Genomic DNA, 115343 nt, shown 5'->3' with positions numbered 1-115343 from the left:
TGTCGGCGGATTCGCCGGCCTTGAGGGCCTTGTTGCCGACGCCGATGGCCGCGTGCAGGGCGGCGCCGGTCGAGACGCCCGCGAAGATGCCCTCCTGCTGGAGGAGTTCACGGGTGCGGGTGACCGCGTCGGCGGAGCCGACGGAGAAGCGGGTGGTGAGGACGGAGGCGTCGTACAGCTCGGGCACGAAGCCCTCGTCGAGGTTCCGCAGGCCGTAGACGAGGTCGTCGTAGCGCGGTTCGGCGGCGACGATCTTGACGTCGGGCTTGTGCTCGCGGAGGTAGCGGCCGACGCCCATGAGGGTGCCGGTGGTGCCGAGGCCCGCCACGAAGTGCGTGATGGAGGGGAGGTCGGCGAGGATCTCGGGGCCGGTGGTGGCGTAGTGGGCGCCCGCGTTGTCCGGGTTGCCGTACTGGTAGAGCATCACCCAGGACGGGTTCTCGGCGGCGAGCTCCTTGGCGACGCGCACGGCCGTGTTGGAGCCGCCGGCGGCCGGGGAGGAGATGATCTCCGCGCCCCACATGGCGAGCAGCTGGCGGCGCTCCTCGCTGGTGTTCTCCGGCATGACGCAGACGATGCGGTAGCCCTTGAGCTTGGCGGCCATGGCGAGGGAGATGCCGGTGTTGCCGCTGGTCGGCTCCAGGATGGTGCAGCCGGGGGTGAGGCGGCCGTCCTTCTCCGCCTGCTCGATCATGTGGAGCGCGGGGCGGTCCTTGACCGAGCCGGTGGGGTTGCGGTCCTCCAGCTTCGCCCAGATGCGGACGTCGTCCGAGGGCGAGAGCCGGGGGAGGCGGACCAGCGGCGTGTTGCCGACGGCGGCCAGCGAGGAGTCGTAACGCATGTGGATCAGACCATGCCGCCGGCGACGGCCGGCAGGATCGTGACGCTGTCGCCGTCGGTGAGCTGGGTGTCGATGCCGTCGAGGAAGCGGACGTCCTCGTCGTTCAGGTAGACGTTGACGAAGCGGCGGAGCTTGCCGCCGTCGACGATGCGGGCCTCGATCCCGGGGTGGCGGGAGTCCAGGTCGGCGAAGAGCTTGCCGAGGGTGTCGCCGCTGCCCTCGACGGCCTTCTCGCCGTCGGTGTAGGTGCGGAGGATGGTCGGGATGCGGACCTCGATGGCCATGGCGTGGGCTCCTGTCGGAAGTGGCGTGATGGGCGCGCTTCTGTGGCCCCGCGCGGAGGGGGTCGTACGTTCGTACGTGAGGGCGCTCGGCCGGGGGCTCAGAGCGCCGCGCGTGCGGTACAGCGTGAGGTACAGATCGCACTGGCGAGGCGGCACAGGTCGACGTGCAGGCGTGCCACGAGCAGGGTGGTGCTCGGAGTCTCTTCGCTCACGTCGTGGGAAACCATGGGCTCATCGTATCGATTCCCGGTCCGGGTTTCGGAATGTGATCTCACATGGTGGATGGTTTCTGACCGGCTGATGGACGACGCGGGCGGAGCGTCGTCCTCCGCCCGCCTCGCGCCCTACTCGTACGCCTCGACGACCTTGACCTCCTCCTCCGTCACGACGCCCTCGACGATCGTGTAGGAGCGGAACTGGAAGGGGCCGGCGTCGTCGGTGTCGGCGGTGGAGACGAGGACGTAGTGGGCCTGGGGCTCGTTCGCGTACGAGATGTCCGTGCGGGACGGGTAGGCCTCGGTCGCGGTGTGCGAGTGGTAGACGATGACGGGCTCCTCGTCCCGGTCGTCCATGTCGCGGTAGAGCTTGAGCAGGTCCGCGGAGTCGAACTCGTAGAAGGTGGGCGAGCGGGCGGCGTTGAGCATCGGGATGAACCGCTCGGGGCGTCCGCTGCCGACCGGACCCGCGACCACGCCGCAGGCCTCGTCGGGGTGGTCCGCGCGGGAGTGCGCCACGATCTGGTCGTACAGGGCACGGGTGATGGTCAGCATGCCGACAGGATAAGCAGACGGGCCGTCCCGTACCGATAAGTGGTACGGAACGGCCCGGATGCTGAGACTTACCAGGTCAGGAGCGCTTGGCGAAGGCCGCACCCTCGGGGTTGCGGGCCTTGAGGACCAGGTAGGAGACGGCGAGGACCAGGCCCCAGACCGGCGCGCCGTACAGCGCGACCCGGTTGTCCTTGTCCATGCCCATGGTCACGATCACCATGCCGATGAAGGCGAGCGAGAAGACGCTGAACCAGATGCCGCCGGGCGCCTTGAAGGAGGACTGGGGCAGCTCGCCGCGGTCGGCCTTGCGGCGGTAGCGGATCTGGCAGATCAGGATGACGATCCAGGCCCACATGCCGGAGATGGTGGCGAAGGAGACGACGTAGTTGAACGCGTCGCCGGGCCACTGGTAGTTGATCCAGACGCCGACCATCATCAGCGCGGCGGAGACCGTGGTGCCGACCAGCGGGGTGCCGGACCTGGTCAGCTTGGTGAAGACCTTCGGACCCTGGCCGTTGAGCGCGAGGTCGCGCAGCATGCGGCCGGTGGAGTACATGCCCGAGTTGCAGGAGGACAGGGCGGCCGTGAGGACGACGAAGTTGACGATCGCGGCGCCGACGCCGAGGCCCATCCGCTCGAAGGCCTCGACGAACGGGGAGACGCCCGGCTTGAACGCGGTCCACGGGACGACCGACAGGATCATGATCAGCGCGCCGACGTAGAAGACGGCGATGCGCCACGGCACGGTGTTGATGGCCTTCGGGAGGACCGTCTTGGGGTCCTTCGACTCGCCCGCCGTCACGCCGACCAGCTCGACCGCGAGGAAGGCGAACATGACCATCTGGAGGGTCATCAGGGTCGAGAAGATGCCGTCGTCGCCGGCGAAGAAGCCGCCCAGGTCCCACAGGTGGGTGACGGAGGCGGTGGCTCCGGCGTCGGAGAAGCCGAGGGTGAGGATGCCGGCGCAGATCAGGATCATGCCGACGATCGCGGTGACCTTGACCATGGAGAACCAGAACTCCAGCTCACCGAAGAGCTTCACGGAGATCAGGTTGGCGCCGTAGAGGATCACGGTGAAGACGAGGGCGGACAGCCACTGCGGGATGTCCCACCAGTACGTCATGTAGGTCGCCGCGGCGGTGACCTCGGTGATGCCGGTGACGACCCAGAAGAGCCAGTACGTCCAGCCGGTCGCGAAGCCCGCGAACGGGCCGATGAACTCGCGGGCGTACTCCGAGAAGGAGCCCGACACCGGGCGGTACATGAGGAGCTCGCCGAGCGCCCGCATGATGAAGAAGATGACGAGGCCGGCGATCGCGTACGCGAGGATCAGGCTCGGTCCCGCGATGGAGATGCCCTTGCCCGCACCGAGGAAGAGCCCGGTGCCGATGGCGCCGCCGATCGCGATCATCTGGATCTGACGGGCGCCGAGTGCCCGGTGGTAACCCTCGCCCGAGGCGGAGTCCGCGGCCTCATTGCCGTCGTGCTGCTGATCGACCTGCACTGAGGTCATGGTGGTGCCCCTTTCTCCATGCTGATCCGCGCGACTGCGAGTGCGTCTGCCGCGGATCAGTTCCTGATCCCCCCGGATGTGGATGGAGTGCCACCGGCGGTCAGCCGGCCCAAGCGCCCTCGGGAACAGGGGTGGCGTGCCCGAGTGGTCGTGAAGATTTATCACGGGGTGGGAGGTGATCGACGGAGTTGCGTGTGGCGCACGCCACAAAACAATGGGCATAAAAGGCGCACAAGACGGCAAAGCGGACGCTCTCATAACGCATTCGTTATGCGGATTTGAGCGTCCGCTGAGCGAACAGCCGGAAGAGTCGCCGTGGACTCAGGGCATCAGGGTCGCGACGAGGGACTCCTGGAGCGCCCCCAGCCAGAGGTACGCCATCACCATCGGCTTGCGCGGGTCGGAGTCCGGCAGTCGGTACAGCTCCTCGCTCTGCTCGTCGTCCGTGACCTCCAGGCGGGTCCCGATGGTCAGCCGGAGGTCGTTGAGCGCGCCGAGCCAGGCCCGGGACTCGTCCGGGGTGAGCTTCAGGACCGCGCCGCCCTCCCCGGCCGCCTCGGCGGACAGGGAGTCGAGGGCGCGGACGACCGCGATGGCGTCCTCGCGCTTGCGGGCCCGCAGGTCGTTCTCGGTGTAGCGGCGGAAGTCGGAGGCGGCCGCCCGCAGCTCCTCGCTGTCGTCCCCGTACGCGTCGGGGAAGAGTCGCCGGAGGGCGGGGTCGGACGGCGGCTCGCTCGGGCCCTCGGCGAAGAGCGCGGCCAGCGGGTCCGCGTCGGCGGCGGGCTCGTCGCCGGGGCCGATCAGCTCCATGAGCTGGACGGCGAGGGAGCGGAGGATGGAGATCTCGACGTCGTCGAGCGCGACGGCCGCGCCGCCGCCGGGGAGCGTCTCGAAGTGCCCGGCCATCAGAAGCGGTCCTGGGAGAGGGTCGCCCACAGGCCGTAGCCGTGCATCGCCTGCACGTCCCGTTCCATCTCCTCGCGGGTGCCGCTGGAGACCACCGCGCGGCCCTTGTTGTGCACGTCGAGCATCAGCTTGTGCGCCTTGTCCTTGGAGTATCCGAAGTACGACTGGAAGACGTACTCGACATAGCTCATCAGGTTGACCGGATCGTTGTGCACGAGGGTCACCCAGGGCACGTCGGGTTCGACGACCGCGGAGACCTCCTCGGCCGATTCCGTACGTTCGATCTCAATAGGCGCGACGCTCACTCACCCCATGTTGTCACCCCTGGGGGCCGGTCGCGCAAACGGGGCACGGCATGTGCACCCCTGACAGCCCCACGTCGGCCCCACTATTCGTCACTCTGACGATTTCTGCGCTAGCATCGCTGCCATGAACGCTGCGGACCTTGGGCTGCCGGTGGACGTGCCGTCGACCGCGCTCTTCACCGATCAGTACGAGCTGACCATGCTCCAGGCGGCCCTGCGGGCCGGCACCGCCGACCGGCGCTCCGTCTTCGAGGTCTTCACCCGGCGGCTGCCCGAGGGGCGGCGCTACGGCGTCCTCGCGGGCATCGGCCGGGTCCTCGACGCCGTCGAGAACTTCCGGTTCGACCCCGCCGTCCTGGGCTTCCTGCGCGAGCACGGCATCGTCGACGAGCCGACCCTCCAGTGGCTGGCCCGCTACCGCTTCTCGGGCGACATCTGGGGCTACCCCGAGGGCGAGGTGTACTTCCCCGGCTCCCCCGTGCTGCGCGTCGAGGGCTCCTTCGCGGAGTGCGTGCTCCTGGAGACCGTGATCCTCTCGATCCTCAACCACGACTCGGCCATCGCGGCCGCCGCCTCCCGCATGTCGGCCGCCGCCGGCGAGCGGCGCCTGATCGAGATGGGCGCCCGGCGCACCCACGAGCTGGCGGCCGTCGCCGCCTCCCGCGCCGCGTACGTCGGCGGCTTCCAGGCCACCTCGGACCTCGCCGCCGGCTTCCGCTACGGCATCCCGACCGTCGGCACCTCCGCCCACGCCTTCACCCTCCTCCACGACAGCGAGCGGGACGCCTTCCGGGCCCAGGTGGAGACCCTGGGGCGCGGCACGACCCTGCTCGTCGACACGTACGACGTGGCCGAGGCCGTCCGCACCGCCGTCGAGGTCGCCGGGCCCGAGCTCGGGGCCGTGCGGATCGACTCCGGCGACCTGCTGCTCGTCGCGCACCGGGTGCGGGCGCAGCTGGACGAGCTGGGCGCCCGGAACACCAAGATCGTGGTCACCTCGGACCTCGACGAGTACGCCATCGCCTCCCTCGCGGCGGCCCCCGTAGACGCGTACGGGGTGGGCACGCAGCTCGTCACCGGCAGCGGCCACCCGACCTGCTCCATGGTCTACAAGCTGGTCGCCCGGGCCGCCTCGGCCGACCCGAAGGCGCCCCTGGTGCCGGTGGCCAAGAAGTCGCTGGGCGGCAAGGCCTCCGTCGGCGGCCGCAAGTGGGCGGCGCGCCGGCCCGACGCGGCCGGGGTCGCCGAGGCGGAGGTCGTGGGCACCGGGCCGGTCCCGCCGGAGCTCGCCGACCACCAGCTGCTCGTCGAGCTGGTCAAGGGCGGCGACGTGGTGGCCCGGGAGCCCCTGGAGGCCGCCAGGACCCGGCACATCGCGGCCCGTGCGGGGCTGCCGATGTCCGCGATGCAGCTGTCGCGGGGCGAGCCGGTCCTGCCCACCGAGTACGCCTAGCACTCCTCGGGGACGCCCCCTCCCGATGGGAGGGGGAAGTCTCTAGGCTCGAACCCACCCCTCCCCGACGCGCTAAGGACACCCGCCATGCACCGCGCATTGATCGTTGTGGACGTTCAGAACGACTTCTGCGAGGGCGGCAGCCTCGCGGTGGCCGGCGGCGCGGACGTCGCCGCCGCGATCACCGACCTGGTGGGCCAGACGGCGGGCACCTCCTACCGGCACGTCGTCGCCACCCGCGACCACCACGTCGACCCGGGCGCGCACTTCGCCCCGGCCGGCGAGGAGCCGGACTACGTGTCCTCCTGGCCGGTGCACTGCGTGGCCGGCACGGAGGGCGTCGGCTTCCACCCGAACTTCGCGCCCGCCGTCGCCAGCGGGGCGATCGACGCCGTCTTCGACAAGGGCGCGTACGCCGCGGCGTACAGCGGCTTCGAGGGGCGCGACGAGAACGGCGGGACGCTCGCGGAGTGGCTGCGCGAGCGGGACGTCACCGAGGTCGACGTGGTCGGCATCGCCACCGACCACTGCGTCCGGGCGACCGCCCTGGACGCGGCGCGGGAGGGCTTCCGGACCCACGTCCTGCTCGACCTGACGGCCGGCGTGGCCAGGGAGACCACGGAGCGGGCCCTGGAGGAGCTCCGCGCGGCGGGCGTGCAGCTGCGGGGCAAGCCGGTCGTGGCGTAGGTCTACGCGGCCGGCGCCTTCGGGAGGGACCGTACCGGGTGCCAGAGCTCCTGGGCGGCGCCCGGTGCCGATCGCCACAGCAGGCCGTCCGGGTGGTGCAGGACGGCGGTGATCTCGTCCGGGGTGGGCGGCTCGGAGTTGCCGCGGAGGTAGACCGCCCGCAGCCCCAGGTTCCGCAGCCGGGTGAGGGCGCGGGCGCGGTTGGCCGCGTGGACCAGGAAGCGGACGGTGGCGCCGTCGCCGGCCGGGCTCGGCAGCCCTATGGCGACCACCACGCTGCCTCCCGGCAGCTTGCAGAACCCTCCGTTGGGCATGCGGAACCACTCCCCCGTGGATTGGATGTCAATAAGAACTCGGTCAGACGCACCTAAACACGATCGGCCGCCGCCCGCTAGAGGGCGACGGCCGATCATGCTTTGACCTGCGGTTTTACGAATTACTTGGTCGAGGGACCGACCTGAACCGTGATCGTCTGGCCATCCTTCGGCTCCTTGACGACCTGGATCTTGGTGTTGGTGTCAGTTACCTGGACACCGGCGAGCGGGGTCTCGGCGAACCAGTAGACGCCCTTGCGGTCGTCGAAGGTCGGGTTGCCGGCCTGCGACGGGACCCAGGTGGCGGCGTCCTTGTAGTGCAGCTGGAAGCCGTCCGTGCGGGAGATGCTGAACGGCGAGTCGTACGCCTGGACGCGGTTGCGCATCAGCTCACCGTTGGCCCACTTCAGCGGGCTCGGGTGCGCGTCGATCGGGAGGACCCGACCCACGCCCGGGTGCTGGGAGGTGTTGTTGTCCTTCTGGGACAGGTCCCACTTCCAGATGAGCAGACCGTTCTGGTACGGGTAGTGCTCGACCCAGCTGGCCTTGGCACCCGTGAAACCGAAGTTGTACGGGCCGACCTTGAGGGTCTTGTCGTACGAGACGTACTGGCGGTTCTCCGCGATGTAGTACTGCTCGTACTCCTTCGTGAAGCCCTTGCCGATCCGCGAGAAGCCCTTCGCGACCCAGCCGTTGTCGCCGTTCTCGGCGCCGTCGGCGAAGACGGAGGCACCGTCGGCGGTCAGGTCGATGGCGTCGGCGGTGAAGCCCTTGCCGCCCGCGCCGCCGTCCGTCTGGTAGCGGAAGCGGAGGTCGAACTTCTTGCCCGCGTACGCGTTCAGGTCGTAGACGAGCTTCTTGTGCGTGTCGGAGGCACCGGTCAGACCCGGGGCGCCGGAGGCGTCCTTCGGGATGGCCACGCCGTCGGCGGTGCCGTTCAGGGCCGTCCAGTTGGCGCCACCGTCGGTCGACACCTCGGCGTAGAGGTAGTCGTACTCGGCCTCGATGTCGTACCAGCCCTGGAGCTCCAGGGAGGCGGACGTCTTGCCCGTGAGGTCGACGGAGCGGGTCAGGGTGTTCTTGAGGTCGTCACCCATGTTGCTCCACCACTGCGAGGCACCCTCGGCGGGGGCCACGACGTCGGTGGGGACGACCTTCTTCGGCAGCTCGACGACGAGCGCCTGGGGGTTCTTCGTGTTGTACTCCGAGACGCCCAGCTTGTGGGTCGTCTTGGTGGCGCGCTGCCAGTCGTTGACCTTGGCGTAGTTCAGCCAGCCGAGCTGGAGCTTGTCCCAGGCGGACATGTCGCCGGGCAGGTCGCCGATGGCGTCCTTGCCCTGGCCGAGCCAGGAACCGGACGACATCAGGGTCCAGAACCCGGTGGAGTTCTCGCCGCCACCCGAGGTGTCGTAGTGGTCCGGCAGACCGAGGTCGTGGCCGTACTCGTGCGCGAAGACGCCGAGGCCGCCGTTCTCCGGCTGCATCGTGTAGTCGCCGACCCAGATGCCGGTGTCACCGATCTGGGTGCCGCCGGCCTTGTTGTTCTCGGGGCCGGTCTTGCCCGCGTTGGTGCCGTAGGCGTACCAGCGGTGGGCCCACAGGGCGTTCTTGCCCTCGGCGCCGCCGCCGGCCGACTCGTCCTCGCCCGCGTGGACGATCTGGAAGTGGTCGATGTAGCCGTCGGGCTCGTTGAAGTTGCCGTCGCCGTCGAAGTCGTAACGGTCCCACTGGTCGTACCCGGCCAGCTGGGCCTTGATCTCGGCGTCGGTCTTGCCCTTGGCCTTCTGGTCGGCGGCCCAGGCGTTGACGCCGTCGCGGACGGTGTCCCAGACGTTGGCGCAGTTGGTCTGGCCACAGTAGTTCGAGCCGTAACGGGCCTCGTTGTACGGGACCTTGACCCAGTCGGAGACCGTGCCGTCGACCGAGTAACGACCGGACGAGGTCCGCTCGTAGTAGGTCTTCATGGAGTGCTTCGGGCTGCCGTCGGCGTTCTTGCCGGTGCCGAAGTACAGGTCCTGGAAGTGCTGCTGGTTGTAATCAGCCTGCCAGGCCGTGGAGTTGTCGGTCGCACGGTCCGGCTTGGCTATCGTGTTGTGCAGCGGGCCGGGCGTGCCGCCGTACTTCGGCTTCAGCTCCGGCGTGTCGTCGTCCTTGCGGTCGATCATGGTGGTGTTGTCCACCTGGTCGCCGAACTCGACGAGGATCGTGAAGATCTTGTCGGTCTTCTCGCGGCCGAGCTCGACGTACTTCTTGCTGTCGAGCTTGACGACCTTGGAGCCGCCCCGGTTCTGGACCGTGGCCTCGCCGTTCAGCACCTGCTCCAGGGCAGCCTTGCGCTGCTGCTCCTGCTGCTCGCTGAACGGACCGGGCAGGTCGTGGTCGACCGTCGTCTTGTCGACGGTCTGGATGCCCGCGGCCGGCGTCACGTTGCCGTTGTTGTCGGCCCAGGCGGTGGTGAAGGTCGAGGCGGTGGCGGCGGTGGCCGCGAGCGCCACGACGACTGCGGACGCTCTGATCGCCCGTCGTCTGTTGGTCACTTGATGTTGTCCTCCCCGGCGCCCGCGCCCTCGGACCGAAGGTGGGGTGTCCGTCCGGCGGGGTCGCGCGTCACAAGTGACGACATTCGACCGGAGTGGGGCCAGAAAAGACAGATCTTGACTTGAACGAGTCAAGTGCACTATGCAGGATCGAGTTTCCGATTATCGAACACTCAGTGGGCGCACGGTGAAGGAGAATTGGCGGTTTCGTGACCCCGTGCGCCCCCCGTGCACCGGCAACGTGGGTTAGGTCACGCTTACCTGTCACGCCCTCCGGGCATCCACCGTCGTAGAGTCGAACCGAACTCGAGGGGCGGTACCCGTCATGCAGCGTCCGAACGCCGCACAGCTCACCTACGGTTCGGCCACCGTCGTCCTCACGACCGTCGCCCTGCTGCTGCTCTCCGGTACGACGACGACCCTGGGCATCGCGGTGATCTGCGCCGCCGGCCTGCTGCTCGGCGCCCTCGTTGCGGTGACGATGCCGGGACGCGAGCGGCCCGTCAATACCCCGGTGAACGAAGAGATCCGGGTGCCGGCCCAGCGCGTGGGCGCGGGGGCCGAGACCCGGATCGGTTCGTGATGCTTCGCCCCTTGTCTCCTCTTACTGGGGGACGGTGACGACCACCGTCTTCGCCGCCTTGTCGTGCAGACCCTGCTTGTAGGGCTTGTCGACCACGATCAGGATGAGGATCAGTAGCGGCCACAGGCAGGCGCAGCAGATCAGCGCGGGCAGCCAGAGCACGACGGCGCGCAGCAGCGACTGGCTCATCGGGGGCGTCGATCCGTCGTTGAGCATCGCGACCCGCAGCTTCATCAGCCGCTTGCCGATCGTCCGGCCGTCCTTGGCCGTCAGCACCGTGTCGTAGGCGACGTACGCGACGATCGTGATGAGCTGGAAGACGAGCTGGCTGCCGCCGTTGAGGCTGTTGACCGTGTTGTCGAAGCCGTTCCCGTTCTGGGTCGCCCGGTGATAGATGTCGAACGGGATGCCGATGATCGCGAGCGGCACCGCGACGATCACCCAGTCGATGAGCCGGGCGAGGACGCGCCGGCCGGTCTCCGCGAGCGGCGGCATCCCGGAGAGCGGATCGGCCCCGCCGTAACCGCCGCCGTAGGGACTGCCGTACGGGGGCGGAGGCGGAGGCATGTTGTCGTACGGGGAGCCGCCGCCACCGTACGGGGAGCCGTACGGGCTCCCGGGCGGCGGGCCGCCGGGCGGGGGCGGCGGGCCTCCTGGCGGGGGCTCTCCCGGCGGCGGGCTTCCGCCCGGGGGTTGTCCTCCGCCCGGGGGTGGCCCTCCTCCCGGGGGTGGCCCTCCTCCCGGGGGTGGCTCCGACGGCGGGCCTCCCGGCGGCGGCTCCGGGGGCCTCTTGCTGAACGGGTCGTCCTCGGGCGGCTCGCCGGGCGGCGGCTGGTCGGTGCTCATGGGGGCAGTGCATCCCGGGGGCGACGGCCCCGCAAAAGATCGCCGCCCGTTCGGGGGACCTCCGGTCAGCGCGCCACGAAGGTGCGCGCCGCCTTGTCGTGCCAGCACTGCCGCCAGGGGCGGTCGAAGAGGCACCACAGGACGTTGACGACACCGATGGCCAGGAGCCCCAGGACGCTGTAGACGAGCCAGCGGCGGAGCGCCTTCCCGAACGTCGGCGGCTGGTGCGCCTCGATGTCCCGCACCTCGATCCCGCACAGCTTCTTGCCCAGGGTGCGGCCCCACTTGGCGGTGGGCAGCGCCTCGTACAGGATGCCGATCACGAACAGAGAGGCGAGCGCGATGCCGAACTGGACGGAGGTCGTCGAGTCGAGCAGCCAGACCTGGACGGTCGTGCCGGACTGCCTGGCCGCCTCGATCTTGCCCTCGATGTGGTCGATCGCCGCGGTCACGAAGGGCACGGAGGCCGCGCCGACCAGCGCGCCCAGGACGACGCTGTCGATCAGCCGGGCGACCAGGCGCCGGCCGAGCCCGGCGGGGCGTGCGGCGGACTGCGCGCGGGCCGCCGCCTGGAACACGTCCTCGACGGGCGGCTTCCAGGGCACGACGGGCTGCTGTTCCTGGGGCTGGGATGGGGACTGGGGCTGGGGCTGCTGGGCCCAGGAAGGGGTGGGGGCGGGTGCCGGAGCCGGTGCGGCGGGTGCCGGGGCCGGCTGGGGCTGCGCCTGGACGTGCGGCTGGGGTTGCGGCTGAGGCGTGGGCCGGGGGGCCGGGGCGGGCGTCGGGATCGGGGTGACGGGCATGCCGCCGAGGCGGGCCGCTCCCCCGGTCGCCCGGGGGTCCGGGACGGGCGAAGGGGCGGCGGGCCGCTCCTCCTCCGGCTCGCTCCCGCCCGCGACCGGCCACTCCGCCGGGGTGCGCGGGTCGGGCGTCCCGGGCGTGCCCCAGGAGACCTTCCGGTCGAGGTCGCCGCCGAATCCGGTCTGCCGGGAGGAGTCCGCCTGCCAGGCCGAGGCGGGCTCCGGCGCGAGCGGCTCCTCGTCGAAGAAGACGGGCCCGGTCTCCTCCACCGTGGGTACGGGGGCGGGGGCGGGCGTCGGTGCGGGGGCCTGCGCCTGGGCGGGCACGTGCGGGGGCGCCTGCACCTGCGCCTGTGCCTGCGCCACGGCGGGCGCGGAAGCCTGGGCGGGCGCGGAAGCCTGGGCGGGCGCCGCCGACTGCACGGGCGCAGAGGCCTGGGCGGGCGCAGAGGCCTGGGCGGGCGCAGAGGCCTGGGCGGGCGCAGAGGCCTGAGCGGGCCCGGCGACGTGCGCGGGCACGGCAGCGGGCGCGGCCTGAGCGGGCGCGGAGGCCACCGGGGTCGAGGCCGGCACCGGGGTCGAGGCCGGGGCCGGGGCCGGGCCGGAGGCCAGGATCGGGCCGGCCGGGATCGCCGCGGCGGGCGGCTGGGACGGAACCTCGCCGTCCGCGGGGGCGGGCCGGCTCGTGCCGGGCACCCACGCGCCCCCGTTCCAGTACCGGATGTATCCGGGAATGGACGGGTCCGGGTAGTACCCCGCCTGCGGTACCTCTCCGCCGCCTCCAGGAGGAGTAGCCACTGCCCCGACTCCGTTCAGTCACAACGCCTTTGATCCGCACGGCCGCGCGCCGGGCGTGCCGCACCCAAGGAGGACAGTAACGAAGAACGTCCCCGAGGGAACAAAGAGCCCGCGAGAAAGCCCGCCTTCGGGGGGACGCGCACCGGAACCGATCACTCCCTGTGATGTTCGGGCCGTTGCATCCTGCCCGGAAGACCCTCCGGAAAAACTTCCCGAAAAAAACTTCGCGAAGTCGCGTAATGAACCGCGGCCACCCCGCTCTCTCCAGGTGAAGGCCCGTCCGGGGCCCGTCCGCGAGAAGGAGCACGGCCATGCAGAACACCGACAACACCACCGTCGAGCGCGAGCTGGAGCTGAAGCTGGTGCTCTCCCCCGAGCGCTCCGTCCCCGTCCCCGCCCGGCTCGCCTACCGCACCGACGACCCGTACGCCGTCCACATCACCTTCCACATCGGCACGGACCACCCGGTCAACTGGACCTTCGCGCGCGAACTGCTCGTCGAGGGCGTCTTCCGGGCCTGCGGCCACGGGGACGTCCGCATCTGGCCCACGAAGGTCGACGGCCGCAGCGTCATCCTGATGGCGCTCTCCTCCCCCGACGGCGACGCCCTGCTCGAAGCCCCGTCCGCGCAGGTGTCCGCCTGGCTGGAGCGGACCCTGCGCGCGGTGCCGCCGGGCACCGAGTCCGAGCGGCTCGGCATCGACGACGGGCTCGCGGAGATCCTGGCGACCACCGTGGTCGCCGACGACCTGTGGCTGCGCGACCCGTGGCCGTCGGACGAGTCCCAGGACGGCGAGCTGTGAACCCGGCTCGTTCAGAACAGCTTTCCGGGGTTGAGCAGCCCCAGCGGGTCGAAGGTGGCCTTGATCCCGCGCTGGAGTTCGAGGCCGACCGGGCCCAGCTCCCGTGCCAGCCACTCCTTCTTGAGGACGCCCACGCCGTGCTCGCCGGTGATCGTGCCGCCGAGGGCGAGCCCGAGCGCCATGATCTCGTCGAAGGACTCCCGCGCCCGCCGCGACTCGTCCTCGTCGGCGTGGTCGAAGCAGACGACGGGATGGGTGTTGCCGTCGCCCGCGTGCGCGCAGACGCCGATGGTCAGACGGTACTTCTCGGCGATCGCGGCCGTGCCGTCGAGCATCTCGGCGAGCCGCGTCCGCGGCACGCACACGTCGTCGATCATCGTCGCGGACTTGATCGTCTCCAGGGCGGTGAGGGAGAGCCGGCGCGCCTGGAGGAGGAGTTCGGACTCGGCGGCGTCCGCGGCGGGGACGACCTCGGTGGCGCCCGCCGCCGCGCACAACTCCCCGACGGCGGCCAGATCGGCGGCCGGGTCCGGGGTGTCGAAGGCGCACAGGAGGAGGGCCTCGGTGGTGTCGGGCAGACCCATGCGCGCCAGCTTGTTGACCGCCTGGACGGTGGTGCGGTCCATGAGTTCGAGCAGCGAAGGGGTGTGGCCGCGCTCCATGATCGCGCAGACGGCCTCGCAGGCGGCGGCCGCGGAGGGGAACTCGGCGGCGAGCGCGAGCTGCGCCGGGGGCTGCGGCTTCAGCGCGAGCACGGCCCCGACGACGATGCCGAGACTGCCCTCGGAGCCGACGAAGAGCCTGGTCAGGTCGTACCCGGCGACGCCCTTGGCGGTACGCCGGCCGGTGCGCAGGAGCCGCCCGTCGGCGAGGACGACGTCCAGACCGAGCACGTACTCGGCGGTCACCCCGTACTTGACGCAGCACAGGCCGCCGGAGGCGGTGCCGATGTTCCCGCCGATGGTGCAGGTCTCCCAGCTGGAGGGGTCCGGCGGGTAGTAAAGGCCGTGTTCGGCGACGGCACGGGACAGCACGGCGTTGACGACGCCCGGTTCGACGACGGCGATCCGGTCGACCGGGTTGATCTCCAGGATGCGGTCCATCTTGACGAGGGAGAGCACGATGCAGCCGTCGGAGGCGTTCGCGCCGCCTGACAGGCCCGTGCGGGCGCCCTGCGGGACGACGGGGACACGGAGTTCGGTCGCGGTGCGCATGACGTGCTGGACCTGTTCGACCGTACGGGGGAGCACGACGGCCGCGGGGGTGCCGGCCGCGCAGAAACTCGCCATGTCGCGCGCGTAGGAGTCGGTCACGTCCGGATCGGTGAGCAGCGCCTCGGCGGGAAGCCCGGCGCGCAGCCGCGTCAGAAGATCGTCCATGCGTCCAGCGTGGCACCGGCGTCCATCGGTGTGAACCCGCCGGAGCGGGCGCTTCGCGCGCTCTTCGTACGGGCGGACGCGGGCGCACAGTGAGCGCCATGAAGACCGAGAACGTGTCGAGGACGGTCCTGGCGGCCGGGGTGGGCGCGGTGCTCGCGGCGACGGCGCTGCTGTACGTCCCGGAGTTCGCCGGGCAGGGCCCGCCGCCCCCGCCCGGACCGGCGGAGCGGGCGGTGATCGCGGCCCACGCGGGCGCGCAGGCCGCGCTGCCGGACCTGGCCGCGCTGATCGCGGACCGGGAGAAGTGGCTGCGGGCCCACCCGGAGGACGAGGCGTCCTGGGCGGAGTTGGGCGCGGCGTACACGGAGCGGGGCAGCCGGCTCGGAGACGTACGGGACTATCCGCGGGCCGAGCGGGCGCTGCGCCGCTCGCTCGCCGAACGGCCCGCCGCGCGCGGCAATCCGGATGCTCAGCTGGGTCTCGGGGCGCTCGCGGGGGCGCGGGGCGACTGGAGGGCGGCGAAGGAGTGGGGCGAGCGGGTGCGGAAGGCCGATCCGAGCCGCTGGCCGGTGTATCCGGTCCTCATCGACGCGTACAACGGGCTCGGGGAGTACCCGGCGGCCCAGAAGGCCATGGAGAGCCTGGAGGGGCTCCACGCGGGCGCGATGGTGCGGGGCAGGGCCGCGGAGACCTACCGCGACCGGGGCTGGCGGGAGGACGCCGACGCGGCGGCCCTCGACGCGGCGGCGCTCGCCGAGACGGACACGGAGAAGGCGGCGGCCCTCGCGCGGCTCGGGGACCTGGCGTGGGAGCGGGGCGAACCGGCGGAGGCCCTCGGGCGGTACGGGGCGGCGCTGCGGCTCGTACGGGACCACGGGCCCTCGCTCGCCGGCCGGGCGCGGGCGCTCGCTGCGCTCGGCCGGGCGGACGAGGCGGTGCGCGGCTGGCAGGCGGCCCTGGCGCGGCTGCCGCTGCCGGAGTACTTCCTCGAGGCGGGCGAACTGTACGAGTCGCTGGGCCGCGACGGGGAGGCGCGGGCGCTGTACGAACAGCTGCGTGCGGGCACCTGGACGGGCGCGGAGGTGACCCTCGGGCTCCTCGACGCGGACCACGGCGATCCGGCGGCGGCGGCCGTGCGGATGCGGGCCGAATGGGCGCGCGGGCACCGCTCGGTGCGGGCCGCGGACGCGCTGGGGTGGGCGCTGCACCGCTCGGGCGCGTCGAGGGAGGCGCTGGGGTACGCGAGACGGGCCACGGAGGAGGGGGTGCGGAGTGCGCTCTTCGCGTACCACCGGGGCGAGATCGAACGGGCCCTGGACCAGCCGGGGCCGGCGCGGCGGCACTTGGCGGAGGCGCTGCGTCTGAACCCGTCCTTCTCACCGCTGCACGCGCGGCGGGCGGAGACGTCCCTGACGGCGCTGGGCGACCTCCCGAACGACCTCCCGGCGGAGCTCCGCCCGGAGCCGTCGAAGCCACGACGGACCTAGCCCCGGCCCACCCCCGTCTGGGCCGGGACTCAGGCCCGCGCCCGTGTGGGCAATCGTCCCGCAGGGCGGGACGGGTGGGCACACGGGACGGCGCCCTTCAGCGGCGCCTCCGCGTTCCGCGCCTGGACCCGCACCACCAGTGCGCTGTGCACGGGGTGCGGGTCCAGGCCCGGAGCCTCTGGCGCCGGCAAGGGCGCCGTTCCGTTGTGCCCACCCTCCCCCAAGCTCTCGGCTTCGCTCGAGCAGGGGGACCCCCTTCGCCCCGGCGGAACGCATGCCCACAACGGGGGGGGGCGGCTACAGGTTGCCGCGCTTCTCCTGCTCGCGCTCGATCGCCTCGAACAGCGCCTTGAAGTTGCCCTTGCCGAAGCCCATCGACCCGTGCCGCTCGATCATCTCGAAGAAGACGGTCGGACGGTCCTGGACCGGCTTCGTGAAGATCTGCAGCAGGTAGCCGTCCTCGTCGCGGTCGACGAGGATCTTCAGCTCGCGCAGGGTCTCGACGGGGACGCGCGTCTCGCCCGCCCACTCGCCGAGCGTGTCGTAGTACGAGTCGGGGGTGTCGAGGAACTGGACGCCGGCGGCCCGCATGGCGCGCACGGAGGCGACGATGTCGTTGGTGGCGAGGGCGATGTGCTGCACGCCGGCGCCGCCGTAGAACTCCAGGTACTCGTCGATCTGCGACTTCTTCTTCGCGATCGCCGGCTCGTTGATCGGGAACTTCACCTTGAGGGTGCCGTCCGCGACGACCTTCGACATGAGCGCCGAGTACTCGGTCGCGATGTCGTCGCCCACGAACTCCTTCATGTTCGTGAAGCCCATGACCTTGTTGTAGAAGCCGACCCAGTCGTTCATCTTGCCGAGCTCGACGTTGCCGACGCAGTGGTCGATGGCCTGGAAGGTCCGCTTGGCCGGGGGCTCGACGATCGGCTTGGCGGAGACGAAGCCCGGCAGGTAGGGGCCGTCGTAGCCGGAGCGCTCGACGAGGGTGTGGCGGGTCTTGCCGTACGTGGCGATGGCGGCGAGGACGACGGTGCCGTTCTCGTCCTTCAGCTCGTAGGGCTCGGTGATGCCGGTGGCGCCGTGCTCGACGGCGTAGGCGTACGCGGCGCGCGCGTCCGGCACCTCGATCGCCAGGTCGACGACGCCGTCGCCGTGCTCGGCGACGTGCTCGGCGAGGAAGCGGCCCCAGTCGGTCGCGACCTTGATGACGGAGGTGAACACGAAACGGGCGGAGCCGTTGGTGAGGACGTAACTGGCGGTCTCGCGGCTGCCGTTCTCCGGTCCGGAGTAGGCGACCAGCTTCATGCCGAAGGCCGTGGAGTAGTAGTGCGCGGCCTGCTTGGCGTTGCCGACGGCGAAGACGACCGCGTCCATTCCCTTGACCGGGAAGGGATCGGCCTCACGCGCGGTGGAAGGGGTGTGATCGATGGTCTCAGTCATGGCAGCAATGTCCCGCCGTTCGGCAAGGTGCGCAAGAGTTTGCTTATCCACTGGTCAATCTGCACAGCGACCGGCCAGTATGGCCGTGCGACTTGTACATCCTGACCACGGGGAGACCGCTGTGGCGATCGATCATTTGGACGGCCGGCTGATCGCGCTCCTCGCGCGCGAGCCGCGCATCGGGGTCCTGGAGGCCTCGCGGCGCCTGGGGGTGGCGCGCGGGACGGTTCAGGCGCGGCTCGACCGGCTCCAGGCGAGCGGGGTGATCAGGGGGTTCGGGCCGCAGGTGGACCCGGCGGCGCTGGGCTATCCGGTGACGGCCTTCGCGACCCTGGAGATCAAGCAGGGCCAGGGCGCGGACGTACGGGGCCATCTGGCGACGGTGCCGGAGGTCCTGGAGCTGCACACGACGACGGGCCACGGCGACATGCTCTGCCGGCTGGTCGCCCGCTCGAACGCGGACCTCCAGCGGGTGATCGACAAGGTGGTGGCCTTCGAGGGGATCGTGCGCGCGTCGACGGCGATCGTGATGGAGAACCCTGTTCCGCTGCGGATCATCCCGCTGGTGGAGCAGGCGGCGGCGGGTGAGCCGACGGCGTAGGCGCGACACGCCCTCCCAGAGTTGCAAAGAAGTCTCTGCAAAAAACCCTTGCAGAGACTTCTTTGCAACTCTACGGTGAAGCCATGCCCGAAGAGCAGCCCGAAGAGCAGCCCGAGAAGCAGCCGCACGCGCAGCCCGAGACCCAGCCCGGGACTCAGCCCGACGCACAGCCCAGTGCGCAGCCCGACGCGCAGCCCGTCGAGTCCCTGAGCCGCACGCTCGACCCGCGCTCCCTGCGCGCCCTCGCCCACCCCCTGCGCATCCAGCTGCTGCGCGCCCTGCGCCGCTACGGGCCCGCCACCGCCTCCCAACTGGCCGAGCGGCTCGGCGAGTCCAGCGGGGCCACCAGCTACCACCTGCGCCAGCTCGCCGCCCACGACTTCATCGTGGACGACCCGACGCGCGGCAAGGGCCGGGAGCGGTGGTGGAAGGCGGCCCACCGGGGGACGCACTTCGACGAGACGCTCCACCGGAACCCCGATCCCGAGGTCCAGGGCGCCCTCGACGTCGTCATGCACGAGATCGCGACCATCCACACCCAGGAGCTGTCGACCTGGGTCGCCACCCGCCACACCTGGGACGACGCCTGGGCCGGCGCCTCGGACTTCAGCGACTTCAGGCTGAACCTCCCGCCGGAGCGGCTGCGCGAGCTGAACGAGAAGATCCACGCGCTGATCGACGAGTACAGCGCCACCTCCGACCCCGACGCGCCGGGCGCCGAGCGCGTACGGATGCACCTGCACGCGTTCCCGCAGCACGACAACTGACGGAAGGAACCACGGCATCATGCACGCCGACATCCACCTCCAGCTGCACCACCTGAACGCCGCCGAACTCCACCACGCCGCCGAGAACCGGGCCCCCGCCCCTGCCTCCCCGCCGCTCCGCGTCCAGCTCGGCTGGAGGCTCGTCGAGCTGGGCCTGCGCCTGGCCACACCCGCGCGACAGCCGATCGCCTTCGCCGCATGACCGCGCCGGGGGGACACGAAGCGCGTACGACGAAGCGCGACCGCACACCACTGGCCACCGTCCTGGCCGCCAACGCCATCTCCATCAGCGGCAATTCGCTCACCCTCATCGCCGTCCCGTGGTTCGCCCTGGAGACCACGGGCAGCCCCGGCAAGGCCGGGTTCGTCGCCTTCTGCGCCGCGCTGCCCGTCCTCCTCTCGGCCCTCGTCGGCGGCCCCGTCATCGACCGGATCGGCCGCCGACGGGTCTCCATCGCCTCCGACCTGGTCTGCGCCCTCGCGCTCACCGCCATCCCGCTGCTCAACCACGCCGGAGTGCTCCGGTTCTGGATGCTGTGCGCGCTGATGGCCGTCACCGGCCTCTTCCACGCCCCCGGCGAGACCGCCCGCAACGTCCTCACACCCGACCTCGCCGAACGGGCCGGCACCCCGCTCGGCCGCGCCACCAGCTTCTACGACGCCGTCTCGCGCGGCGCCCGGATGACCGGCGCCGCGCTCGCCGGCCTGCTCGTGGCGCTCCTCGGCGCCGACTCCGTCCTGTACATCGACGCCGCGACCTTCGGCGTCTCCGCGCTCCTCGTCCTCCTGGGCCTGCGCGGCATCCCGTCCGCCGAACCGGTGCGCGGAGCACCGCCGTTGTCCCTGGCCGTGTACCGGGCGGACCTGCGCGAGGGCTACGCGTTCATGCTCCGCACCCGGCTGCTCCTCGGCGTCAACCTCATGGTGATGGTCACCAACGGCCTCGCCCAGAGCTGGAGTTCGGTCCTGCTGCCGGTGCACGCCCGGGAGGAGCTCGGCGGTTCGGCGGCGCTCGGCCTGCTCGTCGCCGTCTTCGGCGGCTCCGCCCTCGCCGGCGCCCTGCTGTACGCGGCGGTCGGCCACCGCTTCCCGCGCCGGCCGGTCCTCGCCGTCGGCTTCCTGCTCTGCGGCGCCCCCGTGTACGTGACGGCGGCCCTCACCGACACCACCCCGCCGCTGCTCGTGGTGATGGCGCTCGGCGGCCTCGGGGCCGGGGTGCTCAACCCGATCCTCGGCGCGGTCTTCTACGAGATCGTCCCCGAGGGGCTGCGCAGCCGGGTCGGCAGCGCCAGCACGGCCAGCGTGCTGCTCACGACCCCGCTCGGCGGACTCGCCGCGGGCTTCCTGGTGGAGCGGATGGGCATCACGGCGACGCTGCTCGGCCTCGCCGGGGTCTACTTCCTGGCCACGCTCTGCCCGCTGGTCTTCCCGTCCTGGCGGGCGATGGACGCGCCGCGCGCGGCAGCGGCCACCGGCACACCGGCCGCCGGCAAGAGCGGGCTCAGCAGGACGGGACCTTCGACTCCTGCCCCTGCCCCAGGGCCCGCAGGGACGCCACCGCGTCGTTGAGCGTGGTCACGGGCACGAGCCGGAGGCCCTTCGGCTGCTCGGCCTGGGCGTCCGAGCACTCCTTCTTCGGTACGAGGAAGACGGTGGCCCCGTCCCGGGCGGCGGCCTGCGTCTTCAGGGAGACCCCGCCGACCGCGCCGACCGTCCCGTCCGGGTCGATCGTGCCCGTACCGGCGACGATCTTCCCGCCGGTGAGGTCGCCGCCGTTCCCGTCGCCGTCGAGCTTGTCGACGATGCCGAGGGAGAACAGCAGCCCGGCGCTCGGCCCGCCGACGTCCGCGAGGTGGAGGGTCACCTTCACCTTCTCCGGGTCCTCCTTCAGGTACCCGAGCGCGGCGAGGGTGGCCGCGTCCTGCGACTCCTTCATCTGACCGAGGTTGTGCTTCTCGATCTCGGCGTCGGACTTCCCCGCGGGGTAGACGGAGTCGTGCGGCAGGACGGCCCGGTCGGTACGGAACCAGGCGTCGGTCACGTCCCCGAGGTCCACGTCCTCGGACGGCCCGGTCGCGAGGATCGTCGTCATCCGCAGCTGGCCGTCGGTCGGCCGGACGGGGGCGCCGGTGATCGTGATGATCTCCTGCCCCTGGTCCTTGCCGAGCACGTCGGCGGTCGTGCCGGGCTGCGCGATCGCGAACGGCAGCGGCGCGAGCCCGACGACGGCGAAGAGCGCGGCGACGGGGAGCGCGCAGAGCGCGAGGGCGCGGGGACGCGAGAGGCTGGAGAACACGCCCCCAGGCTACTGGGACGAACACCGAGCCCCGGCGCGGGCTCGCCCCCACCGTTGCGGGCAGCGCTTCCGCGCCCCCCGTTGTGGGCCTGCGCCCGCCGTTGTGGGCAATCGTCCCGCTGGGGCGAGGGGGGTCCCCCCTCGCCCCAGCGGGACGATTGCCCACACGGCAGGGGCGCCGGCCCGTCGGCGGTGCGGGCGCGGAACAGGGCCCGTTGCCGCGCGCTCTAGCGCAGCGCGTCGGCGACCTCCCGCGCCGCGTCCACCACCCGCGGCCCCACCCGCTCCGGCACCGCGTCCGCGAGCATCACGACGCCGACGCTGCCCTCGACGCCCGTGACGCCCACCAGCGGCGCCGCGGCACCGCTCGCGCCGGCCTCCAGCTCGCCGTGGGTGAGGGTGTAGCCGGGCTCGGTCAGTCCGCCCTGGCGGGCGGCGAGGATCGCGCGGCCCGCGGCGCCCCGGTCGAGCGGGTGCCGGAAGCCGGCCCGGTAGGCGACGTGGTAGTCGGTCCAGGTCGGCTCGACGACGGCGACGGCGAGCGCCTCCGCCCCGTCGACGAGGGTCAGGTGGGCGGTCGCCCCGATGTCCTCGGCGAGCGAGCGCAGCGCGGGCAGCGCGGCCTCCCGCACCAGGGGGTGGACCTGGCGCCCGAGCCGCAGCACGCCGAGGCCGACGCGGGCGCGTCCGCCGAGGTCGCGTCGGACGAGGGCGTGCTGCTCGAGCGTGGCGAGGAGCCGGTAGACCACGGTCCGGTTGACGCCGAGTCGGTTGGACAACTCGGTGACCGTCAGGCCGTGGTCGGTGTCGGCGAGCAGTTTGAGGACTCTGAGTCCCCGGTCGAGCGTCTGGGAGGTCTCCGCGGTCACGACGCCCTCTCCTTCAGGGTGTGTGGCGGCGGCTCTCACGGAGTTGCGGCGCCGGTCCCGCGGCGACGCACGTCAGAGGCCGCCGGCAGGAAGGGGTACACCGGCTGCGCTCCGCGGCGGCGCTGCCACGGGGCGATTGCTTGTGAGCCGGGACAGTAGCGGCGCGCTCCGCTCAGCGGAAGACCTCGTCCAGAATCCGGGCGCCGCCGACCGGAACGAGACGGTTCGGGACCTTCGTCGGTCGGACGAGGGACTTTGGCTGACAAGATCGGCTATGTCGTGCCCGTACCGTGGAGGCGTCCGGAGGCCGACCGTGGGGGCCGGCGTCCGGGCCCGCTCCCGTGGCCACGGGACGCCCGAGGCCCGTACGCACACCGGCGTACGGGCCTCGTTTCGTGCTTCAAGGGCTTCACGGGCTCAGCGCATCCGCGTCGCCCACTCCTGCACCTTCTTAATCCGCTCACGGATCTGTCCGGCGGTCGCCTCCGCGCTCGGCGGCCCGCCGCACACCCGCCGCAGCTCGGTGTGGATCACGCCGTGCGGCTTGCCGCTCTGGTGGACGTACGCGCCGACCATCGTGTTGAGCTGTTTCCGCAGTTCGAGCAGCTCCTTGTGGGAAACGACAGGGCGGCGTTCCGCCGGAAGCTCCAGCAGGTCGGCCTCGGTGTCCGGCCTCTTGCGGCTGTGCGCGATCTGCCGGGCCTGGCGCTTCTGCAGGAGCAGCTGCACCTGATCCGGCTCGAGCAGCCCCGGAATCCCGAGGTAGTCCTGCTCCTCCTCGCTGCCGGGGTGGGCCTGCATGCCGAACTCGGCGCTGTTGTACAGCACGCGGTCGAAGACGGCGTCGGACTCCAGCGCCTCGAAGGGCAGCATGTCCTGCTCGCCGGTGTCCTCGTCCTGCTGGCGCTCGGCCTCGGCCATCTCCTTCTCGGACTCGGCGTACGGGTCCTCGTCCTCGCCGGCCTTCTTCGGCTTGTCGAGGACGTGGTCGCGCTCGACCTCCATCTCGTTGGCGAATCCGAGGAGGCTGGGGATCGTGGGAAGGAACACGGACGCGGTCTCGCCGCGCCTGCGGGATCGCACGAAGCGGCCGACGGCCTGGGCGAAGAAGAGCGGGGTCGAGATGGTGGTCGCGTACACGCCGACGGCGAGGCGGGGGACGTCGACGCCCTCGGACACCATGCGGACGGCGACCATCCAGCGGTCGGTGTTCTCGCTGAACTCGTCGATGCGGTTCGAGGCGCCGGTGTCGTCGGAGAGGACGACGGTGGCCTTGGTGCCGGTGATCTCGCGGATCAGCTTGGCGTACGAGCGGGCCGAGTCCTGGTCGGAGGCGATGACGAGGCCGCCGGCGTCCGGGATGGACTTGCGGACCTCGGTGAGGCGCCGGTCGGCGGCGCGCAGGACGTTCGGCATCCACTCGCCCTTGGCGTCGAGCGCGGTGCGCCAGGCCTGCGAGACGGCGTCCTTGGTCATCGGCTCGCCGAGGCGGGCGGCGATCTCGTCGCCGGCCTTGGTGCGCCAGCGCATGTTGCCGCTGTAGGAGAGGAAGATGACCGGCCGGACGACGCCGTCGCCGAGGGCGTTGCCGTAGCCGTAGGTGTAGTCGGCCGACGACCGGCGGATGCCGTCGTTCCCCTCCTCGTACGTGACGAAGGGGATCGGGTTCGTGTCGGACCGGAACGGGGTACCGGTGAGGGCGAGGCGCCGGGTGGCGGGCTCGAAGGCCTCCAGGCAGGCCTCGCCCCAGGACTTGGAGTCTCCGGCGTGGTGGATCTCGTCGAGGATGACGAGGGTCTTGCGCTGTTCGGAACGGTTGCGGTGGAGCATGGGCCGCACGCCGACACCGGCGTACGTGATCGCGACCCCGTCGTACTCCTTGCTCAGCGGTCCTGCGCTGTAGTCGGGGTCCAGCTTGATCCCTATCCGCGCCGCGGCGGCCGCCCACTGCTTCTTGAGGTGCTCGGTGGGGGCGACGACGGTGACCTGCTGCACGACGTGGTGGTGCAGCAGCCACGAGGCGAGGGTCAGCGCGAAGGTGGTCTTGCCGGCGCCGGGCGTGGCGACCGCGAGGAAGTCACGGGGCTGCTCCTGGATGTACTTCTCCATCGCGCCCTGCTGCCAGGCACGCAGCTTGCCGGCGGTACCCCACGGGGCCCGTCCGGGGAAGGCGGGAGAAAGGTGATGGGAGGAGGTGGCGGTAGTAGTCACGATCTCCGGGTTCGACGCTCGTCACGGAATGACAGTCCAGATATGACAACCGGGCCACCTTACCGGCGGCCCGGTTGGAACCACGTACGAAACGGGGTGGGGACGGGGCGGTTGCGATCCACCTCACGTCGCCTCCGCGATTCAGCTCACGTCGCCCCCGCGATGCGGCTCACGCCGCCTCGTGGAGGCCGCGAAGCCGCCGCGCGATCAGGGTGACGTCCTCCAGATCGCCGGAGGCCACCTCGATGACCAGCTTGTACGCCTCGTCCTGGTCGACGTCGACCATGTCCCGGCCGTTGAGGTCGAGGAAGACGACGGTGCACATCCACGCCATGCGCTTGTTGCCGTCCACCAGAGGGTGGTTCACGGCCAGTGACTGGAGCAGCGAGGCGGCCTTCTCGAAGAGGTCGGTGTACGCCTCGATCCCGTACATCTGCGACTGGGGCCGGTGCACCGCCGACTTGAGCAGACCGAGGTCGCGCACGGCGATCGGCTGCCCGGCACAGGCGAGGTCCGCCAGCTCCAGGACCTCCTCGGCGGTCAGGTACTTCACCTACTCCCCCAACCGCTTCAGCAGGTCCGCGTGACGAAGCGCGTACTTGGCGCCGAGCTTGCGGACGCCCTCCCGGTCGACCTCCTGTTCCAGGTAGCGGTCGATCGCCTGGAGCACGATGGCGTGCATGCTGCGGCCCTCCTCCTCGGCGCGGAGCTTGAGTGCCTCTTGCTGGTCGTCGCGGAGACGCAGGTTCATGGCCATACCACGACGGTACCAAGGGTGGGGTCATCGTGGTACCGGATTCAGGCGCGCTGCGCCCCGGTCCCGTGCAGCCGCGTCGCGACCCACACCCCGACCGCCGCCACCACGGCCACCGGCAGGAAGACGGCCGCGAAGGCCGCCGGGTGGGAGCCGGTGGACGCGCCGGCGTCCATCGCGTGGCCCACCGCGCCGCCGCCGAGCGCCGCGAAGGCCGCGCCGCCGGCCGCGAGCAGCAGGACGTTGGAGAGGCCGTCGGAGATCTGGAGCGCGGCCGAGTTGGCGCCGACCTCCTCGGGGGCGGAGAGCTTCATCAGGATCACGCTGGTCGAGGAGATCACCACGCCCATGCCGAAGCAGCCGAAGGCCCACACCACCGCGACCATCCACGCCGGCACGGACTCGACGAGCACGCTGGGCGCGCCGGCGATGGCGAGGGCGATGAGGGCCATGCTGAGGACGACGAGCCGCTCCCGGTACGGCTCCGTCCACGGCCGCGACTGGATCCAGGAGCCGAGCGCCCAGGTGAGGCCGCCGAGGGCCAGGGAGAATCCGGCCAGGGTGGGGCTGAGGCCGCGCTCGGAGACCAGCATCAGGGGGATGAAGGACTCGGCGGCGATGAAGGTCCCGGCGGCGATGCCGCGGAGCAGGATGACGGCGGGCAGGCCGCGGGCGGCCCGCCAGGTGCCGCGCGGCAGCAGTCCGCGGACGGCGGGCACGAGCAGCGCGAGGCCGGCCGCGGCGGGCAGGAGGGCGAGGGGACGGAGTTCCTGGCCCGCGTACTGGAGGAGGGCCGCGCCGGCCGAGATGCCGAGGGCCAGCACGATCCGGCGCCGGTCCCAGGGGGCGACGGGCGTCTCGGGGTCGGCGGGGCCGGAGGCGGTGCGGCGTATCGCGGGGAGGGCGAGGGCCAGCGGGAAGACGACGAGGGCGGGGATGCCGATGAAGACCCAGCGCCAGCCGAGGTGCTCGGTGATCGTCCCGGAGGCGAGGGGTCCGACGATGGAGGGCACGACCCAGCTGGCGGCGAAGGCGGCCATGATCGCGGGCCTGAGGTGTTCGGCGTAGGCCCGGCCGACGACGACGTACAGGGCGACGATGACGAGGCCGCCGCCGAGGCCCTGCACGGCGCGGCCGAGGATGAACATCCACATGGCGCCGGCGGTCCCGGAGAGGAGGAGTCCGGCGGCGAAGGCGCTGATGCCGGCGGTGAGGGGCGCGAGGGGCCCGCTCCGGTCGGACCACTGGCCGGCCAGGACCATGCCGAAGAGGCTGGTGGTGAAGTACGCGGAGAAGGCGAAGGCGTAGAGCGCGATGCCGTGCAGCTCGCGGGCGGCGACGGGCATGGCGGTGCCGACGGCGGTCGCCTCGAAGGCGATGAGCAGGACGACGGAGACCATGCCGATGCTGAGCGCCCGGTGGTCCGGGTCGAGGACGGACCCCTTGGCTATGCCGTGTGCGGCAGGGGGTCCGGGGGTGGGGGCGACGTCGGCGTCGCGTGGTTCGAGGGCGCTCATCCCCCCAGAGTAAGAGGTGAACCCGGAGATGGCCCCTGTCAGGAGTCCCGGTCCGCCTCGGCCCTTGGACGTACGACCACGAACGCGATGTTGCGGCGGTGTGTCAGTCGTGTGGCACGCCCCCCGGAACCCTTGAGCCCCTCCCGACCCCCGCCTACGGTCGTACTCGTGCACAACACGACCGTGTGCCCGAGTGGTTGAGGGGCTCGCCTGCAAAGCGAGTTACGTGGGTTCGAATCCCGCCACGGTCTCCGAGCGGGCTCCCCGGCGGGAGCCCACGGGACCTTCACAGCACACCGCGCGGTGTGCTGTGATCCGCCCATGAACGATCAAGGCAGACGCAGAGTGGGCATCCTCGTCGGCGTGGGCCTCGCCTGCGGCCTCCTGCCCGGGATCGCCCTGGCCGGCACGGAGACCCTGGACAAGGCCCTCGCCGTCCTGATGGCGGTCATCGTCATGACGATCATCAACCAGCTGATCTTCGTCGGCCCGTCGGGCCGCGTCCCCCTCCCCGCCCTCCTGGCCTTCGGCCTCGCCGGCTACGTCCAGGACGCCCTGGTCTGGTGGCTGCTGTCCTGGCTGGGCCCGAAGCTCGGCAACATGCAGGTCGAGGGCCTCGGGACGATCCTCCTCGCGGCCCTGATCACCCGCGGGACGGTCCTCCTCCTGTCCCAGCTGACCCCGACGGCGGAGACGGCGGAGGACTGACGGGGGCCGATTGCCGGGGGCCTACTGCTCCCCCCGCCACTTCTTCTCGGTGAAGACGGGCACCTCGGGAAGCCCCGCGTTGTCCTGGCAGCCGAGCTTCTTCACGACGGCGAGGGTGACGGAGTGGAGGACGGTGAGGTAGGCCTCGCGGGTGGCGGGGGTGTTGGGGGGATAGGCGCCTTCGACCGGCTTGTCGAACTCAAGCCATCCCTGAATGGGCGCCGGCCGCCCCTCCGACCCCTTCAGCCGCGGACTGGAGCACCCCACGAAGAAGTGGGCCTTCTTGTTGTCCGTGCTTGCCTCCCGGCCCATGGCGTAGAGGTGCCGTCCGCTCTTCGACCATGGGGTGCCGTCGTCGAAGAGACTGGCGTCCTCGTACAGATCAAAGGTGATCCTGATCCTGGACCTCGGGATGGCCGCGCTCTTGGCCGAGCACGCCTTGGTGTACCCCAGCGCCCTTCCCGGACCCTCAAACGCCTGGTCCTCGATCAGCTTGCCCACCGCCGCATCCAGCCCGGCGGTCCCGTCCGAGTTGAACTCACCGGTTCCGAGCAGGGACTCGAGCGCACGGGATGCCGTCGGCGAGAGCGCGTCTTCGCACTGTTGCACGGCGCTGACCTGAGGCTGCTCCTCGCCGTTCCCGCATGCGGCGAGGAGCAGCCCCAAGGCAAGCGCGGTCGATACAGATGCGGACGCTCTTCTCATCAGGATCCCTCGTGGAGTCGATGGCGAACGTTCAGCCGGTTTCGGGGGCGTTGCCGGTCTGCTTCGCCTGGTCGTTGCCCTGTCCGTAGCCCGTGCTCACGGACTCGATCATGTCCTGTCGGAATTCGCTGCTCACCCGGTCGCGGTGCTCGAAGAGGAACCGCTCCATCGGAGACTCGGCGCTGTACCGGCCAGCCGTGTACATAGCCTTGTTGCTCTCGTGGATCTCGCCCTCGGTCTTGTCCTTGTGGTCCTCGACCGACTTGTCCGACCAGTCGCCGATGACCTGCCCTGCCAGCTGCTCCATGGCGCCCGAGCCGGTATCGACCGCAAGCGGTACGAGGATCGCGGCCGTGCCGACCGCAGCGGTGGCGGGCAGGAAGGCGACGCCGGCCGCGACGCCCACTGTGGCGCCGAACCCCACCCAGCCGGCCTTGGTCGCGGCGGCTTTCTCGTACTCCTCGTGCTTCTTCATGCCCTCGGCCTCGACCTGGGCACCGCGGGACCCGTCGAGTACGCCTTGAAGCGTGGCGCCCGTGAAGACGGCGCCCCGGGCGCGCCCCTCGTCGATGTTGCCGTCCGGGCCGACCTGCGCCTCAAGGACGCTTGTGGTGTGAAGGCGCTCGGCCGTGGAGAGCGTCGCGTAGGCGTCCGGGTGCTGGCCCAGGGTGCTCAGGAAGCCGATGGCCCCTTCACGACCGAACTCGGGATGACTCATCTGCTCCTTGGCAGGCATGAAGGGGCTGTCCGCCTTGTTGCCGTCCAGCGCCCAGTTCAGGTCATCGATGTAGCCGGCGCCCATGTTGCCGAGGCTGTCCGCCATCGTGGGCTGCCACTTCTTGAGCAGCTCGGCGTCGCCACCGTACTTGTCGACGACGTCCCTCATGATCGTGGCCGTGGTCTCGTCCCTCTTCAGCTCCGGCGTCGGGTCGTCCCAGGCGTGGCCGAGCGTCGCCGATTCCAAGGCGTGCCCCAGGGCGTCCGGCATGTACCCCATGGTCGTGGTGAGGTCGTCCGGGTTGTGCCCCTCGATGTCGGCGAAGAACGTGTAGTCCTTGTTCGCGAAGAAGTCGAGGTAGCTGGTCTGATCGTCCTCCTGCTTCGGATCCAGGTCGACCGTCCCGCCCACGCTCCCGTCCTGGTTGTACGCAGTCGGCTCCTTCGAGAAGAAGTCCTTCGCCGCCTCCGGACTGTGCCCGAGCGCCTCCAGCATCGAGATCATCGGGTCGAAGCCGGAGCCGTTGACGCCCGACGGGTTGTACTGGTTCTGCAGCCCGCCCGCCATCATCGGCTTGCTGTTGGCGAAGAGGTACGGGTCCTTCGCGTGGAGCTGGGCGACGTGCTCGGCGATCGGGACCAGGAACTTCTTGTCGTAGTCGCCGTAGCGCATGATGCCGCCGAGCAACTGGTAGCCGTACGCCGGGTTGTTGTCGTACTTGGCGAGCGGGATGCGCTCCGTGCCGAGCTTGCGCATGTCCGCGGACCACTTCTCGGTCCACGCGTCGCCACCCTGCGTCGCCGTCGCGAGGTTGAGCCCGAGGTTCTTCTGGAGCTCCTGGACGTCGGCGAGGCGCTGCTTGTCGACCTTCGCGTAGTCGTACGTGTCCGTGGACAGCTGCCCGAAGAACTCCAGGGCGCCCCTCGGCCCCATGCCGTTGTAGAAGGCCCGGGAGAAGTCCTTGGAGCCGCTGTTGTCCTTCAGCAGCTCGTTGAGGCGCGTCAGCTCCTCGTGCGAGATCTCCCGGCCCTTCTTGGCGAGGTCGACGGCGCGCTGTGCCTCCTCGGCGTCGAGGCTGGTGTACTTCGGGGCGCTGAAGTTGTGCCGGTCGGCGGTGATGTCGGCCTTGAGCGCGTTGGCGCAGGACACGTCGGCGTCGTCGCAGGTCTCGACGATCGCGTCGATCCGCTGCTGCATCACGGCGATGTCGGAGTGTTCCTTGCGGACGAGTTCCTGGAAGTCGGGGTCGTGCCGCAGCCCCTGGTCCTTGGTCGAGGACAGCGGCTCGACGGCCTCGACCTTGCCGGCGGAGGTCACCTTGAAGCCCTTCGCGGGGGCCTCGGTCTCGACGATCCTCTTGAGGTCGTCCTTCGCCTTCTTGAAGGCCTGGTAGCCGTCCTCCAGGACCTTGTGGATGCCTTCGGCCGCCAGCGCGGCGTCGCCGAACTCCTTCGCGGTCTTGTCCACGAAGGGCTTGGTGACCTCGGCGTTCACCCCGCGCCAGTAGTCGTCCCTGGCCTTCGCGGCCATCGTCGACTGCGCGTCCCGGGCGAGCGTGTCGAGCTTGCCCTTCATGGCGGCCCAGTCGTCGGCCGCGGTCTTCATCCGGTCGAGCGGCGCCTGGTACACGTTGTCGAAGGTCAGCACGGCAGGTCCCCCGCCTACTTGAGGTACTGGTCGATCTTGGACGTGGACAGGGCCGCCGCGATGTCCGCCTCTTCCTTGGCGTGCGAGGCCGCGCTGTAGTCGAGGTGATCGGAGATGTTCGCGCAGGCGTCGAGGAGCGTGTTCAGCTGCGAGCTCCACGTCTCCTGGACGGTGGTCAGCGCGGAGCCGGTGAGGAAGCCGTGGCTGGACAGTCCCGCCCCCGCCTCCGTGGTGCTCGTACGGGCGTGGTTGCCGTCCTTGACCAGCCGGCCGTGCAGGGCGTACGCGGCGCTGCCGATGGCACCGAGCTTGTCCTGGTCGACGCTCAGGTCGGGGCTACCTCCGCCGGAACCGTTGGAACCGCCCGGCTCGGGGGCGACCTGGTTGAGCCTCATGTCCACGTTGGCCGTCGCCGTGGACCGTACGGACGCCCACTCCTGCTCGAACGACATGCGCTCCCCCGCTGCTTCCGCGACCACGTGACGGCGACCATCGGCCATTACGGCTTCGCCTCAGCAAGTTGTACCGCCGGGGAAGCACCGCGATCCTAGCCTTCGGGCGCCCGTTCGAGCAGTTGTCGCCGATAAATGGCGCATGTTCGACATCGTCACAGCGCCCGCACCAACACTTCGCCTTCGCAACCCATGCTGTACGAAGGACAGCCCGGCCGTTCTCGGCCGCAAGCGCCCATCGCGGACCACCCCTTCGCTCTCCCCGCCACGGCCCTCCCCTCCCGCCTCGATAGGCTCGTCCCCGCCCCCGTCGTCACGGGGTGCCGGAACGACGGGGGGACGTACACGTGGAGCAGTCGCGCACGCGGGAGGAATCCGCGCGCCGGATCGGCCCGTACCGGCTGATCACCCGCCTCGACCCGCCCGGTCCGGCCGTCCCGTTCCGCCGGTTCATCGCCCGTACGAGCGACGGGGAGCGCACGGTCCTCCTGAACGCCCCGCTGTCCGGCGCCGACCCGGCCCGTTTCGTGGCGGAGGCCGACGCGGGCCGCCGCCTCCTCGGCCCCTGGATCGCCCCGGTCACGGACCTGTCCTCCCCCGGCGAAACCCCCTGGTACGCCACCCCCTACCTCCCGCTGCTCCCCCTCCCCGTGGCCCTCGCCGTCCACGGCGGGCCGCTTCCGGAGGCGACCGTACGGGCCGTCGGCGCCGCCCTCGCCGAGGCGCTGGCCGCCGCGCACGCGCAGGGCCTCACGCACGCCGGGGTGTCCCCCGCCGCGGTCCTGCTCACCGCCGACGGCCCCCGGCTGACGTGCTTCGGCGCGGTACGGGCCGCCGCGGCCGACGGCGAACCGCGCACCGGCCTGCCGGGCCTCGACCCGGGCGCGCTGGCGCCCGAGCAGGCGTCCGGGGGCCGACCGCGCCCGCCGGGTGACGTCTACGCACTCGGCTCGGTCCTCGCGTACGCCGCGACCGGCCACACCGTGCCCGAACGTGACGAACTCCCGCCCGCCCTGCGGCCGGTCGTCTCCTCCTGTCTGGCCCGCGACCCGGCGGACCGCCCGACCGCCGCCGACGTGATGGCGGCCCTCGCGCCGCCCACCCCGCACCGGACGGTCCTGAACTCGGCCGGCGCGCTGCTCGCCCCCGGCTGGCTGCCGGGCCGGGTGGTGGCGGCGCTGGCCCGCCAGTCCTCCGAACTCCTGGCGGCCGAACTCCCCACCGACACCTCCTCCCGGACTTGACCTGACCTCATGCTGTCGCCCCTGACCCACGACGACCCGGCCACCGTCGCCACGTACCGACTCCTCGCCCGCCTCGGCTCCGGCGGCATGGGAACGGTCTACCTGGCGCGCACCCCCGGCGGCCGTACGGTCGCCCTGAAGACGGTGCACGCCCGTCTCGCGACCGATCCGGCCTTCCGCAGCCGCTTCCGGCTGGAGACGGACGCGGCGCGGATCATCGGCGCGCGGCACGGCGCGGCCGTCGTCGACGCCGACCCGCTGGCCGAAACGCCGTGGCTGGCCACCGAGTACGTCCTCGGCCCGCCGCTCGACGAGGCCGTCGCGCTCGGCGGGCCCCTGCCCGAACCGACCGTCCGCGCCCTCGGTGCGGCGCTCGCCGGGGCCCTCGCGCAGCTGCACTCCTCGGACGTGGTCCACCGTGACCTGAAGCCCTCGAACGTCCTCGTCACCGCGTACGGCCCGAAGATCATCGACTTCGGCATCGCCCGCGCGGCCGGCGACGACCACCTCACCCGCACGGGGGCGGCGGCCGGCACGCCCGCGTTCATGTCGCCGGAGCAGGCGAGCGGCGAGGAACACACACCGGCGGGCGACGTGTTCGCCCTGGCCGGCGTCCTCGTCTTCGCCGCCACCGGCCACGGCCCCTTCGGTACGGGCTCCCCCGCCGACCTCCTCTACCGCGTGCGCTACGCCGACCCCGACCTCACCGGCGTACCGGAGTCACTCCTCCCCCTCCTGACGGCCTGCCTCGCCAAGGACCCGACGTCCCGCCCCACCACGGGCACCCTGACGGACCACCTCCACGACGGCCACGGCGACTTCGCGGACCACCTGCCGCCGCTGCTCCTCTCCGACATCGCCCGGCGGGCGACGGACGTCTGGCTCCACACACCCCACCGCCTGCCGGCACCGGCGGAATCCGCGACGACGGCGACGGTCCCCAGCACCCCGCTCTCCCGCCGCCGCCTGCTCTCGGCGGGCGGCGGAGCCCTGATCGGACTCGCGGGAGCGGGGGGCGGGGTGTGGGCGTGGCTGGGGTCGCGGAACACCCCGGAGTCCGACGGCGGCACCCCGGCCCCCACGGGTCCCACCGCGATCCCCGCCTCGACGGCCGCCGACGGGTCGCCGGTGGCCCTGTGGACGGGCACGTCCCTCGACCGCGAGGAGGCGACCACGCAATTGCTCGCCGGCGATGTCGTCGGCTTCGCGGAGACCGTCTCCTTCCGGGCACTGAACCAGAAGGACGGCCGCGAACTCTGGTCCGACGGCATGGTCATGGATCCCCGGCAGATCACCACCGACGGCACGTCCTTCTACGCCTCCGACGGCACCTACGAGGGGCCGGGCGCACTGCAGATCCGCACGCTCGACCCCCGCACCGGCAAGGAGACGGGCCCGCAGATCGTCATCAAGGGCTTCGACGGGTCGAACTCGGGTACCGAACTCCTCACCGCCTCCGGCGGCATGCTCTTCGCAGCCTCGCGCCGGGGCAAGAAGGAGAGCGACCCGGACGCGAACGAGACGGGCTGGCACCTGATCGCGGTCAACCTGCGTACCGGCAAGGAAGCATGGCGGGAGCCGTACGAATGGGACGGCGTCCGCCCCTGGCTCTCCCAGGTGGCCGGCAGCCGGCTGATCCTGGGCAAGAACAGCGGTGACCTGGATTCCTTCCTCGTCCAGGCGCGCGAGGTGCAGACCGGACGCCAACTGTGGCAGCGCCGCCTGCCGCTGAAGGACTCCGCGAACTTCATCCCCGGCCAGCTCGCGATCGACGAGCGGCACGCGTACTTCGGCGGGGACCGCCTCCGGGCGCTGCGTCTCACCGACGGCGGAGTCGCCTGGGAGTACGGCTCCGGCTCCGGCACCACCTCCTACGGCGTACCGGCCGTCTCGGACGGAATCGTCTACGCCCACGAGAACAGGGACGCCCCGGGCCTTCTGGCCGTCACAGCCGACTTCGGCGTCAGGCGCTGGACGGAGTCGCCCTCCGGCCGCTCTCTGACGCCCGACTTCTTCGCCGCCCCCGTGGTCGGCGAGAAGTACGTGTACGCGCCCGTACGGGGCGGGCTGAACGCAATCGATCTGATCACCAACCGCTCGGCCTGGGTGTTCCCGACAGACGCCCGGCGTTTCGTCATCGACAAGGAGCGGAGCCGCATCATCGGCGCGGGGAAGACGTCCGTCGTGGCCATCCCCTTCGCCTGATCACCTCTCGCCATTGCCATTGCCATTGCCATTGCCCTGGCCCTCAGACCCTCCCGAACCGGAAAGCAGCCTCGTGACCACTCAGCCCCTCGCCGCCGGCGACCCGCTCCGGCTCGGCCCGTACCGGCTCCTCGGCGTCCTCGGCGAGGGCGGCATGGGCAAGGTGTACGTCGGCCGGGACGGCGCCGGAGCACCCGCCGCCGTCAAGGTCCTGCGCCCCGAACTCGCCCACGACCAGCTCCTCGCACAGCGTTTCGTCCGCGAGGCCGACATGGCGCGGGCCGTCACCAGCAAGGGCGTGGCCCGGATCCTCGGCGCGCAGACCGAGGGCGGACGGCCGTGGATCGCCGCCGAGTACCTGGCCGGCCCGACGCTCGACGAGGCCGTCCGGACGTACGGCCCGATGGACGTACCGACGGTCCGCGCCCTCGCCGCCCAACTGGCCCGCACCCTGCACGACATCCACGCGGCGGGTCTGGTCCACCGCGACCTCAAGCCCGCGAACATCGTGCTCACCTCGACCGGCCCGCGGATCATCGACTTCGGCATCGCCCGCCCCGAGCACGGCCTCACGCTCACGACGACGGGCCAGGTCCCGGTCACCCCGGGCTACGGGGCTCCCGAGCAGGTCCTCGGGCAGCGCGTCGGCCCGGCCTCGGACGTCTTCTCGCTCGGCGCGGTCCTCGCGTACGCGGCGAGCGGACGGCGCGCCTTCGACGGCGCGCACGTGGCGGCGGTCCAGTACGAGGTCGTGCACGGCACCCCGGACCTGAGTGCGGTGCCGCCGGATCTCCAGGAGCTGATCGGGCCGTGCCTGGCGAAGGACCCGGCGTACCGCCCGGCTCCCCCGCAGGTCACGGAGGCCTTCGCCCCGCCGAAGGGCGCGGACCGCGCGTGGCGCAAGGGCCCGCTGGCCGAGGACATCAAGCGGCGCGAGGCGGCCACGAAGCGCCTGGCGGCACCCGAGGACACCGCCGTACCCTCCTCCGGGCCGTCCCGACGCCGCTTCCTCACCGGCGCCGCCGTGGGCGTGGCCGTCCTGGGCGCGGGCGGAGGGGCGGGCGCCTGGTGGCTGAACCGCGGCGAGCCGAAGTCGCCGACGGCCGACGTGCCACCCGCCGTGGCGACCCCTGAGGCCGCGTTCGTCTCGGCCATCGACGTGCCGCCGGGCAAAGGCCCGAAGGCCCTGTGGGGGCCGCTCGACGTGGCGGCGGCCGAGGGCGAACTTCCCTTGCCCGTACGGGATGTGGTGATCGTGCAGGCGAAGACGGGCGGTCTGCTCGCCCTGTCCGTCACGAACGGGAAGGAGCGGTGGCGGGCCAGGGACATCGACGCGGACGCCGGTTTCGCGTCCGTCGCCGACCGGCTCGTCGTCGGTGTCGACAAGAACGGCGTCCTGAACGCCTTCGTCGCCTCGACCGGCGCCCCCGTCTGGCAGACGCAGTCCGGCGTCGACGACGTCCTCGCCGCGGACGACACGCACGTGTACCTGGTGACGAAGGACAACGAACTGCGCGCCGTCGACGCCTGGACCCTGGCCACGACGTGGGCGCGCCCGATGACGTCCCCGCGCTCCCAGAACGGCCCCGCGAAGGCGGCCGTGGGCAGGAAGCGGCTGGTGATCCACGGCAGGGACGGCCACTGCGCCGCCCTGTACACGGAGACGGGCGAGACCGACTGGGAGATCAAGGGCCAGGGCACCGACGGCCAGGCCCCGGCACTCGGCGACAACAACATCGCCTACTTCGGCGGCGGGAAGCTGACGGCCCGCCGCCTCGACCGCGGCGACTTCCTGTGGGAGGAGAACGCCCACAGAACGGGCGCCTGGGGCACGCCCGCCGCCAACGGCGACCTCGTCTTCGCGATCAACAGCTACCACGCCTACCGGTACACCACCATGCGTGACGTCCGCTTCCCCGTCTCGGACTGGTACGAGGTCTTGGACGGCGTGGGCCCCGGCACCGTCAACCCGCCGGCTGTGGAGGGTGCGACCGTCTGGCTCCATTCCCCGGACAACAGCTACGTCCAGGTCGTCCACAAGGCCACCCATGATCACCTCTTCTTCATCAAGATGAAGCGCCAGGGCACCTACCAGCTGGCAAGCGCCGGCAACCGCGTCTTCGTCGCCCGGGGCGGCCGGATCGGGGCGATGCCGGTGTTCGGGGTGTAGGCCGCCTCAGGGCCGTGCCTTCGCCGGCAGACCCGTCACCAGCCCCGTGCCCGTGCACCCGAGCTCGGCCGCGACATGCCGGGCCGCCGCGTTGGCGAGGGTGATCAGGCGGGTGCGCTGCTCCAGGTCCGTGTCCGGGACGCCCGCCGGTCCCCAGATGGTCGTCTCGACGACGACCTCGTGGGCGGGCGCCTTGAGGCGGCAGGTGAAGTAGACGTGGCCGAGGCCGGAGGAGGTGAAGGCCGCCAGTCCCGAGGTGTACGAGGTCACCCTCTCGGCGAGCTTCGGGCCCGGGCCGTACGGCCCCTTCCCCGCCGCGACCACCTCGATCTTGAGGTTCCTCGACACCTCCTCGGCGGACTGGAGGCCGCAGTACGTCACCGGCTGCGGCCGGTACGAGTCGGCCCACGGCGCGACGGCGTCCTCACGCACCCTCTCGACCGCCTTCTCCGGCTTCGACAGGTTGTCCTCGAAACGGTCGCCGCCCAGGACGCCCTTGAGCGCCGCCGAGACCGGCGCGTCCTCGGCGAAGCCGCCGCAGGCCTCGGCCGCCGTCAGGCCCTCCGGTTCCTTCGTGGATTCCCCGCCGCCGGAGCAGCCCGTGAGGAGGGCGGCCACGGCGAGGGCCGTTCCGATCCCGGTCAGTGCAGACCGCATGTGCGTCACTTCTTCTCGTACGGGTCGGGCAGCGAGTTGTCGCGGGCGTGCATGCGCGAGTCCCGGACGTACTTGACCAGCTCCTCGTCGAGGTAGTTGCGGTCCTTCTCGCTCCAGCCGGGCGCGTTGGCGTAGGCGATGCCGGGGCGGAGGGAGTTCTCCTTGCCCATGGCCAGCGCCTCGTCCGACAGGTCGTCCGACTTCTTCTTCAGCAGCTCGTCCTTCTCGTACTTCTCCGCCATGTCGTCGGCTTCCATGCCGATGACGGTCGTCACCGCACCGCCCACCGTCTCGGCGGCCAGCGGTACCAGTACGCCACCGGCGCCGCCGGTCAGGACCGCGATGCCGCCCGCCGCCGCCGCGCCGACGCCGAACTTGACCCATTCGGTCGTCCGGCCGACGGCCTTCTTGTGCTCGTCGGAGTCGTGCTCGTAGTCCTTGTCGATCTGCGCCATACGGGACTCGTCGAGGATCCCCTGCGCCTCCGAGCCGATCCGCAGCGTGGTCCGCGCGTCGGTGAGGTCCCGGTCGTCGAAGGTGGAGCCGGGCTTGGGGCCGACCTCGTCGAGGACGCTCGTCGTGTACAGCGACTCGGCCGCCGAGAGGGTGGAGTGGCCGGTCTCGCTCTGCGACACGATGCCCATGAAGTTGACGGCGTCGCCGCGGTTCCAGAGCAGCCCGGTGTCGAACTCGGAGCCGAACCGCGACCCGCCCTTGCCGTCGTTGAAACCGAAGGGGGAGTTCCTCTTCTCCTCCATCGTCGTGTCGCTGTCCGTCTCCAGGGAGCGGTTCAGCTCGTCGATGTACGCGGCGCCCATCTTGCCGAGGCTGTCGTCGATGCCCGGCTGCTCGTGCATGTACTTCGGGTCGTCGCCGTACCGCTCGACGACCTTCTGCATGACCTCGGCGTTCTCCTTGGTCCGTACGTCCTTGAGGCCCTCGGGGTCGGCGTCGTACGGGTGGCCGGTGGTCGCGGACTCCAGGGCGTGGCCGAGCGCGTTGTAGCCGGGCTCCTTGGTGCGGTCACCCTTGTCGTTGATCTCCTCGGGCCACTCGCGGTCCTTGGTGAAGTAGTCGAACGGGTCGAGCTTCTTGTCGTCCTTGGTGTTCTCGGGCGTGAGGTCGATGTCGCCGTTGAAGAAGTCCGTCGACGCCTTGGGGTTGTGCCCGAGCCCTTCCATGAAGCCGACCATGGGGTCGTTGCCCAGGTCGCCGCCCATCCAGTTCAGGTGGCTCGGCCCGCCGGTCAGCTGGTGCCAGGCCCGGTCGGCGGGCAGCCGGCCGTCGCCCGTCATCTTCCGCTCGGTGATGACGAGGCCGTTGCCGTAGTCCTTGAGGAACTTGTCGTCGTAGTCGCCGACGCGCATGAGGTTGCTCATGACCTGGAAGCCGTACGGGCTGGTGCCGCGCGTCTGGATCGGCTCGCTGCCGGCCTTGATGACGTCGGCCTTCCACTGCTCCATCTCGGGGCTCGTGGAATGGGTCGCGGTGGCGAGCGTCAGACTCCAGTTCGTCTGGAGTTCCTTGAGCTTGTCGCGGTGGTCGACGCCGAGCCGGGAGCCGTCGCTGGGGTCGCCCATGTCGGCCCAGTACTCCATGCTGCCCTTCGGCCCGACCTCCAGGGCGAACTTCTCGGCGAAGTACGGGTCCTTCTGGTTGGCCTTGAAGAGGGCGTTGAGCTTGTCGATCTCCTCGGGGGTGGCGTCGTCGCCCTTCTTGTACAGCTCGTAGGCGGCGTGCGCGTCCTCGGCGTCCTGCGCCTTCGAGGCGGCCTTGAGGGAGTCGTAGTTCGTGCCGGAGAAGTTCATCTTGTCGCTGCCGACGAGTCCGCGCAGGGCGCGGGAGGCGACGTCGTCGGCGTTGTTGGCCTTGTCGATCGCGGCCTTGATCGCCGAACGCATCGCCTCGAAGTCGGCCTGCTCGGGCTTGGGGCCGTCGTAGTCCTTGGCGCGGCGGTCGGGGTGGATCAGATAGCTGACGACACCGTCCTGGTCGATGCGGATGCCCTTGCCGGGGGCCTCCGCCACGAGCTTCTCCAGCTCGGTCTTGGCGGCGCTGAACTCGCTCTCCGCGTCCCGCAGGATGTTGCGGATGCTGCTCGCCTCGGTGAGGGCGTCACCGAACTCCTTGGCGGTCTTACGGACGAACGCCTGCGTCACACCGGCGTTCTCGCCCTTCCAGTCGGCCTTGTCGGCCTTGCCCTGGAGGCCGGTCTCCGCCTTCTCCTTGCTCTTCTCCAGCTTGGAAACCGTCTCCGACCAGACGGTGACAGCCTCCTTGAGGCTGCCGAGCCGGGCGTGGAGGACCTGGTCGAACTTCAGCATCTGATTGATTCCCTCGTAAGCCGTGCGCGATCGTCGTGGCCGTCACCGGCTCCGGCTTATGTGAAGTGCTTGCCGATCTCGGACATGGAGAAGTTCGTGACGAGGACTTCTTCGTGGTTGGTGTGGCTGATGACCGTGTCCTCGAGGTGGTTGTGGATGTGCGCGCAGGCGCTGAGGAGCGCCTCGGCCTGGTCGCGCCAGGTGTCCCACATCGTCCACATCGCCGATCCGGTCAGGAACCCGTCGCCGTCGAGGCTCTTGGCGGCGGTGCCGGTCTGGGCGCCCGCGTGGAAGGCGTCCCGCTCGAACCAGTGGAAGAGCTCCTGGGCCTCGTTGCCGATGGCCTTGAGGTCGGCGGACGTCACCTTGTAGTCGCTGGCACCGCCACCACCACCGCCGCCTTCGGCGGGCACGCTGTTGAGCCTCATCGCCGCGGTCTCGCTGCGGACTTGGCTCCACTCCTCGTCGAACGACATCTACTTCCCCATGAGTGAGTTACGGACGGCCGACGGCAGGGGGTCGGGCTCAGCCCCGCCGCGAGCGGAGTACGGGCACGGCGATCGCGGCCCCGAGCAGCACGGCGGCACCGATCCCGAGGCCGATCCAGAGGCCGGTGTTGCCGCCGTCGTCGGAGGAGGCGACGGGGGCCGGGGCGGGGGCGGCGGAGGAGTCGGCCGGGCCCGGGGTGGCCGACACGGAAGCGGACGGCGCCGCCGTGATGGTCTCCTCGAGGTCGTCGATGGGACGGACGTCGGCCGGACCGGGGTCACCGGGCGTCTTGAGCGTGCGGAGCGGCCGGATGACGCCGTACCCGATGTAGGCGCTGTGCTTCTCGCCCCCGGAGGGCTTGGCGGCGGTGTCGAGCATGACCTTCAGGACCTGGTTGTTGGTCCAGTCGGGGTGCTTCGACCAGACGAGCGCGGCGGCGGCGGAGGCGAGGGCGGTGGCGTCGCTGGTGCCGCTGGTCGTGCAGACACCGGTGGTGCAGGCGGCGACCGTGTCTTTGCCGGGGGCTGCGAGGTCGACCTGCGGGCCGGTCTGGGACATCGGAATGTGCGTCAACTTCTGGTCGACGGCACCGACACCGACAACGCCCGGGGTCGCCGCCGGGTACTCCGTCTGGTTGTTCTTGTCGCCAGAGTTGCCCACCGCCGCAAACACCAGGGCTCCCTTGCCCAGGGCGTAATTCACAGCATCAGTGAGCTGCTGTGACCCCTCCGGGGATCCCAGCGAGATGTTGATGACCTTGGCACCGGAGTCAGTGGCGAAGCGAATGGCTTCCGGCACAAACTTGTTGAACGCACGATTGAGTGCTGCCTGGCTCTTCTTGCCCGCTACCGCCCCCGGCACGCGCACGGGAAGAATCTTGGCTCCTGGAGCAAGCCCGAACGCGCCATCGCCTCCGTTGGATTTGCCCGTGCCCGCGATGAGGGCGGCAATGCCCGTGCCGTGTCCCTCGTAGTCGGTGAACTCGCCACCGGCTTCGTCCGGTTCGAGATTCTTACCCTTGAGCACCTGACCCTGCAGGTCCGGAACCGTCTTGTCCACACCGCTGTCGATGACCGCGACGGTGACACCCTTGCCTGTGCTCAGCTGCCAGATCTTCTCGGCGCCGAAGGCTTCCAGGTGCCACTGCTTGATGCTCTCCGCATGGGCGGGGACGGATGCGATGCCCACCAGCAGCATCCCCAAGGCGGCCGAGGCGGTGACTCGGACACGGCTCCGACGAATACTGCTGGTACGCATCTGCTTCCTCGCGCTGATCAGTCGATGACGGGCGGCGCCACGCGGCGGCCCTGCTGCCAGGTCTCCTCGTCCTCGACGAGGTAGTCGGGACGCTCTCCGTTCTGCTCCTCGCGCTCGTCCGGCTTCGCGGCGTTTCCGCGTACGAGGCCCGAGCCACCGGCCGTGAAGGGCTTCCCGGCGCCGACGCCACCAGTGCGCTGCGCCCTGCCGCCGACGACTCCGCCGGACTCGCCGGCGAGGCGGCGGCCGCCGCTGATGCCGTTCTGGCCGGCCGCGCCGCCCATGCCGTGTCCGCCGCCCATGCCGTGTCCGCCGCCCATGCCGTGTCCGCCGCCCATGGCCCGGCCCATGCCGGTCCGGTTCTGGCCGGCGGGCTCGTTGCCGATGACGGTGCTGCGCGGGATGCCGGTCTGCGGGCGGCCCGTGGTGTTGGGAACCGCACGGCCGCCGCTGATGCCCTCGCGGGGCATGTTGGGCGTCGTGGTGCGCAGGCCGCCGGTCAGCGGGTTACGGGGGGTGCCGGTGCCGCCGGTGAGGGGCGAGGTGGGGCCGAAGGGGCCCGGACCGCCCTTGACGGTCAGCGGAGGCACGCCGGTGGTCACGAACGGGGGCGTACCGCCGTCCGGCTTCGTGATCGGCGGCGGACCGCCCGGGGTCTGCGTCGTCGGAACGGTCGGGGTGTGGGGCAGGGTGTCGGTGCTGTCGATGCCGAGGTCCACGGGCGTGTCGGGCCGGACCTCGGGGCGGATGACATGCGTCGGCCCGGTCGTGTCCTGGGACGGCCGCACGGTCTGCGTGTCGGACGTGGTCGAGGTGTCCGGCTGCGAGCGCGTGGTGTGCGTCCCCGTGCTCGTCTCCGTGTTCGCGGAGTACCTCTCGCCCTGGGACGAGCCGACGTACTGGGTCCTGTCCTCCCCACGGATATCGCTCCTTGCCGGCACGAAGTCCCCCGGCGGCGGCGGGAACGTCGGCGGTACGAGGTTCCTCATGTTGGAGGTCGACCAGCTGTACGAGCTGGAGAGCTTCTCCATCTCGGCCGCCGCGGCCTGCTTGTTCGCCTCCTCCTGCGCCTGGATTGCCTTGAGGTCCTCGCTGGCGGCCACCGACTTCTTGGCGTCGCGCGCGATGGTCGCCGAGTCGGGGTCGTTGTGGTACTTGATCGCGGCTTCCAGGCTCGCCTTGGCCGCCTCGTGGCTGGTGTAGCGAGGCATGGCGCTCTTCGCGGAGGCGATCGCCGAGGAGGCTTCGTGCATCCAACTAGCGGCGTCGGAGCTGTACTTGCTGAGCGACCTCGTCGAGCTCACCACATCCGCGGCCCACTCCTGGAAGGCCTTCTCCGCCTCGCCCTTCCAGTCCACATAACCCGTACGGTTCTTCAGCTCGGTGGCGATGCTCTCCAACTCGGTGGCCGCCGCCTGCAGCCGGTCGCCCGCGTTCCGGACGGGGTACTCCGCGGCCTCGTCCAGCCAATCCAGCATCTTCTGGTGGGTCATCCCGGGCGAGCGGAAGTTCGTTCCGCCGCCGCCTCCACCGTGCTCTTCAGTCCTCATCCGTCGCCTCTTCCCCGTGTCCCCTGTGACCTGTCCGCGCCGCCCTACTCGAGGGAGCCGCCGTTCGCCGGGTCCTGGACGGTCTTGCTGTCCTGGCTCGGCGGAGCAGTGCGGCCCGCTTCCTTGTCCGCCTTCAGCTTGGCGTCCTCGGTCCGCTGGTGGATGTTGATCATTTTCCGCTTGGTCTCGTCGTCCATCTGCTCGAAGCCGTCCTTGGAGGCGACGACCGCGATGCCGAGGCCCTCCAGGCAGTCCTGCAGAAGGCCGGAGAGGTCCACCAGCTGCCGGATGACGCTGTTGTACGCGTCGTAGACTCCGCCGGCCTCGGACCACTCGCCACCGCCGCCGCCGAACTGGCCGCGCTCCACCGGGTCCACCGGCACCTTGCCCTTGCCGGCCTCGGAGCCCTTGAGCTTGTCGATCAGACCGTCGATCCGCGCCTTGAACTGCGTCATCGACTCGGAGTTGTAGCGCACGGCCTCCGCGCTCATGCCGTGCATCCCGTAGCTGGCCCCGTCCAACTCAGCTCGCATGTCCGCGTTCCTCCCCCGTGAACCACCATGCCGCGCACGGCACAAGTCAAGAAGTCCACTGTAGTCAGGAACGACGACAGTCCGCACCTCTCGGTTGCACAAGCAACGGACATCACATGGTTACGAATTGGGCACGGCCACCGCTGCCTGCGGGCGGATCGGGAGGCGGTTGACCGGGCGGCCCGTGGCCGCGCGTACCGCTGAGGCCACTGCGGCGGGTGAGGTGACGACGGGGATCGCGCTCGCGGCCTTGGCGCCGAAGGGGGCCACCACGTCGCGTTCTTCGACGAGTTTCACGATGCGAATGTCCGGGGCATCCAGGGATGTCGGGAGTGCGTAGCCCGTGAAGTCGGGGTGACGGACCAGACCGCGGGCCGTGCGGAGGTTCTCCGTGAGGGCGGCGCCGACGCCCTGGGTGACGCCGGCCTCGATGCGGGCGGCGAGCTGGGCGGGGTTGAGGATGCGGCCGACGTCCTGGGCGACGGCCATCTCCACCACGCGTACCGCGCCGAGTTCGATGTCCACGTCCACCACCGCGCGGATCGCGCAGAACGCGAGGCCGACGAACGCGTCGCCCTGGCCGGATTCGTCGAGGGGCTCGGTGGGGTGGGGGCGGCACTGGGCGGTGGCCCAGAGCTCCTTGCCGTCCATCGCCTCCGTGACCGTCGTCGACAGGACCCCGTCGTACGAGGTGATCTTGCCGTCGGTGATCTGGAGCAGCTCCGTCGACATGCCGAACTTGTGGGCCAGCGGCTGGAGCAGTTGCGTGCGGACCATCTTCGCCGCGCGCTCCACCGCCCCGCCCGACACCCAGGTGTGGCGGCCGTGCGCCGCCGGGCCCGCCGGGGGCTGGTCCGTGTCGACCGGGGCCACGTGGACCTCGTCGATGCCGAGCGTCTCCTGGACGATCTGGCGGGCGAGGGTCGCGAAGCCGGAACCCGTGTCCACGGCCGAGCAGATGACCGTCGCCACCCCGTCCATGACCCGGACGGTCGCCGTCGAGACCTCGTCGGTGCCCTCCGCGCCCAGCATGTGCACCATGCCCAGCGCGTACCCCACGCCCCGTCGCACCGCGCCGGGTTCACCCGCGCCCTCCGGGCCTCCGGGGAGCAGCCAGTCGCCCTCCGGGGTGTCCTTCGGGAGCTGCGGCAGGGGGAAGTCCCGTACCGCTGCCAGGAGTTCCGCCACCGGGGCCGGGCACGTCACCGTCTGGCCCGTCGGCAGGATGTCGCCCGTCGCCATGACGTTCCGCATGCGCAGCTCCGCCGGGTCCACGCCCAGCTTCGCCGCCAGCTTGTCCATCTGCGCCTCGTACGCCGCGCACACCTGCATCGCGCCCTCGCCCCGCACATGGCCGGACGGGGGGTTGTTCGTACGGACCGCCCAGCCCTCCACGAAGGCGTGCGGCACCACGTACGGGCCGCAGGCGAAGGCCACCGCCGCCGCGAGCGACTCCGACGACGAGTCCGCGTACGCGCCCGCGTCCAGCAGGATCTGCGCCTCCACCTTCACCAGGCGGCCCTCCGCGTCCGCGTGGTGGCGGTAGCGCAGCAGGGTGGGGTGGCGGTGGGCGTGGCCGAGGAAGGACTCCTCGCGCGTGGCCGTCAGCTTGACCGGGCAGCCGGTACGGAGGGCGAGCAGGCCCAGCGGGATCTGGAAGCCCGGGTCCTCGCGGTCGCCGGTGGCGCCGGGGACTCCCGTGACGACCAGTTTGACCTGCTCCGGCGGCAGCCCGAAGCAGGCGGCGGCCAGGTCGCGGTCGGTGTGCGGGTCGGTGGAGGCCGTGTACAGCTCGACGCCTCCGTCGGGGCGGGGAACGGCGAGGCCCGCCTCGGCGCCGATCGGCGCCGGGTCCTGCCGGCCGATCCGGTACAGGCCCTCGACCACCACCTCGCCCGTCACCTCCGGGTCCCCGAAGCGGAGCGGGATGTGCCGGATCAGGTTTCCGTCGGGGTGCAGCGCCTCGGCCTCGAAGGCCTTCTCCGGGTCCGTCACCGGGTCGAGCAGCTCGTACTCGACCGCGATCGCCGCCGCCGCCAGGCGCGCCGTGTCCGGGTGGTCGGCGGCGACGGCCGCGAGGGCCTCGCCGTGGTGCCGGACCAGCTCGGCGGCGAAGACGGGCCGGTCGGCGACCCTGCGGCCGTACGTCGCCGCGCCCGGCACGTCGGCGGCCGTCACCACGGCCCGTACGCCCGGCATCGCCGTCGCCGCCGTGGTGTCGATCGACACGATCCGGGCGTGCGGGTGCGGCGAGCGCAGGATCGCGGCCCAGAGCAGCCCCTCGGCCCACAGGTCGGAGGCGTACGGGAAGGTGCCCTCGGCCTTCGCCCGCGCATCGGTCTGCGGGAGCGAGGCGCCGATTCCGCGCGTGGCCCCCTCCTGGTCGGGGGTGTCCAGAGCCGCGGTGGTCGCGTCGCTGCTCACGCCATGCCTCCGTCGTGCGGGTGGGGAATCTGGTGCGGGACACGGACCTCGTCGGCCGCTTCGGGCGCGGTGGCCGCGGCGACGGCCTCGCGCTCGGCGACGACGTCCCGGACGGCTTCGAGCACACCGCGGTAGCCGGAGCAGCGGCAGAGGTTGCCGGCGAGGGCCTGGCGGGTCTCCAGCTCCGTGGGGGCGTGGTTGCCCTCCAGGAGGTCATGCACGGTCATGCACATGCCGGGGATGCAGAAGCCGCACTGGACCGTGCCGCACCTGGCCATCGCCCGCTGCACGTCCGAGGGCTCGCCGTCGACCGCGAGGCCCTCGACCGTCCGCACCTCGCTCCCGGCGGCGGTCGCCGCGGGCACCAGGCAGGAGGCCACGAGCCGGCCGTCGACCTGGACGTTGCACGCGCCGCACTCGCCCTGCGAGCAGCCGTCCTTGGCCCCCGCGAGGCCGAGGCGCTCGCGCAGCACGTAGAGCAGCGACTCCCCGATCCAGGAGCCGGTGACGGGCCGGTCGGTGCCGTTGACCCGCAGGGTGTACGAGGTGTGCGGGTGCTCGTCGCTGTCCGTGGACACGTCGAGCGCGCCGGTCGGGAGCGGGGCCGCGGAGGCCTCCTCGGACGGAGCCTGTTCCGGTACGACCTCGGCCGCGGGCTCCGGAGCGGGCGCCGCTTCCGGCTCTGCTTCCGGCTCCGGTTCCTGCTCCGGTTCCGGTGCAACGTTCCCCACGACGTCCGATACGGCCTCCGGAACCGCCACCGGCTCCTCCGGGAGCGCCCAGGGCGCCGGTGCGCCGCCCGGCAGCGTCGCCGGGGCCTCGGCGTACGGGGCGGAGGCCACCGGGGCCTCCGGCTCCGCGGGGATCTGCCACTGCCCCGTGGCCCCCGCCTCCTCGAAACGCCACTCGGCCGTCGCGTGCGGGTCCGGCTCGATGTGCTCGGCCACCTCGACGACCGCGTTCTCCACGTACGCCGGCGGCTGGAAGTGCTCCACCCCCTGGAACGAGGCGTTCTGCTCCCGGTACTCGCCGCCTTCGAATCCCTCGAAGTACTGCGTCTGCTGCGCCTCCGTCGGGACGTGCACCGACCAGGTGCCCGTCGCCGCCGGGTCCGCCGCCGCGGGCGGGGCGAGCGGCTGGAGCGGGGTGATCATCGGCGGTACGTAGCCGTGGCCCGGCGCCTCCAGGGGCACGCCGTCCAGCATGAAGTCGGGCGGCAGCTGCACGAAGGCGGTCGCGTCGCCGTCGTACCCCTCGCTCTGCGGGATCGGCTCCCAGCCGCCCGTCTGACCCTTGTGCGCGTCGCTCATGCCAGTGCCCTCCCCAGTGCCCGTCGGGCGAGAGCGGCGACGGTGCGCCGCAGGTGCAGTACGGCCGGCGGCAACTGTTCGTCGCCCGGCGGGTCCGGGATGCAGGCGGCGGCGACGTACTCGCCGAACGCCGCGAGCGCCTCCGGGGCGAGCTCCCGGTCGTTGTCCCAGTCCACCAGCGAGGCGATCCAGCGCTCGGCCTCCAGGGGGCGCAGCGGCATGGGCGCGACGGCGCCGACGGCGCAGCGCACGCCGCGCCGGGCCGGGTCGAGGACGACGGCGACGGAGGCGGTGGCGCGGGCCGGGCCGGTGCGGCCGGTGGCCTTGAGGAACACCTGGGGGGCGTGGAGCAGCGGGACGCGGACGAAGCCGACGAGCTCGCCGGGGGCGAGCAGGTCGCGGCCCGCGAGGAGGTGGGAGACGGGGATCTCGCGGCTGCCGAGCGGGCCGAGGACGACGAGGTCGGCCTCCAGGGCGGCGAGGACGGGCAGCGAGTCGCCCGTGGGGGCGGCGGTGACGATGTTGCCGCCGAGGGTGCCGGCGTTGCGGATCTGGGGCGGCCCGGCCGCGCGGGAGGCGGCGGCGAGGGCCGGGATGAGGGCCGCGAAGTCGGGGCGGCCCATCCGGGCGTGGGTGAGGCCCGCGCCGAGGAGGGCGTGGCCGTCCTGGTACTGCCAGCCGCGGATCTCGTTGATGCGGCTCAGGCCGACGAGTCCGGCGGGGCGGAGCTGGCCTTTGTTGACGGCTGCCATGAGGTCGGTGCCACCGGCCACGGGAACGGCGGCCGGCATGGCCGTGAGCGCCGCCACGGCCTCGTCGAGCGAGGCGGGCAGCGTCACGGACTGCGCCGCCCGTGAAGCCGTCTGTGGTGCGTGCGTGGTCAACCCGCTGCCCCTTCCCGGTGTCCCCGGTGGTCCCCGACTGTGCCCGGCCGTCGCGCCTGCGAGCGGCGGTACGACGCGCCTGCGTGTGGGCGTACCGTACGTGCTCACAGGCCGGACGTGGCAACTCTGGCACATCTTCCGAGGAGTCAAGCGCGAGGGTCCGCGAAGGACTGTTCCGTCCCGGACGCCCGGGCTGTGGCGGTGGGTTCCGATTCGCCGCTCTTGGGTGACGGGGTGCTTCGGGTCCCTCACACGTTCGGGGGTGTGCCCTCCAGGGGCCGCCCGAGGACCCCGGGGCGCTGCTGCCAGGGGTGGGGTCCGGCGGGCGGGCGGTAGTCGACGCCGAGGGCGTCCAGGCGCCGGTAGTGGGTGCGCATGCGGCGCTCGAAGCCGGCGTGGTCGCGCGCCTCCGGCGCGGGCAGGGCGGACCAGGCGACCTCGGCGAAGGCGGCGAGGCGCGGGAAGACCTGGTAGTCGACGCGGGAGCGGTTCTCCATGACCTCGGTCCAGACGTTGGCCTGGGTTCCCAGGATGTGGGCGGCGGCCTCCGGCGCGAGGCCGGGCGGGACGGGCTCGAAGCGGTAGACGTCGGCGAGGGTGCGGACGTATCCGATGGGCACGGGCTCGTCGTCGCCCGGTGCCTGGCGGTGGTCGAGGTAGACGTGCTGTTCGGGGCACATGACGACGTCGTGGCCGGCCCGGGCGGCGGCGATCCCGCCCGCGTATCCCCGCCAGGACGACACGGCCGCTCCGTCGGCGAGGCCGCCCTCCAGGATCTCGTCCCAGCCGATGAGGCGGCGGCCCCGGTCGGCGAGCCAGCGGTCGAAGTGGCGGATGAACCAGGACTGCAGTCCGTCCTCGTCGCCCACGCCCAGTTCCTGGATGCGGGCCTGGGCGGCCGGGGAGGCCTTCCACTGGTCCTTGGGGCACTCGTCGCCGCCGATGTGGACGAAGGTCGACGGGAAGAGGCCGAGGACCTCTTCGAGGACGCCCTCGTAGAAGCGCAGGACGGCCTCGGTGGGGGCCAGGACGTTGGGGTTGACCCCCCAGGTGTCCCAGACGGTGAGGGCCGTGGTGTCGACGACGTCGGTGTTGCCGAGTTCTGGGTACGCGGCGATGGCGGCCTGCGCGTGGCCGGGGAGGTCGATCTCGGGGACGACGGTGATGTGCCGCTCGGCGGCGTACGCGACGATCTCGCGGATGTCGTCCTGGGTGTAGAAGCCGCCGTGCGGGGTCTCCGTCCAGAGCGGCGAGGCCCGGTGTCCCCACTTGGTGCGGGCCCGCCAGGCGCCGACCTCGGTGAGCCTCGGGTAGCGCTCGATCTCGATGCGCCAGCCCTGGTCGTCGGTGAGGTGGAGGTGGAGGACGTTCAGCTTGTGGGCGGCGAGCAGGTCGAGGTACCGCAGGACGTCGTCCTTGGGCAGGAAGTGCCGGGAGACGTCGAGGAGGAGGCCGCGCCAGCCGAATCGGGGGGCGTCCTCGATCGTCTGCGCGATCACGCCCGCGACCGGCTTCTCCTTCAGGGGCGCCGCGCGGAAGGCGTCGGGGCCGAGGAGCTGCCGCAGGGTCTGGGCGCCCCAGAAGACGCCCGCGGGGCCGCCGCCGATGATCTCGACGACCTGGTTGAACAGGACGTGGAGCCGGTACGCCTCGGGGGCGAGGGTGTCGTCGATGCGCAGCCGGATGCTGTTGGTGGCGTTCTCGTCGGCCGTGTCCCGCAGCGGGAGCCCGAGGGCCGCGCCGAGCGTGGCGCGCAGCCAGCGTTCGGTGGTCTCGGTGCCGGGGGCGGCGCTGAGGGTGGTCCGCCGGTCGAGGAGGAAGCCGCAGCGGTACGGCCCTTCGATCCGTACGGGCGCCGGGATCAGGTCCATGGGGTGGGGAGGGGTCATCGCGTCAGTCCTTCACCGCCCCGCCGAGTCCGGAGACCAGGCGGCGCTGTACGAGTACGAAGAAGACGAGCACCGGGACGGTCATCACGGTCGACCCGGCCATGATCCCTCCCCAGTCGTTCTCGTCGGGCTTGAAGAAGACGAGCAGCGCCATCGGGAGGGTCGACTGCGAGGTGTCGCTGATGAGGAACGACTTCGCGAAGAGGAAGTCGTTCCAGGTCGAGATGAACGAGAAGACGCTGGTCGCGACGAGGCCGGGGAGGACCAGCGGGAAGAGGATCTGCCACAGGAACCGGCTGCGGCTCGCGCCGTCGACCCGGGCCTGCTCCTCCAGCGCCTCCGGGACCGCCTTCACGAAGCCGCGCAGCATCCAGATCGCGAACGGCAGGGAGAACGCCAGGTGCGGCAGGACCAGCGAGCCGAGGGTGTTGAGCAGGCCGGCGTCCCGCATGAGGAAGAACAGCGGGATGGCCAGGGCCTCGACCGGCACCATCTGGGCGATCAGGAACATGACGAGCAGCGTCGTGCGGAACCGGAAGCGGAACCGGGTGACGGCCGTCGCCGCGAGGAAGGCGATCAGCGCGGAGGCGAGGACGACCGTGCCGGCGACGATCAGCGAGTTGACGAAGTACCGGCCGAAGTCCTGCTGCTCGAAGACGCGCCGGAAGGAGTCGAGGGACGGGGAGAGCGTCCACGGCCGCGGCCGCGTGGACTGGATCTCGCCGGCCGGCTTGAGGGCGGAGAGGAGCATCCAGTACAGCGGGAAGGCGACGGCGGCCGCGACGAGCAGGGTGACGGCCTCGGCGGCGAGGCGTCCGGGCCGTGCGGGGCGCACGGGGCGCCGTATCCGGAAGGTACGGGACGGGGTCACAGCTCTTCCCCCTGACGTCGCAGCAGCCGCAGGTACACGAGCGTCACGGCCAGCAGGATCAGCAGCATGACGACGCCGATCGCCGAGCCCAGGCCGTACTGGGAGGAGGCGAAGGCCTTCTGGTAGGCGTACACGTTGAGGACGAGGTTCTGGCCGGCGATGCCGCCGCCGTTCGTCATCACGTAGATCTGGGTGAAGAGCTTGAAGTCCCAGATGATCGACTGGATCGTGACGACGACGAGGACGGGCCGGAGCACCGGGGCCGTGACCGAGCGCCAGATCCGCCACTGCGAGGCGCCGTCGAGGGCGGCGGCCTCCAGGAGCTCGGACGGGATGGCCCTGATGCCGGCGTAGACCGTCACCATCACGAACGGGAACGAGCACCAGACGACTTCGAGGAGCACGAGCGCGAAGGCGCTGTAGCGCCCGTACGTCCAGGAGAAGTCGCCGAGGCCGAGCAGTCGGTTGACGGGGCCGAAGTCGGGGTCGAAGAGGAAGACCCAGACGGTGGAGCCGGTGACGGCGGGGGTCGCCCAGGCGCCGAGTGCGGCCAGCATCAGGAGGAGCCGGGGCAGGGCACGCACGCGCGTGAGGAGGACGGCGAGGGAGCAGCCGACGGCGAGGGTGGTGACGACGCAGGCGGCGGCGAAGAGGACGGTGGCGAGGAGGACCTGCCGGAACTGGGGGTCGGCGAAGAGCGCCGTGTAGTTGCCGAGGCCCTGGAAGGAGGTGGGTTCGCCGCCGCCGACCTGGGCCTGGGTGTACTCCAGGAAGGAGATCAGGCCCAGCTGGTAGACGGGGTAGACGAGGAGTCCGCCGAGGACGGCGAGGGCGGGCAGCAGGTAGAGCCAGGGGGTCCAGGGGCTGGTGCGCCGGGGGGTGCGGGGGGTCCGGGCGGGCGTCCTCACCGGTTCGGCGGCCCGGACGAGCTGGGTCGTCATGGGGTTCAGCCCGCGGCCGCGAACGCCGCGTCCATCTTCTTCGCGGCGTCGCCGGAGGCCGTGGCGACGTCCTTGCGGCCGCTGACGACCTCCTGGAACATCGTGGGCAGCACGAGGGAGGCGTCGATCTGTCCCCAGCCGGGGGACGCCGGGACGAACCTGGTGCCGGCGCCGAGGGTGTCGATGAAGGGCTTCACGAAGGGCCGGCGCCGGGCCGCGTCCGCGCGGACGTCGGTGTACGTGGGCAGGAAGCCCATCGCGTCGAACAGCCTGCCCTGGGTCTCCTTGCCGGTCAGCGACTTGAGGAGGTCGACGGCGAGGGTGCGGTGCGAGGTGCTCCTGAGGACGCCGATGTTGTTGCCGCCGGCGAAGGCGGGGGCGATGGAGCCGGGGGTCGTGCCGGGGAGCGGGACGACGGCGTACTTGCCCTTCACGGTGCCGGATTCGACGGCGGCGTGGCTGAAGTCGCCGCCGATGGCCATGCCGGCCTTGCCGGAGGCGAAGGCGGTGACGGTGGCGTTGCCGCCCATCTGGGCGCACTTGGCGGCGGGGCAGTTGTCGTCGCCGAAGAGCGAGGTGTACGTGCTGATGCCCGCGCGGGCGGCCTCGCTGTCGACGGCGGCCCTGTACGTGTCGCCGTGCGCGGTGGCGAGTTCGCCGCCGGCGGCCCAGACGAAGGGCAGGGCGCCGTAGGTGTAGGCGCCGCCGACGGCGATGCCGTAGAGCTCGGGCTTCGCCTTGCGGATCTTCCGGGCCGTGGAGACGAGTTCGGCCTGGCTCTTGGGGGCGGTGAGGCCGAGTTCGCGGAAGACGTCGGTGCGGTAGTAGAGGGCGCGGACGCCGACGAAGAGCGGGGCGCCGTAGACCTTGCCGCCGACGGTGACGGACTGCCGGGCGGTGGGGTCGGTGTCCTTCGCCTCGTCCCAGGCGGCGAACTCGGCGCTGATGTCGGCGAGTCCGCCGTCCTTCACGTATCCGGCGGTGTCGGTGTTGCCGTACTCGATGAGGTCGGGTGCGGAGGCGGGGTCGTTGAAGGCGGCCTTGACGCGCTGGGCGCGGGTCTCGACGGGGATGTACTCGACCTCGGCCTTCGCGCCCGGGTGGCTCTTCTCGAAGGCGGCGACGGCCTGCCGGACGACCTGCTCCTTGGGCTTGTTGCCCACCTCCTGGAAGAGCCAGACGCGCAGGGTCCCGCTCTTGTCGTCGGCCGTGGCGGTGCCCCCGGAGGTCTGGGGCGCGCAGGCGGTGGCGGTGAGGGCGGCGAGCAGGAGTGCGGCGGCTGGAGAGACGAGGCGGGCGGGCGGCTTCATGACGGACTTCACGGCAGGTCCCCTCCGAATGCGTGCGTTGCAACATGTGCAATGAGCGTTTCGTGCTGCACAACACGCGTGAGGTTAGGCGCGGCTCCGGCGGGCCGACAAGAGGTCTCGACCACATCGGCCGCATCGACCTGCCCCGAGGGCCGCACCGCCACAACGCGAAACGGCCCCCGTCGTGCGTACCGAAGTACGCACGACGGGGGCCGCCCCCGGCGTCAGGACCCGCTTACTTGTCCTTGCCGCCCTTGTCCTTGTCGCCACCGCCGGCGCCCATGGAGTCGTAGATCTCCTTGCACATCGGACAGACCGGGTACTTCTTGGGGTCGCGCCCCGGCACCCAGACCTTTCCGCACAGCGCCACGACGGGCGTGCCGTCGAGGGCGCTCGCCATGATCTTGTCCTTCTGGACGTAATGGGCGTAGCGCTCGTGGTCGCCGTCACCGTGGGACACCTGCGGCGTCGGCTCGACGAGGGTTCCCGTACCTGCCCCGCGCTCGGGCTCGAGAGTGCTCATAACCGCCAAGGGTACTGAAAGCCCGGGGCGTCAGTTGAGGGACGGGTCGTCGGGGTACGTGGCGATCATCGCCAGCTCGCCGCGCTGCCGTCGCAGCACCTGCCGCCAGAGCGTCTCGGGGTGCGGCGAGGAGACGTCGCCGGGCTCCGACTCGACCACGTACCAGGCGCCGTCGCCGAGCTCGGACTCCAACTGGCCGGGTCCCCAGCCCGCGTACCCCGCGAAGATCCGCAGCGAGCCGAGGGCCGGTCCGAGCAGCTCGGGCGGGGCCTCCAGGTCGACCAGACCGATCGCGCCGTACACCCGCCGCCAGCCGAGCGGGCCCTCGTCGCCGGGGATCACGGCGACGCCGAGGGCCGCGTCGAGCGAGACGGGACCGCCCTGGAAGACGACGCCGGGCTCGCCGGCGAGGGCGGCCCAGGGGGCGAGGATGTCGCCGACGGTCACCGGCGTGGGCCGGTTGAGGACGACGCCGAGGGAGCCCTCGTCGTCGTGGTCGAGCAGCAGGACGACCGCGCGGTCGAAGTTCGGATCCGCCAGCGCGGGGGTGGCCACGAGCAGCCGTCCTGTGAGCGAGGACACCTCGGTCATGCGACACATGATCCCGCATCTTCGGCGTTCGCGGAGGGTTGTCGGGCGCAAAGGCGGGAAGGCGGAGCCCACCGCAGCTCAGGAGGGACGGGACGGCGGCGGCGGGCCACCCCGCGCAGACAAGCGGACGGTGACGCTCCGCACGTTCACGGAAGCAGAGGGTGTTGTGCCGAATTCATTACATCTGACAGGCCCCCCGAGGCACCCGAAGGGGGTCTCATGGACCCTTACCCTTTTCTCTGGCCACCCGTCGGACCCCACTTTCGGAACGCGAGATACATGACCGGCACAGACGATGTCCTGCTTGTCCACGGCGGAACCCCGCTCGAGGGCGAGATCCGCGTTCGCGGCGCGAAGAACCTCGTGCCCAAGGCGATGGTCGCCGCCCTGCTCGGCAGCGGCCCCAGCCGCCTGCGCAACGTTCCAGACATCCGTGACGTCCGCGTGGTCCGCGGGCTGCTCCAGCTGCACGGGGTGACGGTCCGCCCGGGCGAGGAGCCCGGCGAGCTCGTCCTCGACCCGACGCACGTCGAGTCCGCGAACGTCGCTGACATCGATGCCCACGCCGGCTCGTCGCGCATCCCGATCCTCTTCTGCGGCCCGCTGCTGCACCGCCTCGGCCACGCGTTCATCCCGGGCCTGGGCGGCTGCGACATCGGCGGCCGGCCCATCGACTTCCACTTCGACGTGCTGCGCCAGTTCGGCGCCACCATCGAGAAGCGGGCGGACGGGCAGTACCTGGAGGCCCCGCAGCGCCTTCGCGGTTGCAAGATCCGCCTCCCGTACCCCTCGGTCGGCTCGACCGAGCAGGTGCTGCTCACGGCGGTCCTCGCGGAGGGCGTCACCGAGCTGTCGAACGCGGCCGTGGAGCCCGAGATCGAGGACCTGATCTGCGTCCTGCAGAAGATGGGCGCGATCATCTCCATGGACACCGACCGGACCATCCGGATCACCGGTGTCGACCGCCTCGACGGCTACACCCACCGGGCGCTCCCGGACCGCCTGGAGGCGGCCTCCTGGGCGTCGGCGGCGCTGGCGACCGAGGGCAACATCTACGTGCGCGGCGCCCAGCAGCGCTCGATGATGACCTTCCTCAACACGTACCGGAAGGTCGGCGGCGCCTTCGAGATCGACGACGAGGGCATCCGCTTCTGGCACCCGGGCGGCTCGCTCAACGCGATCCACCTGGAGACGGACGTGCACCCCGGCTTCCAGACGGACTGGCAGCAGCCGCTCGTCGTGGCCCTGACGCAGGCCTCCGGCCTCTCCATCATCCACGAGACGGTGTACGAGTCCCGGCTCGGCTTCACGTCCGCGCTGAACCAGATGGGCGCGCACATCCAGCTGTACCGCGAGTGCCTGGGCGGCTCCGACTGCCGCTTCGGCCAGCGGAACTTCCTGCACTCCGCGGTCGTGTCGGGCCCGACGAAGCTCCAGGGCGCCGACCTGGTCATCCCCGACCTGCGCGGCGGCTTCTCGTACCTGATCGCGGCGCTCGCGGCCCAGGGCACCTCCCGGGTCCACGGCATCGACCTGATCAACCGCGGCTACGAGAACTTCATGGAGAAGCTCGTGGAACTGGGCGCGAAGGTCGAACTGCCGGGCAGCGCGCTGGTCTGACGTGCCGCACGGGGCCCCGCCGGGGCCCCGTAAGGCGTCAAGGGCCCGCAAGGGCCCGTACGGGCTCATACGAAAGGGCGGCCACCCCCTGACAGGGTGGCCGCCCTTTCGTCGCCTCTAGGCCGCCTTACTTGCCCTTGGCGGCTTCCTTGAGCTTCGAGCCCGCGGAGACCTTCACGCTGTAGCCGGCCGGGATGTCGATCGGGTCGCCGGTCTGCGGGTTACGAGCGGTGCGAGCGGCACGGTGGGTGCGCTCGAAGGTCAGGAAGCCGGGGATGGTGACCTTCTCGTCGCCCTTGGCGACGACCTCACCGACGGTCTCGGCGAGAGCGGCCAGCACGGCGTCGGCGTCCTTGCGGGTCACCTCGGCGCGGTCGGCCAGAGCGGCCACCAGCTCACTGCGGTTCATGTTGTTACTCCCGTGTTCTTCTTGCCTGTGAGGCGTGCCACGCGGCGGAATCCGCGTGATTGGGTACAGCGAAGCCGATGCTGCCAGGGCCCTCGGACAGTCCCCGGACCCGGGTCAAATGACAGACCCGCGCGCCCAAACACGCATCCTGCCCCCACCAGCGGCGGGAACGCCAATCCGGCACCCCCTCGGGTCACACGAAAAGCGCCAGAGCCCCGTGGTGGTGACGTTCGGTCGACACCGCGGAGACAGCGCGGAGCCGAAACGCCACCCTAAAGGCGGGTTTACGGCTCCGCGAGCCACGACGCGCCGTCAGCGCCCGCCGGGCGCCACGCCCGCGCCCGCGGCCTTCGCCGCGTTCCGGACGGCTCCGGCGACCGCGCCGGCGACCTTGTCGTTGAAGACCGACGGGATGATGTAGTTCGGGTTCAGCTCGTCCTCGGTGACCACATCGGCGAGGGCGGAGGCCGCCGCGAGCATCATCTCGGTGTTGACCGTACGGGACTGGGCGTCGAGCAGACCGCGGAACACGCCCGGGAAGACCAGCACGTTGTTGATCTGGTTCGGGAAGTCCGAGCGGCCGGTGGCGACGACGGCGGCCGTCTGCCGGGCGGCGGCCGGGTCGACCTCCGGGTCGGGGTTCGCGAGCGCGAACACGATGGCGCCCTCGGCCATGGCGGCCACGTCCTCCGCGCCCAGCAGGTTCGGGGCGGAGACGCCGATGAACACGTCCGCGCCGACGACGGCCTGCTTGAGGGTGCCGGTGACGCCCTCGGGGTTGGTGTTGTCGGCGATCCAGCGCAGCGGAGTGCCGGGCGCGGCGTCCACGAGGTCCTCGCGGCCCGCGTGCACGACGCCGTGGATGTCGGCGACGACGGCGTGCTTCACGCCCGCCGCGATCAGCAGCTTGAGGATGGCCGTACCGGCGGCGCCGGCACCGGACATGACGACCCGTACGTCGCCGATGCCCTTGCCGACCACGCGCAGCGCGTTGGTGAGGGCGGCGAGGACGACGATGGCGGTGCCGTGCTGGTCGTCGTGGAAGACCGGGATGTCGAGGGCCTCGCGCAGCCGGGCCTCGATCTCGAAGCAGCGGGGGGCGGAGATGTCCTCCAGGTTGATGCCCGCGAAGCCGGGGGCGATCGCCTTGACGATCGCGACGATCTCGTCGGTGTCCTGGGTGTCGAGGCAGATCGGCCAGGCATCGATGTCGGCGAAGCGCTTGAACAGGGCCGCCTTGCCCTCCATGACCGGCATGGCGGCCATCGGGCCGATGTTGCCGAGGCCGAGGACGGCGGAGCCGTCGGTGACGACCGCGACGGTGTTGCGCTTGATGGTGAGGCGGCGCGCGTCCTCGGGGTTCTCGGCGATCGCCATGCACACGCGGGCGACGCCCGGGGTGTAGATCATCGAGAGGTCGTCACGGTTGCGGATGGGGTGCTTCGACGCCATCTCGATCTTGCCGCCGAGGTGCATGAGGAACGTGCGGTCGGAGACCTTGCCGAGCACGACGCCCTCGATGGTGCGCAGCTGCGCGACGATCTCGTCGGCGTGCGCGGTCGAGGTGGCCGCGATGGTGACGTCGATGCGGAGCTTCTCGTGGCCGGAGGCGGTCACGTCGAGGCCGGTGACGGACCCGCCGTGGGACTCCACCGCCGTGGTGAGCTGGGAGACCGCGGTTCCGCTCGCGGGAACCTCCAGCCGGACCGTCATCGAGTACGAGACGCTGGGCGCCGTTGCCATGGCCGAGTTCCTCTGCTTTCCCTGAGCTTCGTTGCTACGCCGCCCCGGCTGGTTGCCTGGCGGCGCCCTCCGATGGTCGCACCTACCTGCCGGTAGCAGGTAATACGGTCATTTTGTTTTCGGAAAGTAGTTTCCACCATACGAGAAGTTGCCGGGAAACAGAAGAGGCCCCCGTCACCCGGAGGTGACAGGGGCCTCAACTTCGTACGTACGTCCAAGTGGCACCGACCCGCCATGCTCGCCTCGCGGCAAGTGGTCCCTCTGAGGGACGAAGGTTGGGCCCGGGGGCTTGGATCGAGCCGGTGCCACGACAAGGCTAACAAACCACCCTGCCTGGTGATTCCAGCGCCGCAGGTTGACCTGAAATCAGCCCCGGGCGGCGGAGCGGACCCCGCCCCGCGCCCCGGCCGCTCAGTCCCGCAGCAGGTCCGGGACCCCGGCCTCGTCCGGCATGTCCCGGTCGCCCGAGAGCACCGTCAGGGCCTGCGTGGACCGGGTCAGCGCCACGTAGAGCACCCGCAGGCCGGCCGGGGACTCGTCCGCGATCTCCGCGGGCGAGACGACCACCGTCGCGTCGTACTCCAGGCCCTTCGCCTCCAGGGAGCCGAGCGCCACGACCCGGTCGCCGAGCCCGGCGAGCCAGCCGGCGGCCTCCGCGCGCCGGTTCATCGCGACGACGACACCGACCGTCCCGTCCACCTCGTGGAGCAGCCGCTCGGCCTCCAAACGTACGGTTTCGGCCAGATCGGCCTTCTCCGGGACCGTGACGAACCGGGGCTCGACGCCCGTCGAGCGGACCGCGCGCGGCGACTCCTTGCCCGGCATGGCGAGCGCGAGGACCTTCGCGGCCAGCTCGGCGATCTCCGCCGGGTTCCGGTAGTTCACGGTGAGCTCGAAGCGGCGCCGCGGCCGGGTGCCGAGGGCCTCGTCGCGGGACTCCGCCGCCTCGTCCGGGTCCGACCAGGAGGACTGCGCCGGGTCGCCGACGACCGTCCAGGTGGCGTGCCGGCCGCGCCGCCCGACCATCCGCCACTGCATGGGCGTCAGGTCCTGGGCCTCGTCGACGATCACGTGCGCGTACTCGGTGCGCTCCGCCGCGAGCCGCTCGGCCCGCTCCCGCTGGGTCTCCTCCCGTACGGGCATCAGCTCCTCCAGGCCCGTGAGCTGGTCCAGCGGGTCGTACTCCCGCTTCTTGCGGGGCCGGGCCGGGGCGCCGAGCAGGGTGTTCAGCTCGTCGAGGAGGGCGACGTCGTGGACGGAGAGCTCCCGGCGGCGCAGCGAGCGCGCGAGCCGGCGCACCTCGCCCGGGTTGAGGATCCGGCGGGCCCAGCGGCCGAGCCGCCGCTCGTCGGCCATCGCGTCGAGGACCTGGCGGGGGCTGAGTTCCGGCCACCACGCGTCGAGGAATCCGAGGAAGGAGTCCTCGGTCGACACGTCCTCGTCGAAGGAGGAGCGCAGCTCGGCGGCGAGCTCGGGGTCGCTGTGCCGGCCGGCGGCGCCGGACTTGGCGTACAGCGCGTCGAGGAGCAGCCGGCGGGCACGCGGGCGGAGCAGGTTGACGGGGGCGGTGCCGCCGAGGACGTTGTGCCGGATGCGGCGCAACTCGTCGGCTTCGAGTTCGAGCCGGCGCCCGAAGGCGACGACGCGCAGGAGCTGCGGGGCGTCCGGGCTGTCCAGGGCGCCGCGGGCGGCCTTGCGGAGCACGTGGACCATGCGGGAGGAGCCCTTGACGCGGGCGACGGCCGGTTCGTCGTACGCGGTGGCCTCGGCGCCGTCGACGAGCGAACCGACGGCGCGGATCGCGACCTGGCCCTCCTCGCCGAGGGAGGGCAGGACGCCCTCGGTGTACGAGACGAGGAGCGGGGTCGGGGAGACGATCAGGATGCCGCCCGCGTACCGCCGACGGTCCTGGTAGAGCAGGTAGGCGGCCCGGTGCAGCGCGACCGCCGTCTTCCCGGTGCCCGGCCCGCCCTCGACGTACGTCACGGAGGCGGCGGGCGCCCGGATGACGAGGTCCTGCTCGGCCTGGATGGAGGACACGATGTCCCGCATGGTGTGGCTGCGGGCCTGGCCGAGGGCGGCCATCAGGGCGCCGTCGCCGATCACGGGCAGCTCGCACCCGTCGAGGGTGGCCCGCAGCTCGGGGCGCATGAGGTCGTCCTCGACGCCGAGGACCTGGCGGCCCTTGGAGCGGATGACGCGACGGCGCACGACGCGGCCGGGGTCGACGGGGGTGGACCGGTAGAACGGCGCGGCGGCGGGCGCGCGCCAGTCGATGACGAGCGGCGCGTAGTCGGAGTCGAGGACGCCGATCCGCCCGATGTGGAGGGTCTCGCCGATCTCGGCGGTGTTGTCGGGCCGTACGGCGTCCTCGGCTGGCTCGACGGAGGTGTAGGCGCCGTCGGGGCCCTTCTTCCCGTCCTTGCCGTACAGCAGGTCGATCCGGCCGAAGAGGAAGTCCTCGAACTCGTTGTTGAGCCGGTTGAGGTGGATGCCGGCCCGGAAGACCTGGGCGTCGCGCTCGGCGAGGGCGCCGGGCGTGCCGACCTGGCCCCGCTGGGCGGCGTCGTTCATCAGGAACTCCGCCTCGTGGATCTTCTCCTCGAGGCGGCGGTAGACCTGATCCAGATGTTCCTGCTCGACACCGATCTCACGGTCTCTGACCGTGTCCACGGCTTCCTGCGCGGCCACCTAAGGCCCCCTTCTCACGTGCACTGGGCAGCCGTCGAGCGTACGCCACAGGGGGGCCTGGTGTCAGGCGCGGGGCGCCTGCCGGGGGCTAGCCGTCGTACTTCTCCTCCGCCGTCGGGTCGAGCGCCAGCCGGTAGCCCCGCTTCACCACGGTCTGGATCAGCTTCGGCGTGCCGAGGGCGGTGCGCAGGCGGGCCATCGCCGTCTCGACGGCGTGTTCGTCGCGGCCCGCGCCCGGCAGGGCCCGCAGGAGGTCCGCGCGGGAGACGACCCAGCCGGGGCGGCGGGCGAGGAGGCCGAGGAGGGCCATGCCGGCGGGCGGGACGGGCCGGAGGCCGCCGTCGACGAGGACGGCGTGCCCGCGGACCTCGACGCGGTGCCCGGCGACCGGCAGGACCCGGGAGCGGGCGGGCAGCTCCTTGCAGAGGAGCTGGACGAGCGGCCCGAGCCGGAAGCGCTCCGGCTGGTACGTGTCGATGCCCTCGACCTGGAGCGGCAGCGCCGTCACGGGCCCCACGCACACCGCGAGCACGTCGTGCCGGAGCGCGGCCAGGAGTTCGTCCCGTACGCCCCGCTCCGCCGCCCTGGAGAACAGCGAGGCGGCGGCGGGCGCGCTGGTGAAGGTGACCGCGTCGAGGCCGCGCGCGAGGGTCGCGTCGATGAGCCGGTCGAGCGGCCCGAGGTCCTCGGGCGGCATCCAGCGGTAGACGGGGACGCCGACGACCTCGGCGCCGCCCGCGGTGAGCGCCTCCACGAACCCGGGCAGCGGCTCCCCGTGCAGCTGGAGCGCGATGCGCCGGCCCGCGACGCCCTCCGCGAGGAGCCGGTCGAGGACCTCGGCCATGGACTCGGAGGAGGGCGACCAGGACTCGGTGAGCCCGGCGGCCCGTACCGCCCCCTTGACCTTGGGCCCGCGGGCGAGGAGCTCGACGTCCCGCAGGACGGCGAGGAGCTCGTCCCCGTAGCCCCAGCCCTCGGCGGCCTCGACCCAGCCCCGGAAGCCGATCGCCGTGGTGGCGACGACGACGTCCGGGGCGTGGCCGATGAGCTCCTTGGTGGCGGCGAGGAGTTCGGTGTCGTCCGCGAGGGGCACGATCCGCAGGGCCGGGCCGTGGACGACGGCCGCGCCGCGCCGGCGCAGCAGCGCGATCAGCTCGTCGGCGCGCCGTGCGGCGGTGACGCCGATCGTGAAGCCGGCGAGGGGGCCGTGTTCTTGCTCGTCCATGGGGCCTGAGCCTGACGGGGGTGCGTGTCGGTCGGGGTTCGCCCGTATTTCCTCGTCGTTACGGTACGCGCCGGGCACCGGGGGTCACACCCGCGCGTAGCCGGACCGGGCCTCGGGCTCCGTGACCGCCTCGGGGGTCTCGGGGACGGCGCCGGGCGCCCGAAGGTATACCGCCCAGGTGACGGCCATGCAGGCCGCGTAGAAGGCGAGGAAGGCGACGAAGGCGGCGGTGCCGGTGCCGGCGGTCTGGAAGGACTGGCGGAAGGCGAGGTTGATGCCGAGGCCGCCGAGCGCACCGACGGCGCCGATGAGGCCCATGGAGGCCCCGGAGAGCCGCCGTCCGTAGGCCTCGGCGGGCTCGCCCGAGAGGCCCTTGCGGTGCCCCTGGGCGAGGAAGATCGCCGGGATCATCTTGTACGTGGAGCCGTTGCCGAGGCCGCTGAGGACGAAGAGGCCGATGAAGCCGACGAGGAAGACGGCGAGGGACTCGGTCACGGAGGCGTAGATCACCACGCCGGTGGCGGCGGCCATCGCGGCGAAGGTCCCCAGGGTGATGCGGGCGCCGCCGTGCCGGTCGGCGAGGGAGCCGCCGACGGGCCGGATGAGCGAGCCGAGCAGCGGCCCGATGAAGGTGAGCGAGGCGGCCTGGAGCGGGGTGCGGCCGAACTGGGTCTGGAGGACGAGGCCGAAGGCGAAGCTGTAGCCGATGAAGGAGCCGAAGGTGCCGACGTAGAGGAAGGCCATGATCCAGGTGTGGCGGGCCTTGACGGCCTCCTTGACCGCGCCGGTGTCGTTCTTCACGGGGACGAGGTTGTCCATGAAGAGCGCGGAGCAGACGGAGGCGGCGACGATCAGCGGCAGGTAGACGCCGAGCACGATCCTCGGGTGCACCGCTCCGGCGGTGCCGATGACGAGGAGGCCGACGAGCTGGACGACGGGGACGCCGATGTTGCCGCCGCCCGCGTTGAGGCCGAGCGCCCAGCCCTTCTTCCGCAGCGGGAAGAAGGCGTTGATGTTGGTCATCGAGGAGGCGAAGTTGCCGCCGCCGACGCCGGTGAGCGCGGCGACGAGGACGAAGGTGGTGTACGAGGTGCCGGGGTGCATCACCGCGAAGGCGAGGCCCGTGGGCAGCAGGAGCAGCAGGGCGCTGAAGATCGTCCAGTTGCGGCCGCCGAAGCGGGCGACGGCGAAGGTGTACGGGATGCGGATCAGCGCGCCGACGAAGGTGGCGGTGCCGATGAGGAAGAACTTGCCGGCGGGGTCGACCCCGTACTGCGGGCCCATGAAGAGGACCATGACCGACCACAGGCTCCAGATCGAGAAGCCGATGTGCTCGGAGAGGACGGAGAAGAGCAGGTTCCGGCGCGCGATCCGTTCTCCCTTCTCGCGCCAGAAGGTCTCGTCCTCCGGTTCCCAGTGTTCGATCCAGCGGCCACCCATCTCGCACCTCCACGGAGTCGGATCCCTGATGCGACCGACGCTAGGAAGGGCGCGTTTCAGTCCGGTGCCGTGAGGTGACGGTGACGGAACCTTGCTCTCACCCGGCGTACGGCCGCCGTGTGAGCGCCCCCGTGGTGAGCGCCCCGTCGTGCGCACCCCCGTGGTGAGCGCCCCCGCTCTATGCGGGCAACCCCGGCTCCCCCTCCGGCAGCCAGGCGCCGGGCGGCCGGACGAGCCAGCCCTCCCGGGCGCCGAGCTCCGCGGCCGCCCGGCGCAGGGCGTCGAGGCCGGGGTGGCGGAGTCCCTTGCGCCACACCAGGCTCACGGGCGAGAGGGGCACGGGGTCGACGAGCGGCCGGAGGACGCAGCCCGGCATGGGCGGGAAGTCGACGACGGCGAGGACCGGGTGACGGTGCTTGGCCATGATCCGGCGGAACTCCTCGTGGCCGACGGCCAGCGGCGCGGGCGGGGCGATCTCGATGCCGCGCCCTGCGAAGAGCCGGGCGGCGAGGTCGGTCCACTCGGGGGTGCGGTCGTTCCCGGCCCCGGCGTAGATCCGCTCCCCGGCGAGCCGGGCGAGCGGGACCTCGGGCAGGCCGGCGAGCGGATGGTCCTCGGGGAGGACCACGGCCATCGGCTCGTACCGCACGAACTGGGAGTCGAGCCGCGCCCTGAGCCGGGCGTCGAGTCCCCCGTACCGGCCGAAGGAGGTGTCGAGCCGGCCGGCGAGGATGGACTGGACGGCGCCGGTGAGTCCGCTCTCGTAGCGGGCCATCAGCTCCTGCTCCGGGGCGAGTTCACGGGCCCGCAGGAGGACGCGCTCCTGGACGAGGTCGGGGCTGTTGAGGTCGACGAGGAGCGGGCGGGGCGCGCTGCGGAAGGCTTCGGTGAGCTCGTCGTGGGCGGCCAACACCCGGCGGGCGTACGGGAGGAGACGTTCGCCGTCGGGGGTGAGGGCGACCTGCCGGGTGGTCCGCACGAACAGTTCGGCGCCCAACTCCCGCTCCAGGCGCCGGATGTCACGGCTGAGGGCCTGCTGGGCGAGGTAGAGGCGGGCGGCGGCGCGGGTGAAGTGGAGCTCCTCGGCGGCGGCGGTGAAGGCGCGCAGGAGTCGTGGTTCGACGTCGTGGGGAGCGGGCATGCACGCATCTAACAACACAGGTGCGTGAATCACCACCGCATAGGTGTTGGACCGGCAGGGCCATGCCAACGGACCCTTGATCCATGCCGCAACCGGACCTCACCCTCACCCCGGCGGGCCCGGCCCTCGCCCCCCGCTACCGCGAAACGCCCCGCGCGCTCCCCCGCAACCCCTACCTCCGCCTCTTCTCCCACCCCGGCACCCGCGCCTTCACCGTCGGCAGCCTGATCGCCCGACTGCCCATGGGCATGTTCGGCGTCAGCGCCGTGATCATGATCGCCGCGGCGTACGGCTCCTACGCCCTCGCCGGCGCGGTCACCGCCACCGGCCTCGCCGTCGGCTCCGTCACCGGCCCGCTCATCGCCCGGCTCGTCGACCGGTACGGCCAGGCCAGGATCGCGGTCCCGGCCACCGCCTACGCGGTCCTGGGCCACCTGGTCCTGCTGCTCTGCGTCCACGAACGAACCCCCGCCTGGGCGCTCTTCCTCACGACCGCCGTCACCGCCACCACCCCGAACACGGGCGGCATGTCCCGGGCCCGCTGGGCCCACCTCTTCCGCAAGGACCCGGACGCGCTGCACACCGCCAACGCCTTCGAACAGGCCGTCGACGAGCTCTGCTACATGCTCGGCCCGGTGCTCGCCGCCGTCCTGTGCTCGGCGCTCTTCCCCGAGGCCGGCACGCTCACCGCGGCCGTCCTCTTCCTCTCCGGCGTCCTGATCCTCAGCGCCCAGCGCTCCACTGAGCCCCCGGTCGCCCCGCGCACGGCGGCGGGCTCCCCGCTGCGGTCCCCGGGCATGGCGCCGCTGCTCGCGGTCTTCCTCGCCACGGGCGCGATCTTCGGCTCCATGGAGGTCGTGACCCTGGCGTACGTGGACGGGCCCGTCGCGGGACCGGTCCTCGCCCTCCAGGCCGCGGGCTCCTGCGCGGCGGGCCTCCTCTACGGCCACGCCCGGCGCACCGCCCGCCTGCGCACCTGCCTGGCCGCGATGACCGTCCTGATGGCGATGCCGCTGCTCGGCGCCTCGACCGGCTCCCTGCTCGCCCTGGCCGGCGGCCTCCTCCTCGCGGGGATGGCGACGGCCCCGACGATGGTGACGGGCATGGGCCTGATCCAGCGCCTCGTCCCGGCGGCCCAGCTCAACGAGGGCATGGCCCTCGCCGTGACCGCCCTCCTGGCGGGCATCGCCACCGGCTCGGCCACCGGCGGCTGGGCCGCCGACCACGCCCCCTTCGCCGCCTTCGGCTTCCTGATCCCGGTGACGGCGGCGGCACTGGCCCTGACCCTGTGCACGGCGACGGGAGTGGGCGGCCGCCGTACACAGGAAGGGGCTTAGCCCTGCCGCAGCGGCGACATCGGCACGGACACCCCGTACGAGGTGGCTCCGGCCCCGGCACCGCCCGCACAGCCGTTGGGCTCCTGGGTGCCGAGCCCACGGGTGGACGGCTTCTCGGCCGCCCAGAACATGTAGCCGAGCAGCCCCGGCGTGGTCCCGGCCCCGTGGGGCGCCGCGTTCCGCACCCAGTCGCCGGTCGCCTTCTGCAGCGAGTTCGCGAAGTCGGTGCACTCCGGCAGCGGACTGCGGCCGTACGCGAGGTAGAGCCCCGCGGTGAGCTTGGCGGGGGCGAGCGGGGCGACCGGCGGCGAGAACTGCGGCTTGCCGTCCAGGTGCTCCTGCCAGTTCGCGATGTGCGAGCTCGCCGAGGTGGGCCGGGCGGGCACCATCGCGTTCGCGTAGTCGAGCACGGGGCTGTCGGTGCGCAGCCAGTCGGCGGTGGCCTTGCGGTTGATGTCGATGAGCCAGCGGTCGCCCGCGGCGGTGTCGATGGTGAGCCGCGCGGCCGGGTCCGTACCGCCGGCGTCGTACGGATGCACGGACCGGTAGGCGTCGATGAAGGCCTGGAGCCCGGAGATGTTCGGGGCGGTGTTCTGCTCGTAGTCGATCTCGATGCCGACGCCGAGGTCCGCGGCGACGGCTGCGGCTTCGAGCCCCAGCCGGCCGGCGTTCTCGGCGAGGGCGGCGTCCCAGGCGTCGGTGTACGTGATCCCGCCGAGGGAGAGCATCACGCGTATACCGCGCGAGGTGAAGTACTGGACGATCTCGCGGCTCATGCCGACGGGCACCCCTGCGGCGGTCCCCGCGTCGGTGGTGCGGTGGAGCAACTTGAGCGGGTCGACGAAGCTCAGCACGACCAGATTGACGGAAGGCCGTCCGTCACCGCGGTCGATCAGCCAGTGGTTCCCGGCGTCGAACTCGGCGACGTCGCGGACGGTGGACCAGGTGCAGTAGTCGTCCCCGCAGTGCCAGGCGCCGTAGACCTGCACGGGCGCGGGCGCGGCGGCTCCGGCGGGCAGGGCGGCGGGGACGAGGAGGGCGAGGAGCATGAGCAGGACCGCGAGGGGTCTGTAACGCATACGTACCTCCGGGGGTGCCGTGACGTGGGGGGGCGGCGCCCCGCAGAGTGCCAGGTCCAGACCAAGCCCACAAGAGGGTCGACGCCCTGGCACGGCATGACAAAGGCCCGGCAGTCGCTCGCGCGACCACCGGGCCTGTGCCCACATGGGATGAGTGGAGATGGCGGGAATCGAACCCGCGTCCAACGGTGCGGAATCAGGGCTTCTCCGTGTGCAGTCTGGTACGAGTTTCTCAGCCCTCCGGATCACCCAGACAAGTCCGGAACGGGCTCAGCCACTGTTTGATTTCCCTCCAACCCCCGTGACCGGGGCTGGAGGTTTAGATCCCTAAATGACGCCAGGATCCGGGTCGGGACCACCCCCGGGCTGACGCTCCTCACAGAGGCTTCTGTTCGTTACCTAAAATTAGGCAGCGAGGGCGAAGCGGGAGTTATCGCTCTTGGTGTTGGCGATTATTGGTTGCGACATATGGTTTACGAGATCATTGCCGCTTCCTCGACACGCTTCCCACTGCTTCGACATCCGCTGTCGAAACCGATCATCCCCATGTTGATTTTTCAAAACGCGCACCCTCTGTGGGGTGCAGGTCCCATCGTACGTGACCGACGGTCCCGGTTGCCAGCGCATTAACGGGGCGGGGCGCAGGGCCCTACGCGCTCTGCGCCGCCCGCTGCCGGCGCCGCGCCGACGCGATCGCCCGGTTCGTCTCGCGCGTGTCCTGCTTCTCCCGCAGGGTCTGGCGCTTGTCGTACTCCTTCTTGCCCTTGGCCAGCGCGATCTCGCACTTCACCCGGCCGTTCAGGAAGTACAGCGAGAGGGGCACGATCGTGTGACCCGTCTCCTGCGACTTCGACTCCAGCTTGTCGATCTCGGCCCGGTGCAGCAGCAGCTTCCGCTTCCGCTTCGCGTGGTGGTTGGTCCAGCTGCCCTGCATGTACTCGGGCACGTGGATGTTGTGCAGCCACGCCTCGTGGCCGTCGATCTGGACGAAGCCGTCGACCAGCGAGGCCCGGCCCATGCGCAGCGACTTCACCTCGGTGCCCATGAGCACCACACCGCACTCGTAGGTGTCGATGATGTGGTAGTCGTGCCGCGCCTTCTTGTTCTGCGCGATGAGCTTGCGCTCAGGCGCCTTGTCCGATGCCTTCTTCGCAGGCTTGCCCTGCACGTTCACGAGTCCCTTTGCCATAGTGCGGCCATTTTCGCACTACGAGCCCCCTCCGAGGCCACTCAATACCGTTCTCGCCCGCTCCTCGGCCCCGTCCTCCGCCGTCAGGTCCGGCGTGATGCCGCGGCCGTCGACGGCGTGCCCCGCGGGGGTGCGGTAGTGGCCGACGGTCAGCTCGGCGACGGAGCCGTCGGGCAGCGCGCTCGGCATCTGGACCGAGCCCTTGCCGAAGGTCCGCGAGCCGACGGTGACCGCCCGGCCCCGGTCCTGGAGGGCGCCGGTGAGCAGCTCGGCCGCGCTCATCGTGCCGCCGTCGATCAGCGCCACCAGGGGCCGGCCGGTGTCCCCGCCGCCCTCCGCGTACACGGCCCGCTGCTCGCCCTCCACGTCGTACGTGGCGACGAGCCCACCGTCGAGGAAGGCGGAGGCGGCGACGGCGGCCTCCGCGACCAGGCCGCCCGAGTTGCCCCGCAGGTCCAGGAGGACTCCGGCGCCGGCCGGGGCGGCCCGTACCGCGTCACGCACGCGCGTGCCGGCGCCCTTGGTGAAGGCGGCGACCCGGATCAGTACGGCCCCGTCGTCGAGGCGGCGGACGGTGACCGGGTCCGTCGCGAGCCGGGCCCTGCGCAGGGGCTGCGTCCAGGCGGCCCGGCCGCGCTCGACGCCCAGGACGACCGGCGAGCCGGGAACGCCGTCACCGCGCAGCAGCGAGACCACCTCGGAGACGGAGAGCCCGTCGACCGGCCGCCCGTCGACGGAGACGAGCCGGTCACCGACCCGCAGCCCCGCCCTGCCGGCGGGCCCGCCGGCCTGCACCCGCGTCACCCGCACCCCGCTCGCGCCGAGGCGCCCCGCGGACAGGCCGACCCCGGTGTAGGCACCGCCGAGGGCCTGCTCGAACTCGGCGTACTCCTTCTTGTCGTACACCGCGCCCCACCGGTCGCCACTGCGGCTGACGAACTCCTCGGCGGCCTTCTTCCCCGACTTCCCGTCGGCCATGGCCGCGGCGGCGGCCTGCGCGAGAGCGGCGCTGTCGACGGTCGCCCCGCCCACCGCACGCACCGGCGCCGCCCGCCCCTCCCCCGCGGACTCCTGCCGGGGCAGCGACCCGGTGGCGGCAGCGGCGGCGAGAACCCCGGTGAACACCAACGTCAGAACGGCCCCACGGACGACTCCGCGGGGCCGGATACAGAGATCGCCACCGCCGGCCGGCATGGCGCCCACTCTAGGACAAGACGATGGCGCCGCACGGGCTTTGACCGTACGACGCCATCCGTTGTCACAGGTGTCTTGTCACACCTTCAGGTACTTGCGCAGCGCGATGAAGGCGGCCACGGCCGGCATGAGGAGGCCGATGGCGATCACCAGGGGGAGCTTCGCGAGGACCGCGTCCCAGCCGATGAAGTTGACCAGCTGCATCTTGTCGGCGAGCGCGATGCCGTGGTCGATCAGGAAGTACCGGCCGACGAGCAGCAGCACGCAGGCGACGCCGCCGCCGAGGAGGCCGGCGAAGGCGGCCTCCATGATGAACGGCATCTGGATGTAGAAGCTGGACGCGCCGACGAGCCGCATGATGCCGGTCTCGCGGCGCCGGCTGAAGGCCGAGACGCGCACGGTGTTGACGATCAGCATCAGCGCGATGATCAGCATCAGGCCCATGACGCCGAGCGCGGCGATGTTCATGCCGTTCATCAGGTCGAACAGGTTCTGCAGGATGTTCCGCTGGTCCTGGACCGACTCGACGCCGTCCCGGCCCGCGAAGGCCGTGGCGACGACCTTGTACTTCTCCGGGTCCTTCAGCTTGACCCGGAACGACTCCTGCATCTGGTCCGGCGTCACCACGGAGGCGATGGCGGTGTCGCCGTACTGCTCCTTGTAGTGCTTGAACGCCTCGTCGGCCGACTCGTGCTGGACGGACTCGACGATGTCCATCTTCTTCAGATCGGCCTCGATCTGGTCCTTCTGCTGGCCGGTGACGGCGCCCTTGGCGCACTTGGCCGCCGTGGCCGCGTCCGCCTTGTTGCAGAGGAAGATGGAGACGTTGACCTTGTCGTACCAGTAGTCCTTCATCGTGCTGACCTGCTCGCGCATGAGCAGGGCGCCACCGAAGAGGGCGAGGGACAGGGCGACGGAGACGATCACGGCGAAGGTCATCGTCAGGTTGCGACGGAGACCGACACCGATCTCCGAGAGCACGAACTGGGCGCGCATGGTGTTCTGGATCCCCCGCCGTCAGTGCTGGTAGCCGTAGACGCCGCGCGCCTGGTCACGGACGAGGCGGCCCTTTTCGAGCTCGATGACGCGCTTGCGCATCTGGTCGACGATGTTCTGGTCGTGGGTCGCCATGACGACGGTGGTCCCTGTCCTGTTGATCCGGTCGAGCAGCTTCATGATGCCGACGGAGGTCTGCGGGTCGAGGTTGCCGGTGGGCTCGTCGGCGATCAGCAGCATCGGCCGGTTGACGAAGGCCCGGGCGATGGCGACGCGCTGCTGCTCACCACCGGAGAGCTCGCCCGGCATCCGGTCCTCCTTGCCGCCGAGTCCGACCAGGTCGAGCACCTGCGGCACGGCCTTGCGGATCTCTCCGCGCGGCTTGCCGATGACCTCCTGGGCGAAGGCCACGTTCTCGGCGACGGTCTTGTTCGGCAGCAGGCGGAAGTCCTGGAAGACGGTGCCCAGCTGGCGCCGCATCTGCGGCACCTTCCAGTTGGAGAGCCTGGCCAGGTCCTTGCCGAGGACGTGCACCTGGCCCTGGCTGGCGCGCTCCTCACGCAGGAGCAGTCGCAGGAAAGTCGACTTTCCGGAGCCGGAGGAACCGACGAGGAAGACGAACTCCCCCTTCTCGATCTCCAGGGAGACGTCCCGGAGCGCGGGGCGGCTCTGCTTCGGATAGGACTTGGAGACGTTGTCGAATCGGATCACGGATGCACCACGGTCGGCCGGGAGTAGGTGTGCGTGACCTTACGCGACCGGGCACGGCCCGCGCAGTCGCGGTCCTGGCTTGCGCGGTTTATCCTTTTCGCCCTTCCGGACGGAAGCCGGGCGAACCGGTGGGGCGCGCCGAAACGCCGCAGAGCTGGCACAGTGGTAGGGGGAACGTCCGGATCCCTCCGGACGTTGTCCTGGTGTGTACCCCAGTGCGGGAGGAGGAGAGCGCATGACCTACGACCGACTGGTGTGCGCCAACTGCGCGGCCCCGGTCGCCGAGGGCCGCTGCCCCGTCTGCCGCGCGAACCGGGAGCGTCTGACCCCTCAGGGGCTGTCGCCCGCGATGCTGCTGACGCTGGCGGTCGCGCTGCTCGCGGCGATCGCACTGCTCGCCGCGATCCAGGCGGCCTGACGGAGGGCGCGAGCGGCGCCCACGAGCCGGAACCATGACGAAGGGCCGGGGAGCGGACTCCCCGGCCCTTCGTCATGCGTCACGCGCCTCAGACGGCGGTGCGACCGCCGCCCACGAGACGCGGCAGCATGCGGAATCCGATGCCGCCGGCGATCATGGTCGCGGCGCCGATGATCAGGAACGAGGTCTCGGCCGCACCGGTCTCGGCGAGCTCCTCCTTCGCGTCACCCTGCTGCACCGGCTGCGAGCCGCCCTGGTTCGGGTCGGTGTTGTTCGGGGTGTCCACGCACTCGGCGCCGTCGAGGTCGACGGTGCAGGTGCCGGCGCCACCGTCGGTGGACGAGCCGCCCGTGGTGGTCGACGAGGTCTGCTCACCGGTCGACGAGGAAGACGAGTTGTTGCCCGAGTTCGACGACGAGCTGTTGCCCGAGTTGCCCGAGTTCGAGTTGCCCGAGTTCGAGTTGCCGGAGTTCGAGTTACCCGAGTTGGAGTTGCCCGAGTTCGAAGAGGAGTCGCTCGACGACGAGGACGAGGACGACGAATCGCTCGACGAAGAGGACGAGTCGCTCGACGAGGACGACGAATCGCTCGACGACGAAGAGGAGTCGCTCGACGAAGAGGACGAGTCACTCGACGAGGACGACGAATCGCTCGACGACGAAGAGGAGTCGCTCGACGAGGACGACGAATCGCTCGACGACGAAGAGGAGTCGCTCGACGAGGACGACGAGTCACTCGACGAAGAGGACGAGTCGCTCGACGTCGCGGACGAGTCGCTCGACGAAGAGGACGAGTCCGTCGACGTCGCGGACGAGTCGGTCGACGAGGACGAGGAGTCCGTCGCCGACGAGGACGACGAGTCGCCCGACGACGTGGACGAGTCGCCCGACGTCGTGGTCGTCGTCGAAGCACTGCCGCTGATCTGGCCGAGGATCGCGTTGCCGCCGTCGTCTTCGCCCTCGGACTGGATGCCGAGACCCGCGTCCTGGGTCTGGTTGGTGTCGGTTCCGAATCCGCCGACGGCCTGCGCGGCACCGGCCGCCGTCAGGGACGCACCGGCGATGATCACGGCACTGGCCGCGACCCGCACCAGGCGGACTCGCGTCTTGTTGGTCATCTGGCTGCTACCCCCAGTAGCTCATCTCGTCATGGGGCAGCGCTCGGGCCCGCGCGGCAAGGGCGACGGAATCACTGGACCGGCCCCCGTTCACACGCGTCCCAGGAAAGCGCATGCCAGTACGCCACCCTTCCGAGTTTCCGATGAAGCGTCAAGGTCGTTGCGCGTGCGATGCCCGAAAGATCACTAGGTGACCGACATGCGACGATGCAACTGTGACGTAAACCCGGAACTCCGGGCCCGGCAGCAGCAGTTCCCTTGTCGACAAAGCGCCCCGACAGTCACGCTTCCGCTTGCGTCAGCGAATCCACGGACGGCCACGGAACGGGACCGGGCCCCGCACCGAAAGGTGCGGGGCCCGGTCCCGTACGAGCGAGGGGCTTACTTCTCCGACTGCTTGCGCCAGCGGATGCCCGCCTCCAGGAAGCCGTCGATCTCGCCGTCCAGGACGGACTGCGGGTTGCCGACCTCGAACTCCGTACGGAGGTCCTTGACCATCTGGTACGGGTGGAGCACGTACGAACGCATCTGGTTGCCCCAGGAGCTGCCGCTGTCCTTGAGGGCGTCCATCTTGGCCCGCTCCTCCTGGCGCTGGCGCTCCAGGAGCTTGGCCTGGAGGACGTTCATGGCGCTCGCCTTGTTCTGGATCTGGGAGCGCTCGTTCTGGCAGGAGACGACGATGCCGGTCGGGAGGTGCGTGATGCGCACGGCCGAGTCGGTCGTGTTGACGCCCTGGCCGCCGGGGCCCGAGGCGCGGTACACGTCGACGCGCAGGTCCGACTCCTCGATCTCGACGTGGTCCGAGGACTCGACGACCGGCAGGATCTCGACGCCGGCGAAGGAGGTCTGGCGGCGGCCCTGGTTGTCGAAGGGCGAGATGCGGACGAGCCGGTGGGTGCCCTGCTCGACGGAGAGCGTGCCGTAGGCGTACGGGGCCTTCACGACGAAGGTGGTGGACTTGATGCCCGCCTCTTCCGCGTACGAGGTCTCGTAGATCTCCGTCGGGTAGCCGTGGCGCTCCGCCCAGCGCAGGTACATGCGCTGGAGCCGCTCGGCGAAGTCGGAGGCGTCGACGCCGCCGGCCTCGGCCCGGATGTTGACCAGGGCCTCGCGCTCGTCGTACTCGCCGGAGAGGAGGGTGCGGACCTCCATCTCGTCGAGGGCCTTGCGGACGGAGACCAGCTCCGTCTCGGCCTCGGCGAGGGTGTCCGGGTCGTCCATCTCCTCGGCGAGCTCGAAGAGCACCCCGAGGTCGTCGATCCGGCCGCGCAGGGTCTCGGCCTTGCGGACCTCGGCCTGGAGGTGCGAAAGCTTGCTCGTGATCTTCTGCGCCGCCTCCGGGTCGTCCCACAGGGACGGGGCCGCGGCCTGCTCTTCGAGCACGGCGATGTCGGCCCTCAGCTTCTCGAGGTCCAGGACGGCCTCGATCGACCCCATGGTCGAGGAGAGGGACTTCAGCTCTTCGGATACATCGACGACTGCCACGCATCCAGCGTAACGGCTCCGGGCCTGGAGCCGAACCTACGGCTGGGAGGACTGCTTGGAGTCCTGCGGCGGAGCGTCCCCGTCACCGGAGGCCGCCAGGTAGCCGCCGGTGCCGAGCGCGCCCGCGATCACGACGGCCGCGACGGCGAGGGTGATCCGTCTCTTGCGGACCGCGCCGGCCTTGTGGCGGGCCGAACCGGGGCGGCGGGCGCCGGCGGGGCGCGGGGCGCGGGCGGTGCCGAGGGGGCCGCCGGAGAGCTCGTCGGGGGCCGGGACCCGCATGGAGGTGTGGGTGTCGCGGTTGGAGTCGGCGGAGGCGCCGGGGACGAGCGGGACGGCGGCGCGGCGGGGGCCGGGCTCGCCCGCGGCCGTACTGGTGGAGTAGGTGTCCTCCTCGTACGGCTCCGGGGCCGGCTCGGCGTCGGGCTCGTCGACGTCCAGCGGCGGGATGCCCTTGAGCAGCGGCAGGACGTCCGCGAGGCGGGCGGCGAGCTCGGAGGCGCGCAGCCGGGAGGCGGGGGCCTTGGCGAGGCACTGGACGATCAGCTGCCACAGCTCCTCGGGGATGCCCGGGAGCGGGACGACGGTCTCGGTGACGTGGCGGCGCAGGACCGCGCCGGGGTGGCCTCCGCCGAACGGGGTGAAGCCGGCGAGCAGCTCGTACAGGACGGTCGCGAGGGCGTAGATGTCGACGGCGGCGCGCGGCGGGAGGCCTTCGACGATCTCGGGGGCGAGGTAGTCGGGGGTGCCGATGATCCGGGTGGCCTTGGTGCGGCCGGGGGTGTCGATCAGCTTGGCGACGCCGAAGTCGGTGAGGAGGGCGGGGTGGGCGCCGCCGGGGCCGAGCGGGCCCTCCATGTCGAGCAGGATGTTCTCCGGCTTGACGTCCCGGTGGACGATTCCGGCCTTGTGCGCGACGGCGAGGGCCTCGGCGACGTCCTTGACGATCGCGACGGCGGCCTCGGGCGCGAGCCGGCGCTCGCGGTCGAGGCGGGTGCGCAGGTCGGTGCCGCGGACGAGGTCCATGACGAGGGCGAGGTCGTTGCCGTCGACGACGAGGTCGCGGACCTTGACCACGCGGGGGTGGTCGAGGCCGAGGAGCGCGGTCCGCTCCTGGACGAAGCGGCCGACGAGCTCCTGGTCGGACGCCAGGTCCTCGCGCAGCAGTTTGACGGCGACGGGTCCCTCGGGGCCCTCGCCGAGCCACACCGTTCCGGCGCTGCCCCGCCCGAGGATCTGGTGGGCGGTGTAGCGGCTGCCGATGTTCCGTGCCAAGACTGCTCCCTCAGCGGCTGCGGTTCTCGACAAAGCTACGCGTCCACGGCCGCCGGTCTCGACCTCCGAGGGGAAATCACCCCTCGGAAGTCGACAAATCGGCAGTGTTACTGCCCTGTACCGCCGGTAGCACCCCCGGAACCGGTGGCGTCGCCGATCGAGGAGACCCAGTCGGTGATGGCCGAGATGCCGTCGCCGATGGCCTCCCAGTAGCCCTTGCCCTGGGCGATCCAGTCCTGGAGCGGGGTGAGGTCCCAGATGAGCCAGCCGGCGACCACGAACAGGACGATCATGATCAGGCAGCCCTTGAGGCAGCCGAGACCGGGGATGTGCACCGGGTTCGCGCTGCGCTGGCGCGGCGGGCGCGGCTCGCGGGGCGCGGGGGCCTGGGGCGGCGGCTGCGGCGGCGTGTACTGCTGCTGGGGCGGGGCGGCGTACTGCTGCGGCGGGGGCGGCGGGGGCGCGTACTGCTGCGGCTGCGGCTGCGGCCGATACGGCTGGGGCTGCGGGGCCGGGCGCTGCTGCTGGTACGGCGGGGGCGGCTGCTGCCCGTGCTGCTGCCCGTACGGACCGGGCTGCTGGGGCTGCTGGGGCCGGCGCTGCGGGCGGCGGCGCAGCGGGTCGTCGCTCGGGTCCAGGTACTGCACCTGGGTCTGCTCGTTGCGGTCGCGGACCTGCCGCAGCTGGCTCTGCCAGGGGTGCGGGTCCTCCGCCGGGGGGCCCTGCGGCACGGGTGGCATGACGGCCGTCGGGTCGGCGGCGCCCGCGGGGCCGCTGGTCGGCATGACGCTGGTCGCGGCGGCGGGGTCGTACTGCGGGGGCATCCCGGCGGCGGCCGCGGCCCCGGCGGCGCCGGTGGGCAGCACCTGCGTGGGGTCGGCGGCGCCCGGGGTCTGCGTCTCCGGGGTCCCCGGGACCGGCGCGGGCGCCGGGTCGGGGGCGAGGAGCGCGCCGACGCCCTCCGCGGCCTCGATCTGGGCGGGCGTGGCGTGCACGCCGATGCCGGCGGCGACCGCGCGCAGGCCGCGGGCGAGGTTCACGGCGCTCGGCCGCCGGTCGGGGTTCTTGCTGAGGCAGCGCTCTATGACCGTCCACAGCGGTCCGGGCACGGTCGAGGGGCGGCGGGGCTCCTCGCTGAGGTGCTGGTGGAGGACCTCCAGGGCGGTGCCGCCCGTGAACGGGGGCCGGCCGGTGACCAGCTCGTAGAGGAGGATGCCCGCGCCGTAGATGTCGACGGCGGAGGTCTGCGGGCGGCCCTCGGCGGACTCCGGCGCCACGTACGCGGGCGTGCCCACGAACTCGTGGGTGCGGGTCAGGCCCGGGGAGTCGGCGAGGCGCGCGATGCCGAAGTCGGTCAGCATCGGGTGCATCTGGCCGCCCTGCTCGGCGAGCAGGACGTTGGCCGGCTTGAGGTCGCGGTGGACGACGCCGTCGGCGTGGCTGGCGGCGAGCGCGTCGGCGATCTGGGCGGTGAGGAGCGCGGCGGCGACCGGGGTGAGCGGGCCGCTCTCCCGGATGTACCGGTGCAGGTCGGGGCCCTCGACGAGGTCCATGACGAGCGCGAGGACGTCGCCCTCGACGACCAGGTCGCGGGTGCGCACGATGTTCGGGTGGGTGAGCCGGAGCAGCACGGACCGCTCGCGCAGGAAGCGCATCACGATGTCCGCGTCGTTGGCCAGCTCCTCCTTGAGGACCTTGATCGCGACGGTCTCGCCGGGCTCGCCGGGCACGGCCGCCTCGGCGCCCGCCGTCTCCCGCTGGCGGGCTCGCCAGACGGTGCCCGTGGCGCCGCGGCCGAGCGGCTCCTCGAGCAGGTACTTGCTGCCGATAGGCCGCACGTCACGCGCTCCCTGCTGATCGTGGTCCTGGGGTGTTTCCCGATGTGTCCCCGGGGTCCCTGTCCTCTGTTGTGACCCGTCCGGGTGTCCGACCCACTTTAGTGCCGCCGAACGGGGCACAGGCCGGTCGTCCACAGGCCGGTTCCGCCGCGGTGTCCGGGTCTCGCCGGGGGCCCGTCACGGGGCCGGGGAGAACGGAACTTGTCCGGAAGAAGACGCTCCAGGGCGGACGACGGTTGCCAGGCATGCTCCGAAGGCATGCCCAACCAGGCTATTTCCCGTCCTCGGCCGACCATTCAAGATCACTTGTGGCCGACCCGCGGGCGTGTTGTCGGTGGCAGGTGCGAGGATGCCTACAGCACGTCGCATCGACGGGGTCGGGAGCCCCCGCGCCGTGCCGACCTGTACCGGGCGACGCGTCCGTGCCGGGTGGGGGGAGACACAGGGCGGTTCCCCCTGCCGAGCCGGCTCGCGCAGAAGGGACCGCTGACGGCGATGCAGATCCGGCTGACCGTCCTCGCGCCGTACGCCGGCCACGGCGCCGGGCGCACCTGCGACGTGCTCGTCACGGCCCCCGCCGGGACGGCCCTGGCCGCCGTGGCCTCGAACCTCGCCGCCGCCGTCACCGGCCCCGAGACCTCCGCCTCGGGCAGCACCGTGCTCTATGCGGGCGCGGAGCGGCTCGACGGCCGGCGCTGCGTCCTCGGCGAGCCGCCGCTCGTCGACGGCGCGGTCCTCTCCCTCCAGGTCCCCGGCCCGGACGACCGGGCCGACGAGACGGCCTCCGCCCGGCTGCACGTGGTGGCCGGGCCGGACGCGGGCGGGGTGCACCTGCTGCACGGCGGAGCGATCAGAATCGGCCGTTCCGTCGACGCGGACGTGCCGCTGGACGACCCGGACGTCTCCCGCTCCCACTGCACGGTGACCGTCGGCGAGGACGGCCGGGTCACGGTCTGCGACCGCGGCTCCACGAACGGCACGACGCTCGACGGCGTCCCCGTCGGCGACCGCCCGGTCCCGCTCCGGCCGGGCGCGCTGCTGCGCCTCGGCGAGTCCGCCCTGCGCCTGACGGGCGCCGCCGGCACGGACGCGCTGGCGACCGCCCCGGACGGCGAGGGCCACCTGCGCGTCGCCCACGAGACGGACCGGGGGGCGTCCTCGGACGACGCCACGCACGGCATCGCGTTCGGCGAGGTCTACGACGGGGGCCACGCGCACGCGGGGGACGCGCACGACGGCCACGGCGGGGCCGAGCCGCACGGCAGGACCCGGCAGACCGATCCGGTCGCCGCACCCACGCCTCCCGCCAAGCGCGGGCTCGGCGCGTGGGCCCGGCGCCTCGCGGGCGGCCGCGAGGAGCTCCCGGCCCCCTCCGCCGGCCACCACCCCTCTCCCGACACGCACGCCGGCACCCGCCCCGGCCCCGGCGCGCGGGCCGGCGCCCCCGTCCCCGCACCCGTCGCCGACACCTGGCCCGACCCGGCCACCGTCCTCCTCACCGCCCTCGGCCCCGGCCCCCGGCTCTGGGAGCGGGCCCAGGACCACCCCGAGTCCCTCGTCGTCCGCCTCGGCACGACGGACCGCGCCGAGCTCTCCGGCGTCCCCGTCACCGTCGGCCTGCGCGAGGCCGGCTCCCTCGGCCTCGCGGGCCCCGGCGACCGGCTCACCGGGCTCGCACGCTCGGTCGTGGCCCAGCTCGCCGCCCTGCACTCCCCCTCCGACCTGGAGATCGTGCTCATCAGCGCCGACCGGAACCGCTCCCTGGAGGAGCGGCGCCGGGCCTGGGGCTGGCTCGGCTGGCTCCCGCACGTCCGGCCCGCCCACGGCCAGGACTGCCGGCTCCTCCTGGCGTACGACCGCGAGCAGGCCCAGGCCCGTACGGCCGAGCTGACCCGACGGCTCGACGAGGGCCCGCTCGGCCCCGGCTGGCCCAGCGCCGACCGCGCCTCCGTCGCCGAGGCCGCCGCCCGCCACGACGGGCCGACGACCGTCGTCATCGTCGACGGCGACCCCGGCTCCGCGGCCCTGCGCGAGACGGTCGCGCGGCTCGCGGGCGTCGGCGCGGCGGCCGGCATCCACCTCCTGTGCCTCGCCGAGGCGCCGTCCGCCACCCCTGACTCGCCGATGGCCGCCACGTACGAGGCCGCGTGCGCCGCATCCCTCGCCTTCCGCGAGTGCGGGGCCGCCGCGCTCCTGAGCGGTGACGTGGCGACGGCGCTGCGGCTGCTGCGCACGTCCGGCGGGCGGCTCGCGGGCCACGGCACGGTCGGCGTGGTGGACGCGGTCTCCGTGGCCTGGGCCGAACGGTTCGGCCGGGCCCTCGCCCCGCTGCGCCCCGAGACGACCGCGGCGCCGGGCGCCCGGGCCGCCGCGCTGCCGCCGTCGGCCCGTCTCCTCGACGAGCTCGGGCTCGCCCGGGCCACCCCCGCGTCCCTCATGGCCCGCTGGGCCTCCGCCGCGGACGGCACCGCCGTCCTGGGCGCCGGCCCGCGCGGGCCGCTCGCCGTGGACCTCACCAAGGAGGGCCCGCACCTGCTGATCGAGGGCCCGGCGGGCAGCGGGCGCACGGAGCTGCTCCGCTCGATCGCCGCCTCGCTCGCGGCGGGCGGCCGCCCGGACCGCCTCGGCCTGCTCCTCGTGGACGGCGCGGGCGGCGAGCGCGGCGAAGGACTCGCGGTCTGTACGGAGCTGCCGCACGTCACCGAGCACCTGATCGCCTCGGACCCGGTACGGATGCGGGAGTTCGCGCAGGCGCTCGGCGCCGAGTTGAAGCGCCGGGCGGAGCTCCTGGGCGACGGCCACTTCGCGGACCGCCGCGGGGCGGCGCGCGTCGCCGACCGGATGATCGGGCAGCGCGCCCCGAGCGCGGCGGAATCCGTGCCGCAGGGCGCCCGCGCGACCGTCCGCCTCCCGGACACCGGCGACCTCACGGACCGCCCGAGCGGCCGCACCCTCCGCACGGGCGACGGCACGATCGGCGCGCTGCCGCGCACGAACCCGAACGACCTGAACCCCCACCCGAGCAGCCGCACCCTCCGCACGGGCGCGGGCGAGACGCAGGGCCGTGTCCCGTACCCCGGCGCCGACGACGTCACGGGCCGTACGAGCGGCCGCATCCCGCACCCCGGCGGCGAAGACCTCAGCAGCCGCGCCAGCGGACGCGTGCCCTACCCGGGCGCCGACGGCGTCACGGGCCGTACGAGCGGCCGCATCCCGCACCCCGGCGGCGAAGACCTCAGCAGCCGCGCCAGCGGACGCGTGCCCCGCCCGGGCAGCGAGGACCTCACCGGCCGGCCCAGCGGCCGGGTCCCGTACCCCGGCGCGGACGACGTCACGGGCCGCTCCAGCGGACGCGTCCCGTACCCGGGCGCCGACGACGTCACCGGCCGTGCGAGCCGCATCCCGCACCCCGGCGGCGAGGACCTCAGCGGCCGCTCCAGCGGGCGCGTGTCCCGGGCCGGTGATCTGACCGACCGGCCCAACGGGCGCGTCCCCCACGCCGGGGACGGGGCGCTCGACGAGCGTTCCAGCACGCGGACGCGGTCCGGTGGGGACGCCTTCCTGGCCGACACGCCCAGTGGGCGGCTGCCGCGCCGCGAGGGCGGGGGCATCGAGGACCGCCCGAGCAGCCGCACCCTCCGCACAGGCGCCGACGACGTCACCGACCACCCGAGCGCCCGCACCCGCCGCGCGGACGCCGACGACGTGACCGGCCGGGCGAGCGGACGGGTCCCGTACCCCGGCGCTGACGATGTCACCGGCCGTACGAGCGGACGCATCCCTCACCCCAGCACGGACGACGTGACGAGCCGCGCGAGCGGACGCGTCCCGTACCCCGGTGGCGAGGACCTCAGCGGCCGCGCCGGCGGCCGCGGCCCCGAGGAGGCCGCCGCGCGGATTCCTCGGCCCGCGTCCGGGGAGCAGGCCTCCTCGCGGGCCGGTGGTGTGGGGCAGTTGCCTCGGCTCGTCGTGCTCGTCGACGACTACGACGCCCTGGTCGCGCCCGCGCTCGGCGCCCCCGGGCGGCCCGCCGCCGGGTCCGTCGTGCGGGCCCTGGAGGCCGTCGCGCGGAACGGGGAGCGGCTCGGGGTGCACCTCGTGGCGACCTCGTCGCGCCCGGACCGCACCTCCGACACGGAGCTGGCCCACGGCGCCCGGCTGCGGATCGTGCTCGACGCGCCCCCGGTCGCGGCGGGCCCGGACGTGCCGGCGGCGGGGCGGGGCCGTCTCGGGCATCCCGACGGCCGGGTGACCCCGTTCCAGGCGGGCCGCGTCACGGGCCGGATCCCCCGGACGGCGACGCTCCGCCCGACGGTCGTCCCGCTGGAGTGGGAGCGGATGGGCGACCCGCCCACCCGGCGCCCGGTCCGCGAGCTGGGCAACGGCCCGACGGACCTGGCCCTCCTGGCGAGCGCGCTCGACCGTGCGGCGCGTTCGGTCGAGGCGACGCCCGTGGCCCCGCTGACCCCCACCTCCCACGCCTGACGGCACGTCACGAGGGCATCACGATCCCCTACTTCGAGCCGAAGGCGGTATTGCGGGGCCCCGCACCCGGGCGTAGACCTGTCGGACGGACAGCGAAGCGCACGGGAGAGACGGGGCAGCGATGCGTACAACTCTTCGTCCACGCAAGGCACGCAAGGCGCGCAAAGCCGCAGCGACCCTGACGGCGTTAGCCGCGCTGACCGCCCTCGCGGGCTGCGGCAGCGGCGACGACGGCGGCGACACCACGAAGGGGCCGACGCCCGACCTCTCCCTCAAGGGCGAGAAGATCGAGGTCGCCGCCGTCTGGACGGGCCCCGAGCAGGAGAACTTCGTCAAGGTCCTGAAGGAGTTCGAGAAGCGCACCGGCGCGACCGTCACCTTCGTGCCCGCGCAGGACCCGATCGTGAACTTCCTCGGGACGAAGATCGCCGGCGGTTCGCCGCCCGACGTGGCGATGCTCCCGCAGGTGGGCGCGATCCAGCAGGCCGCCGCCCAGAAGTGGCTGAAGCCGGTCGGCCCGGAGGTCAAGGCGGCGCTCGCGGCGAACTACTCGCGCGGCTGGCAGGACCTCGGCGCGGTGGACGGCACCCAGTACGGGGTCTACTTCAAGGCCGCCAACAAGTCCCTGGTCTGGTACAACACCGCCGTCTTCGACAACGCGGGCGCCACCGAGCCGAAGACCTGGCAGGACTTCCTCGCCACCGCCGAGACGGTCTCGGCCTCCGGCGTGACCCCGGTGTCGGTCGGCGGCGCGGACGGCTGGACCCTCACCGACTGGTTCGAGAACGTCTACCTCTCCCAGGCGGGCCCGGCCAGGTACGACCAGCTGGCGAAGCACGAGATCAAGTGGACGGACCCGTCCGTCGCCGCCGCCCTGAAGACCCTCGCCGAGCTCTTCGGCAAGCCGTCGCTGATCGCGGGCGGTTCGGCCGGCGCGCTGCAGACGGAGTACCCGGCCTCGGTCACGCAGACCTTCACCGGCGGCGACCAGCCCAAGGGCGCGATGGTCTTCGAGGGCGACTTCGCCGCGGTCAACATCGCGCAGACGAAGGCGGAGATCGGGAAGGACGCGAAGGTCTTCCCCTTCCCCAAGGCCGGCGACACGTCCCCGGTGGTGACGGCGGGCGACGCGGCCGTGGCCCTGAAGGACACCAAGGGCGCGCAGGCGCTGCTCGCCTTCCTCGCCTCCCCGGACGCGGCGAGGATCTGGGCGGCCGAGGGCGGGTTCCTCTCCCCCAACAAGAGCCTGGATCCGGCGGCGTACCCGAACGACGTCCAGCGCGAGATCGCCAAGGCGCTCATCGGCGCCGGTGACGACTTCCGCTTCGACATGTCCGACCAGATGCCGCAGTCGTTCGGCGGAACGCCCGGCAAGGGCGAGTGGAAGGCGCTCCAGGACTTCCTGAAGAACCCGAAGGACATCGCCGGGACCCAGGCGCGCCTGGAGGCCGACGCGGCGAAGGCGTACAAGGCCTCCTCGAAGGGCTGACGCCCCCATGCCACGCATCACCGGAAGGAGCAGGGCGGTCGCGGCGGGGTTCCTGCTCCCCGCCCTGCTCCTGCTCGGCGCGCTCGTCGTCTACCCGATCGGGTACTCCGTCCGGCGGTCGCTCTTCGACCGTTCCGGCGGCACCTTCGTCGGCCTCGACAACTACCTCGCGCTCGTCACCGACGACTCCCTCCGCACCGCCGTCCGCAACAACCTGGTCTGGCTGGTGGTGGCCCCGGCGGTCGCCACCGCGCTCGGTCTGATCTTCGCGGTGCTCACCGAACGGGTGCGCTGGGGGACGGCGTTCAAGCTCGTCGTCTTCATGCCGATGGCGATCTCGATGCTGGCCGCCGGGATCATCTTCCGGCTGGTGTACGAGCAGGACCCGGACCGTGGCGTCGCCAACGCGGTCTGGGTCGGGGTCCACGACACCTTCGCCGAGGCCTCCGGCTTCCCCCGGGCCCGGCCGCTGCCCGTGCACCCGCTGAAGGCGGCGGGCGGCGGCGCGTACGAGACGAGGACGCCGGTACGGGCCGGGGTGCCCGTACTCCTCCCGCTGGTCGGGGTGGCACCGGGGCGGATGCCGAAGGACGCCCGCCCCGCGCACGCCCCCGCGACGGCGGACGGGCAGATCACCGGAACCGCCTGGCTGGACTTCACCCGGGGCGGCGGCGGGAAGCCGAACGCCGTCGATCCGGGGGAGCTCGGCCTGAAGGGGCTGCGGATCGAGGCCGTACGGGACGGGAAGGTGGTCGCCGCGGCCACGGCGGCGGCCGACGGCAGCTTCGCCCTGCCCGCCGACCGCGCCGACGGAGCCGTGCTCCGGCTGCCCGCGAGCAACTTCCGGGAGCAGTACGACGGCGTGGAGTGGCTGGGCCCCTCGCTCGTCACCCCGGCCGTGATCGGGGCGTACGTGTGGATGTGGGCCGGGTTCGCGATGGTGCTGATCGGCGCCGGGCTCGCGGCCGTACCGCGCGAACTCCTGGAGGCCGCGCGGGTGGACGGGGCGAACGAGTGGCAGGTGTTCCGGCGGATCACGGTGCCGCTCCTGGCGCCGGTCCTCGTGGTCGTCCTCGTCACCCTGATGATCAATGTGCTGAAGGTCTTCGACCTGGTCTTCGTCATCGCGCCGGGCTCCGCGCAGGACGACGCGAACGTGCTCGCGCTCCAGCTGTACCGCTCGTCCTTCGGCACGGACGCGGATCTCGGGGTCGGTTCGGCCATCGCCGTCGTCCTGCTCCTCCTCGTGCTGCCGGTGATGGTGGTCAACATCCGCCGCATCCGAAGGGAGTCCCGCCGATGAAGGGCTTCGCGGCGAAGGCCTCGGCACGCGCGGCCGGGGGCGCCGTCCGGGTCTTCCTCCTGCTCGCCGGCCTGTTCTGGCTGCTGCCGACGGTCGGGCTGCTGCTCTCCTCGCTCCGCTCGCCGTCCGACATCGCGGCGAGCGGCTGGTGGCGGGTGTTCACGGCCCCGGCCCAGCTGACCACCGAGAACTACACCCGTCTCCTCGCGAACGACACGATCACGGGCTCGCTCCTCTCCACGGTCCTGATCACCGTCCCGGCCACGCTCCTGGTCCTCCTCATCGGCTCGCTCGCCGGTTACGCCTTCGCGTGGCTGGAGTTCCCGGGCCGGGACTGGTGGTTCCTGGGCGTGGTGGCGCTGCTCGTGGTGCCGGTGCAGGTGGCCCTGGTCCCGGTGTCGAAGCTGTTCGGGGCGGTGGGGCTGTTCGAGACGACGGCGGGGGTGGTCCTCTTCCACACGGCGTTCGGCCTGCCGTTCGCGATCTTCCTGCTGCGGAACTTCTTCGCGGAGATCCCGCGCGAGCTCCTGGAGGCGGCACGGCTCGACGGGGCGGGTGAGATCCGGCTGTTCACGCGCGTGGTGCTGCCGCTCGGCGGTCCGGCGATCGCCTCGCTGGGGATCTTCCAGTTCCTGTGGGTGTGGAACGACATGCTGATCGCGCTGATCTTCGCGGACTCGCAGTCGCCGCCGATCACGGTGGCGCTCCAGCAGCAGGTCCGGCAGTTCGGCAACAACGTGGACGTGCTCGCGCCGGGGGCGTTCGTGTCGATGGTGGTGCCGCTGGTGGTGTTCTTCGCGTTCCAGCGGCAGTTCGCGTCGGGCGTGATGGCGGGCGCGGTGAAGTAGCCCGGGTCACGCGCGCAGTGCCGCGACCGCCGAGCGCGCGAGTTCGTCCAGGTACCCCTTGGGCAGGGGCGTACGGACGACGACGAGGCGCCAGTAGAGCGGGCCGACGGCCAGGTCGAGGGCCTTGCCCGGGTCGGTGCCCTCGGGGAGTTCGCCGCGCGCGACGGCCTCGCGGACGATCTGGGTCATGACGCCCTGCTGCCCGTCGAGCAGCACGGCCTTGACGGTCTCGGCGATCTCGGGGTGCCGGGCGGCCTCGACGAGCAGGTCCGGGATGACCTGCGAGGCGACCGGGTGGCGCAGGGCGTGCGAGGCGACTTCGAGGAGGGCGCGCACGTCCCCGTAGAGGGAGCCGCTGGCGGGTGCCGGCAGGCCCTGGGCGGCGAAGGCGCCGACGAGGTCGAGGACGAGGGAGAGCTTGGACTTCCAGCGCCGGTAGACGGCCGTCTTGCCGACTCCCGCGCGGCGCGCGATGCCCTCGATGGACATCCGGGCGTAGCCGACGGCCGCGAGCTCCTCGAAGACGGCGGCGCGGATGGCCTCGGTCACGTCCTCGCGGAGTACGGCGGCTCCGGCGGGGGCGCGGCGGGGGGTCGGATCGGTCATGAACGGCATCCTAACCAACCGCGATATCCCGGGGCCGTTGCGACGATACGGTTGCGTTCCGTCGTGCGAGGGCTCTAACCTCCCCGTAGCGACGATACGGACCCGTTCCATCGCCGACGGCAGCACGCGCCCCCGCACCCCTCGTCGAAAGCGCCCGCCCGTGACCACGACCCTGGCCCCCGCCGTACCCCAGCAGCAGGCTCCGCCCGCCGCCGAGGACCTCGCCGCCCTCGCCCGCCGCCACGGCCTGAGCGTCAGCGGCGCCCGCCCCTCGCTCCCCGTCTACGTGCGGGAGCTCTGGTCCCGCCGCGACTTCATCACCGCCTTCGCGACGGCCCGCCTCACCTCCCAGTTCAGCCAGGCGCGCCTCGGCCAGGTCTGGCAGGTGATGACCCCGCTGCTCAACGCGGCCGTGTACTACCTGATCTTCGGCATCGTGATGAACGCGAAGAACGGCGTGCCCGACTACGTGCCCTTCCTGATCACGGGCATCTTCGTGTGGACCTTCACCGCCAACACGGTCCAGGCGGGCACCCGCGCGATCAGCGGCAACCTGGGCCTGGTCCGCGCCCTGCACTTCCCCCGCGCGAGCCTGCCGATCTCGCTCGCGTTCCAGCAGCTCCAGCAGCTGCTCTTCTCGCTCGCCGCGCTCGTCGTCATGCTGGCCTGCTTCGGCGAGTTCCCCACCTGGAGCTGGCTGCTCGCCGTCCCGGCGCTGTTCCTCCAGTCGCTGTTCAGCACGGGCGTGGCGCTCGTGCTGGCCCGGCTCGCGGCCCGCACCCCGGACATCAGCCAGCTGATGCCGTTCGTGCTCCGCACCTGGATGTACGCCTCGGGCGCCATGTTCTCGATCCAGAACCTGGCGGGCAGCGGGCGCTTCCCGGAGGCCGTGGTGATCGCGCTCCAGTACAACCCGGCGGCGCTCTACATCGACCTCATGCGCTTCGCGCTGATCCGGAGCTTCACCGCCGCGCAGCTGCCGCCGCACGTGTGGGCGCTGGCGGCGGGCTGGGCCGTGCTCGCCTTCGCGGGCGGTTTCATCTGGTTCTGGAAGGCGGAGGAGACGTACGGCCGTGGCTGAGCCGACGAGGACGCCCACCGTCGTGGCGGACGGCGTCCACATCACGTACACCGTCCATGGCGGGCGCCCCGGCGGCCGGGGCGCCGCCACCGCCGCCCTCGGCCGGATGCTGCACCGGCGCAAGGCCCCGGCCGGCCGCGAGGTGCACGCCGTGAAGGGCGTCAGCTTCGTCGCGTACCGGGGCGAGGCAATTGGCCTGATCGGTTCGAACGGATCTGGGAAATCCAGCCTCCTGAAGGCCGTCGCGGGGGTCCAGCCCGTGGACCGGGGCCGGATCTACACCCATGGCCAGCCCTCCCTCCTCGGCGTGAACGCGGCCCTGATGAGCGATCTGACCGGCGAGCGGAACGTGATCCTGGGCGGCCTCGCGATGGGCATGAGCCGTACGGAGATCCGCGAGCGCTACGACGGGATCGTCGACTTCTCCGGCATCAACGAGAAGGACGACGCGATCTCCCGCCCGATGCGGACGTACTCCTCCGGGATGGGCGCCCGGCTGCGCTTCTCCATCGCCGCCGCCAAGAGCCATGACGTGCTGCTCATCGACGAGGCCCTGTCGACCGGCGACGCGCGCTTCCGCCGCCGCAGCCAGCAGCGGATCGACGAACTGCGGGCGGAGGCCGGGACGGTCTTCCTGGTCAGCCACTCGAACTCCACCATCACGGAGACCTGCGAGCGGGCGCTGTGGCTGGAGGCGGGGACGCTGCTGATGGACGGGCCGGCGAAGGAGGTGGTGGCGGCATACGAGGAGTTCACGGCCAAGCCGGGGCCGAAGAAACCGAATCAAAGGGACATCGCGGTCTAAAGTGCGGTGGGATGACGACCGATCACCCCCAGTCACCCCGCGACTCCACGGGCGACGCCCCGCCCCGCTCCGGAAGCGAACCCTCCACGCTCACCAGGTCCCCCTTCGACTCGGACACCTTCACCTCCGCCACCTTCGTCACCGTCGGCCGCGGCCCCCTCCTCGCCCTCGCCGCCGCCTGGCTCCTCAGCCGGGCCGGCATGCTCCTGCTGCTCTCCCGCGACAGCCTCGGCATCGGCGGGGTGGCCCGCGAGGTGGACCTCTACCAGCACTGGTACGGGCAGTTCGCCTCCGGCACCTTCCCGCCCGGCGACGTCACCTGGCAGTACCCGCCCGGCGCGGGACTCGTGATCATGTCGCCGGGCGTCCTCCCCTGGCTCACCTACTTCCAGGCCTTCGTCACCCTCACCCTCCTCGCCGACGCCGTCGTCACGCTCGCCCTCGCCCGCGCCGACAGCGCCCGCCTCACCCACGGCGCCTGGATCTGGGTCTGCGGCCTCCCGCTCCTCCTCCACCTCCCCCTCGCCCGGTACGACGTCCAGACCACCGCCCTCGCCGTCCTCGCCCTGCTCGCCCTGAACGCCCGCCGCACCGCCGCCCACCAGCTCGGCGGGGCGCTCGCCGGGATCGGCGCCATGGTCAAGGTGTGGCCCGCGCTCGCCCTGATCGGCACGCCCCGGGGCCGTACCACCCGCGAGGCCTGGACCGCCGCCGCCGTCACCGCCCTCGCGCTCCTCGCCACCCTGGCGCTGTTCTTCTCCGAGTCCCTCGGCTTCCTGCGCCAGCAGGGCAGCCGCGGCATCCAGATCGAGTCCCTGTGGGGCACGGCCCTCGCGACGGCCCGCGCCGCCGGCGCCTGGCCGGGCAGGGTCGAGTTCCGCTACGGCGCCTTCGAGTACGTCGGCCCGTACGTCTCCAGCCTCGGGCACCTCGCCCTGCTGCTCACCGTCATCGCCTTCGCCTGGCTGCTCCTGTGGCGGCTCCAGGCCCGCCGCTGGACCCCCGCCACCCCGTTCGACGCGGCCCTCACCGCCGTGCTGCTCTTCACCGCCACCAGCCGGGTGATCAGCCCCCAGTACATGATCTGGCTGCTCGGCCTCGCCGCCGTCTGCCTGACCTCCCGCCACACCGTGATGCGGCCGGTCGCCCTGCTGCTCCTCCCGGCGGCCGCCCTCAGCTCCCTCGCGTACCCCGTCCTCTACGACGAGGTCGTCTACGGAACCACCACCGGCGTGGCCGTGATGGTGCTCCGCAACGGCCTGCTCCTCGCGGCGGCCCTGCTCGCCGCCCGCCGCCTGTGGACCTCGACGGCGACACCCGTGAAGGAATGAGGAAGGGCCCCGCCGGAAAACCGGCGGGGCCCTTCCTCATCTCTTGCCTACGGCACTAGCTGTGCGAGCGGAGCAGCGTCCGCATCGTCCGCATCGCCACCGACAGGTTCGCCAGGTCGAAGGTGTCCGAGCCCTGGATCTCCTCCAGGGTCGTCCGCGCGCGGCCCAGGATCGCCGCGTTCTTCTCCTCCCAGGCCTTGAACCGCTCCTCGGGGCTCGTCGTGCCGTTGCCGACCGTCAGGACGTCGGCGGTCAGCGCCGCGTGCGCCGCGAAGAGGTCCTCGCGGATCGAGGCGCGGGCCATCGACTGCCACCGGTCGCTGCGCGGCAGCTCGATGATCCGGTCCATCAGGTCGGTGATCCGCAGCCGGTCGGCCAGGTCGTAGTAGACCTCGGCGACCGCGAGCGGCTCCTTGCCCATCCGGTCGGCGATCGCGACGACGTCGAGGATCGGGAAGGCGGAGGAGAAGCCGGCGACGCGCAGCGCGAGCTCCTCCGGCACGCCGACCTCCGTCAGCTCGTCCAGGATCGACTGGTACCACTCCAGGTCCGAGCCGCGCAGCAGGCCCGGCAGCTGCGTCCAGACCTCCTCGACCCGGTCCGCGAAGAACTCGATGGTCTCCGTGAGCTGGAGCGGCTGCGGCCGGTTGTTGAGCATCCAGCGCGTGCCGCGCTCGACGAGCCGACGGGAGTGCAGGCGCATCTGGGTCTGGATCTCGGCCGGCACCTGGTTGTCGAGGGACTCGACGGCGTCCCAGACCTGGCCGAGGCGGAAGACGACCCGGGCGGCGGTCTGCGCGCGGACGATCTCCTCGATCGACGCGCCGGTCTCCTCGCGGAGGCGGTGCAGGAAGGTCGAGCCACCGGTGTTGACGGTGTCGTTGACCAGGACCGTCGTGATGATCTCGCGGCGCAGCGCGTGGTTGTCGACGGCCTCGGTGAACTTCTCGCGCAGCAGCGTCGGGAAGTACGCGTGGAGCAGCCCGCGCAGGTACGGGTCGTCCGGCAGCTCCGTACCGATCAGCTCGTCGGCCACCGTGATCTTGGTGTACGCGAGGAGGACGGCGAGCTCGGGCTGGCTCAGGCCCTTGCCGCCGTTGAGGAGGTCGCGGATCTGCCGGTCGTTGGGCAGGAACTCCAGGGAGCGGTCGAGGGCCCCGTCGCGGCCCAGGCGGCGCATGAACCGCTGGTGGGCGTGGAGCAGGGACGGCGACTGGGCGACGGCGTTGGCCAGGGCGGTGTTCTGCGCGTAGTTGTTGCGCAGGACGAGCGCGCCGACCTCGTCCGTCATCTCGGCGAGGATCTTGTTGCGCTGCTTGACGGTCATGTCGCCCTCGGCGACGAGCCCGTTGAGCAGGATCTTGATGTTGACCTCGTGGTCGGAGGTGTCGACGCCGGCGCTGTTGTCGATGGCGTCGGTGTTGATCTTGCCGCCCTGGCCCTCGGGGCCGCCGCTGCGGGCGAACTCGATGCGGCCCAGCTGGGTCGCGCCGAGGTTGCCGCCCTCGCCGACGACCTGGGCGCGGACGTCCTGGCCGTCGACGCGGATGGCGTCGTTGGCCTTGTCGCCGACGTCGGCGTTGGACTCGGCCGAGGACTTCACGTACGTGCCGATGCCGCCGTTCCACAGCAGGTCGACGGGCGACTGGAGGATCGCCTTCATCAGCTCGGCCGGGGTCAGCTTGGTGACGCCGTCCTCGATGCCGAGGGCGGCCCGCATCTGCGCGTTGACCGGGATGGACTTGGCGCTGCGGGGGTGGACGCCGCCGCCCGCCGAGAGCAGCGAGGTGTCGTAGTCCGCCCACGAGGAGCGCGGCAGGTCGAAGAGCCGACGGCGCTCGGCGTACGAGGCGGCCGCGTCCGGGGTCGGGTCGATGAAGATGTGGCGGTGGTCGAAGGCGGCGACCAGGCGGATGTGCTCGGAGAGCAGCATGCCGTTGCCGAAGACGTCGCCGGACATGTCGCCGACGCCGACGACGGTGAAGTCCTCGGTCTGGGTGTCGTGGCCCAGCTCGCGGAAGTGCCGCTTGACGGACTCCCAGGCGCCGCGGGCGGTGATGCCCATGCCCTTGTGGTCGTAGCCGGCGGAGCCGCCGGAGGCGAAGGCGTCGCCGAGCCAGAAGCCGTACGACTCCGCGACGCCGTTGGCGATGTCGGAGAAGGTCGCGGTGCCCTTGTCGGCGGCGACCACGAGGTACGTGTCGTCCTCGTCGTGGCGGACCACGTCGACCGGCGGCACGACCTCGCCCGCGACCAGGTTGTCGGTGATGTCGAGGAGCGCCGAGATGAAGGTCTTGTACGAGGCGATGCCCTCGGCCAGCCAGGCGTCGCGGTCCACGGTCGGGTCCGGGAGCTGCTTGGCGACGAAGCCGCCCTTGGCGCCGACCGGCACGATGACGGTGTTCTTCACCATCTGCGCCTTGACCAGGCCGAGGATCTCCGTACGGAAGTCCTCACGGCGGTCGGACCAGCGCAGACCGCCTCGGGCGACCTTGCCGAAGCGCAGGTGGACGCCCTCGACGCGCGGGGAGTACACCCAGATCTCGAAGGCCGGGCGCGGGGCCGGCAGGTCCGGGATGGCCTGCGGGTCGAACTTCATGGAGACGTAGGAGTGCGGCTCGCCGTCCGCCGACTTCTGGAAGAAGTTGGTCCGCAGCGTGGCCTTGATGACGGTGAGGAAGGACCGCAGGATCCGGTCCTCGTCCAGGCTCGCGACCTGGTCGAGGGCGGCGTCCAGCTCTTCGAGGAGCGCGTCGATCAGCTCGGTGCCGGCGCGCTGGCGCTCCGGGGCCATGCGGGCCTCGAAGAGGTTGACGAGCAGCCGGGTGGTGTGGACGTTGTCGCGGAGGGTGTCCTCCATGTAGTCCTGGCTGAACGTCGCCCCGGCCTGGCGCAGGTACTTGGCGTAGGCGCGCAGCACCATCGCCTCGCGCCAGGTGAGCCCGGCGGAGAGGACGAGCGAGTTGAAGTTGTCGTTCTCGGCCTGCCCGGTCCAGGTGGCGGCGAAGGCCTCCTGGAAGCGCTCGCGGGCGTCGTCGCCGATGTAGTCGCCGCCGTTCCCGGTGGCGGCCGGCATCCGCAGACCGAAGTCGTAGATCCAGACGTGGGTGCGGTCGGCGCAGCGCAGCTCGTACGGACGCTCGTCGGTCACCTCGACGCCGAGCCGGTTGAGGACCGGCAGGACGGCGGACAGGGAGATCTGGTCGCCCGTCTTGTAGATCTTGAAGCGGCGCTCGCCGGGGCCGGCGACGACCGGCTCGTACAGGGAGAGCGCGAAGTCCTTGCCGCTGTCGACGAGGGCCTCCAGGTGGCACAGGTCGGCGACGGCGGCGCGCGGCGAGTGGTCGGCCTTGTAGCCCTCGGGGAAGGCGTTGCCGTAGCGGCGCAGCAGCTCGGCGGCGCGCTCCTCGCCCAGCTCGGCGTTGAGCGCCTCGCCGAAGCCGTCGGCCCAGGAGCGGGTGGCCTCGACGAGCCGGCTCTCGATGCGGTCGACGTCGGCGTCGGTGAGCTTCGCCAGCTCGGTGCCGGGCTTGACGCGGACGACGAAGTGCAGGCGGGAGAGGATCGACTCGGTGTTCCAGGCGGTGAAGTCGACGCTGGTGCCGTCGAGCTCCTCCTTCAGGATGTCGATGATCCGCAGCCGGACGCGGGTCGTGTAGCGGTCGCGCGGCAGGTAGACGAGGGCCGAGTAGTAGCGGCCGTACTCGTCCTGGCGCAGGTAGAGCCGCAGCCGGCGCCGCTCCTGGAGGTACAGGACGCTGGTGACGACGGACTGCAGCTGGTCGGCCGGGGTCTGGAAGAGCTCGTCGCGCGGGTAGGTCTCCAGGATCTGGAGCAGGTCGCGGCCGTCGTGGCTGTTGGGCGAGAAGCCGGCGCCGTCCAGGACCTCCTGGACCTTGCGCTTGACGACGGGGACGCGGCGGACGGACTCGGTGTAGGCCGCGGACGAGAAGAGGCCGAGGAAGCGGCGCTCGCCGATGACGTTGCCGTCGGCGTCGAACTTCTTCACGCCGACGTAGTCGAGGTACGAGGGGCGGTGGACGGTCGCCCGGCTGTTGGCCTTCGTCAGGATCAGCAGCTTGTGCTCGCGCGCCTTGGCGCGGGCGTCGGCGGGCAGCCGGCTGAAGGAGGGCGAGACGGGGTGGGCGTGGTGGCCCTGGTCGTCGGCGCCGTGCTGCGGGTCGGAGCGCAGGATGCCGAGCCCGGTGCCGGGGACGGCGGACAGGGCGTCGCCGTTGACCAGCTCGTACTCGCGGTAGCCGAGGAAGGTGAAGTGGTCGTCGGCGAGCCAGCGCAGCAGCTCGCGGGCCTCCTCCACCTCGGTCGGCCGCAGGTCGGAGGCGGTGGGCTCGTCGGGCAGGCCCTCGGCGATGCGCAGGGCGGCATCGCGCATCTTCTCCCAGTCCTCGACCGTCTCGCGGACGTCGGACAGGACGCGCAGCAGGTCGCTGGTGATCTGCTTGAGGTCGGCCTTGTCGGTCTCGCGGTCGATCTCGACGTGGATCCAGGACTCGGTGAGCGCGTCGTGGGGCAGCTCGCCGTGGATCTGGGTCGAGAGGACCTCGATGAGCTTTCCGGCCACGTCACGGCGGACGAGGACCTGCGGGTGGATCACGACGTGGATGCCGCGGCCCTGGCGGGACAGCTCGTTGGTGACGGAGTCGACGAGGAAGGGCATGTCGTCGGTGACGACCTCGACGACGGAGTGGCTGCTGGTCCAGCCGTTCTCCTCCACCGTCGGAGTGTGGACGCGCACGTTCGCGGTGCCCTGCGGGCGGTTCTCCGCGAGCCGGTAGTGAGAGAGCGCGGCGCCGAACACGTCGACCGGGTCGCGGTCGGTGAGGTCCTCGGGCGCGGTGTGCAGGTAGTAGCGCTGGAGGTAGTCGAGCACGGTGTCCCGGTCCGGACGCTCACCGGCGCCTTCCGGGCCCGTCGGAAGTCGCCCTCCGACAGGGCTGTGCTCAGCTACCCGGGCGGCCCTCTCGAGCAGCTCGGCCTTTGCTTCGTCCAGCTTGGTCTGCATGTCCTCTGACTCCTGTCGCGCGCCGTTGCGTGACGTCGGTGGAAGAAAGGACACAACGCCACGACGCGGTGATTCCGGTCGAAGTCGACGTTATGCCCGGATGAGAGATGCCCAGGACGTTATCGGCCACGGAGCGTGGCGCGCCCGGACGGAGAGGATCGAACGCACGGTCGGCCCGGCCGCTGTCGCGGACCGGGCGGCAGCCGGGGGCTTCGCTGCCCCCACGGCGTATCGCGCTGATCACGGGAAAAGCCTATCGCCCCCGACCCCCGAACCGTCATGAGCCGTATGCGTACAAAAGAGCGGGGGAAGTTTGACGCTTTGGACAGCGACACATGACCTCTTGGTAAAGCGCCCCGCCGGCGGCACGGTGTACGCGAGCATGGGCGCAGCACGACGGACCGACCATCTGTGATCTGGGAGAGCCATGGCGAAGATCCTGATCGTGACCGGGGACGCGGCGGAGTCACTGGAGGTGATGTACCCCTACCAGCGGCTTCTGGAGGAGGGTTACGAGGTCGACATCGCGGCCCCGGCCCGCAAGACGCTCCGCTTCGTCGTCCACGACTTCGAGCCGGGGTACGACACGTACACGGAGAAGCCGGGCTACACCTGGCCCGCGGACCTGGCCTTCTCGGAGGTCGACCCGGGCGCGTACGTGGCGGTGGTGATCCCGGGCGGCCGGGCGCCGGAGTACCTGCGCAACGACCCGGAGCTCCGCAAGATCCTCAAGGCCTTCTTCGACGCGGACAAGCCGGTGGCCCAGATCTGCCACGGTCCGCTCCTGACGGCGGCGGTCGGCAACCTTGAGGGCCGCCGCGTGACGGCCTACCCGGCCCTGGAACTCGACATGCAGGCGGCGGGTGCGACCTTCCAGGACAGCGCGGCCGTGGTCGACGGCCTCCTGGTCTCCTCCCGGGCCTGGCCGGACCACCCCACCTGGATGCGCGAGTTCCTGAAGGTCCTGCGCGCGAAGGGCTAGCACCGGCGGTGGGCAGGCGTCCCGCCTGCCCACCCCGGTTCCTTAGACCAGCTCCTCCGCAACAGCGACGGCCTCGTCCAACGAGTCGACCACCGGTACCCCGACCCGCTCCAGCGACGCCCGGCTGTGCGACCCCCCGGTGTAAAGAACCGCCCGCGCCCCCACGTGCGCCGCCGCCACCGCGTCGTCCGCCGCGTCGCCGATGACGACGACCCGCTCCGCCGGAACCCCCAGCGCGGCCAGGTGCCGCACCATGTGCCCGGACTTCCCGTCGCTGGAGTCGTCGAGGCGCCCGTCCATGCGGACGAACCGCTCGGCGATCCCGTGATGCCGCACGAGCGGTATCAGCTCGGCCTGCGGCGCGAGCGACAGCAGCGACTGCGTGACCCCTGCCTCCTGCCGCGCGGCGAGCAGCTCCGCCGCGCCGACGGTGAGCCCGCAGGACCCGGCCCGCTCCCGGTAGTGCCGGTGGAAGGTCCCGTTCATGACGACCCACTCCGCGTCCGTCGGCAGCCGCCCCATGAGCCGCTCGTAGAACTTCGGCACCGGCACCGTGTACAGCTCGCGGTACTGCTCAAGGGTGATCGACGCGAGCCCGAGCTCGGCGAAGGCCGCGTTCGTCGCGCCGATCACCGCGCCGGTGTCGTCGAGCAGCGTGCCGTTCCAGTCCCAGACCAGGTGTTTTCCGTGCTTCCCCATGGAGAGACGGTACCCGGCGACTCAGCCGAGCAGGGAGGGGATCTCCTGTACGCCGAACCAGAGCAGCTCGTGGTCCTCGGCCCCGTCCACGACGAACTGGGCGTCGTCGTCGCCCTGGTCCGCCGCGCCCAGCGCGCCCGCCGCCGCCGTGACGTCCGCCTCGGCGTCGTCCGCGTCGGCGTGCACGGCCGCGGCCTTGGCCAGCGGTACGGCTCCGGCGACGCGGACCTCGCCGATGGAGCCGGAGTCGAGCCCCCGGTCGGGGTCGACGGTCGCGTCCTTGTCGGCCACGTCGACGGCGACGACGATCCGGCGCCGGGGCGCCTCGGGGTCGCCGGCGAGGAGCCGCAGGGAGGCGGCGGCGGCCCGGTTGAGCGCCGCGTACTCCAGCTCCTCGATGTCGTCGGAGACGTACCACTCGCGCAGCGCCGGGGTGACGGCGTAGGCGGTCAGCGGACCGGGGCCGAGCTCGCCCGCCTTGTGCGCCTGTGCGAGACCGGGGAGGGTCAGGGGGATGTAGACGCGCATGGCAGGCCGCTTTCGTAGACGGAGAGGCCCTCAGGATACGTGCGGAGTCCCCCTTCGGGGCGGCGGGCCGGACCCGCCGTCCGTCCACCGTGGAAGGCCTTCCACGGGGGCGCCGGAGACCCGGTTTCCGATCGCGTCACCCTGATAGGTGATCCGGTTTCGACCCCGCCCCGCCGCGGCGGGGTCCTTGCGGGGCCCCGGAGCACCCCCGTACAAGATCCCCAACAAAAGTTACCGACTGGTACCGCCCGGTTACGCAACGACAGGGGATCGCCATGAACGCCACGCTCACCAGCACGCCCTCCCCGCTCCCCCGCCCCCGCACGGCCCCCGGCGGACGGGCCGGCACCCGCCCGCGCGGTTCCGCCGGAGCCCGGCCGCGCGGCCCGGCCGGCACCCGCCCCCGTACGCTCCCCCCGCACACGGTGTTCGCCGAGCGCCTGCTCGCCGTGCTGAGCGGGGAGCGGCCCGTCCACTGGATGCTCGGCCACACCGTCGGCGACGCGTACGAGCAGCTGGTCCGGCTCGCCCCGCAGACGCCCCTGCGCTCGCACGGCCCCCGGCCGGTCCTGCGCCGATGCTCGGTCCAGGTGCACGCCCCGCAGTCCGTGGTCGAGGCCTTCGCGAGCATCGCCACCGGCACCCGCGTACGGGCCATGGCGTTCCGCCTGGAGCGCGGCGAGGACCAGCGCTGGCGCTGCGCGGCGGTGGAACTGGACGGCCTGGGCACGCCCCCGCACGCATGACGAACGGCGCCGCCCGTGACGCGCGACGAAGGGGCCGGCCGCCCCGGGCGACCGACCCCTTCTTCACATCACTTCAAACGCGTCACTTCTTGCGGCGACGCCCGCCGCCCGCGTTCTTCTGCGCCTTGCGACGCTCGGCGCGGGTCATCCCGTCGCCGTCGAGGTCGTCGGAGGCGAAGTCGCCCTCGACGACACCGCCGTCCCCGTCCACCGTCGGCGCGGAGAAGTGCAGCCGGTCCGGCCGCTGCGGGGTGTCGAGCCCCTTGGCGCGGATCTCCGGCCGCCCGGCACCCGCCGGTACCGCGTCCTCCTTGGTGAGCGAGGGAGCGGACGCCTGCACCGGGACCTCCTCGACCTGCTGCTCGACCTGGACCTCCAGGTTGAACAGGTAGCCGACGGACTCCTCCTTGATGCCCTCCATCATGGCGGTGAACATGTCGAAGCCCTCGCGCTGGTACTCGACCAGCGGGTCCTTCTGCGCCATGGCGCGCAGGCCGATGCCCTCCTGGAGGTAGTCCATCTCGTAGAGGTGCTCGCGCCACTTGCGGTCGAGGACGGAGAGGACGACGCGCCGCTCCAGCTCACGCATGATGTCCGAGCCGAGCTGCTTCTCGCGCGTCTCGTACTGCTCGTGGATGTCGTCCTTGATGGACTCGGCGATGAACTCGGCGGTGATGCCCGCCCGGTCCCCGGCCGCGTCCTCCAGCTCCTCCACGGTGACCTTCACCGGGTAGAGCTGCTTGAAGGCGTTCCACAGGCGGTCGAGGTCCCACTCCTCCGCGAAGCCCTCGGCGGTCTCCTGGCGGATGTAGTCGTCGATCGTGTCGTCCATGAAGTGCTGCACCTGCTCGTGCAGGTCCTCGCCCTCCAGGACGCGGCGGCGCTCGCCGTAGATGACCTCGCGCTGCCGGTTGAGGACCTCGTCGTACTTCAGGACGTTCTTACGGGTCTCGAAGTTCTGGGTCTCGACCTGCGACTGGGCGGAGGCGATGGCACGGGTGACCATCTTGTTCTCGATCGGCACGTCGTCCGGCACGTTGGCCATGGCCATCACGCGCTCGACCATCTGCGCCTTGAACAGGCGCATCAGGTCGTCGCCGAGCGAGAGGTAGAAGCGGGACTCGCCGGGGTCGCCCTGACGGCCGGAGCGGCCGCGCAGCTGGTTGTCGATACGGCGCGACTCGTGGCGCTCGGTGCCGAGGACGTACAGACCGCCGAGGTCCTTGACCTCCTCGAACTCCGCCTTCACGGCCTTCTCGGCGCGCTCCAGGGCGCCGGGCAGGGCCGCGGCCCACTCCTCGACGTGCTCGACCGGGTCCAGGCCCGCCTGGCGCAGCTCGGCCTCGGCGAGGTCGTCGGGGTTGCCGCCGAGCTTGATGTCCGTACCGCGGCCGGCCATGTTCGTGGCGACCGTGACGGCGCCGCGGCGGCCGGCCTGGGCGACGATCGTGGCCTCGCGCTCGTGGTGCTTGGCGTTGAGGACCTCGTGCGGGATGCCGCGCTTGGCGAGCTGCTGCGAGAGGTACTCGGACTTCTCGACGGAGGTCGTGCCGACGAGGACCGGCTGGCCCTTCTCGTGCTTCTCCGCGATGTCGTCGACGACGGCGGCGAACTTGGCGACCTCGGTCCGGTAGATCAGGTCGGACTGGTCCTTGCGCTGCATCGGCCTGTTCGTCGGGATCGGGACGACGCCGAGCTTGTAGATCTGGTGGAACTCGGCCGCCTCGGTCATGGCCGTACCGGTCATGCCGGAGAGCTTGTCGTAGAGGCGGAAGAAGTTCTGGAGGGTGATCGTGGCGAGCGTCTGGTTCTCGTCCTTGATCTGCACCCCTTCCTTCGCCTCGATCGCCTGGTGCATGCCCTCGTTGTAGCGGCGGCCGGCGAGGATACGGCCGGTGTGCTCGTCGACGATCATGACTTCGCCGTCCATGACGACGTAGTCCTTGTCCTTCTTGAACAGTTCCTTCGCCTTGATGGCGTTGTTCAGGTAGCCGACGAGCGGCGTGTTCACCGACTCGTAGAGGTTGTCGATGCCCAGCCAGTCCTCGACCTTGGCGACGCCCGCCTCGTGGATGGCGACGGTGCGCTTCTTCTCGTCGACCTCGTAGTCGCCGGTCTCCTCGATGCCCTTGAGCGGGTTGCCGGGCTCGCCCTTGCTCAGCCGGGTGACGAGCTTGGCGAAGTCGCCGTACCACTTCGTCGCCTGGTCGGCCGGACCGGAGATGATCAGCGGCGTACGGGCCTCGTCGACGAGGATGGAGTCGACCTCGTCGACACAGGCGTAGTTGTGGCCGCGCTGGACGAGCTCGTCCTGGGACCACGCCATGTTGTCGCGCAGGTAGTCGAAGCCGAACTCGTTGTTCGTGCCGTACGTGATGTCACAGGCGTACTGCTCACGGCGCTGGGCCGGCGTCATGTTGGCCAGGATGCAGCCGACGGTCAGGCCGAGGAACTTGTGGACGCGGCCCATCATCTCGGAGTCGCGCTCGGCCAGGTAGTCGTTGACCGTGATCAGGTGCACGCCCTTGCCGGAGAGCGCGTTGAGGTACGCAGGCAGGGTGCCGACGAGGGTCTTGCCCTCACCGGTCTTCATCTCGGCGACGTGGCCGAGGTGGAGCGCGGCGCCGCCCATCAGCTGGACGTCGTAGTGGCGCTGGCCGAGGACGCGCTTGGCGGCCTCGCGGACGGTCGCGAAGGCCTCGGGCATCAGGTCGTCGAGGCTCTCGCCGTCGGCGTACCGCTGCTTGTACTCCTCGGTGAGCGCCCGCAGGTCGGCGTCGGAGAGGTTGACGAAGTCCTCTTCGATGGAGTTGACCTGGTCCGCGATGCGGTGCAGTTTGCGCAGGATCTTGCCTTCGCCTGCACGCATGAGCTTGTTGAAGACGGACACTGAGGCTGGTCTCCTTGCCGGTCGGGCCTGGCACTGGGTCTTGTGATGGACGCGAGCGCGGGCACGGCAGGTGGTCCCCACCGCAACGGCCATCGTAAGCGAGACCGCCCTCGCACAGGGAGGCCCGCAGTACCCGAGCCGTACGTCCGCCCGTAAAGAGAACGCACGAGGTGGGCGGAAGGTGCCGCCCCACCCGAAAAGTGTTCGCTTCCGGTCCGCGCGGTCACCACAATCCCGGCATGGATCCCATCACCCTCACCACCGACCGGCTGCGACTGCGGACCCCCGTCCCCGAGGACGTCGAGACGGTGTACGCCATCTGCCAGGACCCCGACATCCGCCGGTGGACCACCGTCCCCGACCCCTACAAGCGCGAGGACGCGGAGTTCTTCGTGCACCGGCTGGTCCCGGACGGCTGGCGCGAGGACACCGAGTACACCTTCGCCGCGGAGCCCGTGGAGGGCGGCCCGCTGCTCGCCGCGGCCACCCTGTCCAGTCGCGGCGCGGGCGTCTGGGAGATCGGCTACTGGCTGGCGAAGGAACACCGCGGCGCCGGCCACATGACCGAGATCGTCCGCGCCCTGGCCCACTGGGCCTTCACCGGGCTCGGCTGCACCCGTCTGATCTGGCGCGCCGAGGTCGGCAACGCCGGCTCGCGCGCGGTGGCCGAGCGGGCCGGCTTCGTCGTCGAGGGCGTCCAGCGCGCCTCCCTGGCCAACAAGGGCACGCTCCGGGACGCCTGGATCGGCGCCCTGCTCCCCTCCGACTTCGGCCTGCCGAGCCCCCTGCCGTACCTCCCGGCCCGTGACGCCTGAGCGCACGGGGGCGGGGCTCGCTGCCATGGCGCCCGACCCTGCCTGCGGCCGGGCCGGCTGTCAGTGCCGGGGCCTAGGGTGCGGTCCATGACGACTGCGCCGCGCCCCGCCGCCGAACTGTCCGCCGACGAAGCCCGCAGGATCGCCCTGCGCGCCCAGGGGTTCCTGGGCGCGCCCGACCGCAGGGCCGGCGTGCGCGGGGTCCTCCGGTCGCTCGGCCAGGTCCAGCTCGACACCATCTCGGTCCTCGCCCGCTCGCACGAGCTCATCCCGTACGCGCGCCTGGGCGCGGTGGGCCGCCCGACGGTGGAGAAGGCGTACTGGTCAGAGGCGCACGCCTTCGAGTACTGGTCGCACGCCGCCTGCGTCCTGCCCGTCGAGGAGTGGCCGCACTTCGCCTTCCGCCGCCGCGCCTACCGCGACCGCCCGCACTGGGGGCACGAGCTGTCGGCCGGGGCGTACGACAAGGTGATCGACCAGCTGCGGGACCAGGGCCCGCTGACGGCGACCGAGCTGGGCGGCGCGAAGAACAAGGGCGAGTGGTGGGACTGGTCCGACAGCAAGATCGCCGTCGAGCGGGCGCTGATGTACGGCGAGGTCGTGGTCACGGAGCGGCGCGGCTGGAAGCGGGTGTACGACCTGGCCGAGCGGGCGATCCCGCAGGACCTGCTCCATGACGACCTGGACGACACCGAGTGCGTGCGGCGCCTGGTGCGGCAGGCGGGCGAGGCGCTCGGCGTGGGCACGCGCGCGGACATCGCGGACTACCACCGGATCAAGGCGGAGCAGTTCGACGCGGTGGTGGAGGCCTCGGGTCTGGTGCCGGTGACGGTGGCGGGCTGGGGGAAGCCCGCCTGGGCGGATCCCGCGGCGCTGGCGACCGAGCCGCGCGGCCGGCACCGCACGACGCTGCTCTCGCCGTTCGACTCGCTGATCTGGGAGCGGCCCCGCACGGAGCGGATCTTCGGCTTCACGCACCGCCTGGAGGCGTACGTGCCGAAGCAGAAGCGGATCCACGGCTACTTCGCGATGCCGGTGCTCGCGGGCGGCCGACTGGTGGGCCGGGTGGACCCGGCGCGGGAGGGCAGGACGCTGGTGGCGAAGCAGGTCTCGCTGGACGGCCCCAAGGCCGTACCGGCGGTGGCGAAGGCGCTGCGCGAGGCGGCCGAGTGGGTGGGCTGCGACGCGGTGACGGTGGAGCGGGTGGACCGCCCGGAGCTGGCCCCCGACCTGCTCAAGGCGCTCGCCTGAGCCTCGTCCGAGCTACTCAAGGCTCTTTCCTGAGCCTCGCCCGAGCTGCTCAAGGCCCTCGCCCGAGCCTCAGCGGATCTCGAGGATCTTCTCCCGCATCGCGTACACCACGGCCTCCATCCGGGAGTGCAGCTGCAGCTTCTCCAGGATGTTCCGGACGTGGTTCTTCACCGTGTTCTCGGAGATGAACAGTTCCTTGGCGATGTCCCGGTTGTTCATCCCGGTCGCGACGAGCTTGAGGACCTCCAGCTCGCGGTCGGTCAGCCGGGGCGCCGGGACGAGCCGGCGCTCGTCGGTGCGCTGGATCATCGACTTGAACTCGGTGAGGAGCTTGGACGCCATCGAGGGGCTGATCTGCGACTGCCCGTCGGCGACCGCGCGGATCGCGGTGGCGACCTCGTCGGTGGAGATCTCCTTCAGGAGGTAGCCGGTGGCACCCGCCTTGATCGCCTCGTAGAGGTCGGCCTCCTCGTCGCTGATCGTCAGCATGATGATCTTCGCGCTGGGGGCCACCTCCTTGATGGAGGTGCACGCCTCGATGCCGCCGCGCCGGGGCATCCGTACGTCCATCAGGACGATGTCGGGCAGCAGATCGGCGGCCTTGTCGACGGCCTCGGCACCGTCACCGGCCTCGCCGACGACCTGGATGTCCTCCTCCTGGGCGAGGACGATCTCGAGCCCGCGGCGGAAGAGGGCGTGGTCGTCCACGACGAGGACCCGGATCGGCTCCTTGCGGAACGCACCCTCCGCGTCCGGTCCCGTGCCTTCCGATCCCTCCGGGACCGCACCACCGTGCTCGTGCCCGCTGAGCACCGGCCCGAAGCTGTCCGCCATCGTTCCTCCCCCTGAAGGCCGTGGCCTGAAGTCGTTTCCGGTCCTCCAACCCGTGCGCGATCGGCACCGGTTGGCGTGCACGCCATGATTTCACGTCCGGGCGGCGCCGGGGGTGCTCCGCGGGGGCACGGGGGGTGCCCCTGGGGGCGCGAACCGCGCTCCAGGGGCACCGAGAAGGACACCTGTTCGGAAGTGTGCGGTGCGGCGGGTCAGCCGCCGAGCGCACCGCCGGCGCCGCCGCCCTCGGCGAGCGGGTCGCTCTCCAGATGGATGACGCCGTAGTCGTACGCGTGTCGCCGGTAGACGACGCTCGGCTGCTTGGTGTCGGAGTCGACGAAGAGGTAGAAGTCGTGCCCGACCAGCTCCATCTCGTAGAGCGCCTGGTCGAGCGTCATCGGTGCGGCCCGGTGGGTCTTCTCGCGCACCACGAGCGGGCCTTCACCCTGGACCTCGATGGAGCCCATCATCGTGGTGGGCACCTTGTCGGCCTCGTCGACGGCCAGTTGGCCGTCGCCGTTGAGCTTCGCGGCGCCGGGCACCACGTCCCCGACCTCCGCCGCGGACAGCCGGCCGTTGCCACGGCGGGTGTACCTCTTGTCGTGCTGCTTGCGCAGTCGCGCCTCGAGCTTGTCGCTGGCGAGGTCGAGCGCTGCGTACGCGTCGGCTGCCGCCGCTTCCGCCCGGATCACCGGGCCTCGGGAGTGGAGGGTGATCTCCACGCGGTCGGACCGGTCGGCCTGCCGCGGGTTGTGCTCCTTGGACACCTCGACGTCGAGGCTGATCACCTTGCCGTCGAGCTTCTGGATCTTCTCCAGCTTCAGCTTCTCGGCCACGTGCTTGCGGAACCGCTCGGGCACCTCGGTCTTGCGGCCCTTGACGACGATGTCCACGCAGAACTCCGTTCCCGGATCGCCCTGGTCGGCTCCTTGGCCGCCGGGCATCTCCCTTTGCACCAGACTCCGGTGGGTCACCGGAGCTCGGACTTGGCGACTTCGACCTCCTCCTCCCCAGTCGACAAGATCTCCACCCCATCGACAAGAGGTTAATTCGCCCTGAACTCCTGTCCTGTAGGCGCAACCATGTATTCGGTGAGGCGATGGCATTCGCCATTCCTCACAACCGAACATAGCCCCTTCGGACGGGTGTCGGCACCCTCTACCGCGACATACCTCCGTACGGGTGCTTTCACCTCTCACCACCTGCAACGATCCAAGTTTCCGGCGAGTTCCGGTTTATTTCGAACGAAGCGGGAGAGGATGCGATCACAGCCGCCGCCCGCTGTTCGATTTCACGCTGCGCCGAACCGGCCGGTAAGCCGTGCGGTATTCCCTGAATGAACGGAAGATGTACGGCTCCGAGGGCGCGCGCCGCCTCCGCGAGCGAGGCACCCGTGGTCATCAGGTCGTCCACGAGAATCACCCGTCCCGCCGTCAGGAGCCGTGCGCCGCCCGGCACGACCTCCAGCGCCCCGGTCAGGTTCGCGAGGCGCCCGCGCGCCCCGAGACCCGCCTGGTCCGCCACGTACCGCCGCTGCCGGAGCACGGGCACGACGCGGGCCGGCCGCCCCGCCCGCCGCAGCCGGGCTGCGGCGGCCAGCGCGATCCGCCGCGTCGGATCGTGCCCACGCGCCCGTACGGAGCGCCGCGAGGACGGCACCGGTACGAGGAGCAGCGGTCCGTCCGCGAGACCCGCACCGGGCGGGGCAGCGGCCTCCACGGCCCCCGCGAGGGCGCCGCCCAGGGGCCCGGCGAGCGTGAGCGCCCCGCGTTCCTTGTGGGCGAGGAGCAGCTGCCGCACGGCGTCGGCGTACGGCGCGGCGGCGTGGACGACGGGCAGTCCGGGCGGCTCGGGCGCGGGCCGCACCCTGCGCGGCGGCGTCCCGGCGAGCGCGTCCGCGCAGGCCGGGCACAGCTCCGTCCGCGGCCTGCCGCAGCCTCCGCAGGCGACCGGCAGCACCAGTCCGGCGATCTCGCGCCACCACCCCCGCATGGCTCCACTGTGCGCCTCCGGGCGCCTCCCGGCCACCCCTGTGGAAAACCCACCCGCGGAGCCCGAAGTACGTCAGGTGCGGCCCTCACGGCCCTCGCTCGACGGCTATCCGGGGTAGACCGGCGAGAACCCCTTCTTGGCGACCGGCTGCCAGTTCGTCCCCGGCGCGAGCCGCACGATCCCGTCGTCGTCGGAGTCGGCCACCACCGGCACGGTCTCCTCGTGCGGAGCGGCCACCGAGGTCACCCCGTTCAGGCCGGGGAGCACGGAGGTCGTCGAGGTCGAGCCGTCGGTCTGGAGGTAGCGGATCTGCTGGACGCCGCCCGCCTCCCTGCCGACCACGACGAGCCGGCTGGGTCCGGCCCAGGAGACGGCCTTGACCGACTCCATCCGGGGCGCGGCGGGCTGGAGGTCCAGGACGGAGACGATCTGCTCCTCGTCGGTCGTCTGCCGCTGGATCCGGCCGATCTGCAGGGTCGTGCGCTCGCCGCGCGTGACGACCAGGGCGATCCGTACCCCGTCGGCGGAGACCCGCAGGGACTCGATGCGGGCGCCGTCCCCGAGCCAGGGCGTGCGGACCTTCACGGGGTGGCCGGTGCCGTCGGGCACCATCCACAGCTGGGGCGCTGCGGGGTCCCGGTCGGCGACCCACAGATCGCCCCTGCCGTCCCAGCTGGGCGCGGAAAGCCGGTCGTCCGGCCGGGCGGCCCTGCTGGTCAGGACGGGCGGCAGCGGGTCCTGCTCGGTGGTGATGGAGGAGACGATCAGCTCGCGGCCGGTCTGCCCGACGCCCGCGGCCCGGGTCTCGCCCCGGTCGACGGCGACCGAACGGAGCGGCACCGTGCCCTTGCCGAACGGGCCCGGCACCTCGACCGGCGCGTTCGCCTCCTTGCCGCCGACCAGGAGCATCATCAGCTTGCCGTGCTCGTCGACGAAGTACGGGTGCTCCTCGCGGTCGGTGTCCCGCACCGCCGCGAACTCGACCGCCTGCCCCTTGCCGAGCCGGCACAACGACTGCCCGCCCGAGCCCAGGAGCTCCACCTGCTCGACCCGCACGGAGGTGAGGTCGCCCAGCGTGAACAGCAGCTGCGCCGCCATCCGCCGGCACGCCTCGCCGCCGGCCCGGTCCGCCTTGGCGTTGAGCGGCACCCGCAGCGTGGACTGGTCGTCCGTGGTCAGGGTGGTGACGCCGGCCTTCAGCTCCGTGCCGGAGGGGAACTGCGAGTCGACGGCGGGCTTCAGCCAGTTCGTGGGGCCTTCGAGCAGCGCCTTGACCGTCTGCGTCACCGGATCCATCCGGGTGACGGGGTCCTGCCGCTGCCGGATGTAGACGGGGTCGGCGACGACCCAGTCCTCCCCGGAGGCGAAGTAGTACTTGTTGACCGACCGGTAGTTGCGGAGGAAGTCCGCCTCTCCGAGGATCAGGCCGGGCGGGAGGCTGTCGATCCGCCACTCCTTGCCCTTGCCGTTCGCCAGGGGCTGCTGCACGACGTGGATCGACTGCAGGTACTCGGCGGGGCTGTTCGGCTGGTAGCCGTGGCGGGCGTCCACGGTCGCGATCTTCCGGCCGGAGAGCGGGAAGGCACGCCCCTGGTTGTCGGGGTCGGCGTTGCGGTCGGCCTGCTCGCGGTCGGGCGCGGTGGTGAGCACGGTGATGCTCTGCTCCGGCCTCCAGCCCTGCGCGGCCTTCTTCGTGAGGTACTTGCGGGCGGTGGCGAAGCCGGGGTCGTCACTGGTCATGGCTTCCAGGAAGCCGTCGACGATCTCGTCCGGGTCGGCGTTCTCCCGGGGCGCGACGGCGTAGACCCGCACCTGCGAGTCGCCCGTGCCGGCCCCCTTCACGGCCTGTACGTCCCCGCTGTCGGGCATCGTCGCGCACCCGGTCACCAGGAGTCCGCCGCACGCGGCGAGGACCACCGCGCGTGTGCTCCGTCCCCGCCCCGCGTGCTCCGCTCGGGAGTCAGCGCCCACGTGTCCCGTCCTCCTGCTCCAGATGCCCGTTCCCCCCGGCCGTCGCCGGGCCCGTACCGCCGCCGTCACCGTCCGTCGCCGCTCGCGCCACGACCCGCGCGCCGCTGCCGGGCAGCGCCGTCGGGTCGACGGTCGCCCGCGGCGCCTCGGGCAGCCTCGGCGGTACGGAGAGGGCCGACCGGTCGCCGACGGGCTGCGGCGGCACCGACGCGAGCCGGTCCCGGTCGCGTCCGGCGGCCGCCTGCTCACGGTTGCGCCGGGAGTCCTCCGGCTCCAGCGGGATCGGCGACCCCCGCAGCGGCTCGTCCGCGGTGCGCGGCAGGGTGAGCCGGAACTGCGAGCCTCCGCCGGCCTCGCCCCAGGCCTGGAGCCAGCCGCCGTGCAGCCGCGCGTCCTCGACGGCGATCGACAGGCCGAGGCCCGTACCGCCGGTGGTACGCGCGCGTGCCGGGTCGGCGCGCCAGAACCGGTTGAAGACCCGGGTGGCCTCGCCCGGCTTGAGTCCGACGCCGTAGTCCCGTACGGCCACGGCGACGGCCCCGCCGGCGGCGGCGAGCTTCACGACGACGTCGCGGCCCTCGCCGTGCTCGACGGCGTTGACGACGAGGTTGCGCAGCACCCGCTCGACGCGGCGGGCGTCCGCCTCGGCCACCACGGGCTGCTGGTCGCCGAGGACCACGATCCGGGTGCCCTTGCGCTCGGCGAGGGGCTCGGCGCCGCCGATGACCCGCCGCACGACCTGGCGCAGGTCTATCGGCTCGGCCTCCAGGGCGGCCGCGCCCGCGTCGAAGCGGCTGATCTCCAGGAGGTCGGAGAGCAGCGACTCGAAGCGGTCGAGCTGGTCGCCGAGTAGTTCGGCGGAGCGCGCGGTGATGGGGTCGAAGTCGACGCGGGCCTCGTGGATGACGTCGGCGGCCATCCGGACCGTGGTCAGCGGGGTGCGCAGCTCGTGCGAGACGTCGGAGACGAAGCGCCGCTGCATCCGCGAGAGCTCCTCCAGCTGCTGGATCTTGAGCTGGAGGTTGGAGGCCATCTTGTTGAAGGCCTCGCCGAGGCGCGCGATGTCGTCCTCGCCGGTGACCTTCATGCGCTCCTGGAGGCGGCCGGCGGAGAGCCGTTCGGCGATCCCGGCGGCCATCCGCACGGGCGTGACGACCTGGCGCACCATGAGCCAGGCGATGGCGCCGAGCAGGACGACGACGAAGAGCCCGGCGGTCGCCAGGGTGCCCTTGACCAGGGTGAGGGAGTCCTCCTCCTGGCTCAGGGGGAAGAGGTAGTACAGCTCGTACTGGTCGCCGTCGGCGTCGTTCAGCCGCTTGCCGATCACCAGGCCCGGCTCGGACGCCTTGCCGCTGGTGTAGTGGATCCGCGAGAACTTCTGGAGCGTGCCGGTGCCCTGCGCGACGTCGTGCCGCAGGTCGGCCGGGATGCTCGTGGCCGGGTCGACCTCGCCGGAGGCGCGGGCGCCCCGGCTCGCGGTGTCACTGCTGTCGAGGGAGAGCGCGACCACGTTGAACGCGCTCTGGCCACCGCTGGCGAGCTGCTCGACGAGCGTGGAGCGCCAGTTCACGGAGACACCGGTCCGCACGCCGTCCTGCTGGCCGGGCGCGGAAGGGGTGGTCGCCGCCCGGTCCTGGGCGGCGGAGAACCCTCCGGCGGCCTGGCTCTGGGCGGCCCTCTCCTTGGCTTCGAGCAGGCCGTTGCGGACCTGCACGATGACGACGAAGCCGAGGAGCAGCACCACGCCGAGCGACATGAGCAGGGTGCCCGCGACGATCCGCAGCTGGATGTTCCGCCGCCACAGCCGCACGGCGGGCAGCAGCGGCCGACGCACCCAGCGTGCGAAGAGCCGCAGGACCGCCCTGCTGCGGAGCAGACGGCCGAATCGCGAGCCCCCCCGCCCCGGACCGGCAGTCCGCCCCGTACGGACTCCCGGATTCCCGGGCTTCGGAGCAGCGCTGCCCACACTCATGTCAGCTCGGCCCCGCCTTGTAGCCGACACCGCGGACGGTCACCACGATCTCCGGGCGCTCGGGGTCCTTCTCGACCTTCGAGCGCAGCCGCTGGACGTGCACGTTCACCAGGCGGGTGTCGGCCGCGTGCCGGTAGCCCCAGACCTGCTCCAGAAGCACCTCACGCGTGAACACCTGCCACGGCTTGCGCGCCAGCGCGACCAGCAGGTCGAACTCCAGCGGGGTCAGGGCGATGGACTGCCCGTCCCGCTTCACGGAGTGCCCGGCCACGTCGATGACCAGGTCGCCGATGGTGAGCTGCTCGGGAGCCGGCTCCTCGGACCTCCGCAGCCGCGCCCGGATACGGGCGACGAGCTCCTTCGGCTTGAACGGCTTCACGATGTAGTCGTCGGCCCCGGACTCCAGGCCCACGACCACGTCGACGGTGTCGCTCTTCGCCGTGAGCATGACGATCGGCACCCCGGACTCGGCGCGGATGAGCCGGCACACCTCGATGCCGTCCCTCCCGGGCAGCATCAGGTCCAGCAGCACCAGATCGGGCTTGGCCTCTCTGAAAGCGGCAAGCGCCTTGTCACCGTCCGCGACGAACGACGGCTCGAACCCTTCACCCCGCAGCACGATGCCGAGCATCTCGGCCAGTGCGGTGTCGTCGTCGACGACAAGAACGCGTCCCTTCATATCGACATCATCCCATTAGCCAATCGTTACCTGCCGTGACCTGTCCCACAGCCCCTCCCCCTGCCCGGGCCCCGCTCTCGTGGCAGACGGCCCGCTCGGCCCGTCGGCGCACGGTTCGTGCGGTCCGATCGGGCATCCGCACAGTGTGCCGTCTGCCGCTCGCACAATGAAGGTCCGGACAAAGGTACGAAGGAGATGCGGGCTCCGGCCCACGGGCGGGCCCCGCGTGGCACGATGGCACCCGGCCCGCCGCCGTGTCAGGTGTCGGCCGCCGTGACCGAGCCGGTTCGCCGATCCGGCACCGCGACCATTCCTCCGAGGTGGACGACCGTGAACGACACTCCGGGCTGGACCTCGCCCGGATCCGCCCCCTCCGGCGGCCAGGACGGCTCGGGGACCCCCGGGCCCGCCTCCTCGGCCGACGCGAACGGCTCCGCCGCCCAGTGGTCCAAGGACCAGCCGCCCGCCGGCCAGTGGTCCCCGCCGTCCCACGGGACCCCGCCCCCGGCGCCCGGCCAGAACTGGGGAGCCCCGCCCCCGAACGTCAACTGGGGCGGGGCTCCGGCCGCGAAGCCCGGAGTCATCCCGCTGCGCCCGCTGGGCATGGGCGAGATCCTCGACGGCGCGGTGAAGACCCTCCGCACCTACTGGCGCACGGTCCTCTCCATCACGGTCACGGTCGCGGTGATCTCCCAGATCGCCAACATCCTGGCCCAGCGGTACCTCGTGCCGGCGGCCCCGAAGCTCGATCCGGACGCCACGCCCGCCGAGCAGATCCAGCAGTCCCTCGACTCCGCGCAGTCCTCCGTGATCGCCCTGGGTCCCTCGCTCCTCGTGACGATGATGGCGTCGCTCGTGAGCGCCGCCCTGCTGACCGTCGTCATCAGCCGCGCGGTCCTCGGCCGCCCGGTCTCGCTGGGCTCCGCCTGGCAGGAGGCCCGCCCGCGCCTGCTCCAGCTCCTCGGCCTGACCCTGCTGCTCGCGGCGATGACCGTCGCCGTCATGACGGTCGGCCTGCTCCCGGGCCTCCTGATCGGCGGCGCCCCCGGCGTGGCACTGGCCCTCCTCGGAGGTCTCGGCGCCATCGTGGCGGACGTCTGGCTGGTGATCCGCTTCAGCCTCTCGTCCCCGGCCCTGATGCTGGAGCGCCGGGGCGTCGTCCAGTCCCTGAAGCGCTCGGCGAAGCTGGTGCAGGGCTCGTGGTGGCGGATCTTCGGCATCACCCTGCTGACGCAGCTTCTGCTCGCCCTCTTCGCCATGATCATCACGATCCCGTTCACCATCATCGGCTTCTTGGTCGACAGCGAGGGCTTCACCGGTCTGCTCTCCGGCAACAGCACCACGTTCGGCTGGCCGTTCCTGATCGTCACGGGCATCGGCGGTGTCATCACCAGCGCGATCACCTACCCGATCTCGGCCGGCGTGACCGTCCTCCTCTACGTCGACCAGCGCATCCGCCGCGAAGCCCTGGACCTCGAACTGGCCCGGGCGGCGGGCCTCCCCGGCTACGGCCCCACACCCGGCACCGACGCCGTCGGGGGCTGATGCGGTGACGTTCACGGGGGGAGCGGCCGCGGCACTGGCCCGGCTGCGCGGCGACGGCCACACACCGGTGGACATCTCCCGCGTCCCCGCCCGCGAGGCGGCGGAGCGGGAGCTGTCCGATCCGAAGTACCACGAGAACGACCCGAACCTCCTCCAGCGCGGCCTCAGCCGCTTCTGGGAGTGGGTCGACGAGCTCTTCGGCGCCGCTTCGACGGCCACCCCGGGCGGCGTCCTCGGCCTCATCGTCATCGTCGTGCTCGTGGCCGCCCTCGTCGCCGCCCTCTGGTGGCGCCTCGGCACCCCGCACCGGGCGCCCGGCACCACCGGCGACTCCCTCTTCGCCGACGGCCCCCGCACCGCCCGGGACCACCGGACGGCCGCCGCCAAGCACGCCTCCGCCGGCCGCTGGAACGAGGCCGTCCAGGAACGGATGCGCGCCATCGTCCGCTCCCTGGAGGAGCGCACCCTCCTCGAACCGCGCCCCGGCCGCACCGCAGACGAGGCGGCCGCCGAAGCCGGCCGTTCCCTCCCCTCCCACGCGGACGACCTGCGCCTCGCGGCCCGCACCTTCGACGACGTCACGTACGGCGGCCGTACCGCCGACGAGCCCGCGTACCGCCGCGTCGAGGAACTGGACACCGCCCTGGAGCGGACCCGCCCCACCCTCGACGCCGCCTCCACGGGGACGCCCGCATGAGCCGCCCGGTCACCCACACCACCTCGACCGCCCCCTCCGCCCGCCAGGTGTGGACCCGCGTCCGCGGCGCGGTCCTCGTCGTCGCCCTGGTCCTGACCGGCGGTCTCGCCCTCGCGACGGTCCGGTCCACCGACGCCCACGGCGCCCTCGACCCGCGCTCCGCCGACCCCCACGGCAGCCGCGCCGTCGCCGAACTCCTCAAGGCCCGCGGCGTGACCGTCACCCTCGCCACCACCCTGGCCGAGGCCACGGCGGCCACGGACACCGACGCCACTCTCCTGGTGACGACCCCCGACCTGCTGACGGACGCTCAACAGTCGACGCTCCACACGGCGATGAAGGCCTCCGCCGCCCGCACGGTCCTCGTCGGTGCCGGCCACGCCTCCCTCGGCACCCTGGCCCCGGGAGTCACCAGCGCCCCCAGCACCCTCGTGACGGAGCGCGCCCCCGCCTGCACCCTTCCGGCCGCCACCCGCGCCGGCAGCGTCGACCTGGGCGGCGAACGCTACGAACTCTCCCCCGGCACCACCGCCGAAACCTGCTACCGCGCCGAAGGCCTGCCCACCCTCGTCCTCCTCCCCGGCACCGGCTCCAGCACCGGAAGCGCCGACACCGTCCTCATCGGCTCGCCCGACATCCTCTACAACTCCCGTCTCGACCAACTCGGCAACGCCTCGCTGGCCCTGCAACTCCTCGGCTCCCGGCCCCATCTCGTCTGGTACCTCCCCTCCCTCTCCGACACCTCGGCCACCACCGACGCACCCGCCGACGACACCACGGGCAACTTCCTCGCCCTCATCCCCTCCGGCTGGCGGTGGGCCACCCTCCAACTCGCCCTCGCGGCCCTGCTCGCCGCCCTCTGGCGCGGCCGCCGCCTCGGCCCCCTGGTCACCGAACGACTCCCCGTCGCCCTCCGCGCCTCCGAGGCCACCGAGGGCCGCGCCCGCCTCTACCGCAAGGCGAACGCCCGCGACCGCGCCGCCTCCGTCCTGCGCACCGCGACCCGCACACGGCTCGCCCCGCTCCTCGGCGTCCCCGTCCAGGACGCCCACTCCCCCGACCTCCTCCTCCCCGCACTCTCCGCCCGTCTCCCCGAGACCACCGCGGACCCCAGGAACCTCCTCTTCGGCCCGGCTCCCGCCGACGACGCCACCCTCATCCGCCTGGCGGACCAACTCGACGCCCTCGAAAGAGAGGTACGCACCTCATGAGCGCCCCGACCCCCGAGACCGCCACGGACTCGGACAGCGCCCGCGCCTCCCTGGAGGCCCTGCGCACCGAGATCGCGAAGGCCGTGGTCGGCCAGGACCCCGCCGTCACCGGTCTCGTCGTCGCCCTGCTCTGCCGGGGACACGTCCTCCTCGAAGGCGTCCCCGGAGTCGCCAAGACCCTCCTGGTCCGCTCGCTGGCCGCCGCGCTCGAACTCGACACCAAGCGCGTCCAGTTCACCCCCGACCTGATGCCGAGCGACGTCACGGGCTCCCTCGTCTACGACGCCCGCACCGCCGAGTTCTCCTTCCAGCCCGGCCCGGTCTTCACCAACCTGCTGCTCGCCGACGAGATCAACCGCACGCCCCCGAAGACCCAGTCCTCCCTCCTGGAGGCGATGGAGGAGCGTCAGGTCACGGTCGACGGCAGCCCGCGCGCCCTCCCGGAGCCCTTCCTGGTCGCGGCGACGCAGAACCCCGTCGAGTACGAGGGCACCTACCCGCTCCCCGAGGCCCAACTGGACCGGTTCCTGCTGAAGCTGACGGTCCCTCTGCCCTCACGCGCGGACGAGATCCATGTCCTCACCCGTCACGCCGAGGGCTTCGACCCCCGCGACCTGAAGGCCGCCGGCGTCCGCCCCGTGGCGGGCCCCGCCGAGCTCGAAGCGGCCCGGGCCGCCGTCGCCAAGGTCTCGGTCTCCCCCGAGATCGCCGGCTATGTCGTCGATATCTGTCGTGCCACGCGTGAATCCCCCTCGCTCACGCTCGGGGTCTCCCCCCGAGGCGCCACCGCCCTGCTCTCCACCGCCCGCGCCTGGGCCTGGCTCACCGGCCGGGACTACGTCACCCCGGACGATGTGAAGGCCCTCGCTCTCCCCACCCTGCGTCATCGCATCCACCTGCGGCCCGAGGCCGAGATGGAGGGGGTCACCCCCGACTCCGTCATCAACTCGATCCTCGCCCACGTCCCCGTACCCCGCTGAGAACGGCGCCCCATGGCCCTCACCGGACGAACCGCGCTACTCGCCGCCCTCGGATCGCTCCCCGTCGGCATCCTCGCCCCCAGCTGGGCGGGGATGCTCGCGGTGAACGCGCCCCTCTCCCTCGCAATTCTGTGCGACTACGCCCTGGCGGCGCCAGTACGAACGCTCCAATTCACCCGAAGTGGTGATACATCCGTTCGACTCGGTGACGGGGCCGAGGTCCAGCTCACCGTCACGAACCCGTCCCGCCGCCGCCTCCGCGCCCAGCTCCGCGACGCCTGGCCGCCCAGCAGCTGGCTCCCCGGCACCGAACAGGCCTCCTCGCGCCAGCGGTTGACGGTCCCCGCCGGAGAGCGCCGCCGACTGACCACGAGCCTGCGCCCGACCCGCCGCGGCGACCGCCGCGCGGAACGGATCACGGTCCGCTCGTTCGGCCCCCTCGGCCTCGCGGCCCGCCAGGGCCACCACGAGGTCCCCTGGACGGTCCGCGTCCTGCCGCCCTTCACCAGCCGCAAGCACCTGCCGTCGCGCCTGGCCAGGCTCCGCGAGCTCGACGGCCGCACCAGCGTCCTCACCCGCGGCGAGGGCACGGAGTTCGACAGCCTCCGCGAGTACGTCCCCGGTGACGACACCCGCTCGATCGACTGGCGGGCCACGGCCCGCCAGACCACCGTCGCGGTCCGTACCTGGCGCCCCGAGCGCGACCGGCACATCCTGATCGTCCTCGACACCGGCCGCACCTCGGCCGGCCGCGTCGGCGACGTGCCGCGCCTGGACGCCTCCATGGACGCGGCTCTCCTCCTCACCGCGCTCGCCTCCCGAGCCGGCGACCGCGTGGACCTCCTGGCGTACGACCGCCGCCTCCGCGCCCAGGTCCAGGGCCGCTCCGCCGGAGACGTCCTGCCGGCCGTGGTCGAGGCCCTCGCCCCGCTGGAACCCGAACTCGTGGAGACCGACGCCCGCGGTCTGGCCGCGACCGCGCTGGCACGCGCGCCGCGCCGCTCGCTGATCGTCCTCCTGACCAGCCTCGACGCCGCCCCGATCGAGGAGGGCCTCCTCCCGGTCCTCCCGCAGCTCGCCCAGCGCCACACGCTCCTGGTGGCCTCCGTGGCCGACCCCCACGTCACGCGCATGGCCGCGGCCCGCGGCACGATCGAAGCCGTCTACGAGGCCGCCGCGGCCACCCAGACCCAATCCCAGCGCACCCGCACCGCGGACCAGCTCCAGCGCCACGGCGTCACGGTCGTCGACGCCACCCCCGACACCCTCGCCCCGGCCCTGGCAGACGCCTACCTCGCCCTGAAGGCGGCCGGCCGCCTCTGAGAGAGCAGTACCAACCCACCCCCCGAAAGGGAGTCCGGGCCGTAAACGCAGAAAAGCCCCGCACCATGAGGTGCGGGGCTTTCCCACAATGATTGTTCGGCGGCGTCCTACTCTCCCACAGGGTCCCCCCTGCAGTACCATCGGCGCTGAAAGGCTTAGCTTCCGGGTTCGGAATGTAACCGGGCG

96 protein-coding genes, 1 tRNA gene, 1 rRNA gene and 1 other RNA gene (1 of these 99 running past the window's edge) are annotated in these 115343 nt (G+C 71.9%); 34 read left to right on the top strand and 65 right to left on the bottom strand.

Going from position 1 to position 115343, the window contains the following annotated elements:
- The 7 genes from GGE06_RS00490 to clpS form a co-directional block, all read right to left on the bottom strand.
- A protein-coding gene (locus GGE06_RS00490; RefSeq protein WP_116160771.1) for a PLP-dependent cysteine synthase family protein crosses the window boundary here: on the bottom strand, positions 1–841 show its 5' portion. The gene continues 110 nt to the left of window position 1, outside the view; the window shows 841 of its 951 coding nt (coding positions 1–841); the start codon lies at positions 839–841; the stop codon falls past the left edge of the window.
- A 5-nt stretch (positions 842–846) separates the two neighbouring features.
- Positions 847–1125: a MoaD/ThiS family protein gene (locus GGE06_RS00485; protein ID WP_116160770.1), complete on the bottom strand. Its 279-nt coding sequence runs from the start codon at positions 1123–1125 to the stop codon at positions 847–849.
- A gap of 98 nt (positions 1126–1223) precedes the next feature.
- On the bottom strand, positions 1224–1352 hold the full coding sequence (locus GGE06_RS43610) for a putative leader peptide (protein ID WP_312882985.1): 129 nt from the start codon (positions 1350–1352) through the stop codon (positions 1224–1226).
- A gap of 117 nt (positions 1353–1469) precedes the next feature.
- Entirely contained in the window at positions 1470–1895 is a 426-nt protein-coding gene (locus GGE06_RS00480) for a M67 family metallopeptidase (RefSeq protein WP_116160768.1), read from the bottom strand.
- A 76-nt stretch (positions 1896–1971) separates the two neighbouring features.
- Positions 1972–3408, bottom strand: a complete 1437-nt coding sequence (locus GGE06_RS00475) for an amino acid permease (RefSeq protein WP_116160767.1) — start codon at positions 3406–3408, stop codon at positions 1972–1974.
- Positions 3409–3729: 321 nt separating this feature from the next.
- Positions 3730–4314 (bottom strand): DUF2017 domain-containing protein, encoded by a 585-nt coding sequence (locus GGE06_RS00470; RefSeq protein ID WP_116160766.1) that lies wholly within the window; start codon positions 4312–4314, stop codon positions 3730–3732.
- Positions 4314–4619: an ATP-dependent Clp protease adapter ClpS gene (gene clpS / locus GGE06_RS00465; protein ID WP_041129438.1), complete on the bottom strand. Its 306-nt coding sequence runs from the start codon at positions 4617–4619 to the stop codon at positions 4314–4316. The genes GGE06_RS00470 and clpS overlap by 1 nt, the downstream gene beginning before the upstream one ends.
- A 124-nt stretch (positions 4620–4743) precedes the next feature.
- On the opposite strand from clpS, the gene GGE06_RS00460 reads away from it, so the two are divergent.
- On the top strand, positions 4744–6072 hold the full coding sequence (locus GGE06_RS00460) for a nicotinate phosphoribosyltransferase (protein WP_116160765.1): 1329 nt from the start codon (positions 4744–4746) through the stop codon (positions 6070–6072).
- An 87-nt stretch (positions 6073–6159) separates the two neighbouring features.
- Entirely contained in the window at positions 6160–6759 is a 600-nt protein-coding gene (locus GGE06_RS00455) for an isochorismatase family protein (protein ID WP_116160764.1), read from the top strand.
- Between the two features lie 2 nt (positions 6760–6761).
- Here the strand turns inward: GGE06_RS00455 and GGE06_RS00450 are convergent, their stop codons facing one another.
- Positions 6762–7073: a hypothetical protein gene (locus tag GGE06_RS00450; RefSeq protein WP_116160763.1), complete on the bottom strand. Its 312-nt coding sequence runs from the start codon at positions 7071–7073 to the stop codon at positions 6762–6764.
- Positions 7074–7195: 122 nt separating this feature from the next.
- A complete protein-coding gene (locus GGE06_RS00445) occupies positions 7196–9610 on the bottom strand; it encodes an immune inhibitor A domain-containing protein (protein WP_184929789.1) in 2415 nt (804 codons plus the stop codon).
- A gap of 325 nt (positions 9611–9935) precedes the next feature.
- Here GGE06_RS00445 and GGE06_RS00440 point away from each other — a divergent pair, with 325 nt between their 5' ends.
- Positions 9936–10193, top strand: coding sequence for a hypothetical protein (locus GGE06_RS00440; protein ID WP_184929788.1), 258 nt, complete (start codon positions 9936–9938; stop codon positions 10191–10193).
- 21 nt (positions 10194–10214) lie between these two features.
- Here the strand turns inward: GGE06_RS00440 and GGE06_RS00435 are convergent, their stop codons facing one another.
- Complete coding sequence (locus GGE06_RS00435; RefSeq protein WP_184929787.1) at positions 10215–11039, bottom strand: RDD family protein; 825 nt, start codon at positions 11037–11039, stop codon at positions 10215–10217.
- A gap of 65 nt (positions 11040–11104) precedes the next feature.
- Positions 11105–12637 (bottom strand): RDD family protein, encoded by a 1533-nt coding sequence (locus GGE06_RS00430; protein ID WP_184929786.1) that lies wholly within the window; start codon positions 12635–12637, stop codon positions 11105–11107.
- 311 nt (positions 12638–12948) lie between these two features.
- On the opposite strand from GGE06_RS00430, the gene GGE06_RS00425 reads away from it, so the two are divergent.
- Entirely contained in the window at positions 12949–13440 is a 492-nt protein-coding gene (locus GGE06_RS00425; protein ID WP_116160758.1) for an SsgA family sporulation/cell division regulator, read from the top strand.
- Positions 13441–13451: 11 nt separating this feature from the next.
- Here GGE06_RS00425 and GGE06_RS00420 read toward each other — a convergent pair whose 3' ends face one another.
- Complete coding sequence (locus tag GGE06_RS00420; RefSeq protein ID WP_116160757.1) at positions 13452–14819, bottom strand: FAD-binding oxidoreductase; 1368 nt, start codon at positions 14817–14819, stop codon at positions 13452–13454.
- Positions 14820–14917: 98 nt separating this feature from the next.
- Between GGE06_RS00420 and GGE06_RS00415 the strand changes: the two genes are divergently transcribed.
- Positions 14918–16306 carry a tetratricopeptide repeat protein gene (locus GGE06_RS00415; protein WP_221517618.1) on the top strand — a complete coding sequence of 463 codons (1389 nt, stop codon included), beginning with the start codon at positions 14918–14920 and terminating at the stop codon, positions 16304–16306.
- A gap of 297 nt (positions 16307–16603) precedes the next feature.
- Here the strand turns inward: GGE06_RS00415 and hppD are convergent, their stop codons facing one another.
- The gene (gene hppD, locus GGE06_RS00410) at positions 16604–17749 is read right to left on the bottom strand and encodes a 4-hydroxyphenylpyruvate dioxygenase (protein WP_116160755.1); all 1146 of its coding nucleotides are present in this window, start codon (positions 17747–17749) and stop codon (positions 16604–16606) included.
- 121 nt (positions 17750–17870) lie between these two features.
- Between hppD and GGE06_RS00405 the strand changes: the two genes are divergently transcribed.
- From GGE06_RS00405 to GGE06_RS00390, 4 genes are all read left to right on the top strand, one after another.
- On the top strand, positions 17871–18350 hold the full coding sequence (locus GGE06_RS00405; protein ID WP_116160754.1) for an Lrp/AsnC family transcriptional regulator: 480 nt from the start codon (positions 17871–17873) through the stop codon (positions 18348–18350).
- An 83-nt stretch (positions 18351–18433) separates the two neighbouring features.
- Positions 18434–19117, top strand: coding sequence for a helix-turn-helix domain-containing protein (locus tag GGE06_RS00400; RefSeq protein WP_184929785.1), 684 nt, complete (start codon positions 18434–18436; stop codon positions 19115–19117).
- Positions 19118–19136: 19 nt separating this feature from the next.
- Positions 19137–19319: a hypothetical protein gene (locus GGE06_RS00395; protein WP_116160752.1), complete on the top strand. Its 183-nt coding sequence runs from the start codon at positions 19137–19139 to the stop codon at positions 19317–19319.
- Positions 19316–20686, top strand: coding sequence for an MFS transporter (locus tag GGE06_RS00390; RefSeq protein ID WP_116160751.1), 1371 nt, complete (start codon positions 19316–19318; stop codon positions 20684–20686). The genes GGE06_RS00395 and GGE06_RS00390 overlap by 4 nt, the downstream gene beginning before the upstream one ends.
- Here the strand turns inward: GGE06_RS00390 and GGE06_RS00385 are convergent.
- The 6 genes from GGE06_RS00385 to GGE06_RS00360 form a co-directional block, all read right to left on the bottom strand.
- Entirely contained in the window at positions 20619–21413 is a 795-nt protein-coding gene (locus GGE06_RS00385; RefSeq protein WP_116160750.1) for a S16 family serine protease, read from the bottom strand. The genes GGE06_RS00390 and GGE06_RS00385 overlap by 68 nt on opposite strands.
- Before the next feature lie 227 nt (positions 21414–21640).
- Positions 21641–22282 carry an IclR family transcriptional regulator gene (locus tag GGE06_RS00380; RefSeq protein WP_116160749.1) on the bottom strand — a complete coding sequence of 214 codons (642 nt, stop codon included), beginning with the start codon at positions 22280–22282 and terminating at the stop codon, positions 21641–21643.
- A gap of 417 nt (positions 22283–22699) precedes the next feature.
- Positions 22700–24496: a DEAD/DEAH box helicase gene (locus GGE06_RS00375; protein ID WP_116160748.1), complete on the bottom strand. Its 1797-nt coding sequence runs from the start codon at positions 24494–24496 to the stop codon at positions 22700–22702.
- 166 nt (positions 24497–24662) lie between these two features.
- A complete protein-coding gene (locus tag GGE06_RS00370) occupies positions 24663–25046 on the bottom strand; it encodes a type II toxin-antitoxin system death-on-curing family toxin (protein ID WP_184929784.1) in 384 nt (127 codons plus the stop codon).
- Positions 25047–25244, bottom strand: coding sequence for an Arc family DNA-binding protein (locus GGE06_RS00365; protein ID WP_116165513.1), 198 nt, complete (start codon positions 25242–25244; stop codon positions 25047–25049). It abuts the gene before it with no gap.
- 47 nt (positions 25245–25291) lie between these two features.
- On the bottom strand, positions 25292–26764 hold the full coding sequence (locus GGE06_RS00360; protein WP_184929783.1) for an MFS transporter: 1473 nt from the start codon (positions 26762–26764) through the stop codon (positions 25292–25294).
- Between the two features lie 179 nt (positions 26765–26943).
- Between GGE06_RS00360 and GGE06_RS00355 the strand changes: the two genes are divergently transcribed.
- Positions 26944–27015, top strand: a tRNA-Cys gene (locus GGE06_RS00355).
- A 70-nt stretch (positions 27016–27085) separates the two neighbouring features.
- Entirely contained in the window at positions 27086–27472 is a 387-nt protein-coding gene (locus GGE06_RS00350; RefSeq protein WP_116160745.1) for a phage holin family protein, read from the top strand.
- Between the two features lie 21 nt (positions 27473–27493).
- Here the strand turns inward: GGE06_RS00350 and GGE06_RS00345 are convergent, their stop codons facing one another.
- The 3 genes from GGE06_RS00345 to GGE06_RS00335 are packed head-to-tail and all read right to left on the bottom strand — an operon-like array spanning position 27494 to position 30994.
- Positions 27494–28177, bottom strand: a complete 684-nt coding sequence (locus tag GGE06_RS00345) for a hypothetical protein (protein WP_184929782.1) — start codon at positions 28175–28177, stop codon at positions 27494–27496.
- Between the two features lie 31 nt (positions 28178–28208).
- A complete protein-coding gene (locus GGE06_RS00340) occupies positions 28209–30542 on the bottom strand; it encodes a DUF6571 family protein (RefSeq protein ID WP_184929781.1) in 2334 nt (777 codons plus the stop codon).
- A gap of 14 nt (positions 30543–30556) precedes the next feature.
- Positions 30557–30994, bottom strand: coding sequence for a hypothetical protein (locus GGE06_RS00335; RefSeq protein ID WP_116160742.1), 438 nt, complete (start codon positions 30992–30994; stop codon positions 30557–30559).
- 347 nt (positions 30995–31341) lie between these two features.
- Between GGE06_RS00335 and GGE06_RS00330 the strand changes: the two genes are divergently transcribed.
- From GGE06_RS00330 to GGE06_RS00320, 3 genes are all read left to right on the top strand, one after another.
- Positions 31342–32238, top strand: coding sequence for a protein kinase family protein (locus tag GGE06_RS00330; protein WP_184929780.1), 897 nt, complete (start codon positions 31342–31344; stop codon positions 32236–32238).
- A gap of 9 nt (positions 32239–32247) precedes the next feature.
- On the top strand, positions 32248–34443 hold the full coding sequence (locus tag GGE06_RS00325; protein ID WP_116160740.1) for a serine/threonine-protein kinase: 2196 nt from the start codon (positions 32248–32250) through the stop codon (positions 34441–34443).
- A 73-nt stretch (positions 34444–34516) separates the two neighbouring features.
- On the top strand, positions 34517–36613 hold the full coding sequence (locus GGE06_RS00320; RefSeq protein ID WP_116160739.1) for a serine/threonine-protein kinase: 2097 nt from the start codon (positions 34517–34519) through the stop codon (positions 36611–36613).
- Positions 36614–36619: 6 nt separating this feature from the next.
- On the opposite strand, the gene GGE06_RS00315 is transcribed toward GGE06_RS00320, so the two are convergent.
- The 15 genes from GGE06_RS00315 to GGE06_RS00245 form a co-directional block, all read right to left on the bottom strand.
- Entirely contained in the window at positions 36620–37270 is a 651-nt protein-coding gene (locus GGE06_RS00315; protein WP_221517615.1) for a hypothetical protein, read from the bottom strand.
- A 5-nt stretch (positions 37271–37275) separates the two neighbouring features.
- Positions 37276–39594 carry a DUF6571 family protein gene (locus tag GGE06_RS00310; protein ID WP_116160737.1) on the bottom strand — a complete coding sequence of 773 codons (2319 nt, stop codon included), beginning with the start codon at positions 39592–39594 and terminating at the stop codon, positions 37276–37278.
- A 56-nt stretch (positions 39595–39650) separates the two neighbouring features.
- On the bottom strand, positions 39651–40070 hold the full coding sequence (locus tag GGE06_RS00305; RefSeq protein WP_116160736.1) for a hypothetical protein: 420 nt from the start codon (positions 40068–40070) through the stop codon (positions 39651–39653).
- 49 nt (positions 40071–40119) lie between these two features.
- Positions 40120–41340, bottom strand: coding sequence for a type VII secretion-associated serine protease mycosin (mycP, locus tag GGE06_RS00300; protein ID WP_184929779.1), 1221 nt, complete (start codon positions 41338–41340; stop codon positions 40120–40122).
- A gap of 17 nt (positions 41341–41357) precedes the next feature.
- Positions 41358–42833, bottom strand: coding sequence for a WXG100 family type VII secretion target (locus tag GGE06_RS00295; RefSeq protein WP_246532355.1), 1476 nt, complete (start codon positions 42831–42833; stop codon positions 41358–41360).
- A gap of 101 nt (positions 42834–42934) precedes the next feature.
- Positions 42935–43423: a DUF2563 family protein gene (locus GGE06_RS00290; RefSeq protein ID WP_246532279.1), complete on the bottom strand. Its 489-nt coding sequence runs from the start codon at positions 43421–43423 to the stop codon at positions 42935–42937.
- 120 nt (positions 43424–43543) lie between these two features.
- Positions 43544–45847, bottom strand: a complete 2304-nt coding sequence (locus tag GGE06_RS00285; RefSeq protein WP_116160733.1) for a xanthine dehydrogenase family protein molybdopterin-binding subunit — start codon at positions 45845–45847, stop codon at positions 43544–43546.
- Positions 45844–47157 (bottom strand): (2Fe-2S)-binding protein, encoded by a 1314-nt coding sequence (locus tag GGE06_RS00280; RefSeq protein ID WP_184929777.1) that lies wholly within the window; start codon positions 47155–47157, stop codon positions 45844–45846. Before GGE06_RS00280 ends, GGE06_RS00285 begins: the two co-directional genes overlap by 4 nt.
- Positions 47154–48041 carry an FAD binding domain-containing protein gene (locus tag GGE06_RS00275; protein WP_116160731.1) on the bottom strand — a complete coding sequence of 296 codons (888 nt, stop codon included), beginning with the start codon at positions 48039–48041 and terminating at the stop codon, positions 47154–47156. Before GGE06_RS00275 ends, GGE06_RS00280 begins: the two co-directional genes overlap by 4 nt.
- A gap of 248 nt (positions 48042–48289) precedes the next feature.
- On the bottom strand, positions 48290–49930 hold the full coding sequence (locus GGE06_RS00270) for a beta-N-acetylhexosaminidase (RefSeq protein WP_116160730.1): 1641 nt from the start codon (positions 49928–49930) through the stop codon (positions 48290–48292).
- Between the two features lie 4 nt (positions 49931–49934).
- The gene (locus GGE06_RS00265) at positions 49935–50801 is read right to left on the bottom strand and encodes a carbohydrate ABC transporter permease (protein ID WP_312882984.1); all 867 of its coding nucleotides are present in this window, start codon (positions 50799–50801) and stop codon (positions 49935–49937) included.
- On the bottom strand, positions 50798–51742 hold the full coding sequence (locus GGE06_RS00260; protein ID WP_184929776.1) for a carbohydrate ABC transporter permease: 945 nt from the start codon (positions 51740–51742) through the stop codon (positions 50798–50800). The genes GGE06_RS00265 and GGE06_RS00260 overlap by 4 nt, the downstream gene beginning before the upstream one ends.
- Positions 51743–51747: 5 nt before the next feature.
- Positions 51748–53052, bottom strand: coding sequence for an extracellular solute-binding protein (locus GGE06_RS00255; protein ID WP_116165510.1), 1305 nt, complete (start codon positions 53050–53052; stop codon positions 51748–51750).
- Between the two features lie 235 nt (positions 53053–53287).
- Positions 53288–53575, bottom strand: coding sequence for a DUF3039 domain-containing protein (locus tag GGE06_RS00250; protein ID WP_015033918.1), 288 nt, complete (start codon positions 53573–53575; stop codon positions 53288–53290).
- Between the two features lie 30 nt (positions 53576–53605).
- Positions 53606–54166, bottom strand: coding sequence for a YqgE/AlgH family protein (locus GGE06_RS00245; RefSeq protein WP_116160728.1), 561 nt, complete (start codon positions 54164–54166; stop codon positions 53606–53608).
- 279 nt (positions 54167–54445) lie between these two features.
- Here GGE06_RS00245 and murA point away from each other — a divergent pair, with 279 nt between their 5' ends.
- Positions 54446–55786, top strand: a complete 1341-nt coding sequence (gene murA, locus GGE06_RS00240; protein WP_116160727.1) for a UDP-N-acetylglucosamine 1-carboxyvinyltransferase — start codon at positions 54446–54448, stop codon at positions 55784–55786.
- 127 nt (positions 55787–55913) lie between these two features.
- Here murA and GGE06_RS00235 read toward each other — a convergent pair whose 3' ends face one another.
- From GGE06_RS00235 to GGE06_RS00210, 6 genes are all read right to left on the bottom strand, one after another.
- Entirely contained in the window at positions 55914–56195 is a 282-nt protein-coding gene (locus GGE06_RS00235) for an HU family DNA-binding protein (RefSeq protein ID WP_015033921.1), read from the bottom strand.
- 312 nt (positions 56196–56507) lie between these two features.
- Entirely contained in the window at positions 56508–57938 is a 1431-nt protein-coding gene (locus GGE06_RS00230) for an NAD-dependent malic enzyme (RefSeq protein ID WP_116160726.1), read from the bottom strand.
- Positions 57939–58349: 411 nt separating this feature from the next.
- The gene (locus GGE06_RS00225; protein ID WP_184929775.1) at positions 58350–60629 is read right to left on the bottom strand and encodes a HelD family protein; all 2280 of its coding nucleotides are present in this window, start codon (positions 60627–60629) and stop codon (positions 58350–58352) included.
- Positions 60630–60717: 88 nt separating this feature from the next.
- The gene (locus GGE06_RS00220; protein WP_184929774.1) at positions 60718–61854 is read right to left on the bottom strand and encodes a uroporphyrinogen-III synthase; all 1137 of its coding nucleotides are present in this window, start codon (positions 61852–61854) and stop codon (positions 60718–60720) included.
- An 84-nt stretch (positions 61855–61938) separates the two neighbouring features.
- Positions 61939–63294: a nitrate/nitrite transporter gene (locus tag GGE06_RS00215; RefSeq protein WP_184929773.1), complete on the bottom strand. Its 1356-nt coding sequence runs from the start codon at positions 63292–63294 to the stop codon at positions 61939–61941.
- A 178-nt stretch (positions 63295–63472) separates the two neighbouring features.
- Complete coding sequence (locus GGE06_RS00210; protein ID WP_184929772.1) at positions 63473–64435, bottom strand: LysR family transcriptional regulator; 963 nt, start codon at positions 64433–64435, stop codon at positions 63473–63475.
- An 83-nt stretch (positions 64436–64518) separates the two neighbouring features.
- On the opposite strand from GGE06_RS00210, the gene GGE06_RS00205 reads away from it, so the two are divergent.
- The gene (locus tag GGE06_RS00205; protein WP_116160721.1) at positions 64519–65772 is read left to right on the top strand and encodes an MFS transporter; all 1254 of its coding nucleotides are present in this window, start codon (positions 64519–64521) and stop codon (positions 65770–65772) included.
- Here GGE06_RS00205 and GGE06_RS00200 read toward each other — a convergent pair.
- The 6 genes from GGE06_RS00200 to ftsE form a co-directional block, all read right to left on the bottom strand.
- On the bottom strand, positions 65769–66851 hold the full coding sequence (locus GGE06_RS00200) for a hypothetical protein (protein ID WP_184929771.1): 1083 nt from the start codon (positions 66849–66851) through the stop codon (positions 65769–65771). The two genes, GGE06_RS00205 and GGE06_RS00200, sit on opposite strands and share 4 nt — an antisense overlap.
- A gap of 152 nt (positions 66852–67003) precedes the next feature.
- Positions 67004–67397: a transfer-messenger RNA gene (gene ssrA / locus GGE06_RS00195) on the bottom strand.
- 103 nt (positions 67398–67500) lie between these two features.
- Positions 67501–68040, bottom strand: a complete 540-nt coding sequence (smpB, locus tag GGE06_RS00190; RefSeq protein WP_221517614.1) for an SsrA-binding protein SmpB — start codon at positions 68038–68040, stop codon at positions 67501–67503.
- Between the two features lie 18 nt (positions 68041–68058).
- Entirely contained in the window at positions 68059–69234 is a 1176-nt protein-coding gene (locus tag GGE06_RS00185) for a S41 family peptidase (RefSeq protein ID WP_184929770.1), read from the bottom strand.
- A 78-nt stretch (positions 69235–69312) separates the two neighbouring features.
- On the bottom strand, positions 69313–70230 hold the full coding sequence (ftsX, locus tag GGE06_RS00180; protein ID WP_116160718.1) for a permease-like cell division protein FtsX: 918 nt from the start codon (positions 70228–70230) through the stop codon (positions 69313–69315).
- Positions 70231–70251: 21 nt separating this feature from the next.
- Positions 70252–70941, bottom strand: coding sequence for a cell division ATP-binding protein FtsE (gene ftsE, locus GGE06_RS00175; RefSeq protein WP_030692056.1), 690 nt, complete (start codon positions 70939–70941; stop codon positions 70252–70254).
- 235 nt (positions 70942–71176) lie between these two features.
- On the opposite strand from ftsE, the gene GGE06_RS00170 reads away from it, so the two are divergent.
- Positions 71177–71359, top strand: a complete 183-nt coding sequence (locus GGE06_RS00170; protein WP_116160717.1) for a hypothetical protein — start codon at positions 71177–71179, stop codon at positions 71357–71359.
- An 88-nt stretch (positions 71360–71447) separates the two neighbouring features.
- Here GGE06_RS00170 and GGE06_RS00165 read toward each other — a convergent pair whose 3' ends face one another.
- Positions 71448–71645, bottom strand: a complete 198-nt coding sequence (locus tag GGE06_RS00165; RefSeq protein ID WP_116160716.1) for an LPXTG cell wall anchor domain-containing protein — start codon at positions 71643–71645, stop codon at positions 71448–71450.
- 64 nt (positions 71646–71709) lie between these two features.
- Here GGE06_RS00165 and GGE06_RS00160 point away from each other — a divergent pair, with 64 nt between their 5' ends.
- Entirely contained in the window at positions 71710–72666 is a 957-nt protein-coding gene (locus tag GGE06_RS00160) for a hypothetical protein (protein ID WP_184929769.1), read from the top strand.
- A 191-nt stretch (positions 72667–72857) separates the two neighbouring features.
- Here the strand turns inward: GGE06_RS00160 and prfB are convergent, their stop codons facing one another.
- The 3 genes from prfB to GGE06_RS00145 form a co-directional block, all read right to left on the bottom strand.
- Positions 72858–73961, bottom strand: coding sequence for a peptide chain release factor 2 (gene prfB / locus GGE06_RS00155; protein ID WP_116160714.1), 1104 nt, complete (start codon positions 73959–73961; stop codon positions 72858–72860).
- Positions 73962–73997: 36 nt separating this feature from the next.
- Entirely contained in the window at positions 73998–75236 is a 1239-nt protein-coding gene (locus tag GGE06_RS00150; RefSeq protein WP_116160713.1) for a serine/threonine-protein kinase, read from the bottom strand.
- A 107-nt stretch (positions 75237–75343) separates the two neighbouring features.
- Positions 75344–77074 carry a serine/threonine-protein kinase gene (locus GGE06_RS00145; protein ID WP_184929768.1) on the bottom strand — a complete coding sequence of 577 codons (1731 nt, stop codon included), beginning with the start codon at positions 77072–77074 and terminating at the stop codon, positions 75344–75346.
- Positions 77075–77569: 495 nt separating this feature from the next.
- On the opposite strand from GGE06_RS00145, the gene GGE06_RS00140 reads away from it, so the two are divergent.
- The 4 genes from GGE06_RS00140 to GGE06_RS00125 all read left to right on the top strand — a co-directional run bounded on the left by GGE06_RS00140 (position 77570) and on the right by GGE06_RS00125 (position 85199).
- On the top strand, positions 77570–81559 hold the full coding sequence (locus GGE06_RS00140) for an FHA domain-containing protein (RefSeq protein ID WP_184929767.1): 3990 nt from the start codon (positions 77570–77572) through the stop codon (positions 81557–81559).
- A 121-nt stretch (positions 81560–81680) separates the two neighbouring features.
- Complete coding sequence (locus GGE06_RS00135) at positions 81681–83048, top strand: ABC transporter substrate-binding protein (RefSeq protein ID WP_184929766.1); 1368 nt, start codon at positions 81681–81683, stop codon at positions 83046–83048.
- Positions 83049–83055: 7 nt separating this feature from the next.
- Entirely contained in the window at positions 83056–84351 is a 1296-nt protein-coding gene (locus GGE06_RS00130; RefSeq protein WP_221517613.1) for a carbohydrate ABC transporter permease, read from the top strand.
- The gene (locus GGE06_RS00125; protein WP_116160709.1) at positions 84348–85199 is read left to right on the top strand and encodes a carbohydrate ABC transporter permease; all 852 of its coding nucleotides are present in this window, start codon (positions 84348–84350) and stop codon (positions 85197–85199) included. The genes GGE06_RS00130 and GGE06_RS00125 overlap by 4 nt, the downstream gene beginning before the upstream one ends.
- 6 nt (positions 85200–85205) lie before the next feature.
- On the opposite strand, the gene GGE06_RS00120 is transcribed toward GGE06_RS00125, so the two are convergent.
- Positions 85206–85805, bottom strand: coding sequence for a TetR/AcrR family transcriptional regulator (locus GGE06_RS00120; RefSeq protein WP_116160708.1), 600 nt, complete (start codon positions 85803–85805; stop codon positions 85206–85208).
- Positions 85806–85965: 160 nt separating this feature from the next.
- Between GGE06_RS00120 and GGE06_RS00115 the strand changes: the two genes are divergently transcribed.
- The 3 genes from GGE06_RS00115 to GGE06_RS00105 are packed head-to-tail and all read left to right on the top strand — an operon-like array spanning position 85966 to position 89022.
- A complete protein-coding gene (locus GGE06_RS00115) occupies positions 85966–86886 on the top strand; it encodes an ABC transporter permease (RefSeq protein WP_116160707.1) in 921 nt (306 codons plus the stop codon).
- Positions 86879–87691, top strand: a complete 813-nt coding sequence (locus tag GGE06_RS00110; protein WP_184929765.1) for an ABC transporter ATP-binding protein — start codon at positions 86879–86881, stop codon at positions 87689–87691. The genes GGE06_RS00115 and GGE06_RS00110 overlap by 8 nt, the downstream gene beginning before the upstream one ends.
- Positions 87692–87702: 11 nt before the next feature.
- Positions 87703–89022, top strand: a complete 1320-nt coding sequence (locus GGE06_RS00105; protein ID WP_184929764.1) for a glycosyltransferase family 87 protein — start codon at positions 87703–87705, stop codon at positions 89020–89022.
- 55 nt (positions 89023–89077) lie between these two features.
- Here the strand turns inward: GGE06_RS00105 and GGE06_RS00100 are convergent, their stop codons facing one another.
- Positions 89078–94045, bottom strand: coding sequence for an NAD-glutamate dehydrogenase (locus tag GGE06_RS00100; protein ID WP_116160705.1), 4968 nt, complete (start codon positions 94043–94045; stop codon positions 89078–89080).
- 427 nt (positions 94046–94472) lie between these two features.
- Here GGE06_RS00100 and GGE06_RS00095 point away from each other — a divergent pair, with 427 nt between their 5' ends.
- On the top strand, positions 94473–95027 hold the full coding sequence (locus tag GGE06_RS00095) for a DJ-1/PfpI family protein (RefSeq protein ID WP_116160704.1): 555 nt from the start codon (positions 94473–94475) through the stop codon (positions 95025–95027).
- A gap of 42 nt (positions 95028–95069) precedes the next feature.
- Here GGE06_RS00095 and GGE06_RS00090 read toward each other — a convergent pair whose 3' ends face one another.
- Positions 95070–95726 carry an HAD family hydrolase gene (locus tag GGE06_RS00090; protein ID WP_184929763.1) on the bottom strand — a complete coding sequence of 219 codons (657 nt, stop codon included), beginning with the start codon at positions 95724–95726 and terminating at the stop codon, positions 95070–95072.
- A gap of 21 nt (positions 95727–95747) precedes the next feature.
- Entirely contained in the window at positions 95748–96254 is a 507-nt protein-coding gene (locus GGE06_RS00085) for a DUF6912 family protein (protein WP_116160702.1), read from the bottom strand.
- 275 nt (positions 96255–96529) lie between these two features.
- Here GGE06_RS00085 and GGE06_RS00080 point away from each other — a divergent pair, with 275 nt between their 5' ends.
- Positions 96530–97000, top strand: coding sequence for an Rv3235 family protein (locus GGE06_RS00080; protein WP_220378540.1), 471 nt, complete (start codon positions 96530–96532; stop codon positions 96998–97000).
- Positions 97001–97082: 82 nt separating this feature from the next.
- Here GGE06_RS00080 and secA read toward each other — a convergent pair whose 3' ends face one another.
- Positions 97083–99890, bottom strand: coding sequence for a preprotein translocase subunit SecA (gene secA / locus GGE06_RS00075; RefSeq protein WP_184929762.1), 2808 nt, complete (start codon positions 99888–99890; stop codon positions 97083–97085).
- Positions 99891–100129: 239 nt separating this feature from the next.
- On the opposite strand from secA, the gene GGE06_RS00070 reads away from it, so the two are divergent.
- Together GGE06_RS00070 and GGE06_RS00065 are read left to right on the top strand one after the other, a co-directional pair.
- Entirely contained in the window at positions 100130–100705 is a 576-nt protein-coding gene (locus GGE06_RS00070) for a GNAT family N-acetyltransferase (RefSeq protein WP_184929761.1), read from the top strand.
- Positions 100706–100792: 87 nt separating this feature from the next.
- Complete coding sequence (locus tag GGE06_RS00065; RefSeq protein ID WP_116160700.1) at positions 100793–101956, top strand: winged helix-turn-helix domain-containing protein; 1164 nt, start codon at positions 100793–100795, stop codon at positions 101954–101956.
- Between the two features lie 69 nt (positions 101957–102025).
- Here the strand turns inward: GGE06_RS00065 and GGE06_RS00060 are convergent, their stop codons facing one another.
- The 6 genes from GGE06_RS00060 to mtrA form a co-directional block, all read right to left on the bottom strand.
- Positions 102026–102790 (bottom strand): response regulator, encoded by a 765-nt coding sequence (locus tag GGE06_RS00060; protein WP_116160699.1) that lies wholly within the window; start codon positions 102788–102790, stop codon positions 102026–102028.
- Positions 102791–102999: 209 nt separating this feature from the next.
- Positions 103000–103680 (bottom strand): ribosome hibernation-promoting factor, HPF/YfiA family, encoded by a 681-nt coding sequence (gene hpf / locus GGE06_RS00055; RefSeq protein ID WP_376593531.1) that lies wholly within the window; start codon positions 103678–103680, stop codon positions 103000–103002.
- Between the two features lie 295 nt (positions 103681–103975).
- Positions 103976–104779, bottom strand: coding sequence for a ComF family protein (locus GGE06_RS00050; RefSeq protein WP_184929760.1), 804 nt, complete (start codon positions 104777–104779; stop codon positions 103976–103978).
- A gap of 105 nt (positions 104780–104884) precedes the next feature.
- The gene (locus GGE06_RS00045) at positions 104885–106750 is read right to left on the bottom strand and encodes an LpqB family beta-propeller domain-containing protein (protein ID WP_116160696.1); all 1866 of its coding nucleotides are present in this window, start codon (positions 106748–106750) and stop codon (positions 104885–104887) included.
- Positions 106740–108722, bottom strand: coding sequence for an MtrAB system histidine kinase MtrB (mtrB, locus tag GGE06_RS00040; protein WP_116160695.1), 1983 nt, complete (start codon positions 108720–108722; stop codon positions 106740–106742). Before mtrB ends, GGE06_RS00045 begins: the two co-directional genes overlap by 11 nt.
- A 1-nt stretch (position 108723) precedes the next feature.
- The gene (mtrA, locus tag GGE06_RS00035; RefSeq protein ID WP_010356958.1) at positions 108724–109401 is read right to left on the bottom strand and encodes a two-component system response regulator MtrA; all 678 of its coding nucleotides are present in this window, start codon (positions 109399–109401) and stop codon (positions 108724–108726) included.
- 330 nt (positions 109402–109731) lie between these two features.
- On the opposite strand from mtrA, the gene GGE06_RS00030 reads away from it, so the two are divergent.
- Genes GGE06_RS00030 through GGE06_RS00010 form a run of 5 tightly spaced genes read left to right on the top strand, consistent with a single transcriptional unit; the run spans position 109732 to position 115157 of the window.
- Positions 109732–110946 carry a DUF7847 domain-containing protein gene (locus GGE06_RS00030; RefSeq protein ID WP_184929759.1) on the top strand — a complete coding sequence of 405 codons (1215 nt, stop codon included), beginning with the start codon at positions 109732–109734 and terminating at the stop codon, positions 110944–110946.
- A gap of 4 nt (positions 110947–110950) precedes the next feature.
- On the top strand, positions 110951–111643 hold the full coding sequence (locus tag GGE06_RS00025; protein ID WP_116160680.1) for a DUF4129 domain-containing protein: 693 nt from the start codon (positions 110951–110953) through the stop codon (positions 111641–111643).
- The gene (locus GGE06_RS00020) at positions 111640–112854 is read left to right on the top strand and encodes a DUF4350 domain-containing protein (RefSeq protein ID WP_184929758.1); all 1215 of its coding nucleotides are present in this window, start codon (positions 111640–111642) and stop codon (positions 112852–112854) included. Before GGE06_RS00025 ends, GGE06_RS00020 begins: the two co-directional genes overlap by 4 nt.
- Positions 112851–113834: an AAA family ATPase gene (locus GGE06_RS00015; RefSeq protein ID WP_116160678.1), complete on the top strand. Its 984-nt coding sequence runs from the start codon at positions 112851–112853 to the stop codon at positions 113832–113834. Before GGE06_RS00020 ends, GGE06_RS00015 begins: the two co-directional genes overlap by 4 nt.
- A gap of 12 nt (positions 113835–113846) precedes the next feature.
- Positions 113847–115157 carry a DUF58 domain-containing protein gene (locus tag GGE06_RS00010; RefSeq protein WP_116160677.1) on the top strand — a complete coding sequence of 437 codons (1311 nt, stop codon included), beginning with the start codon at positions 113847–113849 and terminating at the stop codon, positions 115155–115157.
- A 94-nt stretch (positions 115158–115251) separates the two neighbouring features.
- Here GGE06_RS00010 and rrf read toward each other — a convergent pair.
- Positions 115252–115343: ribosomal RNA gene (rrf, locus tag GGE06_RS00005) — 5S ribosomal RNA — on the bottom strand; the annotation flags it as partial.

It is taken from the genome of Streptomyces nymphaeiformis (assembly GCF_014203895.1).
GTDB classification, from domain to species: Bacteria; Actinomycetota; Actinomycetes; order Streptomycetales; family Streptomycetaceae; genus Streptomyces; species Streptomyces nymphaeiformis.
This window is presented reverse-complemented; position numbering and strand designations above follow the sequence as displayed.

What these genes read in the sequence shown, in the direction of transcription:
- GGE06_RS00485 (WP_116160770.1), bottom strand. Translation starts at nt 1,125, where the DNA reads ATGGCCATCGAGGTCCGCATCCCGACCATCCTCCGCACCTACACCGAC.
- GGE06_RS00140 (WP_184929767.1), top strand. Translation starts at nt 77,570, where the DNA reads ATGCAGATCCGGCTGACCGTCCTCGCGCCGTACGCCGGCCACGGCGCC.
- GGE06_RS00220 (WP_184929774.1), bottom strand. Translation starts at nt 61,854, where the DNA reads ATGGACGAGCAAGAACACGGCCCCCTCGCCGGCTTCACGATCGGCGTC.
- GGE06_RS00295 (WP_246532355.1), bottom strand. Translation starts at nt 42,833, where the DNA reads ATGACCCACCAGAAGATGCTGGATTGGCTGGACGAGGCCGCGGAGTAC.
- GGE06_RS00095 (WP_116160704.1), top strand. Translation starts at nt 94,473, where the DNA reads ATGGCGAAGATCCTGATCGTGACCGGGGACGCGGCGGAGTCACTGGAG.
- mtrA (WP_010356958.1), bottom strand. Translation starts at nt 109,401, where the DNA reads ATGAAGGGACGCGTTCTTGTCGTCGACGACGACACCGCACTGGCCGAG.
- GGE06_RS00015 (WP_116160678.1), top strand. Translation starts at nt 112,851, where the DNA reads ATGAGCGCCCCGACCCCCGAGACCGCCACGGACTCGGACAGCGCCCGC.
- GGE06_RS00090 (WP_184929763.1), bottom strand. Translation starts at nt 95,726, where the DNA reads ATGGGGAAGCACGGAAAACACCTGGTCTGGGACTGGAACGGCACGCTG.
- hppD (WP_116160755.1), bottom strand. Translation starts at nt 17,749, where the DNA reads ATGACTGAGACCATCGATCACACCCCTTCCACCGCGCGTGAGGCCGAT.
- GGE06_RS00260 (WP_184929776.1), bottom strand. Translation starts at nt 51,742, where the DNA reads ATGACGACCCAGCTCGTCCGGGCCGCCGAACCGGTGAGGACGCCCGCC.
- GGE06_RS00120 (WP_116160708.1), bottom strand. Translation starts at nt 85,805, where the DNA reads ATGACCGATCCGACCCCCCGCCGCGCCCCCGCCGGAGCCGCCGTACTC.
- GGE06_RS00200 (WP_184929771.1), bottom strand. Translation starts at nt 66,851, where the DNA reads ATGCGTTACAGACCCCTCGCGGTCCTGCTCATGCTCCTCGCCCTCCTC.
- GGE06_RS00105 (WP_184929764.1), top strand. Translation starts at nt 87,703, where the DNA reads ATGACGACCGATCACCCCCAGTCACCCCGCGACTCCACGGGCGACGCC.
- GGE06_RS43610 (WP_312882985.1), bottom strand. Translation starts at nt 1,352, where the DNA reads ATGGTTTCCCACGACGTGAGCGAAGAGACTCCGAGCACCACCCTGCTC.
- ftsX (WP_116160718.1), bottom strand. Translation starts at nt 70,230, where the DNA reads ATGCGCGCCCAGTTCGTGCTCTCGGAGATCGGTGTCGGTCTCCGTCGC.
- GGE06_RS00350 (WP_116160745.1), top strand. Translation starts at nt 27,086, where the DNA reads ATGAACGATCAAGGCAGACGCAGAGTGGGCATCCTCGTCGGCGTGGGC.
- GGE06_RS00085 (WP_116160702.1), bottom strand. Translation starts at nt 96,254, where the DNA reads ATGCGCGTCTACATCCCCCTGACCCTCCCCGGTCTCGCACAGGCGCAC.
- GGE06_RS00305 (WP_116160736.1), bottom strand. Translation starts at nt 40,070, where the DNA reads ATGTCGTTCGACGAGGAGTGGAGCCAAGTCCGCAGCGAGACCGCGGCG.
- GGE06_RS00335 (WP_116160742.1), bottom strand. Translation starts at nt 30,994, where the DNA reads ATGTCGTTCGAGCAGGAGTGGGCGTCCGTACGGTCCACGGCGACGGCC.
- GGE06_RS00310 (WP_116160737.1), bottom strand. Translation starts at nt 39,594, where the DNA reads ATGCTGAAGTTCGACCAGGTCCTCCACGCCCGGCTCGGCAGCCTCAAG.
- GGE06_RS00080 (WP_220378540.1), top strand. Translation starts at nt 96,530, where the DNA reads ATGAACGCCACGCTCACCAGCACGCCCTCCCCGCTCCCCCGCCCCCGC.
- GGE06_RS00050 (WP_184929760.1), bottom strand. Translation starts at nt 104,779, where the DNA reads ATGCGGGGGTGGTGGCGCGAGATCGCCGGACTGGTGCTGCCGGTCGCC.
- GGE06_RS00400 (WP_184929785.1), top strand. Translation starts at nt 18,434, where the DNA reads ATGCCCGAAGAGCAGCCCGAAGAGCAGCCCGAGAAGCAGCCGCACGCG.
- GGE06_RS00135 (WP_184929766.1), top strand. Translation starts at nt 81,681, where the DNA reads ATGCGTACAACTCTTCGTCCACGCAAGGCACGCAAGGCGCGCAAAGCC.
- GGE06_RS00365 (WP_116165513.1), bottom strand. Translation starts at nt 25,244, where the DNA reads ATGAACCTGCGTCTCCGCGACGACCAGCAAGAGGCACTCAAGCTCCGC.
- GGE06_RS00255 (WP_116165510.1), bottom strand. Translation starts at nt 53,052, where the DNA reads ATGAAGCCGCCCGCCCGCCTCGTCTCTCCAGCCGCCGCACTCCTGCTC.
- GGE06_RS00170 (WP_116160717.1), top strand. Translation starts at nt 71,177, where the DNA reads ATGACCTACGACCGACTGGTGTGCGCCAACTGCGCGGCCCCGGTCGCC.
- GGE06_RS00460 (WP_116160765.1), top strand. Translation starts at nt 4,744, where the DNA reads ATGAACGCTGCGGACCTTGGGCTGCCGGTGGACGTGCCGTCGACCGCG.
- GGE06_RS00480 (WP_116160768.1), bottom strand. Translation starts at nt 1,895, where the DNA reads ATGCTGACCATCACCCGTGCCCTGTACGACCAGATCGTGGCGCACTCC.
- GGE06_RS00280 (WP_184929777.1), bottom strand. Translation starts at nt 47,157, where the DNA reads ATGAGCGACGCGCACAAGGGTCAGACGGGCGGCTGGGAGCCGATCCCG.
- GGE06_RS00100 (WP_116160705.1), bottom strand. Translation starts at nt 94,045, where the DNA reads ATGCAGACCAAGCTGGACGAAGCAAAGGCCGAGCTGCTCGAGAGGGCC.
- smpB (WP_221517614.1), bottom strand. Translation starts at nt 68,040, where the DNA reads ATGGCAAAGGGACTCGTGAACGTGCAGGGCAAGCCTGCGAAGAAGGCA.
- GGE06_RS00210 (WP_184929772.1), bottom strand. Translation starts at nt 64,435, where the DNA reads ATGCCCGCTCCCCACGACGTCGAACCACGACTCCTGCGCGCCTTCACC.
- GGE06_RS00065 (WP_116160700.1), top strand. Translation starts at nt 100,793, where the DNA reads ATGACGACTGCGCCGCGCCCCGCCGCCGAACTGTCCGCCGACGAAGCC.
- GGE06_RS00270 (WP_116160730.1), bottom strand. Translation starts at nt 49,930, where the DNA reads ATGACCCCTCCCCACCCCATGGACCTGATCCCGGCGCCCGTACGGATC.
- GGE06_RS00415 (WP_221517618.1), top strand. Translation starts at nt 14,918, where the DNA reads ATGAAGACCGAGAACGTGTCGAGGACGGTCCTGGCGGCCGGGGTGGGC.
- GGE06_RS00390 (WP_116160751.1), top strand. Translation starts at nt 19,316, where the DNA reads ATGACCGCGCCGGGGGGACACGAAGCGCGTACGACGAAGCGCGACCGC.
- GGE06_RS00440 (WP_184929788.1), top strand. Translation starts at nt 9,936, where the DNA reads ATGCAGCGTCCGAACGCCGCACAGCTCACCTACGGTTCGGCCACCGTC.
- GGE06_RS00450 (WP_116160763.1), bottom strand. Translation starts at nt 7,073, where the DNA reads ATGCCCAACGGAGGGTTCTGCAAGCTGCCGGGAGGCAGCGTGGTGGTC.
- GGE06_RS00130 (WP_221517613.1), top strand. Translation starts at nt 83,056, where the DNA reads ATGCCACGCATCACCGGAAGGAGCAGGGCGGTCGCGGCGGGGTTCCTG.
- GGE06_RS00125 (WP_116160709.1), top strand. Translation starts at nt 84,348, where the DNA reads ATGAAGGGCTTCGCGGCGAAGGCCTCGGCACGCGCGGCCGGGGGCGCC.
- GGE06_RS00020 (WP_184929758.1), top strand. Translation starts at nt 111,640, where the DNA reads ATGAGCCGCCCGGTCACCCACACCACCTCGACCGCCCCCTCCGCCCGC.
- GGE06_RS00360 (WP_184929783.1), bottom strand. Translation starts at nt 26,764, where the DNA reads ATGAGCGCCCTCGAACCACGCGACGCCGACGTCGCCCCCACCCCCGGA.
- GGE06_RS00290 (WP_246532279.1), bottom strand. Translation starts at nt 43,423, where the DNA reads ATGCGAGCTGAGTTGGACGGGGCCAGCTACGGGATGCACGGCATGAGC.
- GGE06_RS00245 (WP_116160728.1), bottom strand. Translation starts at nt 54,166, where the DNA reads ATGACCGAGGTGTCCTCGCTCACAGGACGGCTGCTCGTGGCCACCCCC.
- GGE06_RS00070 (WP_184929761.1), top strand. Translation starts at nt 100,130, where the DNA reads ATGGATCCCATCACCCTCACCACCGACCGGCTGCGACTGCGGACCCCC.
- GGE06_RS00325 (WP_116160740.1), top strand. Translation starts at nt 32,248, where the DNA reads ATGCTGTCGCCCCTGACCCACGACGACCCGGCCACCGTCGCCACGTAC.
- GGE06_RS00425 (WP_116160758.1), top strand. Translation starts at nt 12,949, where the DNA reads ATGCAGAACACCGACAACACCACCGTCGAGCGCGAGCTGGAGCTGAAG.
- GGE06_RS00435 (WP_184929787.1), bottom strand. Translation starts at nt 11,039, where the DNA reads ATGAGCACCGACCAGCCGCCGCCCGGCGAGCCGCCCGAGGACGACCCG.
- GGE06_RS00185 (WP_184929770.1), bottom strand. Translation starts at nt 69,234, where the DNA reads ATGCCGGCCGGCGGTGGCGATCTCTGTATCCGGCCCCGCGGAGTCGTC.
- GGE06_RS00235 (WP_015033921.1), bottom strand. Translation starts at nt 56,195, where the DNA reads ATGAACCGCAGTGAGCTGGTGGCCGCTCTGGCCGACCGCGCCGAGGTG.
- mtrB (WP_116160695.1), bottom strand. Translation starts at nt 108,722, where the DNA reads ATGAGTGTGGGCAGCGCTGCTCCGAAGCCCGGGAATCCGGGAGTCCGT.
- GGE06_RS00205 (WP_116160721.1), top strand. Translation starts at nt 64,519, where the DNA reads ATGCCGCAACCGGACCTCACCCTCACCCCGGCGGGCCCGGCCCTCGCC.
- GGE06_RS00475 (WP_116160767.1), bottom strand. Translation starts at nt 3,408, where the DNA reads ATGACCTCAGTGCAGGTCGATCAGCAGCACGACGGCAATGAGGCCGCG.
- GGE06_RS00345 (WP_184929782.1), bottom strand. Translation starts at nt 28,177, where the DNA reads ATGAGAAGAGCGTCCGCATCTGTATCGACCGCGCTTGCCTTGGGGCTG.
- GGE06_RS00455 (WP_116160764.1), top strand. Translation starts at nt 6,160, where the DNA reads ATGCACCGCGCATTGATCGTTGTGGACGTTCAGAACGACTTCTGCGAG.
- mycP (WP_184929779.1), bottom strand. Translation starts at nt 41,340, where the DNA reads ATGCGTACCAGCAGTATTCGTCGGAGCCGTGTCCGAGTCACCGCCTCG.
- GGE06_RS00470 (WP_116160766.1), bottom strand. Translation starts at nt 4,314, where the DNA reads ATGGCCGGGCACTTCGAGACGCTCCCCGGCGGCGGCGCGGCCGTCGCG.
- GGE06_RS00420 (WP_116160757.1), bottom strand. Translation starts at nt 14,819, where the DNA reads ATGGACGATCTTCTGACGCGGCTGCGCGCCGGGCTTCCCGCCGAGGCG.
- GGE06_RS00215 (WP_184929773.1), bottom strand. Translation starts at nt 63,294, where the DNA reads ATGGGTGGCCGCTGGATCGAACACTGGGAACCGGAGGACGAGACCTTC.
- GGE06_RS00250 (WP_015033918.1), bottom strand. Translation starts at nt 53,575, where the DNA reads ATGAGCACTCTCGAGCCCGAGCGCGGGGCAGGTACGGGAACCCTCGTC.
- GGE06_RS00060 (WP_116160699.1), bottom strand. Translation starts at nt 102,790, where the DNA reads ATGGCGGACAGCTTCGGGCCGGTGCTCAGCGGGCACGAGCACGGTGGT.
- murA (WP_116160727.1), top strand. Translation starts at nt 54,446, where the DNA reads ATGACCGGCACAGACGATGTCCTGCTTGTCCACGGCGGAACCCCGCTC.
- GGE06_RS00230 (WP_116160726.1), bottom strand. Translation starts at nt 57,938, where the DNA reads ATGGCAACGGCGCCCAGCGTCTCGTACTCGATGACGGTCCGGCTGGAG.
- GGE06_RS00010 (WP_116160677.1), top strand. Translation starts at nt 113,847, where the DNA reads ATGGCCCTCACCGGACGAACCGCGCTACTCGCCGCCCTCGGATCGCTC.
- GGE06_RS00315 (WP_221517615.1), bottom strand. Translation starts at nt 37,270, where the DNA reads ATGCGGTCTGCACTGACCGGGATCGGAACGGCCCTCGCCGTGGCCGCC.
- GGE06_RS00395 (WP_116160752.1), top strand. Translation starts at nt 19,137, where the DNA reads ATGCACGCCGACATCCACCTCCAGCTGCACCACCTGAACGCCGCCGAA.